This is a genomic window from Paenibacillus sp. cl123 (assembly GCF_900101595.1).
Taxonomy (GTDB): Bacteria; Bacillota; Bacilli; order Paenibacillales; family NBRC-103111; genus Paenibacillus_G.
Genome location: NZ_FMYY01000006.1, coordinates 1 through 86,181, shown reverse-complemented (window position 1 = coordinate 86,181; position 86,181 = coordinate 1). Strand labels below are relative to the sequence as shown.

The window sequence follows — 86,181 nt, the reverse complement described above, 5'->3', positions numbered from 1 at the left end:
GGTTTTTCGCACAAAGTGCATCATTCGAGCGCGGGGCGTGGCGCTTTTGTATGGTTTTTCTGTGAAAATACACTAAACATATCCTCATTTTCATCCTGGAGCTGTGCCTTGGGAGACATGTTTGTTTTCGCACAAGTTCACCGTTCGAGCGCGGGGCGCGGTGCACTTGCATGGCTCTCCGTACAAATCCGCTTTTGACCGGAGGGCCTGCGCATTCACGCCCCTCCTTCCTGCCTCCTTATCATCCTCCCATGAACGGGGACTTAAATAGCGATCCCTCTGCCAGCCTGCATAAGCTCCGGACATGAAAAACCGCAACGCGTGTTATCCCTCGCATTGCGGCTGTTTCACTCAGCGGCTTCCCACCATATCGCCCTGCTGAAGCCGGTACATCTGCGCATACCGTCCGCCTTGCTGCAGCAGCTCGTCATGGCTTCCCCGCTCGACGATCCGGCCCCGGTCCAGCACCAGAATCTGATCGGCATTTTTCACCGTGGACAGCCGGTGGGCGATAATAAACGTTGTCCGGCCCTGCTTCACCACATCGAGCGCCCGCTGGATGACCGCCTCGGTTTCCGTGTCGATGTTGGAGGTCGCCTCATCCAGAATCAGGATCGCCGGATCAAAGGCCAGCGCCCGGGCGAATGAAATCAGCTGCCGCTGTCCGGCCGACAAGGTGCTGCCCTTCTCGATCACCGGCTCATCCAGCCCCTGCGGCAAATTCCTCAGCAGGCCGTCCGCTCCGACATCGGCCAGCGCGCGCTCGATCCGCTCGCGCGTAATCGCCGGATCGCCCAGCGATACGTTGGAGCCGATTGTCCCGGCGAATAGAAACGGGTCCTGCAGCACAATGCCCATATGCTGGCGCATCGTCTGCCGCGGCAGCTCGCGAATATCTGTGCCGTCAATCGTGATGCGGCCCTGCTCCGGATCATAGAAGCGGAACAGCAGGTTCAGGATCGAGCTTTTGCCGGAGCCCGTATGGCCGACAAGCGCAACCGTCTGCCCGGGTCTCGCCTCGAACGATATGTCCCGCAGCACCGGCTCGCCTTCCTTATACGAGAAGCCGACATGCTCGAAGGCGACATGGCCGCGGTAGCGGTCGATCCGGCGTTCGGACACGTCTTCACCCTCCTCGTCGATAAGCGAGAATACCCGCTCACCCGAGACAAGCGCCCGCTCCAGATTCGGCAGCTGGTTTACGATGTTAACCATCGGCTGGAACAGCCGGTTCAGGTAGTCGACGAACGCATACAGCACCCCGAGCGACACCATGCCCGCTCCGCCGCTCAGCGAAGCGCCGCCGAAATGCCAGATCAGCGCGACGAGCGCGATATTGCGAATCACCCCGACCAGATTGTACCCTGTCCATGAGTTCAAACTGAGCAGCTTGTTCTGATAGTTGAACAGCTTCGTGTTATGCGCTTCAAATTCTTCCTCGGTTTTCTTCTCCTTGCGGAACGCCTTGACGATGGCCATGCCCTGGATCGATTCATTGATCATGCCGTTGATCTCACTGACGAGGCTGCGGATCACGCGGTTGTAGCCTTTGGCGATCCGGCCGTAGATCCAGATCCAGGCGGCAAGCGCCGGCAGCACGAACAGGCAGATGGCGGCCAAACCCGGGTCCAGGAAAAACAAAGCCGCATAGATCCCCGCCATATGAATCGCTCCGGTAAAGAAGTTGGCCAGCACATTGACATACAGATCGCGAATCGATTCCGTATCGTTCGTAATCCGGGAGACGACCTTGCCGGCCGCCAGATTGTCGAAGTAGCGGACCGGCAGCCGGTTCAACTGGGCAAATACATCCGTCCGCATGCGCCGGATAATCCGGTTGGCCGAGGATTGGAGGAAGTACCGCTGTCCGTAAGTAAACGCGGCCGATATGACCAGCAGCCCCAGATACAGCCAGCAAAGCCGCAAAATGCCGGTCAGTTCGGGCAGATAGAAGGCGAGCGTTTCCTCGCGGCTCAGCTTCTGGGCGGCATAGGTATGCCGCTCGCCGCCCCGCCCGATAACGACGGCTCCATCCGCCGTCAGGCTGCGGCTGCCGTCGATCGCAGCCGGGCCTGCGATAAAGTAATAATCCCTATCCACCTGCAGAACGCGTGCTTCCGGCCCTCGCGCTTCGCCGTCGGCGAACCGGTCGGCGCGTTTGTAATGCTTGCCGGCGTAAGCGACGGCGTATCCGTCTTCCTGACCGGAGCCGGCCGCCACCTCAAACCACGGCTGCTCGATCCCGGATATATGCACATCAATGATCCGTTTGGCGATGAGCGGTCCGGCCAGATCGGTGACGACCGCCACGATCAGCAGGATCAAAGCCAACGCCACCTGGCCCTTGAAGCGGGCCGCATAGGCGATCAGGCGGCGGATCGTCGCTCCGGTGCTGCCGGGCTTCAGCTCCGCCGTCTCCCGCTCATCATCTATAATTTCATGAGTCTCACTCAAGCTCGCTCCACTCCTTCCTCTCCCTGCGCCGCCTCCACCTGCTGACGCTCGAACTGCTCTCTGTACCAGCCGCCCTTATCCAGCAGTTCCGAGTGGGTTCCCTGCTCGACGATCCGTCCATCCTCCAGCACGAGGATCAGATCGGCGTGCAGGACGGCCGACAGACGATGAGTCGCAATGATCGTCGTCTTGCCGGCCCGGGCATTCCGGATGTTGGCGATAATCTGAGATTCTGTGCGCGCATCGACCGCAGACATGGCATCGTCGAGCAGCAGTATTCGCGGATTCGCGATCAAAGCCCGGGCCAGGGACACCCGCTGCTTTTGCCCGCCGGACAACGCGACGCCCTTCTCGCCGACCATCGTGTCCAGTCCTTGCGGCAGGAATTGCAGGTCCTTGGCAAAGGCCGACGTTTCCACGGCCGTCTGCAGCTCCTGCTCGCCTTCGCCGCCTCCGAAATGAATATTCCTGCGTATCGTCCGCGAGAACAAGAACGGCTCCTGCGGCACATAACCGAGCCAGGACTTCAGCCGGCTCATATCGATCCGCTCGATCGGCACGCCGCCCAGCTCGATCGTCCCTTCGCCCGGCGGATATTCGCGCAGCAGCTGCTTGATCAGCGTCGACTTGCCGCTGCCGGTCTTGCCGACGATGCCGAGCGTCTGTCCGGGCTCCAGCGTGAAGGTTACCTCGCGGAGATTATCCACGGCCGAGGACGGGTACCGGAAGGTGACGCCGTGAAACGCCAATCGTCCGGGCAGCTCGGGGCTCAGGCCGTTCTCCGGCTCGGGCACATCGGGCTTATACCCCAGCGTTTCGTTTACTCGATCCAGCGAAGCATTGCCTCGCTGCATGATGTTGATCAGCTCGCCGATGGCGAACATCGGCCAGATCATCATGCCGAGGTAGACGTTGAACGCAACGAGCGCGCCGATGGTCAGCTCGTTATGGAATACGAGATACGCCCCATAGCCCAGGCCGATCATATAGCTGATGCCGACCAGAATCTTGATCGTCGGCTCAAACAGCGCCTCGATGCGGACGACCGCCAGATTTTTGTCCAGCACATCCTGCGTTACCTCGGCGAACTGCCGCTCGGCTGCGCGTTCCTGGGTATAGGCCCGGATGACGCGAATGCCGGATACCGTCTCCAGCACCCCTTCGTTCATGTCGCCGAACGCATCCTGCGCCTTCATGAACCGGGCATGAATCCAGCCTCCGTACAGGCTGACGAGCAGAGCCATCACCGGCAGCGGAAGCACGGCCGCAAGCGTCAGCTTCCACGAGACGAACACGCTCATCGTCACCAGCAGCGTTCCCATCCACAGCGTCGAATCGAGCAGCGTCAGGATGCCGAAGCCCGCCGTCTGGGCGACGGCCTGCAGGTCGTTCGTCGAACGGGCCATCAGATCGCCCGTCCGGTTGCGTTCATAAAAGGTTGGCGTCATCTTGAGGAAATGCCGCATCAATCTTCCGCGCATCAGCCGCTCGACGACAAAGGCTCCTCCGAAGAGCCGATAGCCCCAAATATACGAGATGATGTAAACGACGACCGTGATGCCTGCGAGCAGCAGCACGGTTCTGCCGATATAGGACCAGGACATCTGCCCAAGCGCTATCGTGTCGATCGCCTGACCGACCAGCATGGGCGGAATGATCTCCAGAATGCCGGCGACCACCAACAGCAGGATGGCGAACGAATACCGCCTCCATTCCTGCCGGAAAAACCATCCCAGCTTGTTAAAAATGGAAAACATAAGGTCGACTCTCCCTTCTTGTACAACACATCATAGTCCATAATTTAGAAAAATTGGACCTGAACAGGAGCCGTCGGCCGCTGCCCGTCAGCTCCCGAACCACAAAAAAAGCACGCCGCCGGGAAGCGATGTGCTTATCATTCTCTATGATAGGGGCGCATGCCGCACGAGGGCGCGGCCTGCAACAATTACCGGAAAGACCGATAAGGGGACAAGCGTATCCTCCCCTTGCTGCCGGATAAGGCCAAGGCCGCGAAGCGAGCTATGAAGTTGGACCGCAGACGCTGCTGCGCATGGCTGTTTGTATTCAAGCTGTTCATCCGCATGGCTTCATGCCGCTCCTTTCCATAATTAGGCTGTTGGGTACTTAAGAAGGGTAGCACGCCTGCTCGCCCGCTGTCAACGGCGGACAAGTCGACTAAATCATTATAACCAAACTTTACGCGCCTGCCTCCGATCCGCTTGGCCCAGGCCACCGGCCTATACCTTCACCTGTCGGATCGCCTGCCTCATGTTCAGCAGACTGCCGTTCAGCTCCGAAGATGCGGCGGCGACCTGCTTGATCATCCCGAGCTGGCCGTCGGTCATCTCCCGGATATGCCGGGTCTGACGGGCAACCCCATGAGCGATTTCGGCGATGCTGCCGACCGAGGCCGCTACCTCTTCCGAGCCGGCAGACAGCTGCTCCACCGTCGCCGACACTTCCATAATCTGCTCCGTCACAAGCTTGAAGGCGGTGACGGTATGCATGAAAGATTGCTCGGCATCCGCCGACAAGCGAACGCCCTCCCCGATCTCCCGGGTCGCTCCGTTCATCTGCTCGCTGATCTTGGCCGTCTCCCGCCCGATATTGTCGAGCAGAGAAGCAACCCCCTGAACGGCTTCCGACGAAGCGTCGGCCAGCTTGCGCACTTCCTGGGCGACGACGGTAAAGCCGCTGCCGTGCTCTCCGGCCCGCGCCGCTTCGATGGAAGCATTCAGAGCCAGAAGCTTGGTCTGATCCGCAAATTCATGGATCGAACGAAGCACATCCTCCATCTGGCTGGAGTATCCTTGAAGCCTCCCGGCAATCTCCACCGTCATCGCAGCGGTACTGGAGATATATCCGATCTGCTCATGCATCCGGTTGACGGCCGACTGGCCGGCCTCGGCCACTTGCAGCGCCTGCACCGCCGCTTCGCTGACGGTGCTTGAGGATTCGGAGATGCGGCCAATGCCTGTTGCAATCTCTTCCACCGCCCGGGCGCTTTCATCCGAGCTTTGCGTCTGCCGGGCAGCCCCCTCATGAATATGCCGGACGCTGCCGTCGACCGATTCGCTCATCTGCAGCATCTGCTCGGCATGGCGGGCGAATTCCTGCGAGGAGATGGCCAGCTGGTCCGAGGCTGACGCCACCTGCGCCACCATGCCGCTTACCATCTCGTTAAGATGCTCCGACATCTGCACCATCGCATTGTAAGCGGTGCCGATTTCGTCGCCGGAGCGTACCGGCTCCGACAACAGCATCGCACGGGCTTCCGCGAGGTCGCCTGCAGCCATCCGGCCAGCGCTGGCCGTAATGGTGCGAAGCGGGCGCAGAGCGCGCACCACCACCCATGCCACGAAGCCGGCGGCTCCGATCGTGACGAGCAGCATCAACAGATAAAACGGAATGCTTTGGCTGATGACGCTGTCGGTCAAGTTCTTCAGCACCTCCGCATCCGTGTCGATGCCGATCGCTCCCACAAAGCTTCCGGCAGCATCGCGGACCGGAGCGTAGGCCGATATGTAGGTGCCGTAATCCGGGTTCTCGATGAGCGGCGTGGTCGCATTGCGGCCTGCCAGCACTTGCTGCGCCGCCTGCTCCGGCATATCCGTCTCTTCGCCGATCGGCGAGGCGTCGGTCGACTCCCTCGGCTGCCCGTCGATCATCAGCAGCGGCTTCCCGTTCTCGTCCAGACGAACGAAGTACACATACAGCGCCCCGATATCCGTACGAAAGCGGTCGAGCTCCTGCCGCAGCGACCAGTATAGCTCCGTTTCCTGCGGATTTTTGAGGAATTCCGCATAGCGGGCCGTATCCATCTGCTTGGCATAGCTCTCCGCAATCCGCATATTGTAGCTGCCGACCGCCTCCTCTACCGCCGAGCGCGTCTGAGTCAGTTGAATGGCTATGCTTCCCGCGGCAATCAGCAAAATAATCGCGAGAACCACGATCAGAATACGGGCAATCAAATGAGTTTTTACAAAATGGATCATGCGTATGCATCCCTCTCCCTAGGCGCCGCCGGATTTTGGCCGGCTTCCCGCCTTCCTCATGCTGACAAAAAGGTCCTTGTTCGCTATAACGAACGCGCAGCAATTCGCGATCAACTGCTAACGGGTTCCCGGCTGTTCCGGCCGGACGCTCTTCAGGCGCTTGGGTATCCTGCTGTCTGTCCTGTTGACAGGAAATGCGTTCCGCTCCTGTATGCTTCGTCCTTGTCTATTGTACATGGACGCGTCCGGTTTAGCCAGAATCCGTTTTCTTTCCCATGGCCGGGATGCCGCGTCTTATTGTTACTTTATCCCCTTGTTATTCACACTTATCCACAATCTGTCCACTATTTATCCACAGTTCCTTCGGCACCGGTCTGCGGATGCTGCAAAGCTGCTCTTTTCCACGCTCAGAGTGCCCGGCAGAAGAAAAGAAGCTCCGCTCCTCCTTGCGAGCAAGGAGAAGCGAAGCTGGGAATGCAGGAAATGCCGATCTGATCCGAATTAATAAGCCAGCGAGAACAAGCCGTTAATATGCGACAGGTAGCGCACATTGCTTGCTTCCTTCATCAGCGAAGCCGGCAGTCCTTTCAGGCGGGTTTGGCTCGCGCCGACCGTCGCGATGCCGTCCTTGCGGCCAAGGCTCGCGAGCGTACCGGAGAATACCGGATTGAACGGCTCTGTCGGAGCGCCCTTCAGGTTCGCGAAGATGTTGTAGCCGATCGTCTCTCCCATCTGCCAGGCAAGCTGCGCAGTCGGAGGGAACGGACGGCCTTCCGGCCCCATGACGACGGCGCTGTCGCCGGCCACGTACACGTCAGGATGCGATACGGATTGCAAAGTTTCGGTCACGGAGGCGCGGCCGCGGTTCACTTCGATACCGCAAGCGCCGACAAGCGCATTGCCTTGCACGCCGCCTGTCCAGACGATCGTGTTCGACTCGATGGAGCTGCCGTCTTTCAGGAATACGGTCGTTTCCGTAGCTTCGGTGATCGCAAGACCGATCAGGAATTTCACGCCGCGCTTCTCCAGACTTGTCTGCGCGCGCTCGATGTGCTCGGCCGGGAAGCCCAGCAGAATGGAAGGACCTGCTTCAACCGTATACAGAGACACATCGGCGAAGTCCACGCCTTTCTTGCGGCACAGCCCGGGGAGCATGTCCGCCAGCTCGCCGACAAGCTCGATACCGGTCAAGCCGCCGCCGCCGACAACGAAGGTGGCGTCCGCTTTGTTTTTCGTTTTTGCATATTCTTCGATCCGCGCTTCCACATGCGCACGGATGCGGTTCGCATCGTCTACGGACTTCAGCGTGAAGCTGTTTTCCTTCAGGCCAGGGATGCCGAAATACGCCGTTTCGCTGCCGAGGGCGATTACAAGCGCGTCATAATCGTAGGAAATACCGCTCTTCAGAATGACGCGTTTCTCGTCCAACCCGATCGTCTCAACAGTGTCGACGCGCAGGTTGATATCCTTGCCGCGCAGCAGCTTCTCAAGTGGAAGCGCAACGGCCTGCTCGGTCAGGTTGCCGACAGCCAAGCGATGCAGCTCGGTAATAATCTGGTGGGAAGGCGTCTTGTTGACGACCGTAATCGTCGCTTCCTCAGGGGTCAAATATTTACGCGCAGTCAGGGCGCTGAGCAAGCCGCCGTAACCGCCGCCCAAGATCAAAATATGCTTCGACATACTTATCCTCCGTTCTGGTTTAAACGATTATTCGCCTTGGCTTTGCTGGCGTTTTTGCTGATTGCGTTCTGCGGAAATTTCCAGGAAGGCCTGGGCAAAGCGGAACGTCTTTTGCACCTGAGGGTCCTTCAGCATTTTGAGCAGTCCGAACAGTCCGATCGTAGCCGTCTCCGCTTGCGCGCGGTCGTTCGCTTCGATGGCATTGGCCGCCAAGTTTTTCGCGCCTTCTACGATCGGCATAGCCACTTCGCCGATACCGCCCTTGATATCCTCGATAAATACCTGGTCGGTAGCGAGGCTTTGCACAACGTCGTAGGTTTTGGTCAGCAGAGTAACCATCTCGGCCAGCTTGGGCAAATTCTCCACCAGCACCGTCAGCGATTGCTGCACCTCCGGCTTCATCAGTTGATCCAGCACATCCGTAGATTCGCGTGCGATCGTTTGCGTCGTTTGAGACATAATAAACGTCCTCCTTTGCGTTGAACAATATAGAAGCCACCTGTTGTCCGTATCCTGCTCGAGCCTTATCTTAGGCTTCGGATCTACCCGTTCGTTACTTGACTCTAAGGGGAAATAACGTTCCTGGATGAAGCCGGCCTAATTGTACCAAATTTCACAACTTGCTCGATAAAAGATTCGGGCTTGCTTGGAGCCCTATGTTGGTTCTATTATACCTCCGCTTTCGCAAAGTAAGAAAAGCCAATTTTCGACAATTGTGAACAATTTGTGAATAAAAACACAAGAATCAGCGCCTTAACCTTGAAATCGAACAATCGCCGAAGCTTGTACCTTCCGGACTTTAAAAAACCTCCGAGGCTCAAGCCCGGGAGGTTCCGAAGCGGCCGATCAGCGCGCCATACAGCACAAGCGCTATCAAGTTCGATACGGCCATTACGATGCCCAGCGGCAGCGCCGAGCTTTCGCCTCCTAGCCCTACCAGCGGAGCGACCAGACCGCCGAAGATAAAGGACAGCACCCCGAGCAGCGCCGAAGCGCTGCCCGCCGCCTGAGATTGTCCGGCCATCGCCAGCGGGAAGGAAGCCGTCCCGACTATCCCGACGCAGGAGACGGCGACGAATAGCGGCGGCAAAATCCAGGCCAGCCCCGCGCCAGCGGCAAGGCCCGTCAGCACCAGCAGACCGCTGGCGGCCGCCAGGATCAGTCCGGTTATGAGCAGCCTGGACTCGGAGAACCGTCCCGCCAGCCGGCCGGTCGCCTGGCTTGCCATAATAATGCCAAGCCCGTTTGCGGCGAAGATCAGGCTGAATCCCTGAGGCGATACCCCGTATATGTTCTGCAGCACGAAGGGCGAGCCTGCGATATAGGCGAACATCGCTGCCGTCACGAATCCCTGGGACAGCGCATAGCCCATAAAGGAGCGGTCCTTGACCAGCCGGCCGAAGGTGGACCATGTCTCCCGGAGGCCGCCCCGCATACGGCGCTGCGGCGGCAGCGTCTCGGGAAGCGCGAGAATGACGGCGGCGAGCGCCAGCACCCCGATGAGGGCAAGCGCAAGAAAGACGCCGCGCCAGGTGGTGAACGCAAGCAGCTGTCCGCCGAAGATCGGCGCCAGGATAGGGGCTGCCCCGTTCACCAGCATCAGCAGCGCAAAAAACTTCGTCAGTTCCGTTCCCGCGTACAGATCCCGGGCGATCGCCCTGGAGATGACGATGCCGGCGGCGCCGGCAAGCCCTTGAATAAACCGCAGCGCAACGAAAGCCGACGCGGACGCGCTGAGCATGCACAGCACGGAGACGGCGGCGAAGAGCAGCAGCCCCGTCAGCAGAGGCTTCCGCCTGCCGTACATATCGCTAAGCGGACCCGCCGCCAGCTGGCCCAGCGCCAGCCCCAGCAGGCAGGCGGTCAAGCTGAGCTGCGCCGCCGACGCGCTCGTGTTCAAGTCGCCCGCCAACTGCGGCAGCGCAGGCAAATACATATCAAGCGACAGCGGTCCGAAAGCCGACAAGGTGCCAAGCACCAATGCCATCCATAGACGGCGCGACCGCACCGGGGCCGCCTGCTCCTTCTTTGCAGCTGAAGCCGGGTGGCCGTCAACTGCCTGTTTCTCTTTCATCCGTATCCCCCCGTTCTCTGGATAACGCTTATGATGCGGATGCCGCAGCCAACCGGCCGAGCCGGCCTGCCTGCTCTCCCTAGAACCGCGGCTCCATCTTGGCTCCGCTCGCTCCACCACGCGGCGAGAGAGACAGCGCCGCTCCCCGACGGTCCCGGCCAGCCGCTACACGCCGGCCATGAACTGGCGCAGCTTCGCGGTTCTCTCCTCCAGCTCCCCGGGCTGAAGCTTATCGTACACAGACTTGGTAATCGTACTGATTTTCGTCCGTTTCATGCTCTCGAACATCTGCTCCTCGGCCTCCCACATCGCTTGATGCACCTCGCACATGCCGGGAGCGGGCTCATACCCCATCGCGAAGGCCCTTATATTGGAGCACTGGAACATGTGGCTGCGGCCGTTCAACGCTATAAATATGTCGTAGAAGCTGATTTCATCCGGCGATTTCAGCAAACGGATGCCGCCTTTACTGCCGACGCTTGTTTTGACAATGCCCGCTTTGGCCAGCTGGTTGAACACTTTGGACAGATAGGAAGGCGCAAGCCCCATGAAGCCGGCAAGCTGGCGGACCGTCACAGGAAGCTCGGGAGGGAATAACGCCAGATTGACCACGCTGTGCAGGGCATATTCGATACTTAACGAGTTGTTCATCCGGTAAACCTCCTTCTTCGCGACCAGATTATTTTACCAAACTGCGATAATCCGGACAATCTTTATCACATTTGTATTGACACTTATTTATCAATTCATATAATTAAGACAACAATTATCCTAATTAAGAAAGGAATTTTGCCATGACACGACTTTCCATTGAAACCTTCCGTCCTGTTTTCCCCCGTTCCGCTCTCATCTCTACGGTATTGCGTATCGCGCTTGGCCTGATTTATACGCTGGCCGGCGTAAACGGCTTTTTCCTGTATGCCGGGCTGGAGCCTTTCCTGTCGAAAAGTCCCGCGGCGATCGAGCTTCTCGGTACCGGATATCTGCTCGTGCTGGAGAAAAGCGCCGAGCTGGCGGGCGGTCTGCTGCTGCTGTCCGGCCGGTTCATCCCTCTGGCTCTGCTTGCTTTATTCCCTATTACGCTCAATATCGCCGCCTTCCATCTCTTCGTGGACCCCGCCCTCCTGCTGCCGGTCCTCGCCATGTTTCTGGCGCACGGCTATATGCTTTGGGCCGCAAGAAGGCATTATGCAAGTTTGCTGTGCCCCTGACGCCGCCGCTGCCGGGACCGAGGTCATCCGCTAGCTTTTTTTTCGGGAAATGCCTGCTTCCTGTCACAGCCGCCTGACCCTCCCCGTCTTATAAATGACTGCTTAATTCAGGATGGAGGGCGAAGCTTATGAATAGGAAGCGAATCTATGACACAGCCGTCATCGGCGGAGGCATAGCCGGTCTGCTCGGCGCGACAGAGCTGGCCAGGAGCGGTAAGTCGGTAGTGCTGCTGGAGAAATCCAGCCAGCTTGGCGGACGGGGCGCGAGCCGCCTGACGGGCGGAGCGATGCTCAATCTGGGCGGACATGCGATTTTTCGCAGCGGGGAGGCGTACGGGATGCTGCAGGAGCTGGGCATCCGGCTTGAGGGAGGAACCCCGCCGACCGGCGGCCTGGCTATCTGGCAGAACCGCGCTGTTCTTTTGCCCGCCGCCCCGTTGTCTCTGCTGGCCTCTCCCCTGCTGTCCGCAAGCGGCAAGCTCGGGTTGGCCCGCTTGATGACCGGGCTCGGCAAGCTGGATGACGCCGCCATCGGCCCCGTCAGTCTGCGGCAGTGGGCGGAGGATGGCATCCGCGACCCGATGGTCCGTCATTTGTTCTATTCGATATGCCGAACCTCCACCTATATCAACGATCCGGATCGGCAGCTCGCCGGTCCAGCCCTCAGGCAGGTGCGGCGTTCGCTGAAAGGCGGCGTTCTTTACCTGCACGGGGGCTGGCAGACGATCGTCGACCAGCTGCGCGCACTGGCGGTACAGGCGGGCGTGGAGCTGCGCACCGGCTTCTCCGCCAAGTCGGTCGTCCGCGGCACCGACGGGTCGTTGTGCGGCGTCCGGTCCGCCGACGGCAAGACGGTCGAGACCCGCGCCGTCCTCTCCACGCTCGGTCCCGCGGACACAGCAAGCTTGCTGCCTCCCGGCGCAAGCTCCGAGCTTGCCCGCTGGAGCCGCGAAGCCCGCCCGGTGAAGGCGGCTTGTCTGGATGTCGCCCTCCGGCGGCTGACCAAGCCCCGGCAGCATTTTGCGCTGGGCATCGATCAGCCGGTCTTCTACTCCCATCATTCGCGCGTAGCGAAGCTGAGCGACAACGGGTTGTCCGTGCTGCATCTGATCAAATACACCGGCCCGGAAGAAGAAGCGGACCCTCAGGCAGACGAGCGGCTGCTGGAGCATACGCTCACCCTGCTCCAGCCTGGCTGGCAGCAGGAGACGGCCGTTCGCCGGTTCCTGCCGTCCATCACCGTCGTACATGACTATATGCACACCGGCCGGTCCGGTTCGCTGCCCGGTCCTGCCGTCCCGGATATGCGCGGCTTGTATGTGGCAGGAGACTGGGCCAGCCACGGCGAATACCTGCTCGACGCGGCAGCCGCCAGCGCCCGGCGCGCTGCCCGGCAGATTCTGAAGGACCTCGCCGGAGACCGGCCGTTGGCTCACAATCTGCCGAGACTGGCCGAATAAGCCGGCAGCCAGCCGGTAATCCGCTCCGGCCGGCCGATAAAGAAGGCAGGAACGCGCAAGCCGCGCCGAACGGGCTTCCCCATCCGCAAGTGAGAGCGGGCGCTTGGAGCGCAGAGAAAAGAAGGAGTGCACACCCTATGGAACACGAGATGTCGACCGAGCAGCTGTACGAAGCCTATAAGCCGCTGCTGTTTGCTTTGGCCTACCGGATGCTGGGCAGCGTTATGGACGCCGAGGATATGGTGCAGGAGGCTTTCCTGTCGTTGAACCGGGGGGACGCCGTCCGGATCCGGAATATGAAGTCCTACTTGTGCAAAGTCGTGACCAACCGATGTCTCGACCGCCTTCGCTCGGCGAGCCGCCAGCGCGAGCAATATATCGGCCCCTGGCTCCCCGAGCCGCTGATCGGCGAAGAGCAGCTTCACGGAGATCCGGAGGAAGGCTACCTGCTCAAGGAGTCCGTGACAACGGCCTATCTGCTGCTGCTTCATCAGCTGTCCGCTGTCGAGCGGGCCGTCTTTCTGCTGCGAGAAGTGCTGCAGTACGAATATGACGAGATCGCCGATATGGTAGGCAAAAGCCCAACCAACTGCCGGCAAATTTTCCACCGGGCCAAACGCAGCCTCGGCAGCCGGCCCGCCCCCGCTGAGCCGCGTGCGGCCTCGGCTTCCGCCGCTGCCAACGAACCGGTGAACTCCGGGCCGGCCTTGCCGCTCAGGTCGGACGCTCTCGCCGCCAAACGGCTGGTCGAGCAGTTCGTGCAGGCGCTGACAGCCGCGGATGTACCTCGGCTGCTTGCGCTGCTGGCGGAAGACGCCGTCCTGTATTCGGACGGAGGCGGCAAGATAAATGCGGCGGTTCGCCCGATCCTCAGCGCCGGCCGAATCGCGCAATTTCTGCTGGGTCTGCTGGGCAAAGTGCCCGAAGACTTCGCCGTCCGGCCGGCCATCGTCAACGGCGTCCCCGGCCTTATCTCTTATGGAGGCCATATGCCGATTAATACGGTTTCCTTTCATCTGAAGGATGGGGTCATCGAGGGTATCTATCTCGTCGTCAATCCGGATAAGCTGGAGCATGTGCCGCGGCTTCTTTCCTGATGCCCGCAGCGGCAAGGCATGGCTAAAAGCCCCGCTCGGTTAGCCGAGGCTGCGGGAAGCTCTGCCCGCTCCGCCCGGCTGCAGCCCGCTCGCCACGAGGAAGCCCGCGGCAGACTCCGCCTATCTCTGCCGCGGCTTGCGCACAACCTCCAGCGGCTTCCACTCCTCCGGCAGCAGCCGCTGATAGGAAGGCTGCAGGAAGCGGTCATCGATCAGCACGAGCGTACCGCGGTCCTGCTCCGTCCGGATGAGCCGCCCTCCGGCCTGCAGCACCTTGTTAATGCCCGGGTAGACGTAGGCGTAGTTGAAGCCGCTTTTGCCCGCCGCGTCGAAATACGATTTGATCGCATCGCGCTCAAGTCCGATCTGCGGGAGCCCGACTCCGACGATGATGACGCCGGTCAGCCTCTCGCCGGTCAGGTCGATCCCTTCGGAGAAAATTCCCCCCATCACCGCGAACCCCAGCAAGGGCTTGTCTCTACCCGCTCGAAACTCGGCCAGAAACCTTTCCCGCTCTTCTTCGCTCATGTCGCCTTGCTGAATTAAAATATCCGCTGCGCCCACATCCAGTAGTCCGCCTCCGCCAGTCTCTGCTTCAGCCTTAGCTTCGGCTCCAGCTCCAGCTTTAGTTTCAGCCCCTGTTCCAGCCTCCGCCGCTCCAGCTCCTGTTGCAGCCCCCGCTTCAGCCTCCAGGCCTGCGTCGGCGCCTTCTTCCCCGCTCCTGCCGCCACTCCGCTCCATGAAGCTCGCCAGCACCTCATTCATATACTCGTAGGAAGGGAAAAAGACGAGCCTGTTGCCCGGCCGCTCTTCGATCAGCGCGTGCAGCATATCTGCGATCGCCGGCTTCGACGCCTCCCGGTCGCGATAGCGGGTCGAGACGGGCAGCAGCCGGACCTCCAGCTGATCCTTGTGAAAGGGAGACGGGATCGCAATCGCGTAGTCGTCCTCCTCTCCCCCCAGCATATCCCGGTAATAGCCGAGCGGAGACAGCGTCGCGGAGAAAAAAACCTGCGACTTATACCCCTTCGTCATCTGGCGAAGCAGCGCGGAGGGGTCGAGACAGAACAGCTTGACCCGCACGTCGCTTCTGGACCATTCGGCCAGCGTCACGAAGCGCTCGTCATAAGTGCCCAGCACGCGGGTGTAACGCTGGCAGGCGAAATACGTGTCAAGCAGCAGCTGCCGCGCTTCGCTCCCCTCCGAAGCGGACAGCTCCCGCTCGGCTGCCTCGGCGAAAGCCTCGATAAGCGGCCCGAGCCCCTCCGGAGGCTCGGTGTCCACCGCCTGCTTGGCGTCTCCCCGCGCCTTCCGCCAGGCGACGAAATACTCGTTTACCGCCTTGGCCGCGCCATGCAGCCCCACATGCACGCCCTTGTATGCCCGCTGCAGCGCCAGGAAAGGAGCCTTCGTCAGCTCGGCCGAATACATCTCGCGGCCCCGGTCCACCAGATTATGCGCCTCGTCCACCAGCAGCGCGGCATGCCGCTTCACCTCTTCCGGCTGCCTCTTCAGATACACACGCGGATCATAAATATAGTTGTAGTCGCACAGCACAGCGTCTGCCGCATAGGCGGCATCCAGCGAAAATTCAAACGGGCAAACCGTATGCTTGCGCGCGTATTTCTCCACCGTCTCTCTCGTGATCGAGGTTTCATGCTTCAGCATGTCCAGCAGCGCTCCCTGCACCCGGTCGTAATGGCCGTCGGCGAACGGACAATGCTCCTTGTCGCAGCGCGTCTCTTCCTGGAAGCAGATTTTGTCCTTCGCCGTCAGCGTGACCGAGCGCAGATGCAGCCCGCCGCGCTTCATCAGCGCGAAGGCCTCCTCCGCCGCCGTCCGGGTCAGCGTTTTGGCCGACAGGTAAAACATCCGCTTCAGCAAGCCTTCGCCCATCGCCTTCACCGCCGGGAACAAGGTGGAGATCGTTTTCCCGGTGCCCGTCGGAGCGCGCGCGAACAGCCGGCTATCCTGGGCGATAGCCGTGTAGACAGCCCCGGCGAACTGCCGCTGTCCGCCGCGATAGGCGGGGAAGGGGAAGGCCAGCCCCTTGATGCTGGCATCCCGCTGCCGCATATGGCTAAGCTCCAGGCGGGCGAACGGCGCATACGCATCGGCGTATCGCTTCATGTCCGCCTCCAGCCCCGCCAGCGTAGCCTCGCGCTCGAAGCGAAGCTGCCGGGATGTGGCAACCTGCACATAGACGAGCCGCAGGCGCATGACGGACAAGCCCTCGCGGGAAGCATACAGGTAAGCGTAACACGCGGCTTGCGCCCAGTGAACCGGGTACGAGTCCTCGGTGATGTTTGCCAGCTCGCCCGAAGTCGACTTGATCTCCTCGATGATCACGCTGGAGCCCTCGAAGCGCAGCCCGTCGCAGCGTCCCTCCAGGCGGAACACCAGCTCCTCGTGCTCAAGCTCCCCCTCCAGATGCACTTCCTTGCGGTCGGGCTCCTCATATTCGCTCTGGACGGCAAGATGCGCCCTGGTCCCTTCGGTCAGCGAAGTCATCGTGCGGAACCCGGAATCTATACTGCCGCTCAGATGGGCATGCTCGACGAATGCCCTTACCGACAAACCTATGACTCCATGATCGCCCGTCATCTCTTCGCCTCCGTCCATCCATCCGTTCATTTTTCTTTCCGTTCATCCGAAACGTATGTTCGCAACTTCTATTATAGCATGCGATAACATCAAATACGACAGCGCACAGCCAAAGAGGACAGTCCGAAGACCGCCCTCTTGGTTGTGTGCGAAACGCCGTACTTAAGCCCGCAATCCCTGTCCGGTAAAATGATTAGCCCGCTTGGCCCCGCGTACTGCCGCTGAACTGGCTTTCATACAGCTCGGCGTAGAAGCCGCCGGAAGCAAGCAGCTCGTCATGCGTGCCCTGCTCGACAACCGAGCCTTGATTCATCACAAGAATCAGATCGGCATAACGGATCGTCGACAGACGATGGGCGATTACGAAGCTGGTGCGTCCCTTCATCAATTCGTTCATCGCCTGCTGAATATGCGCCTCCGTCCGCGTATCGACGCTGCTGGTCGCCTCGTCGAGAATCAAAATTTGCGGATCGGCGAGAATGGCGCGGGCGATCGTCAGCAGCTGCTTTTGCCCCTGCGAGATGTTGGACGCCTCCTCGTTCAGCTTCGTATCATAGCCTTCGGGCAGCGTACGGATGAAATGGTCCGCATAAGCCGCTCTTGCCGCCGCAACGATCTCTTCCTCCGTCGCCCCCTCCCGGCCGTAGGCGATGTTGTCGCGGATCGTACCGCTGGAAAGCCACGTATCCTGGAGCACCATGCCGAGCATTTTTCTGAGGTCGGAGCGCCGCAGACTCGTAATATCTACCCCATCGATCGTAATGCGCCCGGCGCTCAGCTCATAGAACCGCATCAGCAGGTTGATGAGCGTCGTCTTGCCCGCGCCGGTCGGACCGACGATGGCCACCGTCTGCCCCGGCTTCACCTCCAGGTTCATATCCTTGATCAGCGGAACGTCTTCCTTATATCTGAAGTCCACATGCTCGAAGCGAACCCCGCCCTGCGGCTCTGCGATGACGGCCGGTTCCTTCCGCTCGGCAGCCTCCTCCTCCTCGTCCAGCAGCTCGAACACCCGCTCTGCGGCGGCCACCGTCGACTGAATAATGTTGAGGATTTGCGCCGTCTGGCTGATGGGCTGGGAGAATTGACGCGAGTAGGAGATAAAGGCCTGCACGTCCCCGATCTTGATCGTTCCTTTCATGACCAGTATGCCGCCGACCACGCTGACCAGCACATACCCGAGATTGCCGACGAAGTTCATCAGCGGCATCACGGTGCCCGAAATAAACTGCGCCCGCCAGCTCGCTTCGTACATCCGCTCGTTCACCTCGTCGAACTTGGCCACCGACTTCGTCTCCTGGCCGAACGCCTTGACGATCGGATGCCCCGTGTACATCTCTTCCACATGGCCGTTGAGCTGCCCCAGCGACTGCTGCATCGTGCGGAAGTGCTTCTGCGACCGCGGCGTTATCCCTTTGATCACGACGAAGCTGAGCGGCAGCGTCAGGACAACGATCAAGGTCATCAGCGGACTGATGGTCAGCATCATCACGACGACCCCGACGAGGGTCACGACCGACGTGACCAGCTGGGTCAAGCTCTGCTGCAGCGTGCTGCTGATCGTCTCGATATCGCCCGAGACGCGGCTGAGCGTATCTCCATGGGGATGCGCGTCAAAATATTTGAGCGGGAGCCGGCCAAGCTTCCCGCTGACCTCCGAACGCAGATCGTAGACGACCCGCTGCGACACGCCGGCCATTGCATATTGCTGCAGGTAGCTGAACAACGTACTGACGATATACAAGCCGGCCAGCACGAGCAAAATATTGGCGATATAGCCGAAATCGATGCTGGCGCCCGGCACGCCCTTCATCTTCGCCATCATCCCCTCGAACAGCTTGGTCGTCGCATCGCCCATAATCTTCGGACTCACGATTGAGAACACGGTGCTGAGAATTGCCGCGCTCAGCACGAGACCAAGCGAGACGCGATGCGGCCGCAGGTAGCCGGTCAGCCGTCGCAGGGTGCCCTTGAAGTTTTTAGCCTTCTGCGCGGGACCCATCATACCGGGACCTCCGCGTCCGGGCCCGAAGCCGAAGCCGGGACCTCCCGCGGGCTTTGCGGCCGATGCCCCCGCTCCGCCGTGACCTCCCGGACTCCCGGTGTCCGGGGCGCCTCCGTTGCCGCCGGATGATATGCGCTGTTGTTCACTCATGCGATCTCCTCCTCCGTCAGCTGGGAAGCTGCGATCTCACGGTAGACGGGCGATGTGTCCAGCAGCTCTCGATGAGTGCCGGAGCCTACGAGCCGGCCTTCGTGAAGCACCAGAATGCGATCCGCCTCCATCACGGTGCTTACGCGCTGGGCGACGATCAGGACGCAAGCGTCCGATGTCTCCGGCAGCAGCGCCGCCCGCAGCTTGGCATCGGTCTTCAGGTCAAGCGCCGAGAAGCTGTCGTCGAACAAATAGATGCCCGGCCTTCTCACCAGCGCGCGGGCGATGGACAGCCGCTGCTTCTGCCCGCCGGATACATTGGCGCCCCCTTGCGAGATAGGCGCGTCATAGCCTCCCTGCATCTTCTCGATGAAGTCGGCCGCCTGGGCAATCTCGGCCGCTCTGCGAATCTCCTCGTCGCTGGCCTGCTCGTTGCCGAAACGGATATTATCCGCCACCGTGCCGGTGAACAGCATCGCTTTCTGCGGAACCAGTCCGATCTGCGCGCGCAGGCTCTCCTGCGTCATGCTGCGTACGTCGACTCCGCCGATCAGCACCTGTCCTTCCTCCACATCGTAGAAACGGGGAATCAGATTGATCATCGTCGACTTGCCCGAGCCGGTCCCTCCGATAATCGCCGTCACTTCTCCGGGACGTGTCGTGAAGGAAATATCCGTCAGCGCCGGCATCTCCGCGCCCGGATACCGGAACGTTACGCCGCGGAACTCCACCGAGGGACGCTCGGCGGCCGTTTCCCCGGAGCCTGCTCCGTCGCGAATATCCGGCTGCATCTCCAGCACCTCCTGGATACGCGCCGCCGAGGCGGCAGCCCGGGGGATCATCACAAACATCATCGAAGCGAATACGAGCGAGAACATGATCTGCCAGGCGTACTGGATAAATGCGATCAGATCGCCGACCTGCATATGACCGCTGTCAATACGCAGCCCTCCGTACCAGATGATCGCGATGCTGGCGAAGTTCAGAACCAGCATCATGACCGGCATCATGGTAGCCATAATCCGGTTTACCCGGATGGCGGTATCCGTCAAGTCCCGGTTGGCGTCGGCAAACCTTTCCTGCTCCTGCCGGGTGCGGTTGAAGGAACGGATGACCCGCACGCCCGTCAGCTGCTCGCGCAGCACGAGACTGAGCCGGTCCAGCTTGGTCTGCATCGCCTTGAACAGCGGGCCGCCTTTGCGGAATACGATGAAAATAAACAAGGCCAGTACCGGTACGATGCCGATCAGCACCAGAGACAATGTCGCATCCTTCGACACCGCCATCACGATGCCGCCGATGCACATGATCGGCGCCATGACGATGACGCGCATCATAATGCCCAGCACCTGATACAGCTGGGTAATATCGTTCGTCGTGCGGGTGATGAGCGAGGCTGTGCCGATACGGTCGAACTCCTGCAGCGAGAACTGCTCGACATGCGCGAACACCCGGCTGCGCAGATCGCGGGCGAAGCCGCCTGCCGCCTTGGAGGAGCAGTAGCTTGCGCCCACCGAACAGGCCGCGCCGAGCGCGGCGACGAGCAGCATGAACCCCCCGACCTTCCAAATATACGGCGTGTCTCCCGTCACAACGCCGTGGTCCACGATATCGGCCATCAGCGTGGGCAGGTACAGGTCGGACAGCGACTGGAGCAGGATCAGCAGCAGCACGAGACCGACGGCCAGACGGTAAGGCTTGAGATAACGGAATAGCTTCAGCATAACGCTCCTCCTAATCCTGTGGCGTATCCATAGAGTCGGGACGGTCCGGCTGCGCCGGCAAATCCCGGTAATAACCTGCGACATCGTCGAGCAGGTCGATCAACTGCCGGCAGCGCTCTTCTCCGAGATGCGCGACCAGCCCGCCCATAGCTTCGAACATTCGCTGCTCGGCCTCTTCCGTGAGGCTCTGCCCCTGCTCGCTGAGCCGAATCCGCACCACCCGGCGATCCGCCGGGTCCAGCCGACGTTCGAGCAGCCCCCGCGCCTCCAGCACGTTGACCATCTGCGAGACCGTTGGCATGGATACGCGCAGCAGCGAGCTGAGGTCGCTGGCCTTCAGGCCTTCGGGATGATGCATGAACCGGTGATGCTCCGGTCTTCCGCCCGGGTGTCCCGCCCCATCCGTCCACTCCCGTCCTGCCCCCTGCGGGCCTCCCCATGCGAAGGGCATTCCGGGGGATGTTCCGGGAGGCAGTCCCCCGTGGGGAGGCATGCCGCGGAAAGCTGTATCCGGTGACGGCCCCCCGTGGGGAGGTATGCCGCCGGAAGCTGTATCCGGGGACGGCCCTCCTTGGGAAGGCAAGCCGCGGAAAGCTGTATCCGGGGACGGTCCCCCGTGGGGAGGCATGCCGCGGGAAACTGTATCCGGGGACGGTCCTCCTTGGGGAGGCATGCCGCGGGAAGCTCCTCTGCCGTCCACGTCCCCCGCCCCGGGCCTGCCAGGGCCAAAGCCGTGCATAGCTCTTCGCAAAGTAAACAGCATCATCGTCTCGCTTGGCGTGCAGCCCTCCACCGGCCTTCTGCCGTTCCAGTTCACTTGACGCAGCTGGCGGAGCGCACGGATGAGTCCAAGTGACAAGTCATTATGACTTTCCTTCATGATGATCTCGCTCCTTTTTAATTAACTTAGCTAACCTAAATATATATAGATGAATTAGTTTTGTCAACTTCCTGCTGCGGATGAAAAACCTGCCTGCTCCCAGCCAAGATCAGTTGATGAAGTCCACAGGGCTATCCGCTATAATGATAATCGTACGAGAGCCGTTTTCGTGAAAGCGAGGAACTGTTGAACATCATGTCCGCTCAAGCCGCCTATTGGAAGAAATATATAGCCAGCACGCAGCTCGATCTGACGATAGCTGCCTATACGAAAGTATCCCCCGCCTGGGGCGACGATGATTTCGCGCCGGACTTCAACCGGCTTTATTTCATCATGGAAGGCGAAGGGTATCTCAAGCTGAACGGCCGTACCTTCTATCCGAAGCCCGGGCAGCTGTTCCTGCTCCCGGCCGGTCAAATACAGTCCTATGGCACAACCGGCCCCGATACCTTCGGGAAGTACTGGTGTCACTTCAAGGCAAAGATCGGCGACCTGCCTTTATTCCACTTGCTCGACATTCCCGCCTTCGTAGAAACCGCAGAGCCCGAGCGGCTGCGGCTGCAGGAAACGTTCCGTCAGCTGATTCATTGGCATGGCATAGACAGCCTGGGCTCCGCTCTGCGGGTAAACGCTCTGCTGCTGGAGCTGCTGGCCTTCTACCTGGATGCCGCCGGCGCCATTCGCTTCCGCACAGGAGCATCGGCATCTCTGGATAAGATCAATCAGGTGCTGCGCTATATCGACGAGCATCTCGCCGACCATCTGTCGCTTGAAGAGCTGTCGCAAGTCGTCCATTTCCATCCCAACTATTTTATCCGGGTGTTCAAAAATACAACCGGCGTCTCTCCCATCCAATACGTCAATCGGAGGCGCATGGAGAAAGCCAAGCAGCTGCTGTCCTTCTCCCAGCTCAATATCTCGGAAATAGCAGAGTCGCTCGGCATGGAAATGTCGTACTTCTCCCGCATGTTCAAGGATCATACCGGCTTCTCGCCCAGCCAGTTCCGCGAACTGTACCCGACTCCTCAGCCGTGAGGCCATGAACGCAAGGAGGAGGCCGGACCTGTCCATCGTCCCTCTTTGGCCGGTAACGTCGCCTCTATCGGTGCGGCCATAACGGATGTTACCGCGCAGGTTCACTGTTTGATCGCAAACCGAAGAACGTTTACACGAATTTTCGAACAAATTCCATCTTTTAAATAAGACGGAGAGTGCTTTGTACGGTTTACCGTATAAACTCCATAGTTGAGCGCAAGCGCGGGAGCACTTTGTACGGTTTCCCGTACAAATCCCAAGTTTGACCGCAAGCGCGGGAGCAAGTTGTACGATTTTTCCGTTACAGCTCGGGGTCTGAAGTTGTATCCTCAAATGAGAAACCCTATTGCTGGGACAGCCGCCATCCCGTGGTGCGGGCATCTCCTCCATCCCCGGTTCCTGTTCAAGCCCATACAAAAAGCTCCGTCTCTGCCTCGCGGCGGACGGAGCTGGTTTTGTTTATTTATACGGCCCAGGCTCACGGATAAAACGTGCTTGCCTTCGTCGTAGTAGCGCACCACCGGGACTGGAACAGCTCCCGGATCAGCACCTCATGAGCCTCCGGCGTGCCGATATAGCGCAGCGCCTCGGCGGCATGAGCGCGTACATATCGGTTGTCGTCGTCCAGGGCGCGTTCCAGCTCGGGAATGGCGGCCTCTCCGGCGCGGCCAAGCCGCGTAAGAGCGAGACCGGTCATGAAGCGGATCTGCGTATCCTCGTCCTGCAGCCCGCGGATCAGCCCTTGCACCGTATCCGGCGCAGCCCGCCCGATCATGCCCAACGCTTCCACGGCCGTGCGGCGCACCTCTACGGAGGCATGCTCCATCAAGCCGTTCAGCCTGGGAACCGCGGCGACGGCGAGCTGCCGCAGTTCGCCAAGCGCAAATGCCGCATGCACCACCGTAATCTCGCGCGCCGTGTCCAGTTCGGCGATCAAGCCCGGCACCGCGCTCTCCCCGCTTGCCGACAGCCCGTACGCCGCCAGCCGGGATACGGCCGTCTTCTCGTGACGGAGAGCTTCCAGCAGCGCGCGGACCCCGACCTCGCCGCGCGAAGCAAGCTCGTATGCGGCATTCAGCGCGTTAGGCTCATAGTCATCCTCAAGCTGAAGCGCCAGCTCCCGCACAACCGTGTCATCACCCGGCTGCGTATCGGCCAGACTGCCCAGCTCGCCGGACAGCCAGTTCCAGGTCTCTTCCCACAGCCGGTCATGGGCGGTAATTCCCGGTGCGATCCCAGCCGGCGCGGACCACGGTCCGCCTTGAGTATCCCATGTCGGCCGGACAGGCGCTTGCGTGCGCATGAATTCGAACTTCAGCATATAACGCGGATTGCCGAGCACATTCGGCGTCGAGCGATGCCAGATGTCGTAGTGGATGAGCGCGAAGGTGCCGGCCTGGCCGCTCGCAAGCGCTTCTCCTTCCGCTTCATCCTTGTCGAAGATCCGTGTCTCATAATTCTGAGTTCCCGGCATGATCCCCGTCGGTCCGAGCTCGGGCGGCGTATCTTGAGGGAAGTACATGATCATCGCCCACCAAGGATGATGGTTGCGCATCCGGGAATAACCCCAGTAGCTGTCCTTATGCCATCCCCCGGCTACCGGGTTGGCATTGAAATGTCCGTGGCGATGCGCATGCAGCATATAATCCGGACCAAGCACGCTGCTTAGAGCGCCGGTGATAACCGGGTGGTCGAATACCTTCTGAATCTCCCGGATCCGCGGCAGCAGATTATTGCCGGGGTTGCCTTCCTCCTGATACACCTTGTTCAGCTGCGCCATCAGGCTTTCATGGAATTCCGCAGAGAAATCGGTGTTCAATATCAGAAAACCATTCGTAATAAATTGTCTCATCTGTTCATCGTTCAGCAGAATCGGTTGTTTCTTGTCCATCCTCGCCTTCATCCTCTCTTCAGCTACTGGAATAACTTGATTATAAACAAGAGGGGATAGCGAGAGGGATAGAGGAAGCTAAGCAGAGTTTGGATAATATTATCTTCATCCCCGCCGGTTACGGGATGGCGACTGCGATATGTCCCATCGCCCGCCAGAGCGAGCCGTTCAGCACGGAGCCAGGAGTTGCCTCGGCGAGCGGGCGTTCCCCAATGAACGGGAAGACGGTTTCCCCGACGTGGGATTTCATGAAATTGATCATCAGCTCAACCAGCAAAACCCCCGGACCGTTGGTCAGAGGCTCGGACTGCGCCTCTGCCGCAGCCTTCTGCTCGGCGACATACATTTCCAGCGTTGCGATATCGCTCGGCGTGAGGAACAGACAGTCGAAATGCAGCCGGTCCTCCGGCAGCTTGAATAACCGCCCGCGCACGAGCCGGCCCGATTCCTCCCAAGATCGCTTGAGCTCCTCCGGTATATGCTTGCAGCACATCTGCCACTCCGGGTGAACGTCCTCGAAATACGTGCCCACCCCGCAGGATGGCGGAATCAAGTGATGACTCGGCCGGGTGCTGACACTATAAAAGGTGACCGGACTGCCTTTGCTGTATAAAGCCAGCATCTATGTACCTCCGCAATTAAAGTCGTTGCCTCGTATAGGGATAATATGTCACGCAGGGCCGGAATGAAGTCGCAGCTCCGCTGACAAATACAGGAATGGCAATTGACAATGATAATCCTTATCAATACAATGAGTTGAAGTCCTAATTCCATTTCAGATAAGGAGTGCCGGTTTATGTGGGTTGAAGCTTTAACGATCGTTGTGCAGGAAGGATTTTCGGATCAGGTGGTTCACCGGTTCAGCCAAGAGGCGGCGGTAGAGAAGGCGCCTGGCTTCGTCGATCTGAGCATCCTGGTTAAGAAAGCACGGAAAGGCGAGGAAGAAATCATCGTCATGATCCGCTGGGAATCGGAAGAAGCCTGGAAGCAATGGGAGGTCAGCGAGCCTCATCTGGAGGGGCATCGCCGCGAGCGCGAGCATGGCAAGCCGGAGTTCGTGCTCCGCTCCAGCAGCTCCGTCTATGCGGTGAAAGCCGTGAAGACGGCCCCGGCGGCGATCTGAGCGGCCGTGCAGCACAGGCCCGCCGTTAGTCCGCCGCTCTGCGTATCGAAGTCCGTCCGGTGAGATAGCTCCTTCGTCCTTGCAGGAGCTGTCTCACCGGCCTTGCATAGCATACCGTCACCCCATCCCGAGGTCCCTCCTCTCCCCCGTCCCAGGTCCAGCTCCAATACCGTCACAGGTCGGTTTCGCTGATTATACGATTCCTCTACAATAAAGACATGAACGATAGCGCTAACGAGTCGAACATTGAGAGGAGAAATTCTTATGAATAAATTATTCCGTTCCCGTTATAACAGCAAACTGACCGGCCTGAGCGGCGGCTTGGCCGAATGGACAGGGATCAGCGCCACCTTGATCCGGTTGATCTGGATCATTTCCGCCTTCTGCAGCTTCGGCACGACGATCCTGGTGTACTTCATCGCGAGCCTGGTCATTCCGAAGGAGCCGCCGGCTCACAGCTACGACTACGATCACGGGCATGGGCATGGACCCCGGCACAGATATTATTAATAAGCGCTAGGCGCATACCGAAGAGGCCGCCGCTCCCTTTCACGAGGGGGCGGCGGCTTTTGAGCCTGCGGCTGTCCGCTGTACAACTTACGACCGCTCCGGCCGATAGGCCGGGCCGGGTCTGGCCAGGTCTGGCCAGGTCTGGCCAGGTCTGGCCAGCGGCCGGACGCTCAGCTCGGCATCATTTATGGCTGCCTTGCCGCCGGATGACTGGGTTGCGGGAAAACTTACCCTTCCTTACTTCACCTTCCGCAGCTCCCGGAGGAAATGATCCCGGGCCGGATGCTCCGCGGCTTGCGGCCGGGCATCGAGCTGCGCTTCTTCTCCCGCGAAGTACAGGGCCAGCTCCTGCTTAAGCTTCTCCATATAATCCGGGCCGGGATTTGCCTTCCCCTCCTCTTCCATCGCTCGAAGCAGCTCCGCCCAAACCAGTCGCTCCTGTCCGAACGTCCGCTCCGGATATTGGCCCGCGAGCTTCAGCGGCTCCTGCAGCGAACCCGTCAAGTACAGCCTCACGGCCAAGTAAATACCGGTAAAACGATGGCTTTCGTCCTGCTCCAGCGCGCTCCGGAGCAGCTCGGATGCTTCAGGGAGCTTGCCCTGCCGGAGCAAGCCGACCGCATACACGGAACTTGTATAAGGATTTAGCCCGTCTCTGTCGGCGAGCATCCCGTAATAACGGTCGGCCTCCGCCCAGCTGCGCTGCTCCATACTATGTTCGAGCATGAGGAACACGTAATGAGGAGCAGGATTCAGTTCCACCATTTTTCTTAAGTAAGGCAGAACCTCCTTCCCGCTCCGTTCCTGATTATCCGCCCCATCCACCTGATGCAGGCGGATCAGCATCCGCAAACAATGCAGATCCCGGTCGTTCAGCTCGCAGTCTCTGCGATAGCCCTCCATAGCCTCGCTGAACTTGCCCTGCAGGAGAAGCCGGTCTGCTGCAGTTAGAGAGCGCTGCTTCAGATAAAAGAAGGGCAGCTTGCCCATCGTCGACTCCTGCAGCCGATAACCGTCGCTCCGCGTCAACGGGCGCCCAGCGGCGTCGAAGGCTTCCACGCTCCAGGAAAAGCGGTTATCCGGATTGGCAAAGCCGAGCAAAGGCAGCGGATCGGCCTTCGGCTGTTCCCCTTCGTCCGCCATCCCGTAGGAGATGCCGAAGAGATGGTCATACAGCCGCTCAACCGGTACGTCGAGACTGGCTGCTCGAACACGGGTCGCTATGGCGGACCCTAGCGTCCCGTTCTCCAGATGCACCTTGCCGTTTACCGTATAAGTGGCAGCGCCGGGGACGGGTGTCCATGCGAAGCGGACCGTCTCTCCGTTTACCACTTGCTGATTGACCGGCTCGATCAGCTCCAGCAGCGGGTGAAGCACGACCTCTTTCGTTATGCTTTCGCCGCCCGCTATATCGACCCAATCGTGGGCAGGAACCGGCCAAGTCCAGCCGTCGATCTGCTCGAACATCAGGCCAAGCTGCAGCTGGTAGCTGCCCGGGTTCACGCCGCCGATCCTAAATCTGCCCTGCGCATCCGTTGCCGTCTGATAGGGCTCTCCCTCCGACACACTGCTGCTGGCGGAAGCCTGATCGCGCAGGTAGACGCCGACATGGGCCAGCGGCTTGCCGTCGCTGCGTTTGACCGTACCGGCAACCGTCGCCAGCCCTTCTCGTACAGGCTTTGTCTCCCGCTCCAGCTGTTTCCGCAGTTTTTCGACCTCGCCGTTGATGAAGCCGTCTTGGGCGCTCAAGCTGCCGGCCAGCTCATCCAGCACATTCGCGGCTTGCTGCGCCTGCCGGTCAGCTGCATATAGTCTGGCGCGCTCCAGTTGGAGCTCCTTCCTCCGCTGGCTAACGGACGCCTCTTCGTCCAATCGTCCTTCCGCGGATTCCAGCACAGTCAGCGCCCGCTCCAGCTGCCCTTCGCCATAGTAAGAAACGGCCAGCTGCTTGGCTGCTCGTACCAAATACCCGTCTACCGGTCCCTGCCGGACATAGGCCTCCAGATAAGGACGCTTCTCCGCTTCGCTCAGACTCGGAATGTTATCGTCCTCTCCTCCCCCGATCGTCTGCGAGGAATCCGGGCCTATATACACATCATATCGCGGTATCCATGAATCCCTTCCCTGTTCGATGACGGCGGCCCGGATCAGCGGCCACTTCCGATCGCCCGGAGCACCTTGGCTTAATAGGCGCAGCAGGCTTTCTTTATCCATGGCCTTCCCGTTCAGAACGGCTCTCTGGGCCAAATAATCCTGAACCCGGGGATAGGCTGCAAACATGGCCAACAGCAGCAAACAGGCCGCAAGCAGAGTAAGAGCGAGATGCTTAATCTTGATTCTGACCCGCATGCGCCGCCACCGCCTTCTCGTAATAATCTCTCCAATACACGCTGCCGCCCACTTCGATCAATTGCCTCTGCTTCTGGACGATCGCATGCTGCGGGGACGGGTCCCTCCAGCCACTAATGCCTATGGCGGCGATAACCAGCAGACCGAGAACGCCTATCGGGAGAAGCGGCAGCTCGATCTCACGATTCCACCATGAATCGACCCGCTGTCGCCAATTGCCGGGATGAGTTCGCCTCAGCACGCCTGGCTTTCCCTGAAAGTTCAGGCTTCCCAATTCCTCACCCAGCAGGCGTCTGGATAAGCTGAAGGGGGATTGATGTGCCAGGGGACCCCCGGTGTCTTCGACTTTTTCTTCCTGCTTCTCCGCTTCCTCTTCACGTGCCATCCTCATCCTCCTCCCTCTCCCATATCAACCGCAGCCGCATGCGTCCCCGGGCCAGTCTGGCCTTGACCGTGTTTTCCTTGCAGCCGGTGTAAGCTGCGATCTCCGCTACATTCATCTCCTGGTAATAGTAGAGCACGATAGCCTCGCGGTACTTATAGTCCAGACTATGAATCGCCCGGCTCAGCCTCTCCTTATGCCACAGCTCCATCATCCGCTCCTCCGGGGCCGCGTACCCGTCATGCTCGCCCTCAGCCAGCTGCTCGATCCAGGCCGAAGGCAGCATCTGCCTCCAGCTCCAAGTGCGCATCCGCATACGACAGCGATTCACGGCGATGCGCAGCAGCCATCCTTTGAGCCTTGCGGGGTCCTTAAGTTGCTCAATGCTCCGATATGCCTGGATAAATGTATCCTGAACCGCTTCCTCAGCAGCCTGATAATCCTTGACCAGCAAATATGCCGTGCGCAGCAGCTCATCACCGTATTGATCCATCAGCATGAGGAGCGCCCTCTCGTCTTTCTCCTTTAATCCTTGTATGACGTCCAGACACGCTCCCCCCTCTACCCTTATAGATGCGTGTCAACACGATTCGGTTGCATAGCTACCGATATAATCGTCTCACCAATCCGCTTGGATCAGATCCGAGTTGATCCCGATCGCCGCCCGGGCCCCATCGGCAGCCGCCATGATCAGCTGCGACGGCGAGAGGGCGCATATATCGCCTGCGGCGTACACGCCTGCCGCCGACGTCCGGCCGAAGCTGTCCGTCGCCAGTCCCCCCTGGGGATTCAGCCGGCAGCCCATCGCTTCGCCGAACGGAGCGGCCTGATACCAGCTTGTGGCGACGAACCCGCCCGTCCGCCTCAGCTCTGTGCCGTCCTCCAGCCGGATGCTCCGCAAACGCCCCCCTTCCCCAACTAAGGAATGGATCGGCTGTTCGTAGACGCCGATGCCCCGGCTCCCCAAGGCTTGCCGGTCGCTATCGGTCAGGCTGTTCCTCCCGTTCGTGCATACGACCAGATCCCGGCTCCAATGGCGCACGGTCCTGGCCAGCTGAAGCGCCTGCGGATACTCCGAAATGACGACGAGCGGCTCCCCCCGCCGCTCCCATCCATCGCAATAAGGGCAGCTGAACAAGCTGATCCCGTAATAATTGCGAATGCCCGGTACGGCCGGCAGCTTCTCCCGCAGCCCGGTAGCCAGCAGAAGCGTGCGGGCGGCGTACCATTCGCCCCGTTCCGTCTGCAAACCGAAGCATGTCGTTCTATTCACGCTGACAACGCGCTCGCGTCTGTACGCGACGGACGGATACCGGCCAATATCCCGGCAGGCAGCCAGACGGAATTCATCCGGCGTTATGCCGTCTCTCGTAATAAATCCGTGCGAAGCGCGGGTCACGGCGTTCCGCGGAGTATTATCGTCGAATAAAACAACCGTTCTTCCAGCGCGGCCGAGCACAAGCGCTGCGTTCATTCCGGCAGGCCCCCCGCCTATAATCGCGCAATCGACCAGCATGTGCTGTCACTCCTTTTTTCTGGCATGGCTTGTAGGTATGCCCGTAACCTGGCGCTATGCCGACTGCTCCCTGCATGTATTCTATTCATGAACAGCGTCCAATATGGACGATTCCTGGCCATCAAGCGGGATGCCTGCCATGAGGAGGAACGAGGCGGGTTATAGCGTTATGCGCCGGCTCCTTGAATCAAGCTCTGCCTCTTTGTTAGACTGGTGGAAAGTTCCAGAAGGAGATGGATGCTTCAATGAAACAAAACAAATACGACGATCCCCATTTCTTCGCAGCTTATAAGCAAATGCCCCGTTCGATCCACGGACTTGAAGGCGCAGGAGAGTGGCATGTGCTGCAAGCCTTGCTGCCCGATCTGCAAAATAAGCGCGTGCTTGATCTAGGCTGCGGTTTTGGTTGGCATTGCCGGTATGTCCGCGAGCAGCAGGCAAGCTCTGTCATAGGCATTGATATATCCGAACGAATGCTGCAAAGGGCTCGCGAACTGACGGATGACCCGTCTATTTCCTATATCAATATGGCAATCGAAGACATCGATTTTCCCGACTCCTCCTTTGATGCGGTTATTAGCTCGCTGGCCTTTCATTATATCGAGTCATTTGAATCCATTTGCCGAAAAGTTTATGACTGTCTAGCCGAAAACGGTTCTTTTGTTTTCTCGGTTGAACATCCGATCTTTACTTCCCGCGACGAGCAGGATTGGCATTATGACGACCAAGGGAATCGTCTGCACTGGGCTGTCGATAACTACCAAGCCGAAGGCGTGCGCAAGACATCCTTCTTAACCAAGGATGTGATTAAATATCACCGGACGATATCCACTTATTTCAACGACTTAATTCGTGCCGGCTTCAGCATTAAAGCGGTCAAGGAACCTGGACCTTCCGCTGAAATGCTGCAACATATACCCGAGATGAAAGATGAGAGCCGAAGACCCATGTTCCTAATCGTCTCTGCGGAAAAGAAGCAGCACGTATTTTGACGAACGTTCCCCGTGGAACAGCGTCTTCAGGCGGCGCGTCCTCATATTCAGAAGAACTTTATCCGGCGAGAGCTGCCGACAGCGCGCAAGACCATGCGATTAATGCCATGCAAAAAGGATGAAGCAGGAAAAACGCTGCCTCATCCTTTTTTTGCTTCTATCCCTATATGACTGGCTAAGCAAGATTGACATGAACGAAACGCGGCTCCCAAAGCGTGATGTTCGGCAGAACACCGCTCGGCAAGGCAAGTCCGCAAGTCCTCTTAGCTTTGCCAACGGTCGCCATCGTTGCAGCAACTCTCGTCCGCTAGACCGGCTCAGATGCCCGGCGGCAAGGCCGAAGACGCCTCCAGCTCCAACGCGCGGCCAAGCGCCGCCAGCTTGTTCATCGTTTGCCAATTCCGGGTTGTCGCCGCGACCTTAAGCTTCTTCTCCAGGAAGTTATTCGAGAACATCGACTTCCCCAAGCCCTGCCGGCAAAGGATATACACCTCATCGCGGGCAAGCCGGTACTCATCCGTCTCCCTGCTGCAAGCAAGCAGCCGCTGGATGCCTTCCTCGGTTGGCGGCTGAGTCAGCAAGGCCACGTACAAGCTCTCCCCCTCAGCCAAGCTGTCCGCCGGAAATGGACATTGCCCGATCACGCGCTCCAGATCGCGGATCGTCCGGACGACAACAGGCACCTGGAAGCCGAAGACTCGCTCAATTTCCCGCTCGATTCGCACATGCAGCGGCTCCTGTGCTTCTTCCTCGGCGGCTGAAGCAAACAACACATTGCCGCTTTGAATATAAGTCTGCACCCGTTCCAGACCCATCGCTTCAAACATCCGTTTCAATTCCGCCATCTTGATCAGTTTCTGTCCGCTGACATTAATTCCGCGCAGCAGCGCCACATGGATAGGCATGTATGTCCTCCTCAATCTCTTACGTATCTTGCGTGACCGGATGGGCCAAAGACCGTCCTTATCACGAAGCCTGCTCCGGCTCCTTTGCCGGCTTACCTCTGACCAGCACACGAGCGAAAACCGGGAGAATCGGCGAAAGCAGCAAAGCCGCCACAGTCAGTGACGCCCGGATGGACAATCTGCTGCCGACCCAGCCGACAAACGGGCCGCCCGCAATTTGCCCCAGAGCATCGGACTGCCCCATCATGGACAACACAGTGGCTCGCGACCCGCTCCCGATATGCTGATTCAGCCACGTCTCGTAGATCGGGTGACTGAGCGACCGGACAACTTCGGCCAGGAGCAAGGCGGCGAATGCCCAGATGAAGCCGGGCGCCAAGGCAACGGCCAGAACGGCTCCCACGCGCAAGGCCGTCAGGACCAGCAGGATCAGGGCAGCGGCGCGCGGCCCGCTTATGGTCAGCCGCCGCTCGGCCAACCCGAGAACGGCCATACTGAGCAGCGCCGATATCGCCGCGATCAGCCCGAACCAGGCCGCCATGGAGAGCGGGATATGGGCGGGAAATCCTATTTCCCGGATCAGATGCGCTCCCCAGAGACGATCATAGCCTTCGGATGCAGCTCCTGTAAATACCGTAACGATCAGCATAAAAATCAGGATCGGCTGATTCCGGATGAATCGCGCGCCAGACAGCCAAGTCTGTGCCATCTCTGTCCAGGGTGCGACTCCGGCTGGTGCGGCGTTGCGCTGAAACCCGGTTTCCTTCATCACGGCGATCAGAAACACGCCGAGCAGTCCGTACAGCAGTCCGACGCTGACAAGCGGCAACCCGGGGGACAGCTGGTACAGCCAGACGCCCAGCCCGATACCGGCCAAGCCGGCTGCCTGCGAGATGCGGCTGGATTTGAGAAACAAGGACGCCATTCGTTCTTCCCCGATCTCATCGACGATCCACGCGGTTTCGGCGCCGCTGACGAATGTGTGGCCAAGCCCGAACAGCACCTGGGCCGCCAGCAGCCAGCCCAGCATCGGGATAAACGGCATAAGCGACTCGGCCGGCAGGACGGCCCCTTGCAGAGCCATGCCGCCTCCGACGACAAATACCCCGATGATCACCGAGATGCGGCGGCCGTACGTATCGGCCACCACTCCTGTAATTCCCTCGAACAGAAGCACGGTCCCTTCCAGCACCATACCCACCAGAAGCAGCTGGAAAGGGTTCAAGCCCAATGCCTCAACCAAATAAAGCGTAAATGTCGTCCCCATCGTCGTGTGCGCGAGCGAGGAGACTGCACGTATCAGTATAAATACAGCCGTTGACTGCAGCATGAAACAAATTCCGCCCTTCGGGCAAACGGTAGCTCCTGCCGGGTTTGGCTTGACTGAATCCCGGCAAACCGGACAGGCGCGCTACGCGCTGCCGCTCATAGTCGTAATCCTTGCGCGTACATCTGTCCCCGAACATACCATGCTTCGTCTCATGTCCTTGCACCTCCATTTGTTAACTAATCTTTATTATAGACGGTGAAGCCGGGCGGGCAAGTGCGAGTATATATAGAAATCGACTATCCGCATGTATGGCTGGCGTTCCCCCTGCTCCGTTATCCCTCTTGCACGGCGCCGCCGCATGGCAAAAAGGCCATCCGGCAGCTTGCTCCGAATGACCTTTTTCCTCTGTGCGGCCGTATCTCTTCTCTGAACGCTCGGACCCTATCCGACCGCTTGTCTCGGGGAAAGCCGAGACGAGGGCTTCCTTATTCGTTGCTTCTTCGTGACTAATGAAGCCCTCTATCCGTCCGGGGAAGGATACCCTAAACCTAAACCGCATGAATGGCAGGCCACTTCAGCTCGACTCCGGCCGCGGTCAGCCGGGCTTGGAAGGCGGCTAACAGCTCCCGGCTGTCGCGGACCTCGCGGGGCTTAACGCCTTGCTCCAGGCAGAAGGCTGCCAAATGGCCCGCCGATTCCCCGATGTTCCACTCGACGGGATGCAGCCGGTAGCAGCCGTTCGTGATATGCGTGGTGCCGATGTTTTTGCCGGCTGGCAGCAAATTGTTGACCCGTACCGGCAGCAGGCTGCCCAGCGGGATCTGGAACGGGTAGCAGGAAACGTCGATATACGTCCGCAGCCCTGTGCTCGGATGCAGATCGATCCGGTAGCAGCCGATGCCGACCGAATCGAAATAATCGGCCGCTTTCCCGTCCGTCCGGCATTCCGTGCCCAAATCCTGCTCGACTACCGTATAGACGGCGCGGATTCGGCGCGACTCGCGGATATAGGGACTTTGGGCAAGTCCGTCCTCCGTGCCGACGACGTCCGCACGCAGACGCAGGCCGGGATATCCCTTTCCGCCGTCCGGACGGGGGGCCTCCGTCTGCATCCAGTACAGCAGAGACAAGCTCAGCTGCTTGGCGTTCTCCAGATGGCGCGCCCGCTCCTCAGGGGACACATCGATGATCGGTCCCAGCCAGTAATCGTTCTGCGGCCAGTTCACCAGCGTAATGTCGCTGGCGTAGACGCCATCCGCATATTGCGAACGATCGGCGATCCGGCGGTATACCCAGAGCGAAAACGACTTGCCGTCCGGGAACAGGCTGTAGCGGATCGGCTCCAGCGTATGCGGAACCAGTCCGGCCCAGCTCAGCTGCTGGTCCGGCCAGAAGTCCGCCTTGTATTGCTTCCAGAATTCATATTGCGCGGGCTTCGCGATCGTATGATCCTCGCCTTCGATATAGTCCATGGCGAAGCAGTAGGTGATCGCCTGCATATCGGCCGGGTCGGCTTCGCCATCCCGCGCGTGAGGCTCCCCGGTTTCCGCACGCGCTTCCGCGCCGGTCACATACTCCACGCCTGCCAGCGGAAGCACATCGCCCTCTTCCGTCGCGTCGAGAAAATACGGGGCTATCAGCGTGATCTCGCCGCCGTCCTCCGTCCCGGCTTTCCTGACCGTAACCGAGACGACGTCGTCGCCGGATGTCTCGGCGGATACGGCCGCATAGCCGTACAGAATCCGAACCCGGCCGCTGTGTACATAAGGGGCCAGCATCTCGTGCAGCACGGCAAGCGCCGTTCTGGGCTCATGGCTGATGCGGCTGACGATCGCATTGCCCGGGTTAAACGGCTGATGCGGGTCGACCGTATCCGCAATCGGCATGGTCCGCCTGTAATAGTCGCGGACGCCCTGCCGAAACCGGCGGTACGACGCCGTGCAGCCGAACTGTTCAATCCACGGATGCTCATCGGGAGGAACCGCCTGACTTGTCAGCTGGCCTCCGATCCAATCCGTCTGCTCGGTCATGATAACCGTCTTGCCTGACTGTGCCGCAGCCAGAGCTGCCGCGCAGCCCCCGGTGCCTCCTCCGATAATGGCAAGCTCCGCATACATCCGTGTAGCCATGGGCCTCTCTCCTTCAATGTCTATTTCTTTATATGGTTGAATACCGATGTTAGTCGAATATCGATTCATCCAGCAAGCCCAGCAGCAGTCCCACCGGAATCATCGCGTTCGTCCAGCCGCTCTCCATGCAGTAAGGGCCCCAGCCCGTGTCTCCGTTGTTGCCGAAATATTCTCCCAGCTCCAGCGCAAAGGCGCGCATCCAGCCCCCGTCATAGCGGGGGTCCCCGCTCGTCAGCTGAATCCGGCACAGGAAGGCCGCAAGCTCCCGGTACCAGCTTTTGTAACTCTCGTCGCCGGTCGACTTCCAGGCTTCCCATACGTTCATCAGCAGGAAATTGTTCGTGTACAGCTGATCGGCGATTCCTTCTCCATTATGGATAAAAACTCCCGCATCCTCCAGACCGAACCGGTCGGGATCGGGATTGTCGGCTTCCTGTACCGCGCCGGAGCTGTGCTTGTGGGCGAGCAAATATTCCGCAACCTGCTTCAGGCCTTCTCCCAGCTCCCCGCTGTCGTCGAAGCGCTGCAGGTAAGCAAGCGGCAGCATAAATCTGCCGTAGCCCGAGGTATGGCTGTACATGAGCCAGAACTCATCCCGCCGCCGCAGCAGCTCCTTGCTCCCCTTGACTGCCGTCTCCAGATAGGCGGAATCCCCCGTCACCAGATAAGCCTGGATGAATGCGGTATGCGCGATGCTTTCGAAATGCGGGTTCAAGCTCGGCTCCAGCTCCAGCGCCGCCCGCTCCCGGCCCAGCTCCTGAAGCTGAGGCCCGAGCATCAGCTTGTGCCGAAGGCCGGTCGGATGCTGCGTCGCCAGCATCGCCTCCGCCACGAGCAGTCCCCTGCGCTTGTATTCCTCTACGCCGGTCTTGCGATACAAGTACAACAGAGCCAGACAGACCCAGGCATTATCGTCGGTAAACATCTGATAGGGCTGCTCGTCCGGGAACTGATACCACTTGAAGAACCCGTATGACGGAGAGCTCGGGTCCAGCTCCTGGTACCCGCCCTGGAACAGAAACTCCAGCAGGGCGTGCGACCTGCGAACCCATTCCTCCTGCCCGCTGTAGCGGCCGTACAGATAAAACATCAGGGCCGCGTGCGCATGACAGTCCGGCCGGAAATCCCGCGACACTTCCCCTGTCACCGAGTGAATATTTTCATACAAGCCTCCAGAGCCGTCAGCCTCCGGCAGCATGCCGGAGCGTAGAAACCACTGCGCGCTCTTATGGGCAGCCTCGGCCGCCGACTCCTCGCCCGACAAGGCGACCGGCGGCTCCCACAGCTCGAACGGGATGCCCGTTCTGGCCGCCAGTCCCCGGACGACGCTCGCCCAGCGGCTGTAGGGGCGCAGCGGGGCAGCGGCCGCGGAGCCGAACAGCGAGAACGCTGCGAAGGCGACAAGCCCCTCTCCCAGCGGACGCACGCTTAGAGCCGGGCACACCTTCACGCCCTCCGCTTCAGCCGACACATGGGTGTCTCTGAAAGGGCCAAGCTCCAGCAGCACCTCCGCATCCACGGGGAAGCCGAGAGCGAACGCACCGTCCCACTCCAGTATGCTGCCCGGAGGCAAGCCGCAGCTGTTCGCGGCCGTCGTCCGCAGCTTCTCCAGCGTCCGCCGGGACTTGCGGAAGTCCTGCTTCCAGCCAAGGAGGCGCGAGCTGGGGAAATCAAACGCGCCGATAAGCTCTGCGTAAAGCTTGCCTCCCCGCTTCACATAATGCCACAGCGCATGGGATTCTTCGGCCGTCAGCACCGTCTCCTCATCCAGTGATCCCGAGCCGATCAGTAGCACGGCATCGTATTCCTCAAGCTTCGCAGCCCCCAGCCCGGTCAGGGGCAGGCATTGCGCCCCCTTGACAGCTTCCCGCTTCAGCGGGGTATGTGAAAATACGGCAATTTTCATTCCTAGTCCCTCCACCTTCGTAATTAACGCCGCAGCTGCAGTCGCATCCACAGCGGTCCGTCTACGCCTGCAAATGAAGCTGTGCGGCATCAATGCGTCCCTCAAGCGGCTTGCCCGCCAAGAGACGTTCCCATTCGTCCGTTATGAACTCTCCGATGCCAAGCAAGCCGTTGTTCACAGCTCCGGCGATATGACCGGTGAGCACCACGTTCGGCAGCGTCCGGAAGGGGTGGTCCGATCCGGCTGCTCGTCTTAACGATAGAAAACCTCCAACACATTGACCAGCATCTGCGCGCTCTCTGCGCGGGTGGCTTGATCGGCAGGAGACAGCCGTGCTTCACCCTTGCCCTGCATCCAACCGCGCGCTGCGGCAATCCCGATAGCCCGCTCCGCCCATTCGCTGATTGCGGATTGATCTTCATAGCCGGACAGCTCCCCAGGCTCATCCAATGCCTCATAGGAAGCCTCCCAAGCCCGGACCAGCATCACAGCCATCTGCTCGCGGGTGATAAGGCCATCCGGATCGAAACGGCCGGCTTCCACTCCGTTGACGATTCCCGCCCGTATACCGGCCTGAACGGCCGGATAGAACCAATCGCTGGCCGATACGTCGTCGAATGCGCTCTCTTCCCCCGACCCCGCCAAGTCGCCAAGCTCGAAGGCCCGGCTCAGCATCGTGACAAACTGGGCCCGCGTCAGCTTCTCCTCCGGCGCGAACGCTGTGTCCGAGATGCCGTCCAGCACATGCTTGGCGCTTAGCGTGCGGATGGCGTCGCTCCCCCAGTAAGCAGCCGGTACGTCCTCGTACTTGCGGTCATAAGACAGCAGGCCATAGCTGCCGGGTTCCGATATGCCGGCTTCCAGCTTATCGCCGCTGCGCATGCCTCCGACATAATGAACGGCGCCGTCGGCGGCGATCCGATAAATACCCAGCAGACTGGCATCGGTCCGGCTGCCGATCTGCAGCTGCAGTCCGATCCGCCCGTTCAGCTCATCGAACGATGCCCTCTGCCCGTCTGCCGTCGCCACAAACAGTCCCAGCCGGAACGGTTCGCCGATCAGCCGAATGTCAGCTGTCGCCGCTTGGGAGGCGGCTTGCCTGTCTATTCCCGCGCGTTCGCTTTCACTCCACGGCTCCACTTGCAGCACGAGCTGCGCGTCCTGCCGTTCGGCCGCTGCGAGCTGTCCGGACAAACTCTGGATCAGAGCTCCGGGGACGAGCAGCCTCAGGCCGCCCCTTGCCATCTCCAGGGCGTCGGCCTGACGCTCGGCCACGGCCGCCACCGGCAGGCGAAGCTCCCGCGTATCCGGCTTAAGCGTCAGCTCCAGCTTGCCGTCCTGCAGCTTCAGCTGGGCTTCGGACACGATCTCGACCCCACCTTTGGCATCGCCTCCGCCAACTGGGGGCACGGGAACATTGCCATTGCCATTGCCATTGCCATTGCCATTTCCGTTGCCATTCCCGCTGCCATTGCCATTCCCGCTGCCATCTCCACTGCCTGGAGAATCGTCAGAGGAGCCCGGTTCGCTCGGATCATCCGGATTGCCGGGGCCTTCCGGGTCCGTCGGTTCCTCTGGCCCGGGCTCACCGGGTCCGCCCGGCTCTCCGCTTGGCAGCACCGTGATGGCAGCTGTGGCGCTTTTGCCCTCATATACAGCGGTCAGCACTGTCGAGCCGCTGCGGATACCCGCGATCTCCAAGCCCTGCACTCGGACCAAGTCGGGATGGGCCGCGCTCAATTCGACTCCGGCCGTCAGCGCTACACGCTCCGGTTGGCCTTCATACATGCCGTATACGGACGCAGTTACGGTTTGCCCGATTTGAAGCTGGGCAGCCGGCAGCTCCAGTCCGATCGACGCCAGCGCTGCGGGCTGCTGCGGCTCAGCCTTCACCTGGATAGCGGCGACAGCCTCAAGCGGTCCGTATACCGCCTTGACGACGGCCGTTCCTTCCGCAAGAGCGGTTAGGGTCGTCCCGGATACGACGGCGACCGTTTCGTTGTCCACGCTGAACAAGGCATGCGGCGTGACGTCATACACCCAGGGACCAAATGCCCCCTTCGCATGCAGCTGCTGTGTCCCGCCCGGTTTCATGCCCTGCGGAGCCGGAGACAGCAGGAGAGCGGACAACGGGTGAACCGTGACTTCCGGCAGCCTGACGCTTTCACTTCGGCCAAGCCCCGGGATATAAGCATATATCGTATAAGCATGCTTGCCGGCGACAGGAGCGGGCACGCTTACGGTTAACGGGCTGTCCAGGCCCGCGCCGCTGGCGGCGGCTACCGGACGGCCGCTGCCGTCCTCCACCACGATCGAGGCTCCCGCCGTTGCGCTTACCGTCCAATCCACACGGTCGCCCTCTGCAGCATGGGCCGCCGGAACGCTGTGAACCCGCATCGCTACATGCTCGGCGGGAGATACGCTTGTCGTTACCTGAACATTGTCGAAATAAGCTTGAGCCACGTAATTGGACCCATTGCTGCTAATCAAAATGATTCGCATATGCGTAGCCCCAGCCTGAGCCTTCGTCGTCAGCGAAAACGTCTCCCACCGGTTGTTCGGCCCGGAGGATTCGACGCTCATCCCTGCAACAGGGGCAATCTCCTTGCCGCTCGCATTGTAATAGCGGACCTGCAAGAACGGACGGTTGGAGCCGCGTCCCGGCGGCGTACCCTGGCGGTAGACATCGGCCGTCACCGTATAGGACCTGCCCTCGATGACCGGAATCAGCTCGGAGTCTGCAGCAGGAGAAATCCCGCCCGCAGCCGCATCGTTATCGAAGATGAACAGGCTGTTCTCGCCATCCTTCTTCATAACCTGGGAAATATTCGCATACGCGGCCGTAGTGTAGCTGGCCGCGTTCCGAAGCGTCCATCCGGGAATCGTTCCGTCCGCGTTCACCCGCTCGAAGCCGGGGTTCGTCACGGGCAGCGCTTGGGTGACCGGACCGGTCGGCGGAGCGCCGGCCGGCATCAGCCTGCTGACCTCCACCCGGTCGAAATACGAGATCCCCGACCAGCTCAAGGAGCAGAACAGCACCATCCGGGCAGTCGCGGCTCCCGCCGGAGCGATCGCGCTGAACTCGACCGTTTTCCAGCCGCCGAGCGGGCCCGTATGATAGACGGCCGGAGCCGGCGTCATTTTAATCTCCGCGCCGTCGGCGTCATAAAATCGCATAGCGGCGATCGTCCGGCCGCGCTCCAGATAGATGTCCGCCTTGGCCGTATATTCGGCTCCGGGCTCGGCGGGAAAAGGAAGCGACATAACGCCGGTTTCGGCCTTATCCGAACTATCGGCGATTTTCAGACTGCGCTGGCCATCGCTTGCCCGGTCTCCGCTCACCTCATAGTAGGCAATGGGGCTGGAGCTGCCGACCCTCTCCCAGCCCGGGATGGTGCCGTCGGCGTTCACCTGCTCGAAGCCGCCGTTCAATACGGGAATCTTCACCGGCTCATAGACAGGCGGAAGCTCCTTCGATACTGTGATCCTCTTCAGCATATCTGCTTCGCTGTAGTAAAGATGGCCGTCCGGCCCCAGCTCCATCAGGTTGGTCTTGGTGCCGGGCACGATGTAATGCGCCATAGTCTTCGGATCGACTGCTACGATTTTACCTCCGAGCGTGGTGTACAAAATGCCTTCATCATCCCAATGCAGCTTGACCGGAACCCAGAGATGATCGAAATTCCAGTCCGTCGGAATGATCTCCTTCTGCTTGACAACCTGAAGCGTGTCCGGGTTCCAGGCAAAAATCGTCCCATAAGCGGCTCCCCACAGCAGTCCGTCGGGACCGAAGCTTAATCCCCCGATGGCCTTGGGCTTCACGCCGCTCGCCTGCCGGATATCGGGCGTAAAGACAGCAATCCGCTGCTTGGCTGCGACATCCCAGACAAACATCCGGGCCTCGGCTTGTGCCGGGTCGATGCCTAGTCCTCCCCAGACGGATGTCGAGCCGTAAAGCTTGCCGTCGCGGTAAGCGAGGCCGATGATGCTTTGATCCGGCACAATGCCTGAAAACGACTCCCAATCTGCGCCGTCATAGACGGTAAGCGAGCCTCCCAGCTTGCCGAGCTTCGGAATCGTGCCGACATACAGCTTGCCCCCGCCGGCGGTCATCGCGAACGGACGGTCCTGATCAGCGCCGATCTGGTGAATTTTGCCGGGATTAACTCCGTCCTGAAGCGGCTTGGCCGGGTCCAGGCGATACATCTGAGCGCCCGGGTATTCGCCGAAAATTACGTGCCCGTTATAAGAGGCGATGCCTTCGGCCTGGCCCATCTGGAACAGCTCTTTGTGCCCTGTCCCGATATTGTAGCGGGCTCCCTTGGTCCCCTGATAGCCCGTGCTGTACAGCAGACCGTCCGGTCCGAACGCCAGCGATTGGATCGATACCGGCGTGCCCGATACGACGGACGGCTGCGAGGTGACCGAGCCTTCCTCAAAGTTAACGATAGCCAGCGCGCCGCCGAACATGATCGTCACCAGCGATTTGCCCGGCTTGCCGGGGACATCCATCCATGCGCTGTTGCGCAGATAGGTCGTGAATGCAAGGCCGGTGGGTGCAATAGCCTCCGTAGCCAGGTCGAATGTATAGAACTGATCGTTCGCCGGGAAATACACTTTGCCGTCCAGCTCAGGAGATACATACAGACCGCGATAGCCCGATATGACCGTATCCAGCCACTGCTGGTCCTCAAGATCATAGATCAGCAGGGAGTTGGGCGTTGAGCTCATCATGACGAATAAATAAGAGCCGACGACGTTCAACGCATAGACCATCGGAGCCTGATTCGGATCGAAGACGGAATTGGCGGGAAACGATATTTCCGTTTTGCTTTCATCCGCCGGATTGATTTTGTACAGCTTGCCTAGCGAGCCCGAGCCCGCATAGAGAAACCCGTTATAGTAGGCGACCGACTTGGCGTATTCGGCCTGCGGGTGGAGCTTTTCGGCGAACACCGAGATTTTGCCGGCCGCAGGATCGTACTTGAACGGCTTGCCTATCGGATAGCCGCCGCCGTAGACGACATCATGCTCATCGACGACCAGGTTGTACAGCATCGAAGCGCCGGGTACGTCGCCGAGCGCCTTCACCTGCTTGGTGGCGGGAGAGTACATATACAAATTGCCTCCGGCTGCCGTGTAGACCTGACCCCGGGAGTCGACGACATGTCCCCACGACTGAGTGCCGCCGGCTAGCGGATATTCGCGCAGCACTTTATTCGTCGCCAGCTCGATAACGCTGAAGATGGCGGCATGCACGGCCGACCCCGTAGACGTTGTGTACACAACCGGCTTGCCGTCCTCTACCCCATAAGCGCTGTTCATCGTGCTGGGCGCCGTCACCATCGTACCGAGCTGCTCGGGGGCCGAGAAGGATCTGGGCACCACATCGGCTGCGGCAGCCGATGCCCCGGAGGAAGGAAGAGCCGGCACAGCGGAGGCCGCAACCAGCGCCGATACGAGTACAGCGGATAACATTCGTTTACATTTATGGTAAGCGCTTTCTAACATCATCAGTCACACCTTTCTCGCTTAAGAAATTGGCAGCACATCTGGAATCCAAACCCGGACATGTAGAAAGATTCACTCGGAGGAGAATAAGTAACCAGCCCCTTATTGGTTCATATGTAGTTCTTATAATATATAAAAAATAGTATCACGACAACGATTTTTTAGTCAATCATGTGATATGTGGTATGAAAAATTTTTGGGAGGGGAGTCCATACAGTAATGAAATACCGCTCCTTTTCCCCGCGTACGCCCCACTGCCGCGGCATCGACGTCTGTAAAGGAGCTAAGCTCCCTTTTCTATGAAGTATGCAAAAAAACCGGCCGCCTGGGGCGACCGATTTAGAGCCAATCATCTGTTATTCCGTTACATAGAAGTCACCTGAGCGTCCGCAAGCTGTTTGTTAAAAACGTGAATCAGCTCCTCGGTGTCGACCAATTTGGAAAAATACTGCTCCTGGCAATCGCCCAGCAGCTCTATCTCTTTGATGGTGAGCTGAAGGCGGTCGTGTGTCGTGAAGTGAGGAATCATCTCACGGTAAATTTCCAGACGCGACGGCGTCTGGAGTGCCTCGGGGCGTTCCAGCTCCGCAATCCACTTGTTGGCAGGCAAGGTGAAGGTCTGGCGCCGGATGAGCGACTGCACTTCCTCGGAAGTCAGGAAATCGATAAAGCGCTGCGCCGCCTCTTTGCGCGGGGACTGCGCATTCAGCGCTATGCCTGTACACAAAAGCAGCGTATCCCTGTTCTTGAACTTCGGCAGCTGCGCGATGTCGAAGGGGAAGCCCGCATCCGCCAACTGATTAAGCCGGTAGTAGGTCGTCAAGATCACCGATACTTTCTGCTGCTTGAACAGCTGCTCCACATCATGCAGACCGAACGACATGACGAGCGGAAACAGCCCTTCCTCGTGTATAAGATCCCGGATGACAGGCAATGAATCCAGCATGGCCGGGTCTTCCGGGCGGATCATACCGTCACCGTCACGCCCGCGTACGAAGCGCGCTTCGTTCTGCAGCAGGAATATCGGCCAACGGTTCGTGGACGACAAATGGAAAAACAAGCCGTACCGGTTCGGGCCGGCCAATCTGCGGAGAGCTTCGCGCAAATCCTGCCACGTCCAGCTGCTGTCCGGTTCGAACACTCTGTTTTCCCGAAAATGGTTCTGGTTGTAGCAGAGAATGACCGGGGAGAAAATAAAGGGCTTGACGGCAAGCCTGCCCTTCCCGTCCGGGAAAAGCCCGTTCAAAAAATCATATGTCTCCGGATGGGCCGTGAGCGGCTCGAGCAGCTCAAGCAGTCCACGGTCGCGGAAGTGCAGGTAATCAGGATGATTGAGCGTCACAGCGTCAATGACGCCGAGCTGGAGCAGCTGCCGGATCTTGTCAGGCGAATAATACGAGATTTCCAGCGCTTCGACCTGAATGTGAGGATGGCGCTCCTGAAACAGCTCGATCAGCCGCTTGAGCTTCACCTCTTCGTACAATGATGGATACAGCCCCAGGCGAATGACCGTCCGCTCGCGCTGCGGCGCCACCTGGGTACCCACACGCGGAATTTTGACAATCAAGCCTTCTTCGACCAGCTTCTCCAGCGCCAGCCGGACCGAGTTTTTGCTCAACTGGAATTCCTGCGCCAATGCCGTCTCTGCAGGAATGAAGTCGCCAGGCTTCAACGATTTGTCCGCCACTTTCGTCCGGATATGAGCCAGGAGCTGATTGGATCTATATTGGAACGTCTTGCGGTCTATTTTAGGCATGAACAGCCCCCCTTTACCCTCTTCCGATTGCCATCCTGTCTCTTACTATTATAGGCGACCGGCAGGGCCGCACAAGCGAAACTGCTTATTTCGGCAAATAATGGGGGCGGCTGCCGTTTATCCGGACCCTGCCTACGGGTAATAGTAGCTCAATCCCATACATAAAGCTGCCGGGAAGATATTCTCGAAATGGGGTCAGGAGGCTGAACAAAATGGCGCATAATCATACGATGATGCAATTTTTCGAATGGCATGTAGAAGCGGACGGAAGCCACTGGCGGAGGCTGAAGGACCTCGCGCCCGAGCTCAAAAAACAGGGCATCGACTCGGTCTGGATCCCTCCCGTGACGAAAAGCTACACCCAGGATGACACGGGCTACAGCGTATACGATCTGTACGATCTGGGCGAGTTCGACCAGAAGGGGGGCGTGCGCACCAAGTACGGCACCAAAGAGGAGCTGCACGAGGCTATCGCCGCCTGCAAGGAACAAGGACTCGCCGTATACGTGGATGTAGTCATGAACCATAAGGCCGGGGCCGATGAGACGGAAACGTTCCAGGTCATCGAAGTGAACGGAGAGGACCGGACGGAGGAAATTTCCGAGCCGTTCGAGATCGAGGGATGGACCCGGTTTACATTTCCCGGAAGGGACGGGCGGTATTCCTCCTTTCAGTGGAACTTCGAGCACTTCAACGGCACCGACTACGATGCCAAAGAGGATCGGACCGGCGTATTTCGCATCGTCGGCGAAAACAAGCATTGGAATCAAAATGTCGATCATGAATTCGGCAATTATGATTATCTCATGTTCGCCAATATCGACTACAGCAATGAAACTGTGCAGAAAGAGATGATCGCCTGGGGCAAATGGCTGGCGAACACGCTGGCATGCGACGGCTTCCGGCTGGACGCCATCAAGCATATCAATCACGAATTTATCAAGGCGTTCGCCGCCGAGGTGGTGCGAGAGCGCGGGGATGATTTTTATATCGTGGGCGAATTCTGGAACCCGGAGCTAAGCGCCTGCCAGCGGTTTCTGGACACGGTCGACTATCGCATCGATCTCTTCGACGTCTCCCTCCACTACAAGCTGCATGAAGCCTCCCGGGCGGGAGCCGACTTCGACTTGCGGACGATCTTCGACGACACGCTTGTCCAGTCGCATCCGTCCCATGCGGTCACCTTCGTTGACAACCATGATTCCCAGCCCCACGAAGCGCTGGAGTCTTGGGTAGAGGACGGCTTCAAGCAAAGCGCTTATGCCCTCATCCTGCTGCGGCAAGGCGGCTACCCTTGCGTGTTCTACGGCGATTACTTCGGCATCGGCGGAGAGCATCCGATCGAGGGGAAGAAGATAGCCATCGACCCGCTGCTGTATGCGCGGCGGTACAAAGCGTATGGCGAGCAGGAAGACTACTTCGATCATCCCAATACGATCGGCTGGGTGCGCCGCGGCCTCCCCGAGATCCCGCGCTCCGGCTGTGCGGTTGTTATCACGAATGGTGATGAAGGGGACAAGCGGATGTATGTGGGCGAGGAGCGCGCCGGTGAAATATGGGTCGATCTGACGAATACGCGGGACGACCGGATTGAAATCGAGGAGGACGGCTTTGCCTGCTTCCCGGTGAATGCAGGCAGCGTCTCCGTCTGGGCGCTTCCGGATGAGGATGTAGAGCCGGCTTGATGATATATGATCTACATAAGATCCAGAACATGCAGAACCCGAGGAAAATAGGATAAAGAGTTCAGACAACCGCCGAGTATGGAGGAATGCCGGCGGTTTTTGAGCTTTGCGAAAAAGGCTGATCTAACGTCAACTCGACAATCGACAAACATCAATAAAAACCAAGCAAATAATTGTCGTTTATCATCACTTTATCATTACTTATCAACAATAAACAGCAGATAGCCATTAAAATAACGAAAATAAGCAAAGCATTTACTTTAATAATAAAAATTAAAATCAACAAACAACATAAAAAGACAGCAATACGTTGACAAACGAAAAACCAAGTGCCATAATCATACCTATCGCTCCACATCTTTACCGTTACATACGCCATTAATCGCAAAGCTCATTCTTGAAGAGCGGTAGATCCCGCCTATTGAAAGCGCTTGCCAAATAAGCGAATTACAGGCGGCTCGGCCCCATCTTCCAGGAGGTGATTCCGTAATTCCAGCCTGTCCCTGACCCTAAACAGAGGGACGGTAGGCACAAGGATGCGACACATGCCATCGCATAAGCATTGAGGGGTTATGCAAGAAAGGAGGGGAATGAGTATGAACAAAAGGCGTCTCTGGGAGACCTTGCGCCCTTACGTCATGATCGGTCCGGCGATGATCGGCATTTTGCTGTTCGTCATTTATCCGGTGCTGTACTTGGCTAAGCTGAGTCTCTACAAATACAATCTGCTGAACAAGGCCAAAAGCAAATTTGTAGGCCTGGACAATTTCCAGGAAATTTTTTCCCGCGGCGATTTCTATAAAGCGCTTCTCAACACGGTCGTCTACACGGTTGGCGTCGTTACGCTCACCATTGCGCTGTCGCTGCTCATTGCCGTATGGGTGAAGAACAAGACGAGGCTCAACACCATCGTTCAGGCAGGTATTTTCACTCCGCATATTATTTCGATCGTATCCGTAGCTCTCGTCTGGATGTGGATCATGGAACCAAGCCATGGCGTGCTGAACTTTATTCTTCGCTCCCTCGGCCTGCCCGGTCTATCCTGGCTGCAAAGCTCAAGCACTTCGCTGCTCTCCGTTATCATCGTGTCCGTCTGGCAGGGAATCGGCTATTACACCTTGATTATTGTCGCGGCGCTGCACGGGGTCAATCCGCAGATTTATGAAGCGGCAGAGCTCGATAGCGCGAATAAGTTTCAAACCTTTTTCCGCATCACACTGCCTCTGATTTCACCCCAGCTGTTTTTCGTTCTGATCATCATGACCATTGGCTCCTTCAAAGTGTTCGACACGGTCAAAATTATGACCGGAGGCGGGCCCAACGGCTCGACCACGACACTCGTTTATTACATCTATGAATTCAGAACGAACAGCATCGGTTACGCTTCGGCTACCGGCGTCGTGCTGATGGCGATCATCGCCGTGCTGACGTTCGTGTATTTTAGAATACTGTCCAAAAGAGTGCATTATCAGTAAGCGGCAAGCGGCCGCTGCTTAAGGAGGTCCACGCCCCGTGCTTGCTCAACAAAATGTCCTTGCAGGCGTTAAACCTGTCAAGCGCACACTGCGCCAACCGATCCGGCGGATGGCCGGCTTCGTGCTGAAAGCGGTCGTGCTGCTGATCTTTACGATTCCATTTCTATGGATGATTTCAACATCTCTTCAGACGTTCGATGAAACGTTGGCTTTTCCGCCTACCTGGGTGCCGTCCGTTCCTCAATGGCAAAATTTTGCCGTCGCCATGAACGCCGGTCCGTTCCTCACCTACGCGAAAAACTCGGTCATTGTCACCTTGTCCATCATAGTCCTGCAATGCCTGGTCATGATACCTGCGGCTTATGCGTTTGCCAAATACCGGTTCAAGGGAAGTGCGTTATGCTTCGGAATGGTGCTGCTTGCCTTTATGATCCCCGGGCAGGTGACTTTCATCCCGGTCTATCTGATGCTCGCCGACGCGGGACTGATCAAGTCGTTATGGCCCCAGATTATTCCGTTTATGTCCAACGCCTTCGGCATCTTCCTGCTGCGCCAGTACTTTATGCAGATTACTCAGGAGCTGATTGAAGCGGCCCGCATAGACAATGCCAGCGAATTGAGAATTATCATGAGCCTGATGATCCCCATGTCGGTGCCTGCGCTGGCGACGATCGCCCTGTTCAGCTTCGTCAGCCATTGGAACGATTACTTCTGGCCGCTCGTCATGACCGATTCGGCGGCGGTTCGCCCGCTCACTATCGGAATTGCCATGCTGCGGGAAACGGAGGGCATCAGCAACTGGCACATCATTATGGCCGGCAACGTCGTCCTGGTTCTGCCGATTCTGCTCGTTTACCTGTTTGCCTCCAAACAAATTGTGAAGGCGTTCGTCTATTCCGGCATTAAATAAACACTTGTGCCATCCAGCCATCCATTTCATGAAGAGGAGTGTTTTCCATGAATCGAACCCTGCCCGCCATTTTATTAACCGCCGCCCTGACCGCAGGTCTCGCTGCCGGATGCTCGGAGAGCCCGGCCGAGCCTGGCGCAAGCACGCCTGCCCCCTCCACCCCGACGGGAAAAACAGCCGTGCAATTCTGGCATTCTCTGGGCGGCACGAACGGGGATTATATCAATGCGATGATCAAGCGCTTCAACGAATCACAGGATAAAGTCGAAGTAACCGGCACGTTCCAGGGGAACTATGATGAGATGGTCATGAAGCTGCAGCAGGCGGTTGCGGCTAAGTCAGGACCGGATATCGCGATGCTCGAACGCGCTTACGTACAGATGTTTGCAGATGCCGATGTGCTGGAGGATCTGACGGGCTTTATGAAAAAAACGAAATTGTCCGTCGATGATTTCCCGCAGGGGCTGATGGGCCACTCCACCTTCGATAAAAAGCTGGTGTCGCTGCCATTCAACCGCTCCACTCCGATTCTGCATATTAACAAAACGATGCTGGACGAGAAAGGGCTTGCGATTCCCCAAACATGGGAGGAGCTCAAGAAAGTTGCGAATGCGCTTGTCGTCAAGGAAAACGGAGAAATCAAGCGGTATGGTCTAAGCATGCCTTATGATACGTGGTATCCGATCGCGATGATCACTCAGGCCAAGGGGAAATTTTTCAACGATAACGGGACTTCCATCGGGTTCTCCAACGGGGAGGGCGCCAAGGTCTTTAAATTTCTGAAGGAAATGCAAACCACGGGGGCTCTTTACTATCCGCCGGCCCAGGATTCGGGGAATATCGTGAATCAGATGTTTACAAGCGGGAAGATCGGTATGATGTACCAATCGACGGGGGTTATGGGAAGCGTCAAAACCAACGCCAAATTTGATTATGTGACGGCCTATCTCCCTAAGGATGAGGTATATGCCAATCCGACCGGAGGGGCGAATATTGCCTTGCTGTCGGGTTCTCCGAATAAAGATGCGGCCTGGACATTTATGAACTGGGCAATGACCGATCCTCAGGGCGGCCTGGCGTTTATTCTGGATTCGGGCTACCTCCCCTTCACGAAGAAAATGGTGGAGTCCCAAGCCATGAAGGATTTGTGGGCTAAAGACGCCAACCGGAAGATTGCCTATGACCAGCTGCAGTACGCCATCGACACCAACAAGCATGTCACCTGGCCGCAAGTCAATCAGGAATTTCTGAAAGCGATTCAAGCCATTATGTATGACAATAAGGATGTCGATAGCACGCTGGAGACGTTCAAGAAAGAAACGGAGCGGATAGTGAAAAATTAAGGCGAAGCCGATGAATGGGGCGAGGAGAGAAGTTATTCCTCCGCTCCATTCGCCTTTTTTGAAAGGGGTGCCCGGCTGGACTCAGTCCGCAATCATGACATCAATTCCCTCCAGCCCGTCCAGGAATTCACGGTCGGCGCCCGGGTCCGTAACGATCGTGTCGATCTGCGAGGTTTCCGCAAAGGAAGCAATCGATCTGCGGTTCAGCTTGGAATGGTCCAGCAGAGCCACAACCTTGCTCACGTTGGCCACCATCATCTTCTTAAGCTCCGCCTCATAGATGCTGAAGTCGGCCAATCCGGCCGAGGGCGTAAAGCCGTGAGCCGAGGTGAAAAACACATCCGCATGAATTTGCCCGAGCAAGCCCTTGCCCAGCAGACCTTCCAGGGAGCTTGATCCGGGCCTGAGCACGCCGCCGATGACAATGACGCTGATACGGGGATTGCGGGTCAGCTCCTGGGCTGTGGCGAGCCCGTTGGTCACTACCGTCAAATATTCGTGATTGATCAGATTTCTGGCAAGCTCCAGCGAGGTGGAACTGGCATCGAGAATGATGCATTGTCCGTTCTTGACCAGCTGCGCTGCCGTCCTGCCGATCTGTTTCTTCTCTTCTTGATTGACCAGACTGCGGGATTGGAACGTATATTCCGGCGTATGGGGCTTGGGAAGCACGGCCCCACCGTGGATGCGCTCCAGCAGGCCGTCCTCTTCCAAAATTTTGAGGTCGTTGCGCAAGGTACCCTCGGATACTCCCAGCTCCAGCGAAACCTCCTTCACCAGCAGCTGCTTCTGCTCGTGGAGCACTTGCATGATTCGATTGCGGCGTTCCGGTGCTAGCATATCGGCATCTCCTATATCTAACATTTTGTTACGATTATATCAAACGAAAAAACATCATACAACAATTAACTACAGAAAACATCCGAAAACAAACGTGAAAATTTTGCGGCTTTTATCGTTTTCCCGAGGATCAAAAGCTGCAAACTTCCGCTCTCAGCTTAAATGACCCAAATACTGTTAGATTGTCAGATTCATCGTTTTTCATCAAAATATCAATAAATAACATTAAACGATAAAAAACGTTGACAAAACGAAGGCAAAATGTGAAAATGGGATTACAATATTAACCATGCTTTCGTTTGGCCCACTTCACCCTTGTAGGAGGTTTTAGTTGTGAACAGCTCAGCGATTCCACAGACCATGAAAGCGGTGGTCGCTTATGCTCCGGGCGATTATAGGCTGGAGACGGTCGATGTGCCCAAGGCGGGCCCCGGCGAGATCGTCATACGGGTAGAAGCCTGCGGTATCTGCGCAGGAGATATTAAAGCTTATGAAGGAGCGCCGAGCTTCTGGGGCGATGAGACACAGCCTGCCTATATCAAAGCTCCGATGATTCCCGGCCATGAATTTATCGGCTTCGTCGCGGAGCTGGGAGAAGGCGTGGAGGGTTATGAGATCGGCGAGCGCGTTATCTCCGAGCAGATCGTCCCCTGCTGGAAATGCCGGTTCTGCAGCAGAGGGCAATACTGGATGTGCGAGAAGCATGATCTCTACGGATTTCAAAACAATGTAAACGGTGCCATGGCGGAATATATGAAGTTTACGAAGGAAGCGATCAATTACAAGGTCCCCGCCGATCTGCCGATCGATAAAGCGATTCTGATCGAGCCGTACGCCTGCTCGCTCCATGCGGTGCAGCGCGCGCAAATTCAGTTGGGCGATACGGTCGTCATCTCCGGAGCCGGCACGCTGGGGCTCGGCATGGTCGGCGCGGCCAAAAAAGCCGGGGCCGGCAAGCTTATCGTCCTTGACCTGTTCGAGGATCGGCTGGAGCTGGCCCGCAAGTTCGGGGCCGATCTTGCGCTGAATCCCCGGGAAGTGGACGTGGTCAAGGAGATCAAGCAGATGACCGAGGGCTACGGCTGCGATATTTACATCGAAGCGACCGGCCATCCCTCCTCCGTGGAGCAAGGACTTGCGATGATCCGGAAGCTGGGCCGATTTGTGGAATTCAGCGTATTCAAGGACCCGGTTACGGTAGACTGGAGCATTATCAGCGACCGCAAGGAGCTGGACATTCTGGGCTCCCACCTCGGGCCGTATTGCTACCCGCTGGTGATCAGCGGAATTGCCGACGGAAGCTTCCCCACGGAAGGCGTCGTTACCCATAAGCTTCCCCTTGACCAGTTCCTGGAAGGCTTCGAGCTGATGAAAAAAGGGGTCCAGTCCTTGAAGGTCGTCCTTATCCCATAACCTAGACGAAGGGGTGTTCATCATGAAAATCGCCATAGGGGCCGACGAGGCCGGATACGCCATGAAAGAAATCATTAAACAATTTTTGGAGGAGCGAAAGATGGATTTTGTGGATTTCGGACCGTCCGATATGACGCAAGCCATCGATTATCCTGACGTCGGCTTCGCCGTTGCCGAGGAAATTGCTCATGGGCATTATGACCGCGGCATCCTGATCTGCGGCACAGGCATCGGGATGACGATCACGGCCGACAAGGTGCCCGGCATTCGGGCCGCTTTATGCCACGACACGTATTCGGCGGAGCGGGCCATGAAGAGCAATAATGCGCAAGTGCTGACGATGGGAGCCCGGGTCATCGGGCCCGAGCTGGCCAAGCATGTGGTCCGCGCCTGGCTGGAGGCCGAGTTCGACGGAGGCAGCTCCGGCAGGAAAGTGCAGAAGATCATGGATGGCGAGCAGCGGCTGTTTGCGGCCGGCGGCGGCCGCAGAGAAGTAAACTCCTGCTCTTCCTCACCCTCATGAAATAACCTCACAAAGCAGGGATTAGGCTTTGAAGCCCACTCAGGTGCTTTGCGGGGGCCCCTATCTTTTGCATTTTTATAAGGCCTAATAAAAGCTCCTGATCGAAGCCCTTTCGAGGAAGTTATGCATGTTTTAGCAGCAGCTTTTCTTAAACTTTTTTTACTCTTAAAAAGGAGCCGAATTGACCTGATGAAAAAGCTGATGAATGATCCGCTTGCCATAGTAGACGAAATGATTGAAGGCTACGCAGCCGCATACGGCAAATATGTGAAGGTGCTTCCCCAAAACAAACGGGCGGTTGTCAGCGCAAGCGCCCCTCTCCCGGGCAAGGTCGGTATCGTGATCGGAGGCGGAGCCGGTCACGAGCCGGCGTTCATGGGCCTGATCGGAAGGGGTTTCGCCGATGGCGTGCCGGTAGGCAATGTGTTCGCCTCGCCGCCCCCCGCTCCGATCCTGGAAGTTACCCGCGCCATTAACGGCGGGGCAGGCGTTCTTTATATGTACGGCAACTACGCCGGAGACTGCATGAATTTCGATATGGCCGCAGAGCTGGCGGAGATGGAGGGCATCCGCGTAGCGACGGTGCTGGTGACCGATGACGTAGCGTCCGCTCCATCCGCTCAAGCGCACCGGCGCCGGGGCATCGCCGGCACCTTCCTTGTCTTCAAGGCCGCGGGAGCGGCTGCCGAGAAGGGCTACGATCTGGACGGAGTCATACGCGTCGCTCAGAAGACCAACGCCAGCATCCGGACGATGGGCGTCGCCTTGTCCCCTTGCGCCGTCCCGCAAACCGGGAAGCCAAGCTTCGTGCTGGGCGAAGACGAGATGGAGCTCGGACTCGGCATTCATGGCGAACCCGGCATCGAGCGAGCCTCTCTGCGCACCGCGGACGATGTTGCCGATGCGCTGCTGAAGAACATTATGGACGACATGCCGCTTGAAGCCGGAACGCGCGTTGCGGTGCTGGTCAACGGACTCGGATCGACGCCGTATATGGAGCTGTTCCTGATCTACCGGCGTGTCGCGCAGCAGCTGGCGCAGGTCGGAGTGACGGTTCATCGTTCCTTCGTAGGGGAATATGTGACCTCTCTGGAGATGGGCGGCTGCTCCGTATCAGTCCTGAAGCTTGACGACGAGCTGGCCGAACTGGTGGACGCGCCGGCCGATACTCCGATGTACGCGCAGCACGGATAAGGCCACGAAGAAGAAAGGATGATCGTGATGAACGTAACGATTCGGGAATGGAAACAGCTTTTCGAGCATATCGCACAGCGGATCGAGGAGAAGAAAGACGAGCTGTCCGAGCTGGACAGGGCTGTAGGAGACGGTGACCATGGCGTGACGATGTCGCTGGGCTGGCAGGCGATCACAGAAGCCCTCGGCGTTTACGAAGGAACGGATTGCGGGGCGTTGTGCAAGGAAATGGCCATGACTTTCCTGAACGCCGTCGGCTCCTCGGTCGGCCCGCTCTATGCCACGGCCTTTCTGAGAGGCGGAGCCGTGCTGCAGGGAAAAGCTGAACTGAGCGAAGAGGACGTGACCCAGTTCTGGCTGGCAGCCGTGCGCGGCATTCAGGAACGGGGCAAGGCGCAGCTCGGCGACAAGACGATGCTGGACGCATGGCTGCCGGCTATGCAGGCGCTGGAGCAAGCGCGCGCCGAAGGACTTGGCCTGACGGACGGTCTGAAGGCGGCCGCGGCCGCGGCCGAAACCGGGATGCAGACCACCGCGAATCTGGTGTCCCAAATCGGGCGCTCCAGCCGGCTGGGCGAACGCTCCGCGGGGCATATTGACCCCGGCGCCGCTTCGGCTTGCTTTATACTCGGCGCTTTCACCGAGAAATGGAAGCATCTGGAATCCCAAGATACCGAGGGTGCTTGCGCATGAACCAGCTGGCCCTGGAATTTTTGCAAGTGACGCAAGCGGCAGCCCTCGCAGCCAAACCCTGGATCGGCAGGGGCCGCAAGCATGAAGCCGATGACGCCGCGACTACGGCCATGCGGTCCGTGCTGCAGCGGATTCCCATGGATGGCGTCGTCGTCATCGGGGAAGGCGAGCTGGACGAAGCGCCGATGCTGTATATCGGGGAACGGGTGGGGACCGGCCATGGCCCCCGCCTGGATATCGCCGTAGATCCGCTGGAAGGCACGACGCTCGTCGCCTCCGGCCAGGATAATTCCACGGCGGTCATCGCCGCCGCTCCGCATGGCTGCCTGCTTCATGCCCCCGATATGTATATGGAGAAGCTCGCGGTCGGGCCTCAGGCCAAAGGCTGCATCGATCTGGAGCGGCCGCTGGCCGATAATATCCTCAGCGTAGCGGCAGCGCTGGGCAAAGAAGTAGCCGATGTGACGATTATGCTGCAATACCGCGACAGACATCAGGCGGCCATCGACACCGTTCGCCAGCTCGGGGCCCGGGTCCGGCTTTTTGACGACGGCGACGTGACTTGCGCCATATCGGCGGCTGTGGCCGAAACCGGCGTAGACCTGTTCTACGGCATAGGGGGAGCTCCCGAAGGCGTGATCTCCGCCGTTGCGCTGCGATGTCTCGGAGGAGACATGCAAGGCCGGCTGCTTCCGGGCCATGAAGCCGAATACGAACGCTGCCTCCGGATGGGCATAGCCGATCCGCACAAGTTGTTGACGCTGCAAGACCTGGTCGGTTCGGAGAACTGTATTTTTGCAGCCACCGGCATCACTACCGGCTTGCTGCTGGCCGGGATAACCCGGGATGCGGCTCATGCGCAGATTACTCATTCTTTGGTCACTTGCGGGGGAGCGGCCGGAATTCATTACATCCGTTCCGTTCATGAAAGTCCGGTTCGCATATAAATGAGAGAAGCAGGCCGTTTGGCTGCAGGTCGCTCCTCTTGATGGAGGAAAGAGCAGAAATGAGCAACATACGCTTAATTGTAAGTGATCTGGACGGAACGCTGCTGTCCGAAAGTCATGCGTTAACCGAGCCGGTCAAGGCTGCCGTCCGGCAATTCAAGGCATCCGGCGGCCTGTTTACTATCGCTACAGGGCGGTTCGGCCCCACGGCCAGGCATATTGTGGAGGAGCTGGACATCGATATCCCGTTCATTCTATGCAATGGCAGCGTCATCGCGGATCGCCATCAGGTGCTTGCGGCATCCACACTAAGTCTGCAAGAGCTGGCTCCTTTCCTGCTGGAAGCGGGGGAGCTGGGCGTGACGGTGATGCTCTTCGAGGAGACGGGGGCGCTGGCTCTTCGACGGACGGCGGATGTCGACATCTTCGAAGACCGGGAAAATATCGCGTGCGAGGTCGTCCATCCCCAGGATCGGGAATGGACCGGCAGGCTTGTGCAAAAGGTACTGCTCATCGGCGATATGCCGCAGATTCAAGCGCTTTGGGCGGAGCATCACGGCCGTTTCGAGCAAGGCTACGCTACGATTCAATCGGAGGACAATTACTTCGAGATCATCCCCCCGAGTCAAAGCAAAGGCACTGCGCTCCGCAAGCTGATGGAGCTTCTACAGGTGGAGCCTTCCGAGGTGCTGAGCATCGGCAATCAAATGAACGACCTGGATATGATCGAAGCGGCCGGCGTGGGAGCCGCCGTCGCCAACAGCCATCCCGACTTGAAGGCGCGAGCTTCTTATGTATGCAGCCGCAGCTATGGAGAAGGCGTTGTCGAGGTTATGGAAGCGCTGAATCTGCTAAATACCGTTACTCATCCGGAGGAGAGAATACAATGACAATCAGAGGCATGGCTCACCGCGGGTATCCCCGGCGATATCCGGAAAATACGCTGAGTTCCTTTCAAGCCGCATGCGAGCTTTCCTATTCCCACCTGGAGCTGGACGTTCAGCTCAGCAAGGACGGCATTCCCGTCGTCATCCATGATACGTCCGTAGACCGGATGACCGACGGCAAGGGACAGGTCAAGGACTTCACCTTGGCCGAGCTCAAGGAGCTGACCATCGGCGAAGGCGAACGGATTCCGACCTTGGATGAGGCGCTGGATTTATTGAAAGGCCGGCTCATCGTCGATATCGAGCTGAAGCAGATGGGACCGCTGTATCCCGGTCTGGAAGAGGCTGTTCTGGATGCCGTCAAGCGAAAGCAGATGCAGGAGCAGGTATTCCTGACTTCCTTCGACCATTACTCGTTGACCCGCATCCGCGAGCTGGACGATAAGATCGGCATCGGCATGATCAATTCGGGCGCTTCGCCGGCCTTCTTCCCCTTTGCCAAAGAGATCGGATGCGGATACATGTCCATTCATTATCCTTACTTGAACGATGAGTTCATCCGCCGCTGCGAGCAGGAGCAGATCGGGCTCATCGCCTGGACCGTAGACAGCGAGCAGGATATGAGGCAGATGCTGCGCTATCCCTCCCTGCTTATTTGCACCAATGAGCTGGATCGCTGGGCCTCCGTGTCCGGGCAGAGAAACCAGTCGATCTCTTAAGAGTAAAGCGTTTCGCTATCATCCTTTAGCAGGTATGGCTAAGGGGCTGTCACGAAAGACAAATTTCAGATTTATGACACCCCGCATAAAGCTATATTTCATGTACAAAAAGAAGCTCCGTATCCACTGTGCTAGCTGTGCTGGTGGAATCGGAGCTTTTTTGACTGAAATTGGGGAGTTGTTCGTTTAGCTTACGTGAGCGCGTTTGTGCGGCAGCCTCGTTTAGTGAAAGACATGATGGTTGTTATTGCTTAGGTTATGCGGGTTTCCTCACAACTCCCTTACTTCGGGCCGCCATTAGCTGTCACATCAAGGGAAAAACCTCTTGGGGGACGGCTGTTTTGTTGGAGCAGAGCGTTCTTACGCGGTCGGAGCAGCTTCGGATTCCGTGTGCCCGGCCGGTGTCGACGCCTTGCGGCTTGACAAGAACAGATTCAGCACGATCGCCGTCAAGGAACCGGAGACGATGCCGTTCTGCAGCAGCATTTTAGCGAAATCCGGCAGCTGATCGAACATGGCGGGGAGCGTAGCGGAGCCCAGGCCCACGGCTATGCTGCACGCCGCGATCAGCAGGTTGCTGTCCTTCCGCAGATCGACCTCGGCCAGAATCGAGATGCCGGACGCCGCCACCGAACCGAACATGACGATCATCGCGCCGCCCAGCACCGCATTCGGAATGACGGTCGTCAGCGCGGCCAGCTTCGGCAGCAAGCCGAGGATGACCATGATGCCGCCCGCCGCGAAGATCACATCCCGCGACTTGACGCGGGTCAGCGAGATCAAGCCGACATTTTGCGAGAAAGCCGTGTACGGAAAAGCATTGAATACCCCGCCCAGCATAATCGCCAAGCCTTCGGAACGTAGGCCGCCCACGATCTGCTTAGGCTCGACCTTCTGATCGGTCGCCTTGCCGACCGCGAAGTAGACGCCGGTCGACTCGACCATGCTGACGATATTCACAATAATCATCGTGATGACGGCCATGAGGCTGAACTGAGGAATCCCGAAGTAGAAAGGCTGCGCCACGCTGATCCAGGAGGCCGAACCGACCGCCGAGAAGCTGACCAACCCCATCGCATAACCCGCCGCCGTACCCGCGGCCAGGCCGATGAGCACCGAGATGGCGCGCAGGAAGCCTTTGGCCAGCCGATTAACCACCAGGATCACGACGAGCGTTCCGAGCGCCAGCAGCAGATTATGCGTCTGGCCGAAGCTTGGATCGCCCTGGCCTCCGGCCGCATTGTTCATGGCAACCGGAATGAGGGACAACCCGATAATAGTCACCACCGAACCCGTCACGATCGTCGGGAAAAACCGCAGCAGCTTGCCGTACAAGGGTGCAGCCAGCACGACGAATAAACCGGATAAGATGATCGCTCCATAAGCCGTAGCCAGATTGGAGGTCGAAGCGATCGCGATAATCGGCCCGACCGCCGTAAACGTACAGCCCAAAATAACCGGCAGCCTGCTGCCGAAATACTTGGTGCCCATGACTTGCAGAATCGTCGCTATTCCGCAGGTGAACAGGTCCGCTGCAATCAGATAGGCCATCTGCGTCCCGTTCAGCTTCAGGGCTCCCCCGACGATCAGCGGCACGATGACCGCTCCCGCATACATGGCCAGCACGTGCTGGAAGCCTAACGCCACTACCTTTTGCTTGCTCAGCATACGGCATTCTCCTTCGCCGGCTCGCTATCGCCCGCAAGCCCTTCCTCGTCTACAAAACGGATGCTGCCCGGCGACATCGCAGCGATCCGCGCCAGCGAGCGGACATGCACGCCTCGTTCCTCCAGCAAGCCCCGTCCCTCCTGGAAGCTCTTCTCGATCACACAGCCGACGCCCGCCAGCTCCGCGCCCGATTCCCGGACAATATCGACCAGTCCGACCAAGGCCGCGCCGGTCGCGAGGAAATCATCGACGATCAGCACCTTATCGTCCGGGCCGAGATATTTCTGCGAGATGCTGACCTGATACGTCTCCTGCCGGGTGAAGGAATGCACAGGAGCCGAATACACTTGCTCCGAGAGGGTGACGGCTTTCTTTTTCTTGGCGTAGATGAAAGGAACCTGCAGCGCGATGCCGGTCGCCATCGCGAATTGGATACCGCTGGCCTCGATGGTCAGCACCTTCGTAATGGACTTGCCCGCGAACAGCCGGGCGAATTCCTTCCCGATCTCCAGCGCCAGCTGCGTATCCACCTGATGATTCAAAAACGAGTCCACCTTCAGCACCGTGTCGGAGAGGATGAGTCCCTCTTGGCGTATGCGTTCCTGCAAAAGCTTCATTATTCGTTATCGCTCCTTTTTTCGGCACAAGGATAAACGCCTGACGGCGTCTTCTAGGCGCCGTGCGTTTGTCAAGAAGTCGAGCCACTTCTCCGTTTATACTTTCTGAGACTTTGAAAAAGGGACAGATTCTGCTTGAGCGGTTTCTCTCAAGTGAAGTCTGTCCCTCTGTGATGGCGTACCTCATGGTGTCACACACAAAGCGTCCGCAGCAGCCGAATTATATTACCAAAGGTAAATAAAAGGCAGTCCGGATGCGATCTCACTCATAGTCGGATAATTGCAATGGTCATCCGGTAGAAACTTATGGGCCATATTCCCAATATTATACGAGTTGTTTTGAAGTTATACCTTGTATAGTACACGCTCTATGCTATCATTTCAAGTATAAATCGTCATAACTCGACAAGATTCGATGCGTTTGGAGCGGAGGTGCCGACTGCTGAATACCAATGGCCCCTCGTGCTGCACCTGACTTCCTTACTCGCCATATAAGTAAATAATACCCAATTATTCACTTGGGAGTTTTTAGCCAAACAAGCGTTTAAGTACGCCCCCCATCCGTTCGGCCCCTTCCGCAAACTGTCTGTGCCTGTGCCCGTTAGCTCCTGACGGATGGGGAAATCCCCACAGGATGCGTCCCCGGTCGATCCCGTTCTCCCGGTCCATCTCCTGAAGCAGGTCTTCTACCGCCCTGCCTAAAGGGATCAGCAGCGCATGGGGGAAAGCGCTCAGCTCGGAGCGCATAAAGCCCATGGCAAGCTCTCTCAGGTACGGAGTCGTCGCAAGAGGAGGCCGGGACCCGGTATAGTTTTGCTTGCCAACAAATACCGGATATTTCAGCGCGGAGGTCGTATGCAGCAGTTCGCCCTCCTCCCGGAACAGCGCTTCGCTCGATGACACACCAAGATACCTATGCAATTCCAGTTCATCCAGCATCGAGATCAGATTGCGTCGCATCGCCCCGGCAAATCGCGCTTCCGCTTTCGCCCGCTTCCAAATTTCCTTCTCATTCAGCTGCTGCTCCAGCCCTTTCCTGGCCGCCTCCAAAGCAATTTGCATCTGTGTCCAGCCCGGTGTAATTCCGATGATCACGACCCGGGCCTCATGGTTCACGTATTCATTATGAGGAGCGTAGTACATCTCTACCTGACCGAAACGCCGCATCAGCAGCGCATCCGTGAGCGCCTCTTCCTTTGTGAGAGGTCTATCCGCTGGCAGGGAACAAATCGCCTGCTTGTACGTATCCCATTCCGTAGCGTGCCCCATATGTAACCAACCTTTCCTGGACTGGGCATTTTATACGAAGCATTCCCCTGAACCCAGCCGCCTTCCTCAGCGTCCAAACAAAATGTCCAGCATCGTCCCCAGCTCACCGGGCTTTTGGCCGCGGAGAACCTCGGGGTCGTAAATTTCTACGCTGCCGCAATGCGCGCAAGAGACAAACAAGTAATGATGATGCTGGATATCCAATAGCTTGCTCAGCCCCGTCCCCGTCATAGCCACTTCCTTAACGATACATGCCTCGGAGCGGCATTTGGCACACCGGAAGCTGTTCTCGATCATCGCTTCCACGTTTGTCTCGCACTTCGCTTCCGCTGTCTCGTCCCCCGCCTCGTCCTCAGTCCATTCGGAAGAAAGAAAATCCCGGTCCGACACCTCATAAAGCGGCTGCCGGCACTCAGGGCATTTGCCTTGTTGGATTTCGACGGTGCGGTGGCACCAAGGGCATTCGATCATTCAAGCACCTCCTAGGGTAATTGGAAGCTGCATTTCCCTTGATTATACCCTATGCGCTACTTCGGATGACAGGAAGAAAAACGCTTGGAAGCGTCCTGACACCCAGAGTGCGAGAGGTCGATGACACGCTTGGAACTGTAACGGAACTCGCAGGCCCTTAAAGCCACTTTTCTCACGCCTTCGCCCTGCTCGCGGAACTCAGCAACCCTAAGACGGGTAATGGAGCGAAAAATGGATCATGGGGCTCGCTAAGAGGCTTCGAATTCCGTTACGACTGGCATGCGGTCGATTTCAGATTTCATGCGCTTACGGTAGAACACTTATCCCCAAATCTATGCACATCTTATCCACAATCGGCGAAAATCATCATTTTCCAAACAGAAAAAAAGCTCCGACATCGGAGCTTTTTCCTTAAATCCGCCCTTGTTTCACCGGGTTATACCAACATGGCTACACGAGCTGGCGGTCCCAATGCCGATGGGCGGCAATGGCTTCGATAAAATCACGGGAGAAATAGTGCGGCTCTTCCCCCGTCACAACGCCCGGCCCGTTCTCCGCGGCACAGGTCTTCAGCAGCTGCCGGCCCTCGCGGGTTGCCCCGATCGGCTTGTAATGCTCGTAGGCTTCCTTGACAAATATGCCCGCCTGTTTCTGAAACAGGCGATTTTCCATTTGGCCGCCCGCTGCGTAGATCGCATCGAACAAGACCGAATCGGCCGTCAGGAAGGTGTGCATCACTTCGATCGAAGTCTGCTGCGCTCCCGTTACCTGGCCCAGCTTCTCGCTGATGATCTCCGGCTGCAGGCCTGCAGCCCTGAGCGTATCGAGCACGGAGAGCACGGCGACGTCATCGAAGCCGTCACCCAATATAACGCCGACCTTGCGCGTCTGCGGCGTCTTGACCGTGTTGGCCTGGCTGAGGGCGGGCGAAGCCTTAGCAGTCCGCGGCTCTGCCGCGGGATCCGCCTTCGGAGCAAAAGCCCCGATCGCTTCGGCTACCGGAGAAGCCAGCTCCAGGCTGACATGGGCGAACATGTCGACAACCTGCTGCCGCACATCCTTGCTCTGCACCTTGCCCAGCTCAAAGCTGAAGGCTTGGATGATATGCTGCTTCTCCGGCGGGCTCATGCTGTTCCAGAACAGCGTAGCCTGGGAGAAATGGTCCTTGAAGCTTGCGCTGCGCGCCCGCACCTTCCGCCCCTCTACCTTCTCCTGATAATGAACATAGCCGCCTTCGGCTTCCGTCGAGACGGACGGAGTATTGCCCGCGAGCGAATTGTTGTGGTAGCTGACCTGACCTTTGTTGATCGTCTGGCGGCCGTACCCGTCGCGCTGGTTGTTATGGAACGGACATACCGGACGGTTGATCGGCAGCTCGTGGAAATTCGGTCCGCCGAGCCGGATCAGCTGCGTATCGGTATAGGAGAACAGCCGGCCCTGCAGCAGCGGGTCGTTGGAGAAGTCGATGCCGGGCACGACATGACCGGGATGGAAGGCCACCTGCTCCGTCTCGGCAAATACATTGTCCACATTTCGGTTCAGCGTCATCTTGCCGACCAGACGTACCGGCACATCCTCTTCAGGCCATATTTTCGTCGGATCGAGAATATCGAAGTCGAACTTGAACTCGTCCTCCTCCGGCAGAAGCTGAAGCCCCAGCTCATATTCGGGAAAATTGCCCTTCTCGATCGACTCCCACAAATCGCGGCGGTGGAAATCCGGGTCCTTGCCGGATATTTTCTGCGCTTCGTCCCAGACGAGGGAATGTACGCCCAGCACCGGCTTCCAGTGAAATTTCACAAAATGCGCCTTGCCCTGCTCATTCACCAGACGGAACGTATGGACACCGAACCCCTCCATCATCCGGAAGCTGCGCGGAATCGCCCGGTCCGACATCGCCCACATCACCATGTGAGCCGATTCCTGATTGTTGGCGACAAAATCCCAGAACGTGTCGTGCGCCGTGGCCGCCTGCGGCATCTCATGATGCGGCTCCGGCTTCAGCGCATGGACGAGGTCCGGGAACTTGATCGCATCCTGGATGAAGAAAACCGGGATATTGTTCCCGACCAGATCATAGTTGCCTTCCTCCGTATAAAACTTCGTCGCGAAGCCGCGCGCATCCCTGACTGTCTCCGCGGAACCGCGCGAGCCCGCGACCGTGGAGAAGCGAACGAAAACAGGCGTTTTGACCGAAGGGTCCTGCAGGAACTTGGCCTTGGTGATATCCTTCAAAGACTCATATACTTGAAATTCGCCATGGGCAGCAAAACCGCGTGCATGTACAACTCGTTCAGGAATACGCTCATGGTCGAAGTGTGTCATTTTCTCCCGGAAGTGAAAGTCCTCCATCAAGGTCGGACCCCGTTCTCCGGCTTTCAGCGAGAATTCGTCCTCCGATACCTTCAACCCTTGGTTGGTCGTCATTTTCTGGCCTTCGTCGGCCACCCGGTATTGCTCCAGCTGCTTCTGCTTTCCGTTTACGTTTACGTCCGTGTTTACGTTTACGTTTTTGTCCATGCTACGATCGTTGCTCATTGCACAGCTCCTCCGCTAGAGTTTTTGAGAGTAAGTAGGCTCGATGGATGACGTTCCTAATTACCCACTACGCTCGGGAGCTAAACGAACAAGTCTGCTGCCGCTGTACGGAAACGGTGATATCATAGTTACTAACGGCCATATCAGTTGGACCGTGCCTGAAGGGCAAGTGTTCGTTATGGGGGATAACCGCACCATAACGAGGACAGCCGGGATATCGGCTTTGTGCCTCCGAATCATGTGACGGGGAATTCTGATAAGTCTCTTCTCTGCCCTGCTCAGAACGGATTCAGCACATGAAAAAATACATTCGGCGACGCCATCCGGTAATAATAGCTGCTCCAGCCGAGCCCCCGGTTATTGAACCGGTTGGCCGAACTGTACAGCAGCCGCTCCTGCTCCAGCTCCTCAATGCGCGGCAGCCGCCCCTCCACATATTCCAGCAGCCGCATGGCAGCCGTGTCCAGCCTGCTGATCACACCGCCATAGCGGATGTCGAGCACTTCCCAGCCGAACGGCTTGAACATGCGCAGCCACTGGCTGCGGTGGGCCGCGCGCAGCTCTCGGACCGCTTCCGCGATCTCCGGCAGCCGGACTTCCGCTATTTGCCTCAGCGCAGCAGTATCTCCGTTGTCGTAAGCCCGCTTCAGCTCAAGGCCCAGCTCGCCCTTATGCTTCAGCACCCGGCATAGAAGCTGCGGCACCTCGAAGAGGTAGTCGAGCTCAGCCTCCGGCGTACGGCGGCCGGCGATCAGCCGCTCGACCTTCTCATAGTGGGCGGCTATCGGGAGTCCTTCGATCTGCTTGTCGAACAGTCCGAGCAGCACATCCTGGTACAGCAGGAATTTCGACGGATTGCTCTGCTTGCGGTTATCCGGCTCGGAGCCGGGCGTCTCGTCCAGCAGCTTAAGCTGCAGGAAGGTGTCCGCCTGGGTGCCGGTGCAGAATAAAACTCGCTCCTCTACCGTCTTCCAGTCCGGATGGCCTTCGGCGTAAGCATGCTCGGCATAAAACTGCAGGCCGAGCAGCGCCGCGAACGGGCTGCTCTCCATGCCGTCATCGCCCCACATCGTCGCGTACACTTCCCGGATGCCCTGCTCCTTGCATACCTGAAGAGCCGCATCCGCAGCCTTCAGCGACAAGCCGTAGTTAACGCCGAACGTATTGAACACCCAGACCGCTCCGGCGAACACCAGGTTGCAGCCCAGCGGCCGATGCTTGCCGATGAGCCGCTCATAATCGAGCCGGTCCACATGCGTGTAATCCCAATACACCATGTCCACGTCCTTGGGAACGCGCCGTGCCATCTCTTCCGGAATCTGCGTTTCGTGGTCGTAGTACTCGCTGCCGTCATGCGAAGCCAGCTTGAGGAACATATCGCTCCACATCATCGGCTTGAGCCCCCGGCGGCGGACCGCCTGCAGCACGCGCTCCAGATGCTCGGTCATAATGTCGAAGCGATCGACGCAGCCGTGCTTGTCCAAGTATTTGCCCCGCCCCAGCTCCTCGGCTTCATCCATACCGATATGAATTTTCCGGCTGCGGAACGGCGCGCTCGCCGCTTCGATCATCCGTTCGACCAGACGGCCCGTACCCTCCTCGCCGACGAGCAATGCTCCCTTCGTATCGCGATATTCCTTCACCGGTTCCCACTTGAGGAATTCCTCCAGATGGGCAAGCGTCTGAATGCTCGGGAACGCCTCAATGCCGAACAGATCGGCATAGGCATCGATTTCCCGCAGCTCTGCCTGGGTATAACGCCCCCTCATATAGCCGAAGTAGGGCTCTCCTTCGATCTCATAGGTATCCTCCAGGTACAGCATTACCGTATTGAGCCCCATCAAGGCCATCTTGCGCAGCATAAGCTTGAAGCTCTCTACGGTAAGCACGCCATTACGCGATAAATCGAACATCGGGCCGATCGTGTCGAACTGCGCCCGCTCCCGGATTTCGAACGGCTGTCCGCCGCGTCCATGCTGTACAAGCAACCCCAGACCGCGGAAGAAATGATTCCTCGAGCCATAGCGGATATACGCCCTGTCTCCCGCTTGCCCTACCTCCAATCCGCCCCCCGCCGCTGCGCCTACCTCAACGGCCATGCCGTCCTCCGACAGCTGAATGCCCAGCTCCGGCGCGAGCTCCTGTATGCCGGAGAGCAGCCCGGACCTTTCCCCTACAAAGTGAAGCTTCATCCGTATTTCCTCCTCAGGTTCGTGTACTGCTTGGTATTATCATAATACGGAGTGAAGCGTTTTACAAAAAAAGTTTTCCCGTCTAAAAAATATTAAGGCGGAATCGGAACAGTCACAGCCGCCTTTCTGGAAGTCAGGTGAACAAGAGGCCGGAGCGACGATGGGGAGTTGGAAAAGCGGACGGATCCCGCTATCGGTCACAGCGCGCGCGTTGTCCTGCATACGGCTAAAAGGTTGTAAAACCCAACCATCGTTGCACGGTATAGACCACCCGCTTCAGCCAGGCCCGCTCATCCTTGTAGGCGCTGTAATCCAGCGTAAACATCCCGCCTTGGTTGTTCCATAGTCTGGTGAAATAACCGCGGACTTGTCCGGCCGTCCGGCTTTCAGACGGAGCGACGACCTGCAGATTCGTCTCCAGGTTCAAATCCGCCAGATTGCGCGTCGTCAAGTTGGCGGAGCCGTTATGTATAATCATCCGGTCCGGATGCTCAATCAGCAGCAGCTTGGTGTGATACTGCTCGCTGCCCGTCCGGTACCACCGCACCTGAATCCGTCCCTCTGATTTCTCCAGCAGCTCCGCGGCTACCGGACGATTCGGGATGCCGATCTTGTCGTTGCCGAAGGCATTCTCATTGGGATCAAGGATGAGGCGGACATCCGCTCCGCGGGCTGCGGCCTGCAGCAGCTCCCGGATCACCTGCCGATCGGCCAAGTAAAACATCCCCATCCAGACGGTATCCCCCTCTCCCGCCTCCGACAGATCCAGCAGCACATGCTTCAGAATCATCCCCTCCGTCAGCAGGCGCACGCCGATCTCTCCGCTCCCCTCGCTTGTCGCGCTGTAGGCGGGCAAACGAAGCTTCGCGGACATATTGACAGCCGCCTGCTCGGAGACCAGCGCGTCCCGGACGATCGCTCCCTTTACGAGGAAGCCGCTGTTGGAATTATAGAAGCTGGCATCATGCGCGTTCGCGCTTGCTACGATCAGGGTCCGCTCCGTGATGATCACCTTGCGGTGGTTGGCCTTGACGTTAAGCAGCTTCGCATAGGACCGCACTGTCATGTCCGGGGCCGTATCGGCCATCGGATTGGGGACCCAGCCGTGTCCGGCCTGTCCGAACCACTGGCCGAATATTCGCCAGCCGGCGGAGTACAGCGGGGATGAATCCCGCAGCGGATCGACATCGGTCAGGACCGTCGTAATTCCGGCCGCCTTCAGCAGCTCCAGCTCGGGCGACGGATGAGAGCCGTACGACGTATTGATCTCATCGGTGATGACAACGATCTTCAGCTCGGGGTATTGAGTCTTTTGGGCGATCAGCTTCTCTGTTAATTTCCGGCTCAGCGGGGGAAAGGACTGATCCCGGTTATAGTATCCGTTATATAAAAACATATCGACGACAATAAACTGCCGCGCTTCCCCGATAGCCTGCAAGGTCCGCTCAAAGATCATCTGCTCGGTGCGGCCGATCCCTTGTCCGTCCCCCGTGCCTTGGTAAGTCAGATCGTACAGAAACTCGATATCCGAATCGGATATGCGGTGCAGCTGGCCCTCCAGAGATAACCCGGGAGGCAAGGGCTTATGTGTCTGATAAGCCATCACGGCTGCAAACAGGAGAATGAGGGCAATCAGGAACAGAAACAGCGGCCGGCGTCTCGGCAGACGGAGAAGCTTTTGCAGCGCGGAATGGATAAAGGTCATGGCAAGTCTCTCCTCCGGGTTTGATTACCCCTTTATCCCCTGTAGTACCGCACAAGCCGGCAGAGTGAAACAGACGAAGCCCCGAATGTTCCGAATTGTCCGCAACGGGGTAAGCATAGGCATAATAAGTAAACAAGGAGGAAAATACGCGGTGAAGCCGTTCGATTATACGCTGGATTACAAGCACATCAATATGCGCGAGCATCCAGAGCTGTACACTATCGGCCGCGGTGAGCAGGGAGTTTTGATGGTTGAGCCTTATAAAAGTGAGATTTTGCCCTATTGGAGGTTCAAGACGCCGGATATCGCCCGGGAATCGTCGGAGCATATCTTCGGGCTGTTTATGCAATATAAGCGGGAGGGCGATTTCGTCGGGATGGACATGGCACGCAAATTTCTCCAGATGGGCTACACCCGGGCACGCCGGTACACCAACCATAAGGGCGGACGGAAATATACCACCGCCGATGGATCGCTGCTTCCTTACCAGAAGGACCCGGTGAAGGCCGAATGCGCCGCTATTTTCAAAGCCAAATGGGAGGAGGCGAAGGCAGACAAGGATTATTTGAGAATGAAGAAGGAGCATCGGAGCAAGCATGAGGTCACTTGAGGGCGCATGGTTCCCGGTTCCGTGTTACCAACTGCATGCTGTCGATTTCGTGCGCTTAGGATCGCTTACTTCCGTTAAATCTCCGCTCCGCTGCGTACAGTCTGCGTCTATACTTTATAAGACTTGAAGAAGGACATCCTTCAGGATGCCCTTCTCTTTCTTCTATGATTCGCCCGGTATTCGGCAGCAGACTACTGCACATTGATGAACGGGGTTGCGCCCCCGGTGACGTTCGGCAGCTTGCCGTCCCACTTCTCGATTGCCTTCAGCTGGGCTTCGATCTGCCTCAGCTCGATCAGTTCCGTCGTGACCTCCTGCTTCTGCAGGCGCAGTGCCTCTGCCTGAGCTTCCGCACGGGTGATCTCCTGTTCCTTCTCGATCTTGATTCTCTCCAGATCCAGCTTGGACTTGAGCGCATTCTGCTCCGCGATCTGCTTCTGCTCGATAGCGCGGTCGAATTCTTCGGAGAACTTGAATTCCGTAATATTGATCTCATCGAGCACCATATTGTACAGCCCCAGCTTGGCGGTCAAGGCTTCCTTTACCTTGGAGCTGACCTCGGAGCGCTTGGAGATCAAGTCCTCCGCCGTATACTGCGCCGTTACCGCCTTCAGCGATTCGCTGATGGCCGGGTCGACGATTCTTGCCCGGTATTCCATACCTACCGTACGATACAGGTTATTGACAGTCGTCCCGTCCAGATGATAGTTCACCGCCAGGGTAGTGGTGACCGTCTGCAGATCCCGGCTTGCGGATACTTGGCTGGATTCGGCCTTCTGGACGCGAATCTCAACAGGGATAACCTTCTGCACAAACGGAATTTTGAAGTGCAGCCCTTCTTCCAGCACCTGCGGTTGAACGGCTCCGAGCTGCAGCACGACGCCCCGATGTCCTGCTTCGACGATTGTAAACGCCCTAAACCCCAGTATAACGAGCACCAACACGATGGCGATACCAACAACGAGCCGGGATACCTGCTTGGAATTTGGATTTTGATTCCGGACAACGCTTTCAGGATTCATATGCGACCTCCTCCTTCTCTTCTTAGGTTATTACGCGGCTGACGAGGTTTCGTTTCATCGGCTTCAGGCCGCTTGAAGCTGTTGACAGCAAATGGAAATATAGTAGTATTTATTAATACCAATAAAACAAGAGGTGACTTTCCTTGATTGAAGAGCTGCGCAGAATCGGTCTGTCCGACCTTGAAGCCCGATGTTATCTCACGCTTCACGAAGAGCAGGGCTTGTCCGGCTATGAAGTGGCCAAACGGGTGTCCGTATCGCGCACGAATGTATACGCCGCCCTTCGTTCCCTCACGGATAAAGGAATGTGCCGGGTCGTGGAGAGCGAGCCCGTCATCTATGACGCAGTGCCGATCGAGCAGCTTATCCGTCTGCTGAAATCCGACTTCGACCAGACGGCGCGGACACTGACCGAGCAGCTGCAGACCGCCCCGAGGCCGTCCTCTGCTTTTTATAGCTGGCAAGGAGCCAAGGCCATCGAGATGGCGATCCGGCGATTGACCGCCAACGCGGACAAGCATATTGTGGCGGATATATGGGCCGAGGACCTGTACTGGGTCGAGAAATCGCTGCTGGAGGCCGAAAATCGCGGGATCGCCGTAACCTTGATCACGATCGGCGACTGCCGCACCGGACTCCGCAACGTGTTTAAGCACAAGCGAAGCGAAGCCTGGGGCCAGGCGGAGTCCCGCAAGTTCTCTCTGCTCTGCGATTCCCGTTCGGCGCTGCTAGGAAGCTTCGGGAAGCTCCACAAGCTGTCCGTGCTGGAGACGGATCATCCGTCGCTCGCCGAGCTGCTGCAGAGCGGCTTCTACCATGATGTGATCATGGAACGAATCGAGCAGGATTTTGGCGCGGAGCTGACGGAACGGTACGGAGAGGATTATGAACGCATTCTCGGTCCGTACAAGGAATATTTGTAGCTTGCCGGATACCACCCGCTCGCTTCCAACCATATATTGGATGAATTTCTCAGGGTCAATCGTTCATCTCATATTCGAATAATGCTTGTGGCAGAGTGAGCAATTTCCTAGCGAAATTGCTCATTTTCTACTGCTTGCATTTATTCCACAAGCGAATTAACCCAGTCGTGGCGCGGCTTGTGGGTCATTTTCCAGGTTGCGGAGGCAAGAAAACACACACAAGGGAAAAGCCGCCGTTTACCCCCGGGAAAGCGTTTCCTATAATCGGATTTGTACCTGCCCCCTGCCAAGGGGGAGGCAATAGCATTCTTACCTTAAGGGAGGAAAAAGAATGAATCAAGGGATGGTCAAACCAGCACTGCTCGCTCTAACTGCTCTATCTGTCGTCGTAGGAGGCTGCAGCGGTGGAAGCAAAGAGACAACGAATACACCCGCAACCCCGACGCCCGCCGCACCTGCCGCGCAGGCAAATTACGGAGACACCGGCGGACTGAAGCTGCCGATCGTCGACAAGCCGACGACGCTGACCTGGATGCTGGTGAGCGATAATGCGAAGCTGCCCGACTCCATGGTCGTCAAGGAAATTGAGAAGCGGACAGGAATCAAGCTGGATATTCAGGCATACTCCTCGCAAACGTTCAAGGACAAGCTGAAGGTCGTCGTCGCCTCCGGCAAGCTGCCGGATCTGTTCCACGGACTGACTGTCGCGGAGATCAACAAGATGGGCGCTCAAGGGGCACTTGCTCCCATTAATAATTACCTCGATAAACTGCCGAACTTCAAGAAGCTGTATGTCGATACAGCCGAGAACAACTGGGTGATGAAATCCTGGTCGGATGAGAAGAACAACATGTACATCTGGCCGATCTACGGATTGAACCGTGATGTCAACCACGGCTTCCTGTACCGCAAGGACATCTTCGACAAGCACGGCATCAAGGAATGGACCAACACGGAGGAGTTCTACCAGGCGCTGAAGAAGCTGAAGGAAGCTTACCCGCAATCTTATCCATACGCCTCCAAAACCAAGGAAAATATTTTCCGCGATTGGGCGTACGGCTGGGGAACAGGCGGCACCGGCTACCCGGCTTATTACGACGAGAAGGCCAAAACGTGGAAGCTCGCCTATACGCAGCCTGAGTTCAAGGATCAGCTCGACTTTATGAAGAAGCTTTACGCCGAAGGACTGCTGGACCCTGAGTTTATCACCGACACGGACGCTTCCTGGACAGCCAAAATGACGACAAACAACAAGTCCTTCGTCACCTTTGACTGGATCGGGCGGCTGGATGCCTTCGCCAATCAAGTGAAGTCGCAGAATCCGGAGTACAACCTGCGTTATGCCAACCCTGTAGGTCCGACAGGCAACGTCCGCAGCTTGCCTAAGATCAGCAACTTCGGCAACGTCGTCTCGAACGGCGCCAACAAGGAAATCGCGCTGAAGCTGCTTGACTACTTGACCAGTCCGTCCGGCTCCTCGCTGATCACGATGGGTATCGAGGGCGAGACGTACACCCTGGAGAACGGCAAGCTTGTCTATCCGGAGCTGAAGGATGCGCCGATCGTCGACCTCAAGGCGCTGGAGACGAAGTACGGCATGTGGCTTGAAGGCATGTACTTCCGCCCTGACAAGCGCAGCGTTTACTACAAGTTCTCCGAGAAGGAACAAGAAGCTCAGGACAAAATCGTGAAGAACAACAAATTCGAGCCGGCCGATCCCGAACTGAAGTTCACGGACGCCGAGACGAAGACGCTGGCCGAGCTGCGCACCGCCATTGACAAAGCCGCCAACGAATTCAGTACCAAGTATGTCATGAAAAAAGAATTCGGCGATGCCCAATGGAACGAGTGGCTGCAAACCGCCGAGAAGATGGGCGCTCAGAAGTTCATCGACGCGTACAACGCCGCTCAACAGCGTTACAACGAAGCCAAATAGTCTCAGCATACATCATGATCGGCGGCAGCCGGGCCCTTAGCCCGGCTGTCTGGCTCATAAGAGGAGGAGAATCATGCTCATGAATTCCGAGTCGGCTCCGAGCCGCCCGAAACGCGCGCCAAGCCAGGGCCTGGCATCCGTTTGGCAGCACATCCGGCGCGACCGTCAGCTCCTGATTTTATTTATACCCTGCATCATCTTCTACGTGCTGTTCCGCTACGGGCCTTTGTACGGCCTGATCATCGCCTTCAAGGATTACAACGTGTACGAGGGCATCCTCGGCAGCGAGTGGGTCGGATTGCAGCACTTCCGGCAGTTTTTCGAAAGCCCGGACTTCTGGCTGTTGTTCAAAAATACGTTCCTGCTCGGCCTCTTTACCTTGATCTGGGCTTTTCCGTTTCCGATCATTTTCGCCGTCATGCTCAACGAGGTGCGCTTTATCCGCTTCAAAAAGACGGTCCAGACGTTCAGCTATCTGCCTGCCTTTCTGTCGGTCGTTATTGTCAGCAGCATGATCATCGACTTCCTCTCGCCTACGCAGGGGCTTGTCAATGAAGTGCTGAAGGCATTTGGCATGGAGCCCAAGTATTTCCTTGCCGCTCCGGAGTGGTTCCGCACCATCTACGTATCCTCGGAAATTTGGCAGCATATGGGGTATGAGGCCATCATTTATTTGGCTGCCATCGCCAGCATCGACCCAACGCTGTATGAAGCGGCCAAGGTGGACGGCGCCAACCGGTTCCATATGATGCGCTATATTACGATTCCAAGCATTATGCCGACTATCCTGATCTTGTTTATCATCAAGTCCGGCGCTATGTTCCGGATCGGCTACGAGAAGGTGCTGCTGCTGTACAACCCGATGACCTATGAGGTGGCCGACGTGTTCTCCACCTACGTCTACCGCAAGGGCTTGCTGGAGACAAACTACAGCTACGCCTCGGCAGTCGGCTTGTTCGAATCGCTGATCGCGCTAGTCATGCTGCTTATCTCCAACATGATCAGCAAGAGAGCAGGAGGGAAAGGCTTATGGTAAAATCCAGCCCGCTACACAAACGCTTTACGTTCTTCGACGCGATCCTCGCCGTCTTGCTCGGTATCGTGGCGATCGCTACCATCTACCCGGTCGTCTATATCGTGGCGGTATCCTTCAGCGAAACGGCCTATATCGTGCAAAATCAGGTCGTGCTGTGGCCCAAGGGCTTCAATCTGGAGGCTTATAAGCAAATTCTCGAGAATCCCCGCATCCCCCGGGCATACGGGAACACGATTTTGTACACGACCGTGGGAACGGCCATCAACCTGCTGATGACGGCGGTTGCCGCATACCCGCTGAGCCGGCCGGGCTTCTTCGGGCGTAAATATTTCATGATCGCGATCGTGCTTACGATGTTCTTGACCGGCGGCATTATCCCGACCTACCTCATCGTGCAGAAGCTGCATCTGATCGATTCCATCTGGGCGATCGTGCTGCCCAATGCGATCTGGACGGTCGAGCTGCTCATTCTCAAAAGCTTCTATGAATCGATGTCCGGCTCGCTCCGCGAATCGGCTGTTATCGACGGCGCTTCCGAATACCGCATTTTGTTCAATATCATGATTCCGTTGTCGAAGCCGGCTCTCGCCTCCATCGGCCTGTTTTATTTCATGGGACACTGGAACAGCTTCTTCATCCCGATGATTTACTTGAACGACAACAATCTGTACCCGCTTCAGGTGGTGCTCCGCGATATGCTGATCTTCGATACGTCCAAGGAAACCGGAGTGGCGCAGCAGGCTAATCTCACCCCTCAAGCGCTCAAAAATGCAACCATCTTCATCTCCATGATTCCGGTTCTGCTGATCTATCCGTTCGCTCAGCGATATTTTGCCAAAGGCATCATGCTTGGCTCCGAGAAGGGGTAATGTCCCGGCTGTCGAATATAGAAAAGTGACAACCGGGAAATTCTTCGTAGTCCCGACGGGGGTGGGGCTTTGAGACGCATCAGAAAGATAGTCAACACGGGGCTGCTGCAAATTTTCCTTGCCCTGCTGCTAGTCGCTTTGCTCATGTTCGTATCGAATTATATGGTGTACAAAAACTCGATCAACGGCGTATACGATCAGGTCAGCCAGAACAACAAGCTGGTCATGAAAAACATGATCGGCAAATTCGACGAAAGCTTCAAGGAAATCTATAATCTGAACGCCGCGATCCAGATGCTTCCGTATAATGCCTGGGAGTCCACAGCGGACGGCGGAGTCGATATGCACGACGCTTATATGATTCATAAATATTTGCTGTCCTTGATTCCTCCTATCGATTATATCGAAGATGTTATCGTCCATCATCGGGGCTCCAATCTGGTCGTCACGCCTGCCGGTACCATCGACTTCCGTGAGCTGTTCCGTCAGCAGTATGTTCATCCGACCTACACGGTCGACTACTGGCAGTCGCTTACGGCCGCCAAGCATCCGCTGCGCGTGCTGCCCAGCCAGGATTATACGCGAACCATCGGCTCTGACACCATCCAGCGCAGGCTGATTCCGGTCGTAGCGAATAACGAATCCTCGAGCCTGAATATTCTCGTGCTGCTGAACGCCGACAAGCTTCTGCGGCATGTTAATCAGGATGCCATGATGCAGGGCACGTCGCTCATCGTAATGGACGACAACCGCAACATCATCCTTAATACGGACAAATCCTGGGACATCGTCGACATGCTCCGGGAGCTGAACCCCGGGGCCGGTAGTACGGAAACCACAGTGAAAAACAAAGATTATGAGTACAATCTGTTTCAATCGAATTACAACGGCTTCCTCTATATCAATAAATCGCCTTATAAGTTCAAGGATCTGGATGCCGTCACCGCAGTCAACCGCCAGATTATGGCGGTCGCGATCGCCAGCGCTACCATTCTCTCCGCCCTGCTCAGCTTGTATCTGTACAAACCGGTCCGGCATATTGTCCGCCTGATCGGCAGCCGGGAGGAGCATGGCGCGGATTACGGCCGCATCCGGACGGGCATCGTGCGGATTCAAGCGGAGAATGCGTCCATCAAGACGCAGCTGGATGCTTACTCAGCCCAGTTGCGGCAGGCGGCTATTCTGAGCGCGCTTCACGGGAGCGCACCCGCCCGGGAAACGGAGCAGCGACTGCAGCAGTTTGTGCCTGAGCTGTATGCGTCCTCCCGATTTGTGCTGGTCGCCTTCCGGCTGCATGCTGCCGCCGAATCTGGCCAGTTCGAGGCCGGAGCCCTCGATGAGACGTTCGGCAGCCTGGAGGCCGAGCTGCTGCGCCATGTGCCGCAAGCCTTCATGCTGCAGACCGGAGAACGCACCTGTCTCGGCGTAATCGGCCTCGGGCGTTCGGCGCAGCGGGAAGACGCGGTTCATGGACTGCGCGAGATGCTCGGCCAACGCCAGGCATCGGAGACGGATACGGGCGTGTGGAACGCTGCGGTAAGCCGCTCCTATTCCTCCGAGGCGAATCATTACCGGCAGGCTTATCGCGAGGTGATCGACGCGCTGGATTACCGCAACATGGACTCCCGCGACCCGGTGATCGACTGTCTCGCCATCCGGCCGACGTGGAAGGTCTACGCGCCCCTGGATGAGATCGAGAAGCTGTCCAAGCTGGTCATGATCGGAAATGCCGAGGAGGCTCTACGTATCGTAGAGGAGATTGTGCAGGGAAATGAAGCGTGGAGCGTGCATCGCCATCAGCTCGTCTCCGTGGCCAAAACCTGCTTCTACGAGATGCTGCGGCAGCTTGAAGCCAGCGACCTGGAGCCGAAGCAGCTCATCGCGCTGGAGCAGGACTTTCTAAGGTCGCTGCAGACAGCGGCAAGCTCTGAGGACATCCAGGAGCTGCTCGTCCGCGCCGTCCGATTCATGGCGGAAGCCTGCAGCCGCGCCGTACCGAAAAGCAAGCTGGACCGCGCCTCCATCGTGCATTATATCGAGCAGCACTATATGGAAGATCTGCATCTGGAGCATATGGCCGGGATACTGGAGACGACGCCCAAATATTTCTCGAACTATTTCAAAAAAACATTTGGCGTCAACTTTGTCGAATACGTCAATAAGGTAAGGCTATCGCATGCCAAGGACCTGCTCAAATCCACCGAGCTGTCGGTCGCCGAGATCGGCAAATTGGCTGGCTATGACAGCTCCTCCAGATTCACCAATACGTTCCGCAAATATTATGGGGTCGCCCCCAGTGAATATCGCAAAAGCAGTCAGCCGGAGCAACCGGCTGCCGGGAGGAAGAAATCATGAAAACTGTTGTCGCTCTGTCGGGAGCTATCTCCACTATTGACATCAAAGCACCCGAGCTGCCCGCGGGGCATGTGCTGATCCGCACCGAATACTCAGCCATCAGTCCGGGTACGGAACTGACTATGGCCCGGAAGTCGAAGGATGTTCCGGTTGGTCTCGGCTACAGCGCCGTCGGCCTGATCGAGCGGACGGCCCCCGATATCGTCCATCTGAAGCCTGGCGATCGGGTGGCCTGCTACGGCGGGCCGTATGTCCGGCACGCCGAGCTGCTCGCCGTCCCGGCCAACCTGACGGCTCTCGTGCCGGCCCATGTCCGCCCCGAGGAAGCCGCATTCGCCGGACTGGGCGCCATCGCCATCCACGCGCTGCGCGTCGCACAGCTGCAGTTCGGCGAGTCCGCCGTCATCGTCGGGCTCGGCATCTTGGGCAATCTGATCGCTCAGATTGCCGAAGCGGCCTCTTATGTCACCTTCGGTCTCGACCTGCAGCCCGCCCGCGTCCGGCTGATGCAGGACAGCGGGCTAAGCCGGTCCTATGACAGCCCGGAGCTGCTGGAGCGCGAGCTGCAGGCCATGACCGACGGCCGCGGCGCCGACAGCGTTCTCCTGTGCGCGAGTGGCATTGGAGAAGCGCTGCTCAATCAGTCGTTGGACTGGATTCGCGACCGGGGCAGCATCGTGATCGTAGGCGACGGCGATGTAGCTCTGTCGCGGGAGAAGATGTTTAGCAAGGAAGCGAGGGTGCTGATCTCACGCGCCGGGGGACCCGGCCGGTACGACGCCGGCTACGAACGGGACAACCGCGATTACCCGCTGGGCTTCGTCCGCTGGACCGAAGGGCGCAACACCCGCGAGTATATCCGGCTGCTGGCCGAGGGGCGCATCAACGTGCAGCCGCTGATCAGCGGCATCTACCCGCTCGCGCAGGCGGAGGAGGCGTACCGGCAGTACGCTCAGCCCAATCTGGCGATGGGGACGCTGTTGAAGTATCAGCCGTAGCCCGCCGCTTTCCCGGCTAACGCAAAACCCCCTCAGGCTCTCGTATAGCCGGAGGGGGTTTTGCGTTTGTTGGCGGGCAAACGGCGGGCGGCAGACTGCTGCGGCCGCACGGCTGCCCGTGACTTAACCGGCGGGTGTCGGGGCCGCCCGGTCCCGCCTGTGGCTTAACCCGCAGTCGTCGGGGCCGCCTTGTCCTTCTTGATCTGCTTGCTGCGCAGCTGCCCGCAGGCGGCGTCAATATCCGTGCCATGCTCCAGACGGACGCTGACGCTGACCCCTTGCTTCTTCAGCGCATCATAGAACGCCAGGATGGTCTCCCGGTCGCTCCGCTGATATTGGCTGTGCTCATCCACGGGATTGTAGGGAATCAGGTTCACGTTCACCTGCTGCCGCCGTCCGCCGATCAGCTCCGCCAGCTCAAGCGCATGCTCGCGGCGGTCATTGACGTCCCGCAGCAGAATGTACTCCAGCGTCACCCTGCGCTTCATCTTGGACAAATAGTAATCGATAGCCTGCATCAGCTTCTCGATCGGAATGGCGCGGTTGATCTTCATAATGCGCGTACGGAGCTCATTGTTCGGCGCATGGAGAGAGATCGCCAGATTGACCTGCAGATCCGAGTCGGTGAACTCCACGATCTTGTCCGCCAGCCCGCTCGTCGACACGGTAATATGCCTCGCCCCGATAGCCAGTCCCTTGTGATCTTTGACGATCCGGATGAAGTTGGCCATATGCGTATAATTATCGAACGGCTCGCCGATCCCCATCACCACGATATGACTGACCCGCTCTCCTTGGCCTGCCAGATCGAGATGCTGCTGCACCTTCATAATCTGCCCCACGATCTCTCCGCTGGACAGATCACGGCTCTTGGCAAGCAGACCGCTCGCGCAGAAGCTGCAGCCGATGTTGCAGCCGACCTGGGTCGTCACGCAGACCGACAGGCCGAACTTATGCCGCATCAGCACCGTTTCGATCAGATTGCCGTCCTCCAGCTTCAGCAAAAACTTGACCGTGCCGTCCGCCGATTCCTGCTTCACATGCTCCGTCAGCGTCTGGATGACGAAATGGTCCGCAAGCAGCTGAACGCATGACGGATGCACATCCGTCATCTCGGAGAAGTCTGAGACGCGCTTGCGATACAGCCACTCCCATACCTGCAGCGCCCTCGACCGCTTGTGTCCGCGCTCCGACAGCCATGCGGCCAGCTGCTCCAGGGTCAATCCATATATAGATGCTTGATTCATCATAATCCTCTTTTCAAGACGGTAAAATTCATGCTGTCCGGCCGTATGGCCGAAGCTGCCCATCTCCTCCTATTGTCCCAAAATTGCCGGGTGAACACAAGGGGAGTTTTAGACAGCGGCTGTCCCGGAGCCCGGAGCTGCATGCACCGTCATCCGGCGGCCGGGTTACCGCCAGAAGCCCGCACATTCCAGGCGTCAGTCTGATGATGCCGAATCCGGGATCCCGCACAGCCGAAGCGTTTCCTCCCAGGTCATCGCCGGCCGGCAGGCGTCGGGTTCGCCGCAGTCCGGGGACGGGACGGCGGAATTTTCACAAGTTTTAAGGGCAGGCTCTTGTCCAGTCCCGCCGCCAATCTTAGATTCGGCCTTGTCGCCGGAGCTTTCGCCGGCCTTTCCCCCTGCTTGGTTCCCCGCTCCATTCCCAGCTTCGTCTCCAAACCCTCCGGCAGCCTCCGCCCCGCCGTGGGTTATGACGATGATCTGGATCACCTCCAGCTGTGTGATCGCCCTCAAGGCGTGTTTGGCTCCGCGGACAATCTGCAGCACATCGCCGGAGGCGATCCGCTGCAGCTGCCCGTCCAGCGCCAGCTCCCCCGTACCCGAAACAATCGTCCATATTTCCTTGTGTCCGGCATGCCGCCGATAGCCGGTGTGCTTGCCCGGCAGCAGCTCGAGCTTGTTCGTAATGACCTGGGTACCGGGATCTTCCCCCGTCATATCCAGCACGCGACTGGTTCCCCACCGCGTTTCCTCGTATCTGGCCATCTGCGGGGCGCCCGCCAGCCGTTCCTTGATCCGGCTGGAGCCGCGCTTGCTTGCGACCAGAATGCCGTCAGAGCTGGCCGCCACTATGGCATCGGACATATCGATCACATGGATGGGATAGCCGAGCTCATTGATCAGATGAGTATTGACCGAATCCTGCGAAATCTGGCCTGAGCCGATGACCTGACTGTCCAGCTGCTGAGTCAGAGCTTCCCAGCTGCCTAGATCATTCCAGCGCCCCCGGTAAGGAATGGCGACCGCCTTCCGGCTCCTCTCCGCCACTTCCCGGTCGAAGCTCAATTCCGTAAGCTGTTCATACAGCTCCAGCAGTTGTCTGCGATCGGCGGGCCAAGCCCTCCTCTCCAGCTCAGCGAGCATAAAGCCAAGCCGGAAAGCAAACACGCCGCAGTTCCACAAGGCATTCGCCCGGACTAGCTCCGTGGCTTGCCGCTCATCGGGCTTCTCCACGAACCTCGCGACGGAAAACCACCCTCTCTCCTGATCCGGCTGCGCAGCAGGCACCATATAGCCGAACTGATCCGACGGAAACGCCGGCACTGTGCCAAGCAAGGCCAGATCGGCGCCGGATTCCGCTAGAACGGCAGGGAAGGCCTGAAGCTGACGGAAGAAATCCGGATCTGCAAATGAATCAACCGGCAGCACGCATATCGTTTCTCCCTCGTCCGCCCCTCTCTCCGCATGCCAATAGGCCGATGCCAGCGCTATCGCGGTAAAAGTCCCCCGCTTATGCGGCTCCGCGATAATCGGCAGCTGTTCGCCCACATGATTGCGTATCAAGTCCAGCTGGCTCCGATGGGCGACGATCGAGGTGGCGGCGAGCAAGCCTGCGGCCTCCAGCTGGCGGCAGACGCGCTGGATCATGGATTCCAGGACGCCCCCGTCAGCGGGCAGCAGCTTGAGGAATGCTTTGGATCTTACCTCGTTAGACAGCGGCCATAATCGTTTACCCGAGCCGCCGGACAGCAGAACGATCCGCACGCTTTCGTACCTCCCTCTGGACAAGACAGACGGCCTTCGCTGGCCCCGCAGGACCGGAAGACGCCTGGTCTACAGCCATGATTTAGATGTCCTGCCTACTTGGGCTTCCGCACATAGCCCTTGCGTTCATGAAACGAGATCGACCGGTAGGAGCGCGCCAGCTGCCGGACCCGTCCGGCTGACAGCTTGGCTATGCCGGTATGCAGGCTTCGGTTCAATGCCCGCTTCAGAATCAGCTGGCCCGGAGAGGCGGAGTGAAGATAGTTGCCATACGTTTCGAACTCGGAGAAGGCAAACTGCCGCGACTTGTTCATACTTCGCAGGATCGCATGATACCATTTCATGCCATGCTTCGCTTCGATCGTCTTTTTCAGCTGCCGCAGCTTCGTTCTCTTGAACAGCATATAGTGGGTCACGAACGAAACGGAGGCGGAGCGCTTCCTTCCCAGCAGCTTGCGGTAGGTTCGGAAATACTCCGGCTGGCTCCAGTTCCGGCAGTAGAAAACCGTTTTTCCGCCGGACAGGAACGTATGCGGCCGGATCAGCACCGTATCGGCATCGATAACCAGAAAGTAGTCCGCCGTGCACAAGGTATCTCCGCAAAACTTCAGCAGCTGCTGAAACAGCCAGCCAGAGCGGTCCCAGGTCCGGGACCGGTAGTTCATATCCTTTTTGGTCAAGGGAAAGACCGTATTTTCATCGACGAACCGGCAGCCCTTGCGGCGGCACAGCTCAATCAAGCTTCCCTTGCGGGGAGCGACGATCAGTATGCTGCCGATCGGATGACGCACATATTTCCGCACGGCGTCAATAACATGGGGGAGGGTTTTCATATCCTTCTCGATCGCAGGGATGAGTACGTCGATTTTCGTCTGGCTGCTGATCGAAGCCTGGGGGGAGGCGGCCATCTCTTCATCTCCATTTTGCTAAGTATTTTGAAATAGGATATGTGAGCGCAGCGCAGCCGGCTTGGGCCAAAAGAGGCGGCCAATCGTCCAAAAAGCCTACCGACGGGTTGCGGCAGACTGCATAAGTTAGGCCAAAACCTCCATAATAGGGAAGTACATCTATGGAAAGGGAGGAAGCGACATGCTGGACAATATCGAGAGCAGCTATGACTGCGCCCGGGCGGGAGACGATCTTCATCAGCTCAAGCAGGAGCTTGCTGCGCTGAGAGGGCAGAGCACGGAAAGCCTGGAAGCCCAGGAGCGAATCAACCGGCTGGAGAACCAAATCTCATTTATCCTGAATAAATGCGATATTTCCCACTGATCGACCTTTAGCGCATAGCTAAGCGCCAGCCGCTGCCGGATCAACGGCTCGGCTACCAAGTCCTCATCATCTCCCGGCAGCCCGGGCATATAGCTTGGCATGACAAGAGCGGCATCGTCAGCGCCTTGGAGCAAGCCGAGCTGCTGATCAACCTGGCCGGCAAGTCGGTCAACTGCCGATATAACGAGGCCAACAAGCAGGCGATCCTGGAGTCGCGGACCGAGACGACCGAGGCGCTGGGGGAGGCGGTGCTTGCTTGTGCGAAGCCGCCTGCGCTGTGGCTGAATTCCAGCACCGCCACGATCTACAGGCATGCTGAGGACCGCCCGATGACGGAAGAGGGCGGCGAGTTGGGCTCCGGCTTCTCCGTTGACGTAGCCAAGGCTTGGGAGAAAGCCTTCTTCTCGTTCCGGCTGCCGAGCACCCGGCAGGCGGCGCTGCGCATCGCGATCGTGCTGGGACCCGGCGGCGGGGTTATGACCCCTTATCGCAACCTCGTCCGGTTCGGGCTAGGCGGCGTCCAAGGCTCCGGGAATCAGAAGTTCAGCTGGATTCATGTGGAGGATCTGTATGGAATCATCCGGTTCCTGCAGCAGCGCGAAGACCTCAGCGGCATATTCAACTGCTCCGCCCCTTATCCGGTGACCAACCGCGAGCTGATGAAGCAGCTGCGCACGGCGATGAACCGCAAGCTGGGCTTGCCGGCAGCCCGCTGGATGCTGGAGGTCGGCGCGTATGCGCTGAAGACCGAAACCGAGCTGATCCTGAAGAGCCGCTGGGTTATTCCCGAGCGGCTGATGCAGGAGGGTTATACCTTCACTTTCGAGCGGCTGGAGACGGCTCTGCGCGATATTTTGAAATAAAGCAATACGGCGGGCGTCATAACGGCTGCTTGCTTTATGAAAAGCTCTTGTTGGCATCCTTGCGCACAGCCGGACGTACGGTGGATGGCGAGCCAGGTACACCCTGCTCCGCTGCGTACCCCCGGCTCCTGCACCCTCTCCCAACTGCAAGAATATACCGCTTTTCGGAAAAAATCCTCCTCATGCTTTCGTTCTGCAGAGGGGTTAAACTTCCTGCCGCGCGAACAAGACTCCCTCATCCGAGGGAGCCTTATTCCATCGTCTCCGTTTCTTTCGTCAGTCTGCCTTGATCTCAAGCAGCTCGTACCGGAGAACGCCCATTGGCGCATTCACGTTGATCTTATCGCCTACCCGCTTGCCGAGCAGCTCTTTGCCCAGCGGGCTTTCGTAGGAAATTTTGTTCTCCGCCACATTCGCTTCAGCCGAGCCGACGATCCGGTATTCGAGCTTCTCGTCGAACTCGATATCATGCAGGATTACGACGGCGCCAACGCCGACCTCGCTCAGATTCAGGTCGCTCGCAGCCACTACCTTGGCGTTCTTCAGCATGCGCTCCAAGACCAGGATGCGGGTTTCCATAAACGCCTGGTCATCCTTGGCCGAGTGATATTCGCTGTTCTCCTTGAGGTCGCCGTAGCTGATCGCCACCTTCAGACGCTCGGACAGCTCCTTGCGCTTGACGGTTTTGAGCTCCCGCAGCTCCTCCTCAATCTTCTCCAAGCCCTCTTGCGTCAAAATCAATTCTTCCTGGCTCATGTTCCCACTCCCAATCCTCGTTCATCGTACTAGTGTACCCTACTTCGCGGAGAATTGTAACAGCCTGCACGCATATTGTTCTTGCTCGGGGGAATCCGGAAGGCGCTCCTGTCCTGTCTCTCCTCTGCCCGCACCCGTTCCCGATTCCTTCCACACCCGTCTCACCGCTTGACGGCCGTCAAGCCGCTTTCGGCCTGGGCGTCTTCCTTATAAAGCTGGGCAATCTGCTCTCCCATGCTCCTGATCCTGTCTGCGATGTAAGCCGGCTCCAGCACCTGAACGTCCGGCCCGTAGCTGAGCAGCATCCCGGTCAGCCAGTGCCCGTCCGGGTAGCTGTTTCTTACCAGCAGCGAGCCGTCCTCCGCCGTTTCCACGCGGTCGAATCCGAAGGCTTCCTCCACACGGACCCGAAGCCGCGGCCGAAAGCGCAGTACGAGCTGTACGGCTTGCCCCGTATCCTGATTGCCCCAACGCGCATCCAGTTCCTCCATACGAACCCCGCGGCTGACGAAATGCTCCAGATGAATACGCAAGCCGCTGAGACGGGACAGCCGGAACGTGCGGTAGTCGCCGCGCAGCCGGCAATAGGCGTACAAGTACCAGGAATATCCCTTCCAGGCGATGCCGAGCGGCTCCACCTCCCGCTGTTCGCCCATTCCTTCCGTATTCGTGTACAGAAATGAAGCGACCTGCCGATTTTTGGCCGCCTGGCGAAGCGCCCCCAGGATCGATTTATCCTTCAAGCCTCCCCCATGCCACAGATTCGTATCGAACAGCAGAGTTTCGCCCGCTTCCTCCAGCTGATTCTGCTCGGACTTCGCCACCAGAGCCTTGATCTTGGTCAGCAGGCCGTCCATTTCGTGGTCATCCAGCGACGCCTGTACCCCCTTTAAGCCCGCCAGAATCGACTGTAAGTCGTCCAAGGTGACGATCTGCCGATCGATCCGGAACTGCTCCATAATCTCATAGCCGCCATCGGCCCCGGTGTACGCAACGATTGGGATGCCCGCGGTATTGATCGTCTCCAGATCCCGGTAAATCGTGCGGATCGATACTTCGAACCGGTCTGCGAGCGTTTGAGCGTTCACGCGGCGGCGGCTTAACAGCATCATCGTAATTCCGAGCAAGCGTTCTACTTTCAAGCCGAATCCCCCTCCTTATTTTTACTTTACTGTCTCTCCGGCAGGAAGTCGATTATTTTTTGTGGCGCTGCCGACTACCCTGACAAACTGTTGTCAAGGAGACTGTCTTAGAATAAAAGCATAAGACATCAGCCAAATTCTAAGGAGGAATTTAACTATGAAAGCGACGACTTCCGCTTCAACTAATCCGAATGCCATCCGCCCCTTCCAGATCCATACCTCTCAGGCCGAGCTGGACGATCTGCACACCCGCCTCTCCCTGACGCGCTGGCCTGAAGAAATCGCCGGCTTCGGCTGGAATTATGGCGTACCGCTGAGCTTCGTGAAGGAAATGACCGAGTACTGGAAAACCTCCTTCGATTGGCGCAAGCAGGAAGCCCGCCTTAACGAACTTCCACAATTCACGACTACCGTCGATGGCGCCACCATTCATTTCTTCCATATTCAATCGCCTGAATCCGAGGCGAAGCCGCTGCTGCTCGTTCACGGCTGGCCCGGATCGCCTGTCGAGTTCCTTGATCTGATCGGACCGCTGACAGATCCGACCTCTTACGGCGGCGATGCAGCGGACGCGTTCCACCTGGTCATCCCCTCCATCCCCGGCTTCGGCTTGTCCGGTCCTACGACGGAAGCAGGTTGGACATCCGGACGCGCAGCCCGGGCATTTGCAGAGCTGATGAACAGGCTGGGCTATGAGCGCTACGGCGTGCAAGGCGGAGACATGGGCGCGATGATCGCGCCTGAGCTGGGGCGCATAGCGGCCGGGCAGGTAACAGGCGTGCACGTAAACGCGGCTACAATGGGCTTCATTCCCTTCGGTCAAGTGGAGGACGAAATTTTCATGACTCTTACGGATGCGGAGAAGGTTCGCTTGGGACGGCTCGGTCAATTCATGAAAGAACGGTTCGGCTTCAATATGATCCAATCGACAAGACCTCAGACGCTAGCGTACGGACTTCATGACTCTCCGGCGGGCCTGCTCGCCTGGACCGCCGAGCTGTTCTACGGCTTCGGGGATGCGGTGGAAGCCGTAGACCGCGACCGCTTCTTAACGAACCTGATGCTGTACTGGCTGACGGGCACGGCGGGCTCCTCAGCGAGGATGTATTATGAGGGAGCGCATGATCCCGCAGCTTGGGCGCCTAAGGACCCATCGCCCACTCCGGTAGGCGTGGCCGTCTTTCAGCAATCCGACGTGGCGATCCGTCGTTATGCCGAGCAGGCCAACCATCTCGTGCACTGGAGCGAATTCGAGCGGGGCACCCACTTTCCCGCTATCGACGCGCCGGATCTGATGATTGGCGATATCCGCGCCTTTTTCCGGAATCTGCCATAGACGGCCGCTCCGGAGCTGTCCATAAGAAAAACCTAGCCTGCGGCTAGGTCCTTGTCTGAACCCATACTTTCGAGCATGGGGAGGGAATTGGATATGGGCTTCCAACCGCTGTTAAAGTCGTGTTCTTTGAATGTATGAAGTGGTATGAACACGACTTTAAAGGCGGCCGCTATCGCTTTTCCACCCCATATCCATTCCCTTTCTTCTACTTTGTGCTTTCTTCTACTTCTCTAGAGCCGATCCTCTCTTCAATCCGGTACTCGTATCCATGAACTCCCTTGTAATATTCCGGGTACATTTCCCCCTCACATGCTTCGCATGAAAACTGCGGCGGCACTTCTGGATCTCCATCGT

Annotated in this window: 66 protein-coding genes, 1 pseudogene and 1 riboswitch; of the genes and pseudogenes, 29 read left to right on the top strand and 38 right to left on the bottom strand. The window is 58.1% G+C overall.

The features are described from left to right. Positions 1 to 198: hypothetical protein (locus tag BLR08_RS31425; protein ID WP_218131569.1), on the top strand; the 198-nt coding region annotated here is incomplete at its 5' end. A gap of 153 nt (positions 199 to 351) precedes the next feature. Here BLR08_RS31425 and BLR08_RS12460 read toward each other — a convergent pair. From BLR08_RS12460 to BLR08_RS12430, 7 genes are all read right to left on the bottom strand, one after another. Next, complete coding sequence (locus tag BLR08_RS12460; protein WP_371117279.1) at positions 352 to 2,433, bottom strand: ABC transporter ATP-binding protein; 2,082 nt, start codon at positions 2,431 to 2,433, stop codon at positions 352 to 354. Positions 2,434 to 2,450: 17 nt separating this feature from the next. Then, positions 2,451 to 4,211 (bottom strand): ABC transporter ATP-binding protein, encoded by a 1,761-nt coding sequence (locus BLR08_RS12455; protein WP_072329542.1) that lies wholly within the window; start codon positions 4,209 to 4,211, stop codon positions 2,451 to 2,453. Positions 4,212 to 4,691: 480 nt separating this feature from the next. Beyond that, complete coding sequence (locus BLR08_RS12450) at positions 4,692 to 6,449, bottom strand: methyl-accepting chemotaxis protein (RefSeq protein WP_072329541.1); 1,758 nt, start codon at positions 6,447 to 6,449, stop codon at positions 4,692 to 4,694. Between the two features lie 501 nt (positions 6,450 to 6,950). Continuing rightward, on the bottom strand, positions 6,951 to 8,129 hold the full coding sequence (locus BLR08_RS12445; protein ID WP_072329540.1) for an NAD(P)/FAD-dependent oxidoreductase: 1,179 nt from the start codon (positions 8,127 to 8,129) through the stop codon (positions 6,951 to 6,953). Between the two features lie 27 nt (positions 8,130 to 8,156). Then, on the bottom strand, positions 8,157 to 8,588 hold the full coding sequence (locus BLR08_RS12440) for a DUF1641 domain-containing protein (protein ID WP_072329539.1): 432 nt from the start codon (positions 8,586 to 8,588) through the stop codon (positions 8,157 to 8,159). Between the two features lie 358 nt (positions 8,589 to 8,946). Continuing rightward, positions 8,947 to 10,116 carry a multidrug effflux MFS transporter gene (locus BLR08_RS12435; RefSeq protein ID WP_072329805.1) on the bottom strand — a complete coding sequence of 390 codons (1,170 nt, stop codon included), beginning with the start codon at positions 10,114 to 10,116 and terminating at the stop codon, positions 8,947 to 8,949. Between the two features lie 252 nt (positions 10,117 to 10,368). Continuing rightward, a complete protein-coding gene (locus BLR08_RS12430) occupies positions 10,369 to 10,854 on the bottom strand; it encodes an RrF2 family transcriptional regulator (RefSeq protein WP_072329538.1) in 486 nt (161 codons plus the stop codon). Positions 10,855 to 10,997: 143 nt separating this feature from the next. On the opposite strand from BLR08_RS12430, the gene BLR08_RS12425 reads away from it, so the two are divergent. The 3 genes from BLR08_RS12425 (at position 10,998) to BLR08_RS12415 (ending at position 13,971) form a co-directional block, all read left to right on the top strand. Further along, positions 10,998 to 11,414, top strand: coding sequence for a DoxX family membrane protein (locus BLR08_RS12425; protein ID WP_083536966.1), 417 nt, complete (start codon positions 10,998 to 11,000; stop codon positions 11,412 to 11,414). A gap of 128 nt (positions 11,415 to 11,542) precedes the next feature. Then, positions 11,543 to 12,874 carry a phytoene desaturase family protein gene (locus BLR08_RS12420; RefSeq protein WP_072329537.1) on the top strand — a complete coding sequence of 444 codons (1,332 nt, stop codon included), beginning with the start codon at positions 11,543 to 11,545 and terminating at the stop codon, positions 12,872 to 12,874. 149 nt (positions 12,875 to 13,023) lie between these two features. Next, positions 13,024 to 13,971 (top strand): sigma-70 family RNA polymerase sigma factor, encoded by a 948-nt coding sequence (locus BLR08_RS12415; protein WP_090586130.1) that lies wholly within the window; start codon positions 13,024 to 13,026, stop codon positions 13,969 to 13,971. 120 nt (positions 13,972 to 14,091) lie between these two features. Here the strand turns inward: BLR08_RS12415 and BLR08_RS12410 are convergent, their stop codons facing one another. The 4 genes from BLR08_RS12410 to BLR08_RS32005 all read right to left on the bottom strand — a co-directional run bounded on the left by BLR08_RS12410 (position 14,092) and on the right by BLR08_RS32005 (position 21,334). Next, positions 14,092 to 16,605: an ATP-dependent DNA helicase gene (locus BLR08_RS12410; protein ID WP_256257532.1), complete on the bottom strand. Its 2,514-nt coding sequence runs from the start codon at positions 16,603 to 16,605 to the stop codon at positions 14,092 to 14,094. A gap of 163 nt (positions 16,606 to 16,768) precedes the next feature. Then, positions 16,769 to 18,580 carry an ABC transporter ATP-binding protein gene (locus tag BLR08_RS12405; protein WP_256257558.1) on the bottom strand — a complete coding sequence of 604 codons (1,812 nt, stop codon included), beginning with the start codon at positions 18,578 to 18,580 and terminating at the stop codon, positions 16,769 to 16,771. A 146-nt stretch (positions 18,581 to 18,726) separates the two neighbouring features. After that, the gene (locus tag BLR08_RS12400) at positions 18,727 to 20,454 is read right to left on the bottom strand and encodes an ABC transporter ATP-binding protein (protein ID WP_072329534.1); all 1,728 of its coding nucleotides are present in this window, start codon (positions 20,452 to 20,454) and stop codon (positions 18,727 to 18,729) included. Positions 20,455 to 20,464: 10 nt separating this feature from the next. Further along, complete coding sequence (locus BLR08_RS32005) at positions 20,465 to 21,334, bottom strand: MarR family winged helix-turn-helix transcriptional regulator (RefSeq protein ID WP_072329533.1); 870 nt, start codon at positions 21,332 to 21,334, stop codon at positions 20,465 to 20,467. A gap of 195 nt (positions 21,335 to 21,529) precedes the next feature. Here BLR08_RS32005 and BLR08_RS12390 point away from each other — a divergent pair, with 195 nt between their 5' ends. After that, a complete protein-coding gene (locus tag BLR08_RS12390) occupies positions 21,530 to 22,369 on the top strand; it encodes a helix-turn-helix domain-containing protein (protein ID WP_072329532.1) in 840 nt (279 codons plus the stop codon). Between the two features lie 478 nt (positions 22,370 to 22,847). Here the strand turns inward: BLR08_RS12390 and BLR08_RS12385 are convergent, their stop codons facing one another. Both BLR08_RS12385 and BLR08_RS12380 read right to left on the bottom strand, forming a co-directional pair. Next, entirely contained in the window at positions 22,848 to 24,260 is a 1,413-nt protein-coding gene (locus BLR08_RS12385) for a HEAT repeat domain-containing protein (protein WP_072329531.1), read from the bottom strand. 118 nt (positions 24,261 to 24,378) lie between these two features. After that, positions 24,379 to 24,882, bottom strand: a complete 504-nt coding sequence (locus tag BLR08_RS12380) for a hypothetical protein (protein ID WP_072329530.1) — start codon at positions 24,880 to 24,882, stop codon at positions 24,379 to 24,381. Between the two features lie 174 nt (positions 24,883 to 25,056). Here BLR08_RS12380 and BLR08_RS12375 point away from each other — a divergent pair, with 174 nt between their 5' ends. Together BLR08_RS12375 and BLR08_RS12370 are read left to right on the top strand one after the other, a co-directional pair. Beyond that, positions 25,057 to 25,383: an antibiotic biosynthesis monooxygenase family protein gene (locus BLR08_RS12375; RefSeq protein WP_072329529.1), complete on the top strand. Its 327-nt coding sequence runs from the start codon at positions 25,057 to 25,059 to the stop codon at positions 25,381 to 25,383. Positions 25,384 to 25,647: 264 nt separating this feature from the next. Continuing rightward, positions 25,648 to 25,893, top strand: coding sequence for a PspC domain-containing protein (locus BLR08_RS12370; RefSeq protein ID WP_072329528.1), 246 nt, complete (start codon positions 25,648 to 25,650; stop codon positions 25,891 to 25,893). A 237-nt stretch (positions 25,894 to 26,130) separates the two neighbouring features. Here BLR08_RS12370 and BLR08_RS12365 read toward each other — a convergent pair whose 3' ends face one another. The 4 genes from BLR08_RS12365 to BLR08_RS12350 form a co-directional block, all read right to left on the bottom strand. Continuing rightward, the gene (locus BLR08_RS12365) at positions 26,131 to 28,242 is read right to left on the bottom strand and encodes a carboxypeptidase-like regulatory domain-containing protein (protein ID WP_072329527.1); all 2,112 of its coding nucleotides are present in this window, start codon (positions 28,240 to 28,242) and stop codon (positions 26,131 to 26,133) included. Further along, positions 28,220 to 28,627 carry a hypothetical protein gene (locus BLR08_RS12360; protein WP_072329526.1) on the bottom strand — a complete coding sequence of 136 codons (408 nt, stop codon included), beginning with the start codon at positions 28,625 to 28,627 and terminating at the stop codon, positions 28,220 to 28,222. Before BLR08_RS12360 ends, BLR08_RS12365 begins: the two co-directional genes overlap by 23 nt. Continuing rightward, positions 28,617 to 29,123, bottom strand: coding sequence for a sigma-70 family RNA polymerase sigma factor (locus BLR08_RS12355; protein ID WP_256257531.1), 507 nt, complete (start codon positions 29,121 to 29,123; stop codon positions 28,617 to 28,619). The genes BLR08_RS12360 and BLR08_RS12355 overlap by 11 nt, the downstream gene beginning before the upstream one ends. A gap of 120 nt (positions 29,124 to 29,243) precedes the next feature. Beyond that, positions 29,244 to 30,140, bottom strand: a complete 897-nt coding sequence (locus BLR08_RS12350) for an NAD(P)/FAD-dependent oxidoreductase (RefSeq protein WP_072329524.1) — start codon at positions 30,138 to 30,140, stop codon at positions 29,244 to 29,246. 245 nt (positions 30,141 to 30,385) lie between these two features. Between BLR08_RS12350 and BLR08_RS12345 the strand changes: the two genes are divergently transcribed. Further along, entirely contained in the window at positions 30,386 to 31,132 is a 747-nt protein-coding gene (locus BLR08_RS12345) for a class I SAM-dependent methyltransferase (protein ID WP_072329523.1), read from the top strand. A 317-nt stretch (positions 31,133 to 31,449) separates the two neighbouring features. Here the strand turns inward: BLR08_RS12345 and BLR08_RS12340 are convergent, their stop codons facing one another. The 7 genes from BLR08_RS12340 to BLR08_RS12315 all read right to left on the bottom strand — a co-directional run bounded on the left by BLR08_RS12340 (position 31,450) and on the right by BLR08_RS12315 (position 44,609). Continuing rightward, positions 31,450 to 32,037, bottom strand: a complete 588-nt coding sequence (locus BLR08_RS12340; protein ID WP_072329522.1) for a DUF1697 domain-containing protein — start codon at positions 32,035 to 32,037, stop codon at positions 31,450 to 31,452. Between the two features lie 61 nt (positions 32,038 to 32,098). Beyond that, complete coding sequence (locus tag BLR08_RS12335) at positions 32,099 to 33,367, bottom strand: MFS transporter (RefSeq protein WP_072329521.1); 1,269 nt, start codon at positions 33,365 to 33,367, stop codon at positions 32,099 to 32,101. 488 nt (positions 33,368 to 33,855) lie between these two features. Next, complete coding sequence (locus BLR08_RS12330) at positions 33,856 to 35,436, bottom strand: FAD-dependent oxidoreductase (protein ID WP_072329520.1); 1,581 nt, start codon at positions 35,434 to 35,436, stop codon at positions 33,856 to 33,858. A gap of 49 nt (positions 35,437 to 35,485) precedes the next feature. After that, complete coding sequence (locus tag BLR08_RS12325; RefSeq protein ID WP_072329519.1) at positions 35,486 to 37,342, bottom strand: glycoside hydrolase family 88 protein; 1,857 nt, start codon at positions 37,340 to 37,342, stop codon at positions 35,486 to 35,488. Positions 37,343 to 37,403: 61 nt separating this feature from the next. After that, positions 37,404 to 37,550 (bottom strand): hypothetical protein, encoded by a 147-nt coding sequence (locus tag BLR08_RS31105; RefSeq protein WP_176835503.1) that lies wholly within the window; start codon positions 37,548 to 37,550, stop codon positions 37,404 to 37,406. A gap of 44 nt (positions 37,551 to 37,594) precedes the next feature. Beyond that, positions 37,595 to 42,856, bottom strand: coding sequence for an S-layer homology domain-containing protein (locus BLR08_RS12320; protein WP_090586099.1), 5,262 nt, complete (start codon positions 42,854 to 42,856; stop codon positions 37,595 to 37,597). Positions 42,857 to 43,217: 361 nt separating this feature from the next. After that, a complete protein-coding gene (locus BLR08_RS12315; protein WP_072329517.1) occupies positions 43,218 to 44,609 on the bottom strand; it encodes an extracellular solute-binding protein in 1,392 nt (463 codons plus the stop codon). Between the two features lie 212 nt (positions 44,610 to 44,821). Between BLR08_RS12315 and BLR08_RS12310 the strand changes: the two genes are divergently transcribed. The 4 genes from BLR08_RS12310 (at position 44,822) to BLR08_RS12295 (ending at position 50,022) form a co-directional block, all read left to right on the top strand. After that, complete coding sequence (locus BLR08_RS12310; RefSeq protein WP_072329516.1) at positions 44,822 to 46,294, top strand: alpha-amylase; 1,473 nt, start codon at positions 44,822 to 44,824, stop codon at positions 46,292 to 46,294. A 596-nt stretch (positions 46,295 to 46,890) separates the two neighbouring features. Continuing rightward, positions 46,891 to 47,769, top strand: coding sequence for a carbohydrate ABC transporter permease (locus BLR08_RS12305; protein ID WP_072329515.1), 879 nt, complete (start codon positions 46,891 to 46,893; stop codon positions 47,767 to 47,769). 109 nt (positions 47,770 to 47,878) lie between these two features. Next, positions 47,879 to 48,679, top strand: a complete 801-nt coding sequence (locus BLR08_RS12300) for a carbohydrate ABC transporter permease (RefSeq protein ID WP_072329800.1) — start codon at positions 47,879 to 47,881, stop codon at positions 48,677 to 48,679. 47 nt (positions 48,680 to 48,726) lie between these two features. After that, a complete protein-coding gene (locus BLR08_RS12295) occupies positions 48,727 to 50,022 on the top strand; it encodes an ABC transporter substrate-binding protein (protein WP_072329514.1) in 1,296 nt (431 codons plus the stop codon). 81 nt (positions 50,023 to 50,103) lie between these two features. On the opposite strand, the gene BLR08_RS12290 is transcribed toward BLR08_RS12295, so the two are convergent. Beyond that, positions 50,104 to 50,862, bottom strand: coding sequence for a DeoR/GlpR family DNA-binding transcription regulator (locus BLR08_RS12290; RefSeq protein ID WP_072329513.1), 759 nt, complete (start codon positions 50,860 to 50,862; stop codon positions 50,104 to 50,106). Positions 50,863 to 51,222: 360 nt separating this feature from the next. On the opposite strand from BLR08_RS12290, the gene BLR08_RS12285 reads away from it, so the two are divergent. The 7 genes from BLR08_RS12285 (at position 51,223) to BLR08_RS12255 (ending at position 57,238) form a co-directional block, all read left to right on the top strand. After that, positions 51,223 to 52,275, top strand: coding sequence for an MDR/zinc-dependent alcohol dehydrogenase-like family protein (locus tag BLR08_RS12285; RefSeq protein ID WP_083537012.1), 1,053 nt, complete (start codon positions 51,223 to 51,225; stop codon positions 52,273 to 52,275). 22 nt (positions 52,276 to 52,297) lie between these two features. Beyond that, a complete protein-coding gene (gene rpiB / locus BLR08_RS12280) occupies positions 52,298 to 52,798 on the top strand; it encodes a ribose 5-phosphate isomerase B (protein ID WP_072329511.1) in 501 nt (166 codons plus the stop codon). Between the two features lie 189 nt (positions 52,799 to 52,987). After that, the gene (locus tag BLR08_RS12275) at positions 52,988 to 53,992 is read left to right on the top strand and encodes a dihydroxyacetone kinase subunit DhaK (RefSeq protein WP_072329510.1); all 1,005 of its coding nucleotides are present in this window, start codon (positions 52,988 to 52,990) and stop codon (positions 53,990 to 53,992) included. A 27-nt stretch (positions 53,993 to 54,019) separates the two neighbouring features. Next, positions 54,020 to 54,685 carry a dihydroxyacetone kinase subunit DhaL gene (dhaL, locus tag BLR08_RS12270; protein WP_072329798.1) on the top strand — a complete coding sequence of 222 codons (666 nt, stop codon included), beginning with the start codon at positions 54,020 to 54,022 and terminating at the stop codon, positions 54,683 to 54,685. Further along, positions 54,682 to 55,632 carry a class II fructose-bisphosphatase gene (glpX, locus tag BLR08_RS12265; protein ID WP_072329509.1) on the top strand — a complete coding sequence of 317 codons (951 nt, stop codon included), beginning with the start codon at positions 54,682 to 54,684 and terminating at the stop codon, positions 55,630 to 55,632. The genes dhaL and glpX overlap by 4 nt, the downstream gene beginning before the upstream one ends. Positions 55,633 to 55,691: 59 nt before the next feature. Then, positions 55,692 to 56,522: an HAD family hydrolase gene (locus tag BLR08_RS12260; RefSeq protein WP_072329508.1), complete on the top strand. Its 831-nt coding sequence runs from the start codon at positions 55,692 to 55,694 to the stop codon at positions 56,520 to 56,522. Then, positions 56,519 to 57,238 carry a glycerophosphodiester phosphodiesterase gene (locus tag BLR08_RS12255; RefSeq protein WP_072329507.1) on the top strand — a complete coding sequence of 240 codons (720 nt, stop codon included), beginning with the start codon at positions 56,519 to 56,521 and terminating at the stop codon, positions 57,236 to 57,238. The genes BLR08_RS12260 and BLR08_RS12255 overlap by 4 nt, the downstream gene beginning before the upstream one ends. A gap of 360 nt (positions 57,239 to 57,598) precedes the next feature. Here BLR08_RS12255 and BLR08_RS12250 read toward each other — a convergent pair whose 3' ends face one another. The 7 genes from BLR08_RS12250 to BLR08_RS12220 form a co-directional block, all read right to left on the bottom strand. Then, positions 57,599 to 58,906, bottom strand: a complete 1,308-nt coding sequence (locus tag BLR08_RS12250; protein ID WP_072329506.1) for a nucleobase:cation symporter-2 family protein — start codon at positions 58,904 to 58,906, stop codon at positions 57,599 to 57,601. Continuing rightward, positions 58,900 to 59,523 (bottom strand): xanthine phosphoribosyltransferase, encoded by a 624-nt coding sequence (locus tag BLR08_RS12245; RefSeq protein ID WP_072329505.1) that lies wholly within the window; start codon positions 59,521 to 59,523, stop codon positions 58,900 to 58,902. Before BLR08_RS12245 ends, BLR08_RS12250 begins: the two co-directional genes overlap by 7 nt. A gap of 249 nt (positions 59,524 to 59,772) precedes the next feature. Then, positions 59,773 to 59,876, bottom strand: a riboswitch (purine riboswitch). Between the two features lie 175 nt (positions 59,877 to 60,051). Continuing rightward, on the bottom strand, positions 60,052 to 60,792 hold the full coding sequence (locus tag BLR08_RS12240; protein WP_072329504.1) for a uracil-DNA glycosylase family protein: 741 nt from the start codon (positions 60,790 to 60,792) through the stop codon (positions 60,052 to 60,054). Between the two features lie 66 nt (positions 60,793 to 60,858). Next, the gene (locus BLR08_RS32105) at positions 60,859 to 61,263 is read right to left on the bottom strand and encodes a zinc ribbon domain-containing protein (protein WP_371117254.1); all 405 of its coding nucleotides are present in this window, start codon (positions 61,261 to 61,263) and stop codon (positions 60,859 to 60,861) included. A gap of 450 nt (positions 61,264 to 61,713) precedes the next feature. Beyond that, positions 61,714 to 63,801 carry a catalase gene (locus BLR08_RS12230; protein ID WP_072329503.1) on the bottom strand — a complete coding sequence of 696 codons (2,088 nt, stop codon included), beginning with the start codon at positions 63,799 to 63,801 and terminating at the stop codon, positions 61,714 to 61,716. Between the two features lie 278 nt (positions 63,802 to 64,079). Continuing rightward, positions 64,080 to 65,993, bottom strand: coding sequence for a beta-N-acetylhexosaminidase (locus tag BLR08_RS12225; protein WP_072329502.1), 1,914 nt, complete (start codon positions 65,991 to 65,993; stop codon positions 64,080 to 64,082). A gap of 226 nt (positions 65,994 to 66,219) precedes the next feature. Beyond that, positions 66,220 to 67,698, bottom strand: coding sequence for a phospholipase D family protein (locus tag BLR08_RS12220; RefSeq protein ID WP_083536963.1), 1,479 nt, complete (start codon positions 67,696 to 67,698; stop codon positions 66,220 to 66,222). Between the two features lie 151 nt (positions 67,699 to 67,849). Here BLR08_RS12220 and BLR08_RS12215 point away from each other — a divergent pair, with 151 nt between their 5' ends. Next, positions 67,850 to 68,308, top strand: coding sequence for a DUF4385 domain-containing protein (locus tag BLR08_RS12215; protein WP_072329501.1), 459 nt, complete (start codon positions 67,850 to 67,852; stop codon positions 68,306 to 68,308). A gap of 191 nt (positions 68,309 to 68,499) precedes the next feature. Here the strand turns inward: BLR08_RS12215 and BLR08_RS12210 are convergent, their stop codons facing one another. Continuing rightward, positions 68,500 to 69,330 (bottom strand): prohibitin family protein, encoded by an 831-nt coding sequence (locus BLR08_RS12210; RefSeq protein WP_072329500.1) that lies wholly within the window; start codon positions 69,328 to 69,330, stop codon positions 68,500 to 68,502. Positions 69,331 to 69,473: 143 nt separating this feature from the next. Here BLR08_RS12210 and BLR08_RS12205 point away from each other — a divergent pair, with 143 nt between their 5' ends. The 6 genes from BLR08_RS12205 (at position 69,474) to BLR08_RS12180 (ending at position 77,447) form a co-directional block, all read left to right on the top strand. After that, positions 69,474 to 70,253, top strand: a complete 780-nt coding sequence (locus tag BLR08_RS12205; RefSeq protein WP_072329499.1) for a TrmB family transcriptional regulator — start codon at positions 69,474 to 69,476, stop codon at positions 70,251 to 70,253. Between the two features lie 331 nt (positions 70,254 to 70,584). Continuing rightward, positions 70,585 to 72,189 (top strand): extracellular solute-binding protein, encoded by a 1,605-nt coding sequence (locus BLR08_RS12200; protein ID WP_072329498.1) that lies wholly within the window; start codon positions 70,585 to 70,587, stop codon positions 72,187 to 72,189. Positions 72,190 to 72,268: 79 nt separating this feature from the next. Next, positions 72,269 to 73,225, top strand: a complete 957-nt coding sequence (locus tag BLR08_RS12195; RefSeq protein WP_072329791.1) for an ABC transporter permease — start codon at positions 72,269 to 72,271, stop codon at positions 73,223 to 73,225. Continuing rightward, positions 73,219 to 74,094 carry a carbohydrate ABC transporter permease gene (locus BLR08_RS12190; RefSeq protein ID WP_072329497.1) on the top strand — a complete coding sequence of 292 codons (876 nt, stop codon included), beginning with the start codon at positions 73,219 to 73,221 and terminating at the stop codon, positions 74,092 to 74,094. Before BLR08_RS12195 ends, BLR08_RS12190 begins: the two co-directional genes overlap by 7 nt. 69 nt (positions 74,095 to 74,163) lie before the next feature. Then, the gene (locus tag BLR08_RS12185; RefSeq protein ID WP_072329496.1) at positions 74,164 to 76,449 is read left to right on the top strand and encodes a helix-turn-helix domain-containing protein; all 2,286 of its coding nucleotides are present in this window, start codon (positions 74,164 to 74,166) and stop codon (positions 76,447 to 76,449) included. Beyond that, positions 76,446 to 77,447 (top strand): zinc-dependent alcohol dehydrogenase, encoded by a 1,002-nt coding sequence (locus BLR08_RS12180; RefSeq protein WP_072329495.1) that lies wholly within the window; start codon positions 76,446 to 76,448, stop codon positions 77,445 to 77,447. Before BLR08_RS12185 ends, BLR08_RS12180 begins: the two co-directional genes overlap by 4 nt. A gap of 164 nt (positions 77,448 to 77,611) precedes the next feature. Here BLR08_RS12180 and rlmN read toward each other — a convergent pair whose 3' ends face one another. The 3 genes from rlmN to BLR08_RS12165 form a co-directional block, all read right to left on the bottom strand. Further along, positions 77,612 to 78,694, bottom strand: a complete 1,083-nt coding sequence (rlmN, locus tag BLR08_RS12175) for a dual-specificity RNA methyltransferase RlmN (protein WP_072329789.1) — start codon at positions 78,692 to 78,694, stop codon at positions 77,612 to 77,614. Between the two features lie 195 nt (positions 78,695 to 78,889). Then, a complete protein-coding gene (locus BLR08_RS12170; protein ID WP_072329494.1) occupies positions 78,890 to 80,458 on the bottom strand; it encodes a sugar phosphate nucleotidyltransferase in 1,569 nt (522 codons plus the stop codon). Positions 80,459 to 80,553: 95 nt separating this feature from the next. Beyond that, positions 80,554 to 81,366 carry a DUF6492 family protein gene (locus BLR08_RS12165; RefSeq protein WP_072329493.1) on the bottom strand — a complete coding sequence of 271 codons (813 nt, stop codon included), beginning with the start codon at positions 81,364 to 81,366 and terminating at the stop codon, positions 80,554 to 80,556. A gap of 181 nt (positions 81,367 to 81,547) precedes the next feature. Here BLR08_RS12165 and BLR08_RS12160 point away from each other — a divergent pair, with 181 nt between their 5' ends. Beyond that, a complete protein-coding gene (locus BLR08_RS12160; RefSeq protein ID WP_072329492.1) occupies positions 81,548 to 81,730 on the top strand; it encodes a DUF2524 domain-containing protein in 183 nt (60 codons plus the stop codon). Positions 81,731 to 81,774: 44 nt separating this feature from the next. Next, positions 81,775 to 82,593: pseudogene (locus BLR08_RS12155) on the top strand (TIGR01777 family oxidoreductase); the annotation flags it as partial. 276 nt (positions 82,594 to 82,869) lie between these two features. On the opposite strand, the gene greA reads toward BLR08_RS12155, so the two are convergent. Together greA and BLR08_RS12145 are read right to left on the bottom strand one after the other, a co-directional pair. Further along, positions 82,870 to 83,349: a transcription elongation factor GreA gene (gene greA / locus BLR08_RS12150; RefSeq protein WP_072329490.1), complete on the bottom strand. Its 480-nt coding sequence runs from the start codon at positions 83,347 to 83,349 to the stop codon at positions 82,870 to 82,872. A 161-nt stretch (positions 83,350 to 83,510) separates the two neighbouring features. After that, a complete protein-coding gene (locus BLR08_RS12145) occupies positions 83,511 to 84,491 on the bottom strand; it encodes a helix-turn-helix transcriptional regulator (RefSeq protein WP_072329489.1) in 981 nt (326 codons plus the stop codon). A gap of 157 nt (positions 84,492 to 84,648) precedes the next feature. Between BLR08_RS12145 and BLR08_RS12140 the strand changes: the two genes are divergently transcribed. Further along, entirely contained in the window at positions 84,649 to 85,827 is a 1,179-nt protein-coding gene (locus tag BLR08_RS12140) for an epoxide hydrolase family protein (protein WP_072329488.1), read from the top strand. The last annotated feature ends 354 nt before the right edge of the window (positions 85,828 to 86,181 follow it).

Coding starts and splice junctions, on each gene's coding strand:
- BLR08_RS12455 (WP_072329542.1), bottom strand. CDS start 4,211: ATGTTTTCCATTTTTAACAAGCTGGGATGGTTTTTCCGGCAGGAATGG.
- BLR08_RS12450 (WP_072329541.1), bottom strand. CDS start 6,449: ATGATCCATTTTGTAAAAACTCATTTGATTGCCCGTATTCTGATCGTG.
- BLR08_RS12445 (WP_072329540.1), bottom strand. CDS start 8,129: ATGTCGAAGCATATTTTGATCTTGGGCGGCGGTTACGGCGGCTTGCTC.
- BLR08_RS12440 (WP_072329539.1), bottom strand. CDS start 8,588: ATGTCTCAAACGACGCAAACGATCGCACGCGAATCTACGGATGTGCTG.
- BLR08_RS12435 (WP_072329805.1), bottom strand. CDS start 10,116: ATGGCATTGGTGCTTGGCACCTTGTCGGCTTTCGGACCGCTGTCGCTT.
- BLR08_RS12430 (WP_072329538.1), bottom strand. CDS start 10,854: ATGAACAACTCGTTAAGTATCGAATATGCCCTGCACAGCGTGGTCAAT.
- BLR08_RS12425 (WP_083536966.1), top strand. CDS start 10,998: ATGACACGACTTTCCATTGAAACCTTCCGTCCTGTTTTCCCCCGTTCC.
- BLR08_RS12420 (WP_072329537.1), top strand. CDS start 11,543: ATGAATAGGAAGCGAATCTATGACACAGCCGTCATCGGCGGAGGCATA.
- BLR08_RS12415 (WP_090586130.1), top strand. CDS start 13,024: ATGTCGACCGAGCAGCTGTACGAAGCCTATAAGCCGCTGCTGTTTGCT.
- BLR08_RS12410 (WP_256257532.1), bottom strand. CDS start 16,605: ATGAACGGATGGATGGACGGAGGCGAAGAGATGACGGGCGATCATGGA.
- BLR08_RS12405 (WP_256257558.1), bottom strand. CDS start 18,580: ATGATGGGTCCCGCGCAGAAGGCTAAAAACTTCAAGGGCACCCTGCGA.
- BLR08_RS12400 (WP_072329534.1), bottom strand. CDS start 20,454: ATGCTGAAGCTATTCCGTTATCTCAAGCCTTACCGTCTGGCCGTCGGT.
- BLR08_RS32005 (WP_072329533.1), bottom strand. CDS start 21,334: ATGAAGGAAAGTCATAATGACTTGTCACTTGGACTCATCCGTGCGCTC.
- BLR08_RS12390 (WP_072329532.1), top strand. CDS start 21,530: ATGTCCGCTCAAGCCGCCTATTGGAAGAAATATATAGCCAGCACGCAG.
- BLR08_RS12385 (WP_072329531.1), bottom strand. CDS start 24,260: ATGGACAAGAAACAACCGATTCTGCTGAACGATGAACAGATGAGACAA.
- BLR08_RS12380 (WP_072329530.1), bottom strand. CDS start 24,882: ATGCTGGCTTTATACAGCAAAGGCAGTCCGGTCACCTTTTATAGTGTC.
- BLR08_RS12375 (WP_072329529.1), top strand. CDS start 25,057: ATGTGGGTTGAAGCTTTAACGATCGTTGTGCAGGAAGGATTTTCGGAT.
- BLR08_RS12370 (WP_072329528.1), top strand. CDS start 25,648: ATGAATAAATTATTCCGTTCCCGTTATAACAGCAAACTGACCGGCCTG.
- BLR08_RS12365 (WP_072329527.1), bottom strand. CDS start 28,242: ATGCGGGTCAGAATCAAGATTAAGCATCTCGCTCTTACTCTGCTTGCG.
- BLR08_RS12360 (WP_072329526.1), bottom strand. CDS start 28,627: ATGGCACGTGAAGAGGAAGCGGAGAAGCAGGAAGAAAAAGTCGAAGAC.
- BLR08_RS12355 (WP_256257531.1), bottom strand. CDS start 29,123: ATGCTGATGGATCAATACGGTGATGAGCTGCTGCGCACGGCATATTTG.
- BLR08_RS12350 (WP_072329524.1), bottom strand. CDS start 30,140: ATGCTGGTCGATTGCGCGATTATAGGCGGGGGGCCTGCCGGAATGAAC.
- BLR08_RS12345 (WP_072329523.1), top strand. CDS start 30,386: ATGAAACAAAACAAATACGACGATCCCCATTTCTTCGCAGCTTATAAG.
- BLR08_RS12340 (WP_072329522.1), bottom strand. CDS start 32,037: ATGCCTATCCATGTGGCGCTGCTGCGCGGAATTAATGTCAGCGGACAG.
- BLR08_RS12335 (WP_072329521.1), bottom strand. CDS start 33,367: ATGCTGCAGTCAACGGCTGTATTTATACTGATACGTGCAGTCTCCTCG.
- BLR08_RS12330 (WP_072329520.1), bottom strand. CDS start 35,436: ATGGCTACACGGATGTATGCGGAGCTTGCCATTATCGGAGGAGGCACC.
- BLR08_RS12325 (WP_072329519.1), bottom strand. CDS start 37,342: ATGAAAATTGCCGTATTTTCACATACCCCGCTGAAGCGGGAAGCTGTC.
- BLR08_RS12320 (WP_090586099.1), bottom strand. CDS start 42,856: ATGATGTTAGAAAGCGCTTACCATAAATGTAAACGAATGTTATCCGCT.
- BLR08_RS12315 (WP_072329517.1), bottom strand. CDS start 44,609: ATGCCTAAAATAGACCGCAAGACGTTCCAATATAGATCCAATCAGCTC.
- BLR08_RS12310 (WP_072329516.1), top strand. CDS start 44,822: ATGGCGCATAATCATACGATGATGCAATTTTTCGAATGGCATGTAGAA.
- BLR08_RS12305 (WP_072329515.1), top strand. CDS start 46,891: ATGAACAAAAGGCGTCTCTGGGAGACCTTGCGCCCTTACGTCATGATC.
- BLR08_RS12300 (WP_072329800.1), top strand. CDS start 47,879: ATGGCCGGCTTCGTGCTGAAAGCGGTCGTGCTGCTGATCTTTACGATT.
- BLR08_RS12295 (WP_072329514.1), top strand. CDS start 48,727: ATGAATCGAACCCTGCCCGCCATTTTATTAACCGCCGCCCTGACCGCA.
- BLR08_RS12290 (WP_072329513.1), bottom strand. CDS start 50,862: ATGCTAGCACCGGAACGCCGCAATCGAATCATGCAAGTGCTCCACGAG.
- BLR08_RS12285 (WP_083537012.1), top strand. CDS start 51,223: ATGAAAGCGGTGGTCGCTTATGCTCCGGGCGATTATAGGCTGGAGACG.
- rpiB (WP_072329511.1), top strand. CDS start 52,298: ATGAAAATCGCCATAGGGGCCGACGAGGCCGGATACGCCATGAAAGAA.
- BLR08_RS12275 (WP_072329510.1), top strand. CDS start 52,988: ATGAAAAAGCTGATGAATGATCCGCTTGCCATAGTAGACGAAATGATT.
- dhaL (WP_072329798.1), top strand. CDS start 54,020: ATGAACGTAACGATTCGGGAATGGAAACAGCTTTTCGAGCATATCGCA.
- glpX (WP_072329509.1), top strand. CDS start 54,682: ATGAACCAGCTGGCCCTGGAATTTTTGCAAGTGACGCAAGCGGCAGCC.
- BLR08_RS12260 (WP_072329508.1), top strand. CDS start 55,692: ATGAGCAACATACGCTTAATTGTAAGTGATCTGGACGGAACGCTGCTG.
- BLR08_RS12255 (WP_072329507.1), top strand. CDS start 56,519: ATGACAATCAGAGGCATGGCTCACCGCGGGTATCCCCGGCGATATCCG.
- BLR08_RS12250 (WP_072329506.1), bottom strand. CDS start 58,906: ATGCTGAGCAAGCAAAAGGTAGTGGCGTTAGGCTTCCAGCACGTGCTG.
- BLR08_RS12245 (WP_072329505.1), bottom strand. CDS start 59,523: ATGAAGCTTTTGCAGGAACGCATACGCCAAGAGGGACTCATCCTCTCC.
- BLR08_RS12240 (WP_072329504.1), bottom strand. CDS start 60,792: ATGGGGCACGCTACGGAATGGGATACGTACAAGCAGGCGATTTGTTCC.
- BLR08_RS32105 (WP_371117254.1), bottom strand. CDS start 61,263: ATGATCGAATGCCCTTGGTGCCACCGCACCGTCGAAATCCAACAAGGC.
- BLR08_RS12230 (WP_072329503.1), bottom strand. CDS start 63,801: ATGAGCAACGATCGTAGCATGGACAAAAACGTAAACGTAAACACGGAC.
- BLR08_RS12225 (WP_072329502.1), bottom strand. CDS start 65,993: ATGAAGCTTCACTTTGTAGGGGAAAGGTCCGGGCTGCTCTCCGGCATA.
- BLR08_RS12220 (WP_083536963.1), bottom strand. CDS start 67,698: ATGACCTTTATCCATTCCGCGCTGCAAAAGCTTCTCCGTCTGCCGAGA.
- BLR08_RS12210 (WP_072329500.1), bottom strand. CDS start 69,330: ATGAATCCTGAAAGCGTTGTCCGGAATCAAAATCCAAATTCCAAGCAG.
- BLR08_RS12200 (WP_072329498.1), top strand. CDS start 70,585: ATGAATCAAGGGATGGTCAAACCAGCACTGCTCGCTCTAACTGCTCTA.
- BLR08_RS12195 (WP_072329791.1), top strand. CDS start 72,269: ATGAATTCCGAGTCGGCTCCGAGCCGCCCGAAACGCGCGCCAAGCCAG.
- BLR08_RS12190 (WP_072329497.1), top strand. CDS start 73,219: ATGGTAAAATCCAGCCCGCTACACAAACGCTTTACGTTCTTCGACGCG.
- BLR08_RS12180 (WP_072329495.1), top strand. CDS start 76,446: ATGAAAACTGTTGTCGCTCTGTCGGGAGCTATCTCCACTATTGACATC.
- rlmN (WP_072329789.1), bottom strand. CDS start 78,694: ATGAATCAAGCATCTATATATGGATTGACCCTGGAGCAGCTGGCCGCA.
- BLR08_RS12165 (WP_072329493.1), bottom strand. CDS start 81,366: ATGGCCGCCTCCCCCCAGGCTTCGATCAGCAGCCAGACGAAAATCGAC.
- BLR08_RS12160 (WP_072329492.1), top strand. CDS start 81,548: ATGCTGGACAATATCGAGAGCAGCTATGACTGCGCCCGGGCGGGAGAC.
- greA (WP_072329490.1), bottom strand. CDS start 83,349: ATGAGCCAGGAAGAATTGATTTTGACGCAAGAGGGCTTGGAGAAGATT.
- BLR08_RS12140 (WP_072329488.1), top strand. CDS start 84,649: ATGAAAGCGACGACTTCCGCTTCAACTAATCCGAATGCCATCCGCCCC.